The following is a 115343-nucleotide window of genomic DNA, read 5'->3' on the forward strand; positions in this document are numbered from 1 at the left end:
ACCAACTTCATAATGAAATTGCACCTCTTGGTCTCCAAGCTCTAGCATATCACCAAGAACAACAATTTTTTTAGAAAATCCGTCTAAACCATTCATTAAATGAAAGGCAGCTTCCATAGCTGTTGGACTTGCATTATATGCGTCATTAATAATTGTTAACCCATTTTCTGTTTTCACAATTTCCATTCGCATACCTGTCATTTGAAGTGTTACTAAACCTTGCTTCATTTCTTCCCACGTTACACCGAAGTATTTCGCAATCGCCATTGATGCAAGTGTATTATACACATTATGTTTCCCAAGAACTGGAAGATAGAACACGACATTCTCATCCTGATTCATCTTAAAGTACGTTCCTGTCGCCTGCAACGTTACAGATGTTGGATAATAATTATTCGCCCTTGCATCACCAAATGTAATTGTCTCCGCAGCTAGGTTCATGCTCGGAACACGATTTGTTAAAAGCGGTTCATCACCATTGTATACAAATACTCCACCATCCTGTAATCCTGTAACAATTTCAAGTTTCGCCTCAGCAATCGCATCGCGAGATCCTAAATCCATCAAATGTGCTTCCCCAATATTTGTAATGATTGCAGCGTTCGGGCGAGCTAACTTAGATAAAAATTCAATTTCACCTCGACTCGACATTCCCATCTCCAATACAGCCATTTCTGTATTTTCTTCTAGGCTTAAAATAGTAAGCGGCAAACCGATATGGTTATTAAAGTTCCCCTCTGTTTTTTGAACCTTAAATTTGGTTGCAAGGAGGCTTGTCACAATATCTTTCGTAGACGTTTTACCGTTACTTCCTGTTACACCTATAACTTTTACATCTAACTGATCACGATAGCTTTTTGCTAATGTTTGCAGCGCTTCTAATGTATCTTCTACAAAAATCACTGGTATATTCACAGGAGGATTTTGCACATTTTTTTTCCAAAGCGTAGCTACAGCGCCATTTTCAATTGCTTTTTCTACAAAAGAATGACCATCAAAGCGATCACCCTGAATCGGAATGTATAAGTTTCCTGTTGTAATTTTTCTTGTATCAATAGATACACCTTGTACAGTTTCATTAACGTATTTTTCCGCTAAGCCTGCACCCATTACCATTTGCTCTACTTGTTTTAACGTTCGTTTCATCATACATACCACTCCTTACATAGAAGAAACACTATTCTCTTGAATAGTGCTTCCCCCTTTTTTGTTAGATTGTATATTTAATTTTTTGCTTTTCTTCGTGACGCTCAATTGCCAAACGAATCAATTCTTCAATTAACTTCGGATATGGCAAATCCGTGTGTTGCCATAGCAGCGGGAACATACTAAATGGCGTAAATCCTGGCATTGTATTTACTTCATTAATATATACTTCCCCATCTTTCGTTAAGAAGAAATCCGCTCTTGTTAATCCAGCACCATCTAAAGATTGGAATGCACGAATTGCATCTCTTTGAATCGCCTTTGACTCTTCTTCTGTAACTTCAGCTGGAATAATTAATGCCGTATCGCCATCAATGTATTTTGATTTATAATCATAAAACTCTTTCTTCGGTACAATCTCACCGATAACAGAACATTTTGGCTCATCATTACCTAAAACGCCAACTTCCACTTCACGACCTACAATATTTTCTTCTACGATAATTTTGCGGTCAAATTGGAACGCTTCTTCAAATGCTTTTTCTAATTCTTCACGATCTTTACATTTATTGATACCAACACTTGATCCAAGGTTCGCTGGTTTGACAAAGCATGGGTAGCCTAATACTTCTTCTACCTTTTCATAAGCTGCTTGGCAATTTTTCTCCCATACACTGCGAATGAAAGATGCATACTTCGCTTGTTTCAATCCAGCTTCAGCAAAGATATTTTTCATAACAACTTTATCCATACCAGCAGCTGATGCTAATACACCGTTACCAACGTATGGAATATTCATTAACTCTAATAATCCTTGTACTGTTCCATCTTCACCATTCGGTCCATGTAACAGCGGGAAAATAACATCAATTGCCTCTTCTTGCTTAGAAGAAGAAGGTATAATTTCTGTACTTAATGATACTGGAGAAATTGCATTTTCCTCTCCATTCATTTGCAATGCTTGCACGCTCGTTACTTCACCTTCAATGCGTTCACCACGCATCCATTGGCCTTGCTCTGTAATATAAATTGGATGAATCTCGAATTTTTCTTGATTTAATGCTTTAATAGCAGCAAGAGCTGTTTGTAATGAAACTTGATGCTCTGCTGATTTCCCACCATATAATAAACCTAATTTAATTTTCGTCAATGAAATCACCCTAACCAATTGTTTTCATTTTTCTATTTTAGCACTTTTTATAAAAATAGGCAGTTCCTATTTGAAATAAAGTAAAACTTTTCTCAATAGGAGTCTTACCGCCTTCGAATAGCGCGATAAAATGAAACTTCCATAAAGTGAAACTTTAATCAGTGGGGATTTTCTTCATCCCTCACTGATTATTAGTTGAACGAATCCGGCTTTTACGGGCAATTCCCCCCACCTAACTTCTTTACTTTTGCTGAATTTTGAGGCGGGGGTCTTACTGCCCGCAAATAGCGGGATAAATGGCAGAATGGTTTCACCAATTGCATTTTTACGAACAGCTATTGTAAATTCATATCCTTTTCTTGCACCAAATCTGTGTCATCCCTTGATCTAGTTATGTATCTAATATATATGAAGAAATGCTGTTTTTTGTGTATGTCACCTATTGATTAAGAAGATTGTTTCGCCACATTTCCCTTTTGTCTTTGTTCTACAAGGTGATCTAAAGAAATATATACAAGACCGGCTATTACACACCCCACTCCTAAAATCGTAAACAATACATGCCCAAGCGATCGATCAAGTAGTAGTCCGCCAAGAAGCGGGCCGAACGCATTCCCTGTAATCCACTGCAAACTTGCCGCCCCCATATATGTTCCACGTAAATGCTCTGGTGCCAAATTTGCAACAAATGTCATTTGTACAGGAGACATAATCATTTCACCTAGCGTATATACCGCATAGACAACAAGTAATGTTATTAAAATAACCGTACCCTCTGTTCCAAATTCACCAAACCACCTTGGAAGCCAACCGATGAATAACAGCCCGATTCCAAATAACCATGCCCCATATAACATTGTCTTTCCAACTGGTTTATCTGTTGCCCATTTTGAAATTTGGAATTGGAATAAGACAACTAACAAGCCGTTTAAAGCCATTAAATATGGATATGGGTTATTTTTCCCAAAGATTTCTTTCATTTCATTATCAAAATGAAGGGGGAGCATGCCTTCTGTTTGCGAGAAACCCATGGAAATAATAATACCAGCCAATAAATAAATCATAAGTACCTTATCTCTCAAAACAACTTTCCAAACAGATTCTGCTTCCTTTTTCGTATTCCCGTCCTCTTTCAATGCAGTTTTCGGCATCGTTTCTTGAATAAGCATTAACACAAGAAGTGCATAAAGCAGCATTGTAGAGGAAGCAATAATAAATACAAGGTTTTTCGAAAGTACAACTACAGAAGCACCCATAATCGGTCCGATTGCCGCGCCAATATTATGCCCCATTCGCAATAAACCGTATGCCTCCGTCCTCTTTTCAGGCGCTGTGACATCCGCTACCATCGCCGATGCTGCTGGATGAAATAATGAATTACTTAACCCTAAAAAAATAGACAAAATAGCATAAGGAATAAATCCTTCTATAAATAAAAAACCGAGCATCAACAATGCATTACTTGCCATCGAAAATATCATAATAGGTTTTCTACCATATATATCAGCAATTCGGCCACCTATAAGCGAACCAAAGCTTGCCGCAATAGGAGAAAGCGCCATAATAATCCCTACTTGTAATAAAGAATCTACTTTATCTTTTAAATACAATGCAAAAAATGGCATTAACATCATCATTGCAATTCCATTCAGTGTTTCTCCTATAAAACGAATCCACACATTACGGTCCATTGCTTGTAATTCACGCCATGTCTTTTTCATTTACAACACCCCTTTAATCAACCACTCCTTATCTTATATTAATTTTAGAAAAATGTAAATTTTCAAAATAAAAGATCCGTTCTATTCTATTTAGAACGGATCTTTTCCCTATAAATTCGCTGCATTCTCCTCATCTTTTTTATTACTTAAAACACTATGCTTTCGACTATATAAGAAGTAAAATGCTACACCAATCACCATCCAAATGCCGAAACTCATCCATGCGGTTCCTGATAATTGAAGCATTAAATATACACAAAAGATAACCGTTAATGCAGGTAAAACTGGTACAAGTGGCACTTTAAAAACACGTGGTAAATCTGGGTGTGTTTTTCTCATTACGATAACCGCAACTGCTACAAGAGCAAATGCCGATAATGTTCCCATATTTACAAGGTGTGCTAATACATTTAAGTCGATAAGCCCCGAAATAAGTGCTGCGATAATTCCTGTCGTCCATGTATTTAAAAACGGTGTTTTAAATTTCGGATGAACTTTCGCAAGACGCTTTGGTAATAACCCATCGCGACTCATTGCATATGAAACACGAACCTGCCCATACATCATAACTAACATTACAGTTGTAATCCCTGTAATTGCTCCTACCGAAATAACACCCGCTAAACCATCTTGTCCAATAAACTGAAGTGCGAAAGCTACAGGATCAGAAATATTCAGCTGACCATAAGGTACAATTCCTGTCAAAATAAGTGAAACAACGATATAAAGAATCGTACAAATAAGTAATGATGCTATAATACCAATTGGTAAATCGCGTTGCGGACGTTTTACCTCCTCCGCTGCCGTTGATACAGCATCAAATCCAATGAATGCAAAGAATACCGTTGCAGCCCCAGCCATTACACCATCAAGACCAAATGGCATGAACGGCGTCCAATTTTCCGGCTTTACATAATTAAAACCAGCAAAGATAAAGAGTAATACAACTGCTAGCTTAATAAAAACCATAATATTGTTTACGCGAGCACTTTCACGTACACCTCTAGATAAAAGGGCAGTCATAATTAAAATGATAATAACAGCTGGTAAATCGATAAGGCCACCCTTTCCTGTTCCAGGAGCAGAAGATAAAATGGTCGGAATATGAATCCCAAAACCTTTTAACAAAGATTGGAAATAAGCAGACCATCCATTGGCTACCGCAGATGTTGCTAATAAATATTCCAACATTAAATCCCATCCAATTAAAAATGCAAATACCTCTCCCATCGTTGCGTACGTATACGTGTAAACACTTCCCGAAACCGGAACAGAAGATGCAAATTCTGCATAACAGAATGCAGCAAAGGCACAAGCTAACGCAGCTATAGCAAATGATAAAATGATAGCTGGTCCAGAATGTTTCGCTGCCACAACACCCGTAAGAACAAAAATACCTGTCCCGACAATAGCCCCAATTCCAAGCATTGTTAAATCCAATGCTCCCAATGTTCTAGCTAATGTTTTCTGTTTACTTTCTTGCATTAGTTTTGCAATCGGCTTTTTTTGAAAAATTTGCTTCATAGCATGCACCTCTAAATTTTAATTTTCTGAAAATTTTAATTATTTCTTATTTTACTCATAACATATTTTTTAGTCAATACTTTTGTCGAAATAAGCAGAAAAACATCTCATCAGCTAGTAGAATAAAATGCAATCAACACACAGTCATTTCCATCATTTGGGTTTTTAACCATATTAAATTCGTAATTCGATATAAAAAGATAAATAATATACAAACAATACATACAACTATATCCCTATATCTTTTTATAATTATTTTTGATATTCTATAAATTGTCGATTCCAACCAAAGAAAGAGGCATAATCATTTTATGAGCATGCCTCTTTCTTTTATCTCGCTATTTACGGGCAGTGAGCCTCCCCTGATGGAAGTTTCACTTTATTTAGTATATGAACCTTCTTCAATCCAGCTATACATATACTTCTCATCTTCCGTTTCATGCGCTTGTTTCACAATACGGAGCGGACGGAACGTATCGATCATAACCGCTAATTCAATTGTTTCTTTTTTCCCTAAGCTTGCTTCTGTTTTCCCGGGATGCGGCCCATGTGGAATACCACTCGGATGGAGTGTAATTGAACCTTCTTCTACACCTTTTCTGCTCATAAAGTTCCCTTCTACATAATAAAGAACTTCATCACTATTTACGTTACTATGATAATACGGTGCTGGAATTGCTTCCGGATGATAATCATATAAACGCGGCACAAAAGAACAAATAACAAAGTTATGACCTTCAAAAGTTTGATGAACTGGCGGTGGCTGATGAATACGGCCTGTAATCGGTTCAAAATCTTCTACATTAAAGACCCAAGGATATAAATATCCATCCCATCCGACAACATCTAAAGGATGATGTCCCATAACATGTTTATGCATATAACCTCTCGACTTTGTCATGACAACAAACTCGCCTTTGTCATCATATGTCTCTAATTTTTCCGGCCCTCGAATGTCTCTTTCACAGAAAGGGCTATGTTCTAATAATTGACCATACTCATTACGATAACGACGCGGTGTTGTAATTTGGCTATTCGCTTCTACAACAAGGAACTTAGACTCTCCTTCATCTGGAATAACTCGGTAAATTGTTCCGATTGGAATCGTTACATAATCACCTTTCCGGTAATGAATCGTTCCAAACATTGTCTCAATTTTCCCAGTTCCATAATGAACGAATAACATTTCATCTCCATCACCATTACGATAAAAATAATCCATTTTTTCTGTCGGATTAACAACACCAATTAATAAATCTTCATTTCCTAATATAAAATTCCTCCCACTTAGCGCATCTCCAGTTTTTCTATTCTCTTTCGTGCGAAAATGACGATGAGCAAGCGCCACATCTTCTTCATACTGTAACTGACAAGAATGCGCTAACGCAGCATGTCCTACTTCAGTTGGCATATAATGATGATACAAAATAGATTGTGTACCAGAGAAACCTTTCGTTCCCATCACCTGTTCACGATAAAGTGATCCATCTTCTTTACGAAATTGTATATGTCGTTTATGAGGAAGCTCCCCCATGTGACGATAATACATGCCCATCACCCGCTTTCGTTTCTTTTTTCACTGTGTTACGCAATGTACCTAGTCCAGTGATCGTAAGTTCTACAACGTCACCATCTTGTAACCACTTTTCTGTACCAAGTTCTAAAATACAACCAGTGCCAACCGTGCCAGAACCAATTACATCTCCTGGATATAACGTAACATCTTGCGAAGCACGTTCTATCATTTCTGCAAACGTATAGTAAATATCTCGGAAATTCCCTTTAGACAAAAGCTCCCCGTTCACATGGGCAGTCATTTCTAAGTTATAACGTTCACCAGTGCGATAAACATCTAACTCCTCTTTTGTAACAAGATAAGCTCCTAATGAAGTAGCAAAGTCCTTTCCTTTTGCCGGACCAAGCCCTACTTTCATTTCCTCAGCTTGCAAATCTCTTGCGCTCCAGTCATTCATAATACAATAACCGAAAATATATTCTTCTGCTTGTTCACGCGAAATATTTCTTCCCTCTTTCCCAATAACACAAGCGATTTCTAACTCATAGTCAAGCTTTTGAGTTTGTTTCGGACAAGAAACTGTAACTTCTGGCCCGATGACAGCACGGTGATTTGTAAAATAAAAAACCGGAATATCATACCACTCTGGAACAACATCTAATCCACGACGTCCACGAGCCGTTTTGACATGTTGCTCAAATGCATAAAAGTCACGAATACTACCTGGGTTTGGGATGGCTGCACAAAGCTGCACATCTTCCAAAGCGTACATGCCACTTGTTGGTTTTCGAATACCATGGGCTATTTCTACATACTCATCTGCTTTCTCTAAAAAAGCAAGCATAGATGAAGGAAGAGTGCCATTACTTGCCATATTCATATCAATTACTTTGTCACCTTCCAGCCAACCAGCTCGCATCTCTCCTGAAGGAAGACGAAATGTAATCAATTTCATCAATTTTCCTCCTCACTATTTATACAAAATGAAACTTTAATCAGTGGGAGACACAGCCCCCACTGATAAGTAAATTTTTATAGATTTCCGCGTCGTTCTTGCTCTCTTTCAATTGATTCGAATAGAGCTTTAAAGTTTCCTTCTCCGAATCCCCGAGAACCTTTACGCTGAATAATTTCGATAAATAATGTTGGGCGATCTACAATTGGCTTTGTGAAAATTTGTAGCAAGTACCCTTCATCATCACGATCCACAAGAATCTTAAGCTCTTTTAGCTTATCAATTTCTTCATCGATTTTCCCAACGCGTGCTGTTAACTCTTCATAATACGTATCTGGTGTATCTAAAAATTCAACTCCGTTTGAACGAAGCGCTTCAACCGTTTTCACAATATCATTTGTCAACAATGCAAGATGCTGTACACCTGCACCGTTATAAAACTCTAAGTACTCTTGAATTTGTGATTTTCGCTTTCCATCTGCCGGTTCATTAATTGGAAACTTAATACGGCTTCCATTTGTCATAACTTTTGACATTAGCGCGGAATACTCCGTGCTAATATCATCATCATCAAAATGAATCATTTGTTTAAAGCCCATAACGTTTTCGTAATAGCTAACCCACTCTTCCATTTTTTCAACGTTACCAACAACATGGTCTACAGCAATTAAACCTGATTCGTCACTCGGAATATCAAAATCAATCTTCTCATAACCAGGCATAAATGTTCCTTTATAATTTTTACGCTCTACTAGCGTATGGATTGTATCGCCATACGTACCGATTACTGCTTTTTTTAATGTTCCTTGTTCATCTGTTAACTCTTCAGGTGGAGCAATCGCAACCGCACCTCGTTTTACAGCCTCTGAGTATGCTTTCTCAACATCATCAACAAGTAAAGCTACGTCTTTCACTCCGTCACCATGGATCTTTACAAATTCTGCAATACGGCTATCACTATTTAAAGTCCCAGACACAACAAAACGCATGTTTTTTTGCACGAGAACATAAGATACTTTTTCACGATTCCCTGTTTCTAATCCCGAATAGGCAACAATTTTAAATCCAAACGCTCTTGCAAGGTAATAACTTGATTGCTTTGCATTTCCTACATAAAATTCTAAATGATCGACATCACGTACCGGAAAGAAATCCTCCATTTGTGCAGCTAACGTATCCATAGATTTTTGTTTCATAAATTCCTCATCCCCCTGTAAATAAATTGAATGTTACATACTTAGAACCATCCGAAAACGCTTCCATCTACCAATAAAAAAATTAGTTAGCAAGCTAACAAATTTCTGACTTTTAAAGTTTTCTATCTTTTCTGTCAAATACCTCTTTTTTTCTCCCATATAAAATTCGACTTTTTTCTATTTAAAACAACATAATCAAAGCTGGTAGTATGTCTCTTTATTACCTCAAAAACAAAAAGACCCTAACATATTAAACATCTATAATACGTTAGGGCCTTTATTTTTTTAGGATAATTGTCTTAATAAGATATAGGTAATTCTGTTTCTCTATATTCATTATACTAATACATTTGTAAGGAATACAATGAGCGCTGTTAATACTGCTGCTCCACTCGCCGATACTAATAAATCCATTTTTGTTACTTGTAATACTTCTTTGTTTTCCATATTCCCCATTCTCCTTTCAGCTTTATTTTGCAATCTTCATTCTGCTCTATTACTTGTACAAAACTTCTATTATACTAATACACTTGAAAGAAATACGATGAATGCTGTTAATGCTGTTGCTGCTCCTGCTGATCCTAATAAGTCCATTTTTGTTAGTTGTAATACTTCTTTGTTTTCCATGCTTCCCATTCTCCCTTCAATTCATAACTTTATTTTTATTTGGTACTGTCCGTTCTACTGCTTGCGCAAAGTTTCTATTATACTAAAACGTTAGAAAGAAGTACGATTAATGCTGTTAGTACCGCTGCTCCACCTGCTGATCCTAAGAAATCCATTTTTGTTACTTGTAATACTTGTTTGTTTTCCATGCTTCCCATTCTCCCTTCAACTTATAACTTTCTTTTTATGTGATACGATCCGTCCTACTGCTTATACAAAATTTCTATTATACTAAAACGTTAGAAAGAAGTACGATCAATGCTGTTAATACTGCTGCTCCACCTGCTGATCCTAAGAAGTCCATTTTTGTTACTTGTAATACTTGTTCGATTTTCATATTTACTCTCTCCTTATTAATAGATATTTATATGTAATTTCCAAGAAATGATTAATTCATAGTTTTTATCTTAACGTTACATTAAATTAACTTGTGTAACGTTTGTAACATTAATGTAACATAAGTTTTTTCATACTGCAATATAAATACATAAAATTTATTACATTTTTTTTACGATATTATTAATAATTTTTTATAAACCCCTTTATACAGCGGTTTCCAACACATACACACTTGTAACATTAATGTAACATTGGGGTTGCAAATCGAAATAAAACGTAGTAGAACGATCACCTTTTCAATTTTGCTCCCTCATCATACTCTTTCGGAATCATTTTAAAGTTTGTCTCATTAACATTTCCATAAAGCCCAAGATAAGTTTATATGTTTCCTCAAGATAACTATGTATAATAAAAAACAAAGAGGTGGTCAGTTTGAAATTAATCGCACTAGATATGGATGGTACACTACTATCATCTAATCTTGAAATCTCCAAGGAAAATTTACAAGCTATTCGTGATGCTAAAGCAGCCGGTCATGTTGTAATGATTTGCTCTGGTCGTGCAAAAGAAGATGCTTTAAAACTATTGGAAGAGTATCAATTATCACTTCCAGTTGGAGCAAGCAATGGGGCAATTGTTTACGTTGATGGAAAAGTAATTAACGCACGTTGTTTACAAAATGCTAAAGTATACAAGCTTGCTAAATTACTAGAATCTGAAGGATTTCCATATAAGTTGTACACAAATAAAGGAGTTTATTCTCCTTATAATTGGAATGAAAAAGTAATGCATGCATTCGAAGAAAATAAGCATGCACTTGATGTCACAATTGAAGAACTGGAACGAATTACAGAGAAGCAAAAAAAAGCGAACTTAATTACTGATTTCCAAAAAATCGAAGATGTCGTAAATAATCCAGAGTTAGAAATCTCGAAATTCTTTATTTTGACGTTTGCCGCAGAGCATCGCTCACAACTACTAAAGTCTTTACAAGAAGATAAAGAAATTATGGTTACAGCATCAGCTCCGACAAATTTAGAAATTATGGACAAGTATGGTCATAAAGGAAATGGATTACAAGAAATGGCGTCTTATTTCAATATTCCAATTCAAGATACGATTGCCATTGGAGACAACTTTAACGATGTACCAATGCTAGAGGTAGCTGGCCTATCTGTTGCTATGGGGAATGCTGAAGAAGATGTAAAGAAATTATGTGATGTTGTTACATTAACAAATGATGAGCATGGTGTTGCTCATGCAATTGAACAGTATGTACTAAAACAACCATCCTCAAGCAAATAAAAAAGGACTCTTTCATATTTGAAAGAGCCCTTTTTCTTTTACACATGATGACAAGCAACGAGATGCCCTTCCCCAACATCACGAAATTCTGGTACAGCTTGCTTACAAATATCCGTTGCAAACGGGCAACGTGTATGAAAGCGGCAGCCTGAAGGTGGATTCGCTGGACTTGGAATATCACCTTGCAAAATAATTCGTTCTCGCTTTACAGTGGGATCAGGAATTGGTACAGCTGATAACAGCGCTTTCGTATATGGATGAAGCGGATTTGCAAACAACCTGTCACGGGGAGCTGTTTCCACAATTGTCCCTAAATACATAATTCCAATTTTTGTACATAAATGTTCGACAACACTTAAATCATGTGAAATAAATAAATAGGATAAACCTTTTTTCTCTTGTAATTCACTGAACAAGTTTATAATTTGTGCTTGAATAGATACATCTAATGCTGCAACAGGTTCATCAGCAACAATAAATTCTGGATTTAATACCATCGCCCTTGCAATAACAATACGCTGGCGTTGTCCTCCCGAAAACTCATGCGGATAACGATCAATATGATATGGTGCTAAACCACATAGTTCTAATACTTCTAACACTTTTTCACGAACATTCTCTTTCGTAGCTAAGCCATGTGCTAGCATTGGTTCACCAAGTGCTTCTCCAATTCTCATCCGTGGATTCAATGAACTAAACGGGTCTTGGAATACAAGTTGCATATTAGGACGATACTTTCGTAATTCCTCTTTCGATAACGTATGAACATCTTGCCCTTTAAATTTCACTTCACCTTCTGTTTTTTGAACGAGACGAAGAATAGTTTTACCAATTGTCGTTTTTCCACTTCCAGATTCACCTACTAGACCAAACACTTCACCTTTATTAATCGTAAAGCTTACTCCGTCTACTGCTTTTACATGCCCAATCGTTCTACCAAATACGCCGCCCTTAATCGGAAAATGCGTTTTTAAATTCTTCACTTCTAATAAAGGTTCACTCATTGCTCTGCACGCTCCTCATATAACCAGCAAGCTACTTTATGATGATCTTCATGCACTCCAAGGCCTGGCGCCTCATTCTTACATATATCCATGCAACGTTCACAGCGACCGCTAAAGTAGCAAAATTCATCTAAACCAACTAAGTTTGGAACTTGCCCCGGAATCGAATAAAGTTTATCTGTTCGTTTCCCCATTACCGGCTTTGATTTTAATAATCCTTTTGTATATGGGTGTTTAGGATTTTGGAATAGCTCCAGTACAGGTGCTTCTTCAATGACTTTGCCACCATACATTACAACAACATAATCTGCCATTTCTGCTACAACACCTAAATCATGTGTAATTAATAAAATAGATGTTTTAAATTCTTCTTTTACCTGTCTTAATAAATCTAGTATTTGTGCCTGAATTGTAACATCTAGTGCTGTTGTGGGCTCATCAGCAATTAGTAATTTAGGGTTACAACTCAGTGCAATCGCAATCATGATCCGTTGCAACATCCCACCGCTTAGCTCATGGGGATACGAATGAACAATTTCATCAGAACGTGCAATACCAACCTTACGAATTAATTCAATAGCTTTTTTATATGCTTCACTTTTACTAAGGAGCTCATGCTCTCTTAACGTCTCAACAATTTGTTCTCCAACAGTAAAAACTGGGTTAAGAGATGTCATTGGTTCTTGAAAAATCATCGCGATATCATTTCCTCTTAAACTTCGGAGTTCTTTCTCTTTCATCCCCAAAAGACTTTGGCCTTCATAAAGAATATCACCACCAACAATGCCGCCAGATTCCGCAATAAGTCCCATAATAGATAAAGCCGTTACACTTTTCCCACAACCTGATTCTCCCACTACACAAACTGTTTCACCTTCTCGTACAGAAAAGCTAACATGATTCACAGCTTTTACTGTACCTTCTTCCGTATGAAAGTGTGTTTGTAAATCTTTTAGTTCTATTACTGCTTTACTCATGATTCCTCACCTACCGCTTCATTTTTGGATCTAATGCATCACGAAGTGCATCACCAAGTAAGTTAATTGATACAACTGTTATAAAAATCGCAAAACCAGGCGGTATCCATAACCATGGACGTTTTTGGAAATCAATTAATGAGTTTGCTGCACTAATCATATTTCCCCATGATGGCGTAGGTGGAACAACCCCAAGACCTAAATAACTTAATGCTGATTCACTTAAAATAGCTCCCGCTACACCTAACGTTGCCACAACAATTAATAAAGGGAATACATTCGGAATTAAATGATGTACAATCTTCCGGTAATCCTTTAATCCTAATACATCAGCAGCTTGCATAAATGATTGTTCTCGAAGTGTTAAAATTTGTCCTCGTACCAGACGTGCAAGTCCCGGCCATCCAATCAAACTTAACATGATCATAACAACATAAAGTCGATATTCAGATGGAAGTTTCCATTCTGATAAGATAGCACCCATAATGATAAGTAATGGTAATCCCGGAATAGACATTAACACGTCTGCAATACGCATAATAATATGATCTACAATACCACGATAAAAACCAGAGATAGCTCCTAATAATGCACCGAGTATGACGGATAGTAGCATCGAAGCTAAACCAATTGTTAATGAAATCCGGCCAGCTTGCATTAATCTCGTTAAAATATCTCTTCCCAATTGATCTGTGCCAAGCCAATGTGAAAAGTTTGGTGGTTTATTAATTTGTGTTACTTGAATTGTTCCAGAAACATATGGTGAAAAAAATGGTCCAATAAAACAAAATACAAACATAAAAATCAAAGTATAAAATCCAAATAGTGCTAATTTATTTTTCTTAATTCTAGTAAATGCTTGTCGCCATGGCGAAGTCAAATTTCCTTTTCTCTTTTCTTTCTTCTTTATCGTTACAATAGTCTCCATCTTTCTCCCTCCTTACTTTAATCGAATACGCGGATCGACAATCACATAAACGATGTCTGCTAAAAAGTTTGCGATAATTGTTAGGCAAGAGAGAAACATTGTAAATGCCATTAATACCGTATAATCCCGAAAACTTAACGCTTCTAATTGAATGGTCCCAATTCCTGGCCAGTTAAAAATTTGTTCAATAATAATTGCACCAGAGAACAATCCCGGCAATTCAAACGCAAGTAATGTGATTGCTGGTAAAATCGCATTTTTTAGTGCATGTTTATAAATAACGGCTTTTTCTTTCAATCCTTTTGCACGTGCAGTACGGATATAATCCTGTCTTACGACCTCAAGCATGCTCGTTCTAAAATAACGAGTCAATGAGCCGACACCAAGGAGTGTTAAAATAAATACCGGTAAAATCATGTGCCTTAGTACTTCCAATATGTACGTAAAACCCGTCGAATTACTTCCTATATCAATCATCCCACCAATCGGTAATAAATGAAGATCAACAGCAAATACTTTAATTAAAAATAGACCGATAAAGAATGATGGGAATGACATCGCTGCAAAAACACCGATTGTTACAAGTGCGTCAAACCATGAATGTTGCTTTGTTGCTGAAATAACACCCACAATAAGTGCAATGATCCAAGTAAAAAATAAAGCTGCAACAGCAACAATAAAGGTATTCCAAATAAATTTATTAAGTAATGATGTAACAGGCTCTTGGTATTGCAGCGAGAAACCAAAATCACCATGTAGCGCATTACCTAGCCAATGAAAGTATCTTTCTATAATAGGTTTATTTAATCCATACAATTCTCTTAATTCCTGTGCACGTTCTGGCGTTAACTTTGGATTCGAATCAACATAATCTCCCGGCAGAAGAGCAAATAAGAAAAAAATAATAATAGATGTACCAAACAAAGTAGGAATCATTTGTAGAAACCTACGAATGAGATATGTTTTCACCTTTTGTCTCCCCAATCATAGTTACTTAAAAATAGAAGAACATTTTTTCAAAACAGCAAGAACTAACAACTGTATGAAAAAACGTCTTCTATTCATTAATTACTTATCTCTATTGTTCAATAGATAAAACAGGTAAGTTTGAACTAATGCTATCGTATTTTTCTGGATTAATTCCTTTTACACGTGCATTGTGTGCTGAAATACTTTTACGGTAATTTAATAAAATGACAGGGGGATCATCGCTTAATTCTTTATATAATTCTTTATAAATAGGTTTTCTTTTTTCAATATCAACTGTTTCAATACCTTTTTTAATTAATTCATCCACTTTTGGGTTACTATAACCCGCTGAATTATCTGGATGCGTAGATTCAAACTCACCTACAGGTTCACTCGGATCAGAAATGATCGATGTTGCAACAGCTGCTAAATCATAATCAAACTTTCCAACTTTCGAAACAAGTGTATTAAAGTCCATGATTTCTGGATTAAATTCCACACCTAACGCCTTATAATTCTCTTTCGCAATTGGTATAAACACCTCTTCTTGCTTTCTTCCACTTGCCGCATAATAACTCAACTTTAATTTCTGCCCGTCTTTTTCACGAATACCATCAGATCCAACTTTCCAACCAGCTTCATCTAACAATTTTTTTGCTTTCTCTACATTGTATTCGTATTGATTTATACCCTTATCATCATATGCCCATGATGTTGGTGAAATCGGTATATTCGCAACAGAAGCATTTCCTTGGAAGTATGTATCTACATATTTTTTACGATCTAATCCGTAAATAAGCGCTTGCCGTACTTTTTTATCTTTTAAGTATGGCTTCTTATTATTAAAGTAAACGAATGAGTATGAGCTCACTGTTTCAATATTGAAATTAGCAAAGCCTAAGCTCTTTAATTGTTCAATATTGTCATTATTCGCAGCAAACCCATCATAGTCCGTTTCTCCTGTTTGGAATAACTGGAAATTCGTGTCAGGTGTTGTAATTTTATAAATAAAGTTTTTAACTTTTGGCTTACCAGCATAATAATGTTCATTTGCTACAAATCTTACTTCTTGACCTGGGACATACTTTTCAAATTTATAAGGCCCTGCTGCCATTGGTTTACCATATAAATCTTTTAAATAGTTTAAGCTAGTATTTTGCTTATAATCTTTTCCATAATAAGCCTTAGATAAGACAGGTCCTCCCAAGTTTACTAACGCTTGTGAGTTTACTTTTTCCGTCGTAATTTCAATTGTTTGCGGATTAACAACTTTAATCCCTTCAATCGATGTAGCTTTTCCTTCTTTATAATCTTTTCCACCTTTAATTGCATATTGTAAAATATCTGTACCACCCTCATAAGCCTTATCATGTAGCAATGTTAATGTAAATGCTACATCATCTGCTGTTAACGGTGAACCATCACTAAATTTTAAATCTTTTCGTAAGTGAAACGTATACTTCAATTGATCAGAAGATACATCCCATTTCTCTGCAAGCTCTGGAACTGGTTTCCCTTGCTTATCTGTTGATACAAGAGACGCAAATATAACTGATGTTACGTTACCGTCCCAACCATTCTCTTGGAAATAAGGTAAGAACACACCACCAGGTTTTGAAATCCCTAAAATAAGTGTATCTTTTCTCTGCTTCGCTTTCTCAGGATTTTTTGATTTATCTGTCGCTGCAACCTTCTCTATTTTTAAATCTTTCACATCCTGCTGTTTCGTCGGCTCTGTCGAAGCCTTATCCTCTTGTCCCCCACAAGCCGATAACACAAGCGAACTACTCAGTAAAACAGAAAACACACCAGCCCATTTTTTTGTCTTTTTCTTCATTGTCCCCACCCTAACTTTTTTTAATAATTACACCTTATGAACTGCTTGCCCTATATATGCCTCCCACAGTAACATTTTATAACACATCGGAAAAGTCGGTTTTAAATGCAAAAAAATAGATGTTTAGAGGAGTGACAATCTTATTCCGACCTTTCCGCTAGACTTTATGGTTATTAGCTTATATTGTTCGTTATATTTTGTCAATTCTTTCTATTTAAACATTTCAAGATTTTTATAAAAGCTATTGCTGGATCTTTAATTTAGGTAGACTTAACAATATTCCATTACAATCATCTTCCTGTAATCCTTGTATTCTCGCATTATGTGCAGACACAACTTTACTATTATTTTTACTATGCAGAAACGATTAAAAAAATAATTCTATTATTCAGTGGACGAGCATAGAATGCTAACAAACTACCAAAAAGGGGGGCGAAAATATGGACAAACTATTCCAATATGTTCTGCACTATGTTGCATTAACACTCATGATCGTCGGGGCATTACTACTATTTCCGTTCTTCCCAAGGTTCGTCCTCTTTTTAGCATTTCTCTTTATGCTCGGAATTGCGATTGCTATTTCTATAGGGGAAGACGATACACAAAAAGAAAGCAGAGTTCAGCGGGCGAAGCTGTAGACTCTGCTTTCTTTTTTCAATCATAACGTATTCTTGTTAAACCGATTATAAAGAATACACCAGCAAATAACATAAGTATACCAATATATCCTGCTATATCTGCCAATGTCCCTCCTCTTGCAATCAATTCGGTAAACCCGCGCATTGCCCAAGTTTGAGGAACAAAGTTCGCTGCGGTTTGCATCCATTCTGGTTCTATTTCAATTGGCCAATACAGCCCACTAATCATGCAAGTTGAAATAACAACGATATTACCTAAAGCTGACTGCTGCTCCGTTGTTTTCACAATACTTGCTAATAATAGTGCTAAACCAATGACCGCTAGCAATAACACTGAGACAAGTATGATTATCCCTAGTAGATTTCCCCACTGTACATCGAACAAAACATTCGTTAATACCATTAAAGTTCCAAATTGAATCCATCCAATTAAAAAGAAGGAAAGTATATATCCCCCAAGTATTTGAGCCTTTGAAACAGGCGTTCCTAATAAACGATACCAAACGCCAAGTTGTCTTGATTTTAAAATTGTTCCTGTCGCACTTAGCATCACAATCATTACAAAAAGAATAGAAAACCCTGCTGCTCGCCCTGTTACGTTATTCAGCTTTTTCTCCCCAGGTACAATGGATTCCTTTTGAAGTGAAACTGGTTCTACCTTTTTTGTATGAATCGTTTCATACATCTTTTCCCAAGACATTCCTCCTTTTTTCTCTGAATCCCTTGCTGCCGCTACTTCTATTTCCATCTTTTTCATTGCACTTTGTAATACTTGTTCTACAGAAGCTCCTCCCGTGAAATCAGCACTTGATTGGAATTTAACCTTCTCTATCTTCCCGTCCGTCATACTCTTTTGAAATTCTTTTGGAATTGTCACAATACCTGAGGACTTCTTATTTTCGATTTTTTGTTTCGCTTCCTCATACGTTACCTTTTCTATAGAAATTAAATCACTTTTCTTTATTTCCTCATAATAGGAGTTGGATAATGTAGATCCATCTTGGTCTACTAAACTAATATTTACTTTCTCGTTTCCACTTCCACCTAAAAGTCCGCCAAAAATGAGTGTGAAAATAATCGGCATTCCGAACATGAGTGTATAGCTTTGTGGCTTAATTAAGATTTGTTTTAACTCTAACCAGCAAAGCTCCCAAACTTTCTTCATGATTTCTCCTCCTATCTCGTACGCAAACGGAAAGTTCCGATGATAACGGAAGCAATACCCGCACTAGATAAACTTAATATAACTGGAAGTAACGCATACCATGATGTACCCGACATAATGTTTAAAAAGCTTGTAAGTGCCCATTTATTCGGAGCGATGTTAGCAATTGTTTGAAGAGTATCCGGAAATGCATAGATTGGTAACATAGATCCGCCTAATATAGCTAACAACTGAATTCCAATGCCACCCATTAAATCCGCTGTTTTTTCTTCACGAATAAATGCTGCGATGAGCATAGATAAGCCAGAAACACAAATTGCATAAGCAATTCCTACTACTACAATTTGTGAAACATCTTCACCCCAATTCACATGAAATGCGTAATAAGTAGCAACTACAAATACTCCAAATTGAATACAAGCAAATAGTAATGTACCTAAAAATTTACCTAATAATATGGCAAAAGAGCTTGTCGGTGTACTTGATAATCTTGCTAATGTTTCAGTTCGTTGCTCTGTTATAATAGATTTTGCTCCTACTGTTATGTTATATAGTAAAAACATCACTAACATTGCTGCAGCATAATATTGCATCGCAGCCACTGTTTTTTTGCCGATTGTTCCTTTTTCAATCCCATCCGTATTCGAAGCCGCCACTGCTTGTAAATTAGCACTTACCTCTTTTGCAACCTGTTCTATATTTCCTGGCTGTGCCTTTGCTAAATCTGTTGCGACAGTCTTAGTAGAAACGGCAACTGTTTGCACACGCTCTGAGAAGGAACGAATAAGCGATTCAGCTATTTTTGCTTGTATATCTTTTGATGGATCAGTAATCAATTTGGGTTCTTTTAATTTTCCATCCTTTATATGTTCACTCCACTCGTTTGGGATAATCATTCCAACATCAATTTTCTGTTTTCTTAGCAGATCCTCCAGCTCTTTTTGTGAAGCTACGACCTCTACCTTCACATCATCCTTAATCTCTTTTGAATGCAATACATCTTTTTGAAATATATTTGCAAACTCATCTGTTCCTTCTTGATAATAACCAATCACCGTTTTAGGTAATCCACCACTATCTAATATGTTACTTAGTGCTGATCCTAAAATAGCCGTTAATAGAAGTGGCATAAGTAACATCATCATAAATCCACGCCGATCTATTAAACGAATTTTTAAATCTTTCCATGCAATAATAAAACTTTTCATGAGTTCCTAACCTCCTTAATCACGAAGTGAACGCCCTGTTAGCTGTAAAAAGAGAGCTTCTAAATTTGGCTCTTGTACTTCAAGCTTTAAAATTTGCACATGATTTTCTACTACGATCGAAACAACCGTACCGACAGCTTCTCCAGTCTTCAGTCCAATATCGAGTGTATTCGTATCCTCATCAATGATAATCCGTTCTACAGTGGGAATTTCTTTTACTTTCTGCAGTAACTCCTGGCTATAACGACTCAGTTGTAACTTCACCATAAAGCCATCAGCAAGACGATTACATAACTCCGTTTTCGTTCCTAGTGCAATTACCTTTCCATGATCAACAATTGCAATTCGTTCACATAAATACTCCACTTCTTCCATGTAATGGCTCGTATAAATGACCGTCATGCCTTTCTCATTTAATCCTTTTACCGTCTCTAAAATATGATTCCGTGATTGTGGATCAATCCCGACTGTCGGCTCATCCATAATTAATAACTCTGGTTCATGCATAAGTGCCGCACCAATGTTAATTCGGCGTTTCATTCCACCTGAAAATGTTTCAATTTTGTCCTTTGCGCGATCCTGTAAACCAACATATGCTAATACCTCATCTGCTCGTTTCTTTGCAATAGCTCCACTTAAACCATACATTTTCCCCCAAAAGATTAAATTTTCTTTCGCAGATAGCGTAGGATATAAAGCAATATCTTGCGGGACAATACCGATCTTCCTTTTCGCATCTAATGGATATTCTTTTACAGATTTCCCCCCAACTTTTATATCACCGCCATCATATGGAATAAGCCCACAAATCATTGATATCGTCGTCGACTTTCCTGCACCGTTTGGACCAAGCAAACCAAATGTTTCTCCTTTCTTAACTTCAAAAGATACATTCTTTACAACTTCCTTCTTTCCAAACGACTTTGTAATATGATCTACGACTAACATGCCGATTCAGCCCCTTTGCATTAATCTACAATTTCATTGTAAAAAAACATCCTCTTTCTTCCATCACCCTTAAGATAGAAATGCAAAATAAAAAAGCAGCATAATTTGCTGCTTTTTTATTTTTCTCTATGCCAAAAGTCATGTGTATGTTGTAATACCGTATCTTACTGCATATATAGCTGCTTGTGTCCGATCCCTCAGCTCCAGCTTACTGATTAAGTTAGAAACATGATTTTTTACGGTTCCCTCTGTAATAAACAATTTCTCAGCAATTTCTTTATTATTTAATCCAAGGCCTATTTCTCTTAATACATCTATTTCACGCTCTGTTAATTGTTCCACTTGCTTTGGCTGATTTTGCCCTGATATTTCCACTACTTTTGTTCTTTTTAGTTCCTTCACAATTTGCGCTGTTATATCTTGTGGCAATACCGCTCCCCCTGCATGGACCGTTAATATTGCCTGAACAATTGCATCTGTCTCCATATCTTTTAATAAGTAACCGCTCGCTCCTTGCTCTAATGCTTCAAAAATGAGTTCACTATCATTAAATGTCGTCAGCATAAGAACCTTCATATCAGGGAACCTTTCCCTTATTAAGCGAGTCCCTTCAACGCCATTTATACGAGGCATTCGAATATCCATCAAAATAATTTCAGGTTGTAATTGTTCTGCTATTCGAACTACTTCATCCCCATCATTTGCTGTTCCCACCACTTCAAGTTCTGAACGTAAATTTAATAGCATTGCTAAACCATCACGAATAAGTGACTGATCATCAACGATCATAATACGAATCATTTCGTTCCTCCTATTACCCACGTCTTTTCCTTAAGTGGAAACTCAATCTGTAATCGAAAACCCTTCTCTTTTTCACTTTCAAATCGAATGATCCCACCATGTTCTTCTACACGTTCTTTCATATTTATTAAACCAAAACCAGGACTCACTTCATTTACGCCAACACCATTATCCGTAATCAATAGCATAACTTTTTCATCTAAACACAATAAGCTAACTTTACATAAACTAGCTTTTCCATGGCGTTGTGCATTTGTTAATGACTCTTGCATAATACGCAACAAAGTAGGTTGTAATGACAATGGGATTATAATTGGATCTCCCTGTAAATGAAAGGTTACTTGTACTTTGGTTACCTTTGAAAATTCATTTAACATTCCTTTCATATTTTCTATTATGTTCCCTAGATCTCTTTCTTCCTTCAACGCACGGACTGAAGCTCTTACCTCTTGAAGGGATTTTCTAGCTAATTCATGGCATGTATGTAAAACTTCTTCTGTAGCATCTGACTTTTGCTTCCATAAAGCCTCTGCAAGCTGCAATTGAACAAGTAAGGCCGTCATATTATGACCAACTGTGTCATGAATTTCTCGGGCAATATCGTTCCTCTCCCGAACTGTAGTTAGTTCTTCTACTTCTTTCGCATAAAGCTGTAATTGTTCATGCGCTTCTTTTAGAGCTATATGTGATAACGTCAATTTTTCATATTGATCGTCGACAGTTTGGCGGGCTACTGTCAGTTTTTTAATTAAGTTCCCGGATAAAGCACTGAAGACAACGAACATAAAATTAATAGCATTACTATCAACTTCTATCTTTCCAGTATATTGATACGTATATAGTAAAATAGCAGACCAACATACAAAGAAAAAACTCACAAAAAAATATACAACTGCTTTTCGCCACGTATGAATAAATACTCCTACCGCATCAATCCCAAATATAATTAAATACAAACATGTCTCGGGAAATAAAAAGCCTAGTAGTGCTGTAACTACTCCATTTGAGAGGAATACATAAAATTCACGCCTTCTCCCTTGATGTGGTTGTATAAGTAAAACATGATTTATAACGTACATTAAACATGCAATACCAACAAATATTTGTAACCCTACTGTTTCACGTGAAACATGATTTATATATACCATGCAAATCATAACAATCGTAATGAGACGTGCATACCTTAACATAAAATTCTCCTCGCGTTTTTGAACTATTGTTTTAAATCATACCAACATGTAAAAAATCGTTTTCACAATATAACATAAAGAAAATTATACCATTTCCATCTCGAGTTAACGGATATTAATAGAAAAACAAGTCACCCCCACATCTCCTAAGAGGATGACTTGTTTTTCTTTCATCTATTCCATCATACTATCTAATCGATTATATAATTCCGCCCGTAATCGTTCTTTTTCTGTTTTTTCTTTATATAACCGTTCTAACTTTTCAACATTGCTTGTTTCTTCCATTGTGCACTCCAGCGCATATATATCTTCTTCTATATACATAAGCTTATCTTCAATTTCTTCTATACCAATAGATTCCTTCTTTTTTACATTCATTACTTTAATTTTTGGAACCTCTTGTTGTTTCACTTCTTCTTTCTCTATTCTCTCTGCCCATTTCTGACGTGCCCATGCATAGTTCCCCGCAAATTCAAACAATGTATGTTCATCGATCCAATATGTTTTTTCAAACAATTTATTTAAAAAGTAACGGTCGTGTGAAACAGCAAGAATGGTTCCATTATATTGTTCGAGAGCTTCTTCCAGCACTTCCCTTGATTCGATATCAAGATGGTTTGTAGGCTCATCTAACACAAGGAAATTTATATCTTGATACATAAGCTGTGCCAAACGTAATCTCATTCGTTCACCACCGCTAAGCTGATTGACCTTTTTAAAAACGGCTGGACCATAAAATAAAAAGCGAGCTAATATATGGCGAGCTTCTCCTTCAGTTACAGCTACATGCTCCCGGAATGCTTCTAATACATCATATTTTACATTCTCATATGCATGCTGCGATAAATAACCGATTTTCACACTACTACCGATTCTGATCTCCCCAGCATCTGGTTTCATTTCTTCTAATAGCAATTTTAATAATGTTGTTTTTCCTGTACCGTTACGTCCAACAATAGCTGCACGCTCTTGAAAACGCACATGTAAATTTGCTCCCTCAAATAAAATACGCTCAGCAAAATTTTTGCCAACTTCCTTCATTACAACAACATCTTTTCCGCTTCTCTCTTGTCCTTCAAACTGAAGCCCCATTTGTTTTCTTTCTAAAATTGGCTTCTTTAATTTTTCCATCCGTTCTAACGCGCGTTCCATATTTCTAGCACGTTTATGCAGTCCTTCATTCGGAGGATTCGCTTGATTCGCCCATTCTCTTAAACGTTTAATTGCTTCCTTCATTTTCTTTATCTTCTTTTGTTGTTCTTGATAAGATTGGAACTCTTGCAGTAACCTTTCTTCCTTTTCTTTCACAAACTGCGAGTAATTCGTATGATAGACATGCAGCTCTCCGTCTTCTAAATCAAAAATCTTCGTAACAACTTCATCCAAAAAATAACGATCATGTGAGATCACAACAACTGTTCCTGTATACTCTTTCAAAAATTGTTCGAGCCATTCTACTGCAAATAAATCTAAATGGTTCGTCGGTTCATCTAACAGCAGTAAATCTGGTTTCTTGAGCAGCATATAAGCAAGACTTACTTTCGTCTGCTCCCCGCCACTCAGTTCAGCAAAAATTCGAGAAAATAGCTCCGTTATTTGTAAACCATTTGCTACTTTCATGATGTTCGCTTCTATTTCATAACCACCTAAAAACGAAAATTGTTCTTGCACTGCGCCATACTTCTCCATTAACCTCTCTAAACTAGTTGGATCGTGTTCCTCCGCCATACTTTTCTCTAAATTTCGCATGTTTCTTTCTAATTCTTTCTCTTTTACAAAGGCAGCGCTTAATACATCATATACATTTGTTTCACCAGCAAACTTCGGAATTTGTGCTACATGACCAACACGTGTCCCTTTTTTCATATGAATTACTCCAGCATCTACATTCTCTATTCCTGTTAATAGCTGAAAAATTGTGGTTTTCCCGCTACCGTTTCTGCCAACTAATCCAATGCGTTCACCATTTTGTATTTCAAGCGATATATTTTCAAATATGATGTTTCCACCAAAAGATTTCGTTACATTGTTTACACTACAAATTGTCATTTTCCGTACTCCTTTCAACGTAAAAAACCATAGGGAAAGAAACTTTCCCCATGGTTTTTGGCATAGAAAAAGGAAGCCAAATAGCTCCCTTTTCACACGTTTTATAAAATGGGTGAAGAGATTTCTATCGTTCAATAACAGCTATGCAATTGCTAAAAAAGGGCATACGTATCCCGTTAGCAATCACATCATGAAAAATCGCACGACAAAAATAGATAAAATCTAAAAATTTTGCGCGTGCAGCTAAAGAACGTTTCATCTCATTCACTCCTTTCGTACGGAATTTAATACTTACTTCTTTATTATACTTCCCCATTTGATGTTTGAATAGTCATTTTTCTGAAAATAATGAATATAGACTAAACATTTCAACAAATTACATCCAATCTTACACAACTGTTATGTTCACGTAATGGAAAGCAATAGTACGAAATCGTGCCTCCTTATACAATAAAGATGTAAGCAAGAGATAAACAAAAGGAGGAAACAGTCCTGATGAAAGAAATCGTAAAAGCAGTCTTCGAGGTGTTAGTAAACGGACAAGCAGTTGTAAAAGAACTAAACCGACTATAAAAGGAGGAATAAAAATGATGAACATGGTAAAAATGATTCTCCACGCTTTAATTGATGCAAAAGCAGTTAGCCAAGAATTAAATGAACAATAAAAAGGGGAAAATGAATATGAAGAAAGCCATCTTTGCAATTGTAGGTACATTCTTTGCCTTACATGCACTGAAAAATAGAAAAAAGAAACAAAATGAAAATACTCTATATTATCCATACACATTATTACAAAAAAAATAAAAGACAAGATACCCAAGTACAAATAGGATATCTTGTCTTTTGTTTTTTTATTAAAAATTGTTATTCTACAATCTTTTTATAATATGTATGATGCTTCATTAATTCATCGTGTATACCAATTCCTGTAATACTGCCATTCTCTATTACAAAAATGGTATCTGCTTGTACTACCGTTGATAAACGATGTGCAATAACAAATGTCGTTCTACTTGGAAATATTTTTTTGGTGGATTAGCAGTCCGCCATATATCCAAAAATGATACACTCTTTTGCTCTTCCATCTTCTATCTCCTTCTTTTACCATTTCCTCCTTTTCCACTATACAGGATTTTCCTTTCCCTTTCACGAATATAGTAGACGGGAATTTCACATATATTTTTAAAGGGGTATATACGAATGGATACACAACAACTTTATTTTTTAAATGACATTGGAAAACAAAAGCCAGAAAGTATTCGCAATAAAAGCACCGCTTGTCCTTTTTGCGATAGAGAAAATCTCACTGATATTTTAGAAACTGAAGACTCCATTATTTGGTTGAAAAATAAATTTCCAACATTAAAAGATACCTTTCAAACTGTTCTAATAGAAACCGGTAATTGTCATGATCATATTGCAACATACACACCTGAACATATGCAAAAGCTACTGCATTTTTCTATAAAGCATTGGTTAGCTTTAGAAAAGAGCAACGAATTTACTTCTGTTATTTTATATAAAAATCACGGTCCATTTTCAGGCGGAAGTTTGCATCATGCACATATGCAAATTATTGGAATGAAATATGTAGACTACCGAGAAAATGTAACACCTGAACACTTTCAAGGCGTAATCGTACAAAAAGATGAGCAAATTGAACTTAATATTTCTACACGTCCAATTATCGGTTTTACTGAATTTAATATTGTCATTGAGGATATAAAATCCATTGATATAATGGCACATTATATTCAACAAACTGTGCGTTACATACTAACGGGCTTTCATAAAGGTTGTAGCAGCTATAATTTATTCTTCTATCACCTTAATGAAAAAATTATTTGTAAAGTTGTTCCTCGTTTTGTTGTTTCACCATTATATGTCGGGTATAAAATCCCTCAAGTTTCTACAAAGTTGGAAGATGTAAAACAGCAGCTGGCAAATTATTTTACAGTTTCATTATGAGAGATGAAACCAAATGAATTATATTGTTAGAAAAGAAGCTTACATTTTAAATATGTATACACTCCCAGAATACCGTGGAAATGGTTTAGCAAAAAAACTACTCGAACACTGCATAGAGGAATGTGAAGAAAACAGCGTAAAACGAATATGGCTTCATTCTTCCAAAGATGGTGAGTTGCTATATAAAAAGATGGGATTTACTTATAAAGAAAATGAAATGGAACTTTTTTTATAAAAAAATAGAGTAGGTGCTTAGCATCTACTCTTTCATTGTTCCTTTATTTCGATAGTACACGTTCTCTAGCCCAACGTTATACTTCATATTTTGATCCGTCCACTCAGGCCCTAAATTACCTGGCCAACCAGATGTATTTGCTATATATTTTAGTAACGCTAAATCTGTTAAACCTTTTTGCACACCTCTTTTATACCCTTTCATTAAATGAGGCATCGCAATCTGGGCATTTGTCCGCGGGTCCTTCAATTGCTCGTCCGTTAAGTGATCAGGAGCAAGTCCCCCACCTCGGTGTAACTGAAACAATCCAAAAGAAGTGCCATTGTCTCCAACACTTCGTGGGTTCAAACGACTTTCATGCTCGGCAATTGTAAGAGGTATCCATTCTGGAAGATTTACTTTCTTTGCTTCTTCAGTAATAATTTGTTTCATCTGTTTTGCTTCCTCTGAGTCAACATAACTTGTTTGATTCGTCAATCTTTCCATTCCTTCAGACTCTCCTTGGAAATACAAATACATTCCAAGAACAACTAAAAATCCTACAAAGAATTTTTTCACTACCTCTACCTCTTTCTCCGCTGAAATTTGTCCCCTTTCAGCCCTTCCTTACAATTACCTGCAATCTATCACCCTGTTACTCTTAAATGATATCAAACGAAGCTCTATCTTAACATCGTGCTTTAGACTGATTTTCTGAAAATCAATAGTAAAATATTATAAAAAATGTAACATCCCTATCCCACTTCTTATGTGTGTAATTTTTACCAATATCCATTTTAAATAGTTTCTACCTTTTTTGTATATAATTGTAAATTGAATTCTACACAAAGAATAGGAGACTACCTACATGAAAAGTCAAAAACTAAAGACATTTCCCCCCATAAAACCGAAACGTATTTTGATATATTTGCTCTGCAACCTTCTCTATAGAAATATTTTTTATCAAGCTAATTTCTTTTAACACACCCTCAATCATACCCGGATGCGTCATAATATTTTCTTGAAATTTCCATGGTCCATCTGTTTCCACCATCATATATTCTAGCGGATAAAACGAAACGATTTTTCTAATTTTCTCCTTCTTCATAACATCTGGCGTAATTGAAATAAAGTAGCCATTTTGAATCATCCGCTCCATCGTTTCTTTACTCCCCTTAAACCAATGAAAATGCGCACGTGATATCTCATACTGTTCCAGTAAATCACATACAATATCAGCGTCTTCATAAACTGCATGTAAAACAATCGGTAAATTGAACCTTTTTGCAAGTATTATAAATCTCTCTAATACTTTTATATAAGGGTCTAATACGATATCTTTCTTTTCTTGCCTTAAATAATAGGGCAGACCGATCTCACCTATGGCAACAAGCCGTCCTACATTTGCCTCAATTAACTTATAAATTTGTTCACATTCTTTTTGGTTAATCGGCTGTTCTGGATGAAAACCAAGTGCCGGATGTACAAATGGATGTTGTCTTGCTAAAGATAATGTTTGTTGACAAGAATGATAGTTCATTGATACCGCAATCAGTCCATCAATCTCAGTACTTCTTTTTACATCATCAATTAGTTTCATTTGCTCTTTATTCTTATATTGGTCCAAATGTATATGACTATCAATCCACTTCATCCTATCACCTCTTACATCTATTTTAATACGCCGCTTCAGATTAAGGGCAATAAAAAACAAGAAGGAATCTTCTTCTTGTTTTTTCATCTATATTATTTAACAATTAAATTTGTAATTATGTCAAAAAGTCCAACACATACGACAGCAACAGTAAAGTAGCTACAGAAATCTTTTATCGGAAACTTAACTACTTCTTTTTTTTGCATCTCATTCTTCTCCCTTCTGATTACCTTCCCTAATTTTTTATCTTTTTTTATTATGCAGAAAATATGACAAATACGCTATCGAATTAACTTACGAAAACCTTACAATATTGTAAGGTTTAAAAAAATAGCCTCATCTCATAAAGAGATAATGGCTATGCAATAGTTGGTTTTAAAACATTCATCACTATTTCAGACAGAAAGTTGTATGTTCAAACTTCCTACTTGTATTGTAATAGAATTCACAAATGGCAACTATCGAATTAACTTACATGTACCTTACAATGTTGTCATAAACAATATTACTTTTAACAATTTAGATGCAATCGGACTTGCTAGCAGTGTGGCTCTTCTTACGGATTTCATTTCTGCTGCTACAGTTATCCTAGTATAAACTTATGTCCGCTTTCTTGTTATACAGTTAAAATCCCCTAAATTCCATACTCTCTGTCTTGTTAAAACCTATTTTATATAGTAAACGTATATTTAAATACTAACACCGAAAAATTTCTTCTTTAAATGATTTATATGTAATAAAAAACACTGTAACATACTCAGTATGTTACAGTGTTTTATCTTGTCGCCAATAGCTTACTTCTCGCCTGCACAGGAATATTTTGGACCTCAATCTCTACCAACGATTCACCGTAACGTCCTTTTGCGGTAATTTTCAATGACTCACTTCGTTTTAACATGTGCTTCACTGTTTTCTTTATCGTCTGTGCCCTACCTTTTTCATCATATGCAGCAAACTCATATTCATACCATTCATCACCAATATGTTGACCGACATCATTCACAATCGTGTAATATTCTTTTGTTTTACAAAATGGATTATATTTATCAATTACTGGTCCCAGTTTTGTTGGTAGTAGTAAGATAATAACAGCTGCCAGCGCAATTCCAGTAATAATTACTCGCTTTTTCACTCTTCCCCACTCCAAGGTAAATTCCTCCTCCACACAATATGTGTAGTTTTCTATAAACTTATTTTAAAGAGAAGGACTTAATCCCGCCATTGAATCCCATTACATTTCCCTTACATTTTTGTAAGAATTCGAATGAAATTTTATATGATTTTTAACAATTTGTGAATCCTCCAAAACTGTGATAAACATCACACCCTCTACTTTCCAAAGATTCTATAATACGAGTATACAAGTTTGTTAAACATTTCACATTTAAGAGGGGAAATGAATATGAAAAAGCGTTTAGTTATGATCGGGAATGGTATGGCTGGTATACGCTGCATTGAAGAAATTTTAAAACTAGATTCAGGACTTTATGATATTACTATTTTTGGTGATGAACCTCATCCAAACTATAACCGCATTATGCTATCTCACGTCTTACAAGGAAAAACAAATATCCAAGATATTATTATGAACGAATACAGTTGGTACGAGGAAAATGATATTACGCTGTATACAAATGAAAAGGTAATAAATATTGATCGGGAAGAACAAGTCATCATTACAGAAAAGAACCGTATTGTCATATATGACAAGCTCATTATCGCAACAGGGTCCAGCGCTTTCATCTTACCTGTTGAAGGCTCACAACTTCCAGGTGTAACAGGCTTTCGTACAATTGAAGATACACAATTTATGCTGGATGCTGCTAAGCGATATAAAAAGGCTGTCGTCATTGGCGGGGGATTACTCGGTTTAGAAGCCGCACGAGGGCTTATTGACTTAGGAATGGATGTTCACGTTGTTCATTTAATGCCTTACTTAATGGAGCAACAACTCGATGCCAAAGCCGCCTCATTACTGCGTGAAGACTTAGAATCACAAGGTATGAAGTTTCTTATGGAAAAGAAAACAGTGAAAATTCTTGGTACTGACCGTGTTGAAGGTATCCAATTTGAAGATGGGGATGTTGTAACATGCGATTTAATTGTAATGGCTGTTGGGATACGTCCAAATACACATTTAGCAAAAGATGCTGGTTTAATTGTAAATCGTGGCATAGTTACAAATGACTATATGCAAACAGATGATGAATCAGTCTATGCAGTTGGTGAATGTGCAGAACATGACGGTATTGCCTATGGTCTTGTTGCCCCATTATATGAACAAGGGACCGCACTGGCAAAGCATATAACGAATTCACAAACAGATGGATATGCAGGTAGCATCGTCGGTACACAACTTAAAGTTGCAGGATGCGATTTATTCTCTGCTGGACAAATTTATGAAGATGACGTAACAAAAGCAATCTCAATCTTTAATGAGTGTACGCGTTCCTATAAAAAAGTATTAATCCGTGACAATAAAGTCGTTGGTGTTGTTTTATATGGAGACACTGCTGAAGGTACACGCCTCTTTAGCATGTTAAAAAAGGAAGAAGATATACAAGAATACACACCCGTCTCCCTTCTTCACAAAGCTGGTGAAGAAAGTGGACTTGACGTTGCCAGTATGAGTGCTAATGACACCGTTTGTGGATGTAACGGCGTGACAAAGGGAACAATCGTTCATGCTATTTTAGAACAAGATTTAACAACTTTTGAAGAAGTAAAAGGATGTACAAAAGCTGCCGGTTCATGTGGTAAATGTCGTCCAGTTGTTGAACAAATTTTATCTCATACTCTCGGGGATAGCTTCGATGCATCTGCACAATCCGTTGGTATATGTGGATGTACAACTTTATCACGTGATGAAGTTGTCACAGCGATTCATGAGAAAGGTTTAAAATCGCCAAAAGAAGTACGAAACGTCCTTGGCTTCGCACATGAAGACGGCTGTTCAAAATGCCGCCCTGCATTAAATTACTATTTACGTATGACACGCCCAGAAGAATATGCAGATGATAAATCATCCCGCTTCGTTAATGAAAGAATGAATGGCAATATTCAGCATGATGGTACATTTTCTGTTATTCCTCGTATGTACGGCGGTGTTACTACGGCAGATGATTTAATGAAAATTGCTGAAGTTGCTAAAAGATATGATGTGCCGCTTGTAAAAATAACAGGTGCAAGTCGAATCGGCTTATATGGTGTTAAGAAAGAAGATTTACCAAAAGTTTGGGCTGACCTCGATATGACTTCTGGTTATGCCTATTCGAAATCCCTTCGCAATGTAAAATCATGCGTCGGCTCTCGCTTCTGCCGCTTTGGTACAAAAGATTCATTAGGGCTTGGTATGTTACTTGAACAATCGTTAGAAATGGTAGATACACCTCACAAAATGAAAATGGGTGTAACTGGTTGTCCACGTAACTGTGCAGAAGCATTAACAAAAGACTTTGGTGTCGTTTGTGTTGAAAATGGCTTCCAACTTTATATTGGTGGCAACGGTGGTACAGAAGTGCGTGAAGCTGATTTTGTAATGATTGTCCCTACAGAAGAAGATGTACTTCGCATTGCCACAGCTTATGTACAACATTACCGTGAAACTGGTATTTACGGCGAACGAACAGCCCCTTGGGTAGAACGAATGGGATTAGCTCATATAAAAGAAGTGCTGCAAGATGAAAGCATGGTTACTATGCTAAATGAACGTTTCCAAAAAGCGCGTAACACATATGAAGAAGCTTGGGGACAAGCACTGGAAACTAGGTCATTAAAAGCCATGTATGAAGTAGAAACTGTAAAGTAAGGAGCGATCTACATGTTGCAAACTAAAGAAAAAATAAAAATAATGCATGCAGAAGACCTTCCTGTGCAAATCGGTAAGGAAGTGCGCATTAAGGATATATCCATCGCCTTATTTCGCCTTTCAAATGGTGATATTCGCGCTGTAGAAAATCGATGCTCTCATAAAAACGGACCTTTAGCCGAAGGAATTGTTTCTGGAGAATTCGTCTTCTGTCCATTGCATGACTGGAAAATTTCATTAATAACAGGTGAAGTTCAAAAGCCTGATGATGGTTGTATCCAAACATATGAAGTAGAAGTTATTGATGGTGATATTTATATATATATGTAACTTGTACAGGGAAGCCCTTTTTGGCTTCCTTTCAAGTGAAAATAGATGAGGTGTAGAGATGAACGGATACGTATATTTAGTTGGTGCAGGACCTGGTGATGAAGGACTTATTACTAAAAAAGCAATAGATTGCCTAAAACAAGCAGATGTTGTTTTATATGACCGCTTATTAAATCAAACTTTACTTCGCTATACAAAGCCAACATGCGAACTCGTCTATTGCGGAAAAATGCCAACAAATCATATTATGCGACAAGAAATGATTAACGCTCATTTAATTCAGTCTGCAAAAGAAGGTAAAACGGTCGTCCGCTTAAAAGGCGGAGATCCATCTATTTTTGGTCGCGTTGGTGAAGAAGCAGCCGCTTTAGCAGCAGAAAACATTTTATACGAGATTGTTCCAGGGATTACATCTAGTATTGCCGCTAGTGCATATGCCGGCATCCCTCTTACCCATCGTAATTACAGTAATAGTGTAACTTTGTTAACCGGTCATACAAAAGGCGCAATTAGCGACCAAGTAAATTACAGCTCCCTCTTAAACAGCGATACAATTGCTTTTTACATGGGCGTTAAAAACTTGCCGGTAATTTGCGAGAATTTATTACAAACAGGAAGAAAAAAAGATACACCAGTAGCAGTTATTGAATGGGGTACAACTGGAAAACAACGAGTTGTTACAGGTACACTCTCCACAATCGTGGATGATGTGAAAAAAGAACAGATTTCAAATCCATCGATGACAATTGTTGGTGAAGTGGTGTCCTTACGAAAACAAATTGCCTGGAAAGAACACAAGCCACTACATGGAAAAAAAGTTTTATTTGCCTCTGCAACAAACAAAACAAGTATACTAGCGCAAAAGTTACAAGCAGCGGGCGCAGAAATATATCAAATACCAACTTTCAAAAAACAAAAATATGTATTAACACCTGAGCAGATTAGTGAAATTTTTAATGCTGAACGCCTTGTTTTCTGCTCAGCTGAAAGTGTAGCAATCTTATTCCAATCATGTGCGCAGCATCAAAAAGATATTCGCTCCTTAAAAGCAACATTGCAGTATATGAATGCCACTACACAGAAGGCACTTATGCAGTATGGGCTTTTAAGCTTACCTGCAACACTTTCCAACGAAACAACTGTTTATTTAGGTCGAAACATTAATCGAATTGCCGCCATTCAGGAAAAAATAGGTGCTGGCTCTTATATCATGACACACGAATATACAATTGATCATCGTTTTGATGAAGTTCATTCACGCACACTGACTGAATTCACATGGGATAGCATTGTATTTGAAGGACGTGCTGCAATCGATACGTTTATCACAGAAGTAAACCGCCTTGGCTTCACAGATATTCTGAATTTACCATTCTCCTATATCGATGAACCAACTTTACAATATGCCAATAAAGCTGGACTTCATCACATTGATTATCAATTACAAGCTATCATCAATGAGAAAGAGGTGCTTACACAATGAAAGGCATCGTTTATATTGGACACGGTAGCAGATTACAAGAAGGCAATAAACAGTTCATTCACTTTGTTCAGTCTGTTATAAACGAGCGAAGTGAAAATATCCAAAAAATTGGATTTCTCGAACTAACAACACCGACTGTTCAAGATGCGATTGTAGAAGCAATCACTGAAGGTGCAACTGAGATTTTAATTGTCCCTGTTTTATTATTTGCAGCGGCCCATTATAAACGTGATGTTCCTTTTGAAATTGAGAAAATAAAAAAGCACTATCCACACATTACATTTTCAGTTATACCACCTTTTAGTACACATCCGCTTATGATCGAACTTGTCATAAAACGAATACGTGAAGCTATGCCAATGCCAAATAGTGAAATCTTACTTGTTGGCCGTGGTAGCAGTGATTCTCAGCCTATACATGAATTAAGACAAATTGGTGCAGCTGCCCAGCAAAGACTCTGCTTGCCGGTTTCCTGCTCCTTTTTAACAAAAGGAACACCTTCTTTTACTGATGAACTCAATGAAAAGTCATCGCACGCAAGGCATGTATATGTCATGCCTTATCTTCTCTTCACTGGGTTATTACTTCAGAAAATAAATCGGCATGCAAAAAAATATGCTAACGTTACAACTTGTAATTGTCTTCAATTTGATTCCTACATGAAATCTGCTTTATTAGAGCGAATGGAGGAATATGTACATGTATAACATTTATCCAATTATGTGTAATCTCCAAGGCAAAACGGTTGTGATCATCGGTGGTGGAAAAATTGCATATCGAAAGGCAGCTGGTTTAAAGAATACAGGAGCTCGTGTCACGATTGTGAGCCCGTATATTTGTGAAGAAATGGAGAATCTCACCTATATTACATGGAAGGAAAAAATGTTTACAGAAGAAGATATTAAAGATGCTCATCTCATCTATGCTGCAACAAATCATCATGATGTAAATATGATGGTCAAACAAGCTGCACATGATTTTCAATGGGTTAATATCGTAAGTGATGGCACAGAGTCATCCTTTCATACACCTGCAATCATTCGAAATGACGAATATGTTATAAGCATATCAACTTCTGGTAAAAATCCATCCTTTGCAAAACGAATAAAAGAAAAACTAATGAAGATCCTTCCCCAAATTATAAAATAAAAAAAGATGAACGAATCCCCTCGTTCATCTTTTTAGCTTGCTTTAAAACCACCGCCAAGTACATCTCGTACATCGTGAATAACAACAAATGCATCTTCATCTACATTACTGATTACTTGTTTTAATTTTACAAGCTCTTGCTTATTAATTACGACATATAGTACTTCTTTATTTTTTCCAGTATAACCACCGCGACCTTCTAAAACAGTAACACCCCGTGTCATATGTTTCGTAATCGTTTCACGAATTAAATCTGGTTGACTAGATATAATCGTAACTGCTGTTTTCGTATTAATTCCTTCTACAATAAAGTCGATTACTTTTGCTCCGATAAATACTGCAACGAGCGTATACATTGCTTTTTCTTGCCCAATAATGAATACCGATCCTACAATTACAACAATATCAATAAAAGACAAGATTTGTTCATCAGGCTCTACATACTTTCTCACATTCAATAATAGTTCATCCATCAATACTCCTCCAAATTCTATTCACTGTCGTAACACTTGAAAAGAATCCCTGGATTACTACATAACCGGTATAATTCAGTTATAAAGTATGAAACGCGTTTCCAGTCAAAAAAAATTCTCAAAAAAATCCGCTATGTAATGGCACATAACGGACACACCTGCTAGCTTTGCGATATCTCTAATATTTGTCATGTGCTCACCTCTTTCTTTAACGTACGAATTTCATAATCCCTTGTCAAATATTTATATCCTTACATAGATGTTCAGTTTCCTTACAAAAGTGTAATCCTCCTGTAAGCTAATTCGATAGTGACTTCCCTCTATATTTCGTACAATTAGGTCAGAAAGTAACAACAACCATTCGAAAAGGAGCGAATACGCATGATGAACAAAATAAAAATAAATAAACTCGTAAATACAATGAGTATGGTGTTATCCGCTCTTGTCGATGCAAAATCAGTTGCTCATTCATTAAATAAGTAAGGAGAGAGTATGATGAACAATATTACTTTTAACAAATTAGATTTTATCGGATTAGCTAGCGGCTCAGCTCTTCTTACAGCTTTCATTTATGCTGCTACGCTTCTATAATTTTTTGTCCCCTTTCCCCTTTATATAGATAGTAATAGAAAAGACGACCGTCTATGCCCGGTCGTCTTTTCCTATTTTTTATTTTGTTGTAATGTCTCTGTTAATTCTTCAAACATTGTATTTAATTGATCCGTCATCATTTTCATAGCCGTTTTTCGATCCACTGTCTCTCCCGCTTCAACTTGAATCGGATTACCAAAAATTAATTGTGCTCTTTTCCCCTTAATTAATTCTTTTACACTTGATGGCCCAACATAAGCTGCTGGTACTAAAGGAACATTAGAACGCATTGCAATCGTAACAGCTCCTGCTTTTAAAGAAACATCCTCTGTCGATCTCGTTCCACTTGGAAAAATCCCTACTACTTTCCCATCTTTTAATAAACGGGATGGAATTTTCAATGTACTTGGCCCTGGATTTGCGCGATCTACCGGAAAAGCATTTACATTCTTAAAGAACCAATTTGTAAATTTACTTTCAAACAGTTCCTTTTTGGCCATATAATGAATTTCCGTTGGGTACATCCCAGCTGCCAGCATTAAAACATCCATAAAACTCGTATGCGTACAAGCAATAACATACGGCCCACCTTCAGGTAATTTTTCTTTTCCTTGAACCTCCACTTTTCCAAGCGTTTTAAATATATATTTCAACAAAAATGTAATTAGCTTATACATTCGTTTCGTTCCTTTCTCAATATCCAAAGTTTAATTATATCCTTACAACAATTATAACACTAAGTTTTAGTAGTTGGTAATAAAATTAAGTGACAATTTTCAAAAATTAATTCTTACAAAGGTGTAATCTTGCTGTAAGCTAATTCGATAGTTACTCCTGGTCGTATTTCATATAATTAAGACAGAAACAAGGGCAACAACAATTCGGAAAGGAGCGGATACGCATGATGAACAAAATGAAAACAAATAGATTTGTAAATACAATGAGTATGGTGTTATCCGCTCTTGTCGATGCAAAAGCGGTTGCTACTACATTAAACAAATAAGGAGAGATAACTATGAACAACATTACTTTTAACAAATTAGACTTTATCGGACTTGCAAGCGGCGCAGCTCTTCTTACAGCATTTATTTACGCACTTGCTCAAGGTCTTGTCCTATAAACTTGTTTCCCCTAACCCCTTTATATAGAGAAAAAGCTCCTCGTCCATAGACAAGCAGCTTTTTCAATTTGTTTCATATATAATTTGACCTGTTTTACTTATATCGTACCCACCAATTGCTCGTAGTTCATTTTGAAATTCTGTCGATTGCAGTATTTCTTTTACTGCTTCAATAAGTTGTTCATTTTCTTTATTTTTTAAGATTACTAAGTCATATTGTTCTTCCATAAGTGGAATAAAATCTACATTCACAATTTGTGCTACCTTTTCTGTTCCTATGCCGACATCAGCTTTCCTATTAGCAATTTGAGAGGCAACACCAAGATGATTAGACTCTTCCCAATTATATCCTCGAATATTTGCTTTATCTACATTTTGAATTCTCACCTGTTCATCTACTAGTACACGAATTCCCGATCCTTTTTCACGATTCACAAATTGAATCGATGAACGACTCAAGTCAGCCCACTTTTGTATTCCTTTTGGATTTCCTTCTTGGACATAAAACCCAACATTTCTCGCTAATAAGTTCATCACAATACATGGCTGTCCAACTAAAATTCGTTTTACATATGGGATGTTATATTCTCCTGTATCTCCATCGAACAAATGTAAACTAACGATACTTCCTTCTCCTTGAGACATTTTAATTAAACTCATTAAACTCCCCTGATAAGCCCGGAGCATACTAGAGCCTGTTAAAAATCTTTCAAGATGTTTCGCTAGCATATCTAATGTTAACTCTTGTCCACTAATTACACAGGAAGATTCTCTATTCTTCTCCTTTAGTTTCATAGAAGCAGTTTGTACTTTCCCTGTTTTCATTTGCTTAATATATTGTTCTAAGTCCACTGCATCGATGCGCATTTGTCTACCAACTCTGTAGGAAGGTAGTTCACCCTTTTTAATTAAATCATACACTGTTAACTTTGAGACTTTTAATCGATTTGCTACTTCTTCCGTTGTGTAGGAATGATGATCCATAGACGATTCCTCACTTTCTCTTTTCATTGTAACAAAGAAAGAAAATTTCTCCTATTTTTTCAAAAAGTGATTTATTTCACATTATATTTAATTATATCTATTTATAATTAAATATAATTAGTTATAATTAATATGGTGAAAAGAAAGGGGATTATATTTATGAACAGATTTACATTACGGTACATTGGGGTATTCATGCTTTCTTTCCTTCTTATATTTAGCTCGGCTTGCACAAGTGGAGAAAAAAAAGAAAAAACGACTGCTAAAGAAGAAAAGACAGTTGAACTTACGATATCTGCAGCTGCAAGTTTACAGGATGCTTTCAAAGAAATTGAAAAACAATATAAACAGAAAGAACCAAACATAAAGCTTTCCTTTAACTTTGGTGGTTCTGGTGCACTTCAGCAGCAAATTGAACAAGGGGCTCCTGCTGATATCTTCTTCTCTGCAGCAGAAGATAAATTTCAAACGCTTGTAAAAAAAGGATTTATTAATGAAAAAGAGGGGAAAAATCTTCTTGGAAATGAACTTGTTTTAGTCGTTCCAAAGGAAAGTTCCATTAAAACATTTCAAGAGTTAAAAGAAGAAAAAGTGAAGAAACTAGCAATTGGTACACCTGAATCTGTACCAGCCGGAAAATATGCAAAAGCTTCACTTACGCATGAAAATCTATGGAATGACCTCCAAAACAAAATTGTATTTACAAAAGACGTCCGCCAAGTGTTAACATATGTAGAAACAGGAAATGTAGATGCTGGAATTGTATACAAAACAGATGCTCTCATTTCAGACAAAGTAAAAATTGCAAATGCAGCACCAACTAATTCTCATGAACCGATCCACTATCCAGCAGGGGTTATAAAAGAATCCAAGCATAAGAAAGAGGCGACTTCATTCTATGAATATTTACAGTCAAAAGAGGCACAATCTATCTTTAAAAAATATGGATTTACAATTCTATCTTAACTACCATGGCATTTGATGCACTTTGGCCGCCTATTTTTCTTTCCTTACGAGTAGCTGCACTCGCCACCATTATTGTTATGATTTTCGGCACAATTATTGGACGAGTATTAGCTCGCTCCTTGTGGCGCTATAAAGTGTTATTAGAAACCATTTTTCTATTACCGATGGTGCTCCCGCCAACTGTTATTGGGTTCTTTCTCATTATTATTTTTGGGAATAACAGCCCAGTTGGTAAGTGGATTGAATCATTATTTCAACACTCTATTATGTTTACATCATGGGCTGCTGTCATCGCTTCAACAGTCGTTTCATTCCCACTTATGTATCAATCGGCCAAGACAGGTTTTTCTATTGCAAACGAGCAAATTGAAGACGGTGCCCGTGATCTTGGGGCCAGTGAACACCAAGTCTTCTTACATGTCACATTGCCGCTTGCATTCCCCGCACTACTTAGTGGAATGATATTAAGCTTTGTACGTGCACTTGGTGAATTTGGAGCAACACTTATGTTTGCTGGTAACATTCCAGGAAAAACACAAACAATTCCTACAGCCATTTATATGGCGATTGACGCAAGTAACATGCAGCTCGCCTGGACGCTTGTTATCATAACAGTCGGTATGTCACTCCTATTCTTATTGTGCATCCAGCTAATTAATAAAAGAATTACTACTTCTTAAAGCGGCTTTCGACAAAAGCTGCTTTTTTATTTCCCGAAAAATAAATTGTTTTGTAGAATGAAACAATTTATCCTGCTGTTCGAGTGCTGTAAAACCCCATTGATTAAAGTTTCACTTTATCCCAACCTTACAAAATTGTAATCCTATTGTAAGCTAATTCGATAGTTACTATTTCCCACATTCCATATAATTAAGTTATAAAGTAAAGCCAATGGGAAGTAGATTGTCCCCCTCTCCCCATTTCTTAAAAAGAGCTAAGTAACTTTATTCCCCCCATCCCCATTTAAAAAAGACCTCAATTTGAGGTCTTTTTTTATTTTGATAAAATAAAACTTTGATTAGCTTTTGCTGACTTTTGAGATAAGGTCTTACTAAGCTTAAAAAATGAGATTAAATAACAGAATTTTATTTTTTGTAGAAATATACATTCTATTTGAATTTACTTTCTAAAATAGGTACTTTCCTGTTATTATATTTAGGTATTTGAAAAAATGAAGAAATGAAACCGCATTTATATCGTAAATTCTTCATCCTGTTTTAACAATCGGTAATCTTCCACTTTCTAAGTGGGAAATTACCAATCGTTAAAACGAAATTAAATTAAATTATATTATATTGATATAGAAAAGTGAAGGGAGTCTTGTAATGGACATTTTATTAGCGCTTCTTCCTGCAATTGCATGGGGAAACGTCTTATTAGTAAGCGTAAAAATGGGCGGCGGTGCATATAGCCAAACATTAGGTATGACAATTGGTGCCTTATTCTTTGCAACAATTATGTATATATTTACTCAACCGGCTTTAACTATGACAATCTTAATCGTCGGTTTTATTTCAGGTCTATTCTGGGCTTTAGGACAAGCAAACCAATTAAAAACTGTTGAAAAGCTAGGTGTTTCAACAACTGTAACCATTTCAACTGGGATGCAACTTGTTGCGACTTCTATCTTTGGCGTTATCGCTTTCCATGAGTGGACTACTACTACTACGATTATTATGGGAACGATTGCAATCCTTTTAATTGTAATTGGTGTTGTCTTTACTTCACTAGATGATAAAGAAAATGCACAGCCACCGGGACAACTGAAAAAAGGGCTTTTAACTTTAATTGTTTCTACTTTTGGTTACCTTGTATATGTAATTATCATTCGTTGGTACAATATCGATGGTTGGTCTGCTATTTTACCGCAAGCAGTCGGTATGTTTGTTGGTGCAGTGGTACTGACATCTAAATATAAACCGTTTAACAAATATGCAGTTCGTAACATATTATCTGGTTTACTATGGGGAACAGGAAACTTATTCTTACTTCTTTCCTTACCACGAGTTGGAGTAGCAACAAGCTTCCCATTATCTCAAACTGGCATCGTTATCTCTACATTCGGTGCGATTGTCTTCTTAGGAGAAAAGAAAACGAAACGCCAAATGGGATTTATTGCACTAGGTAGTGTCCTAATTATCGGCGGTGCTGTTTTACTTGGTATGACAAAAGCATAATTACACAATCTATTACTAAACCCTCTGAAGCATACATGCTTCAGAGGGTTTTCTATTCCTTAATCACTTTTCTTTCCAATCTATCTGTGTAATTTGATCTTTAGACATTTAAATTACCGCTATGACAAACAAAAGGGGACTTTCACTCGTTTTCTCTCTGCTTTAGCTTGGCAATCTATCCGCTTTTAAACATGACCAGATGCTCTCTTACCAACCTATCAATAGCTAAATTACTATAAAAGTTAATATGGCATATACTAATCCTTATAGCAAATTCATATAAGTCTTTTCTTTTTACAAAGATCTCTCAAAGATGTTATCGTTTTTTATACCCTATTCTAATCAGGAAGGAATAAAAGATATGCTAAAGAAACATAGAATTTTATTTATTGGTGCTGGCCGTATGGCAGAAGCAATCTTTGCTGGACTTCTCAAAACAAGTAACGAACACATTGAAAAAATTATCGTATCCAATCGGAGTAACATAGAAAAGCTTAAACAATTAGAGAAAAAATATAATACCTCCATTACGAGTGATTGGACTCAACATATCAAAACTGTTGATACCATTGTTTTGGCGATGCCACCAGCTGCACATGAACAATTATTAGCAGCGTTATCTCCTCTTCTAACCAATCAATTTGTTGTAACGGTTGCTGCCGGGATTGGTCCATCTTACTTAGAAGAAAAACTTCCTCAAGGTACACCTGTTGCCTGGATTATGCCAAATACAGCTGCGACAATTGGAAAGTCTATTTCTCTATATACAATGGGACAGTTCGTAAATGCTGAACATCAAGAAACTTTACAACTACTCTTAAAGGGGATTGGTACAGCACAGCTATGCACGGAAGAAGAAGTTCATCAGCTGACCGCTGTTACTGGAAGTGCACCTGCCTTCCTTTACCATTTTGCTGAAGGTTTAATTGAAACAACAAAAAGCTATGGAATCGATGAAGCAACAGCAAAACATCTTGTTATCCAAATGATTGCTGGTTCTGCTGCTATGCTTGAGCAAGAACAAGATCCAGCTATGCTTCGTGAACAAGTGACAACACCAGGTGGTTCAACTGCAGAAGGTTTAAAAGTTCTATATGAAAATAATTTTTCGAAGATTATTTATCAAGCAATTGAAGCAACCAATAAAAAAGCTAGAGGGAATTAATATGAAATTCACAAGCTTACACAACATTACATAACGGTGTAAACGCCTTGGTTTGGCTTAGGTGTTTTTTAAAGTTGAAGATGGCACAGAAGTAATTGATTCTGTAAAAGCAGCTATTAAAAATGGATACCGCAGCATCGATACAGCGGCAATATACAAAAATGAAGATGGCGTTGGTCCAGACCCTGATAATTTTGATTTTTAAAAACGAGAGTCACTGTGCAATTGCACAGTGCTCTTTCTTTTTATATCCCTATTTAATAGACTGAAAATTTAAACCATATTCCATTTCATTGACAGTTCATTTATCCGGGTGTAAGATTTTGAATAATCAAAGAAACAAAAAAATTAATACAAATTACTATGTTTACTCATTGTATCAAGAGAGGTGGAGGGACTGGCCCTTTGAAACCTCGGCAACAGGTTCACTTTGAATACTGTGCCACTTCCTGCAAGCATTATGCTTGAAAGATAGAATGAGGGACTTCGTTTATATACAGGCACATGCCTTGTAAACAAAAATCCCTCTTTCTCGATAAGAAAAGAGGGATTTTTTCTTTCCCTCAAAGTTGTTCATTAACTATTTTTTTAATACCCAAACAATTTAGGGAGGAATTTTACATGAAAAAGAAATTTGTACCTGCTGTCGCATCTGTTTTAGGAGCAAGTATTTTATTAACAGGATGCGGTAACTATAAAGACGATGCAAGCGGAGCAAAAGCAAAAGATAAAGCACCTGATAAACAAGTATTGAACTTAGCTGCTGGTACAGAAATCCGCACAATGGATACTGCACGCGCTACAGATACTGACTCTGGTCAAGTAATGAGAAACGTATTTGAAGGTCTATATAACCTTGGTGAAGGAAACAAACCTGTGCCTGGTGTTGCAAAGTCTCATGAAGTGAGTCCGGATAAAACAAAATATACATTCCATTTACGAGATTCCAAATGGTCAAATGGTACACCCGTAACAGCGAAGGACTTCGTCTTTGCTTGGCAACGTGCAGTTGATTCAGCAACAGCTTCTGAATATGCCTTTTTATTCTTTGATATAAAAAATGCAAAAAAGATTAATAGTAAAGAGCTTTCGGCTGATCAACTTGGTGTAAAAGCAATCGACGACCACACTTTTGAAGTTGAATTAGAGCGTCCAGTTCCATACTTCATTAGCTTAACGGCATTCCCAACATTTTTACCGATTAATGAAGAATTCTTTAAATCACAAGGTGATAAATATGCATTAGAAGATAATAAGCTTATCTATAATGGAGCCTTTACATTAAGTGATTGGAAACATGAACAAAGCTTTAAGTTTAAGAAAAATACCAACTATTGGGATAAGGATAATGTGAAACTTGAAGAAATTAATTTTAATATCGTCAAAGATCATTCAACAGCCGTTAATTTATATGAATCAAAACAAATCGATCGACTTACTTTAACATCTGATCTTGTTGATAAATATCGCAAAGATAGTAACTTTAAAGAACGACCAGATGTTGGTGTACAATTCGTACGAATGAATCAAAAAAATAAAACGTTACAAAATGTAAATATCCGCCAAGCTATCGATAAATCGATAGATAAAAAGGCATTTGTAAATGTTCTCTTAAATGATGGCTCTCTTCCTTCTTATTCTCTAGTTCCAAAAAACTTTGCAAAGGGACCAACTGGAAAAGATTTCCGTGAGGAGAATGGCAATTTAACGAAAGAAAATACAAAAGATGCTCAAAAATTCTGGAAGCAAGCAAAACAAGAATTAGGTTCTGATAAAATTTCAATTGAATTATTAACAAGCGATAATGACCTTTCGAAAAAAACTGGTGAATATTTAAAAGAACAACTAGAGAAAAATCTAGAAGGCTTAACAATTAACTTGAAGCCTCAACCACGTAAACAACAAGTCACATTATTGCTACAAGGAAATTATGATATTGCTGTTGATGGCTGGAGCCCTGATTTTGCTGACCCGATTACATTCTTAGAATTATTTACAACTGATAACTCATACAACTTAGATCACTATTCTAATAAAGAATTTGATGATTTAATCCAAAAAGCAAAAACTGATTTTGCTGGTGATGAAAAAGCACGTTGGGAAGCTTTAAAACAGGCAGAAAAAATCTTATTTAAAGATGCTGTTATCTCTCCTCTCTATCAAAATGGAACAACATACTTAGAACGTTCTTATGTAAAAGGAATAGTTGAAGTTGATTTTGCAGGACCACTTAACTTCAAATGGGCAAAGGTTGAGAATTAATCTCGCCTTATAGAAGTTAATTTTAACGAAAGCTTCGATTACAAGAGAAAAAGGGTATCCTCCAAAAGGATGCCCTTTTTCTTTATGCTTCTTTTACTAAATGCCTCTTTCCCTTTAATACAGATAATAGTCCTACAGCGATGAAAGCTAAAATTTGTGTAATAACAATTATAAATAATAGAGAGATAATATTTTCCTTTAAATTTCCACCACCAAATATTATTGTATAATAACCATTTGCAGCGTACGTTTCGGGAAATAATTTATTTCGAGCACATACATAATTACATGAAATTGGGAAAAACTTGTATGGAAGGAACGATACACTAAGGAGGAATATATTATGAGAATTTTACTTTCAGTTTTATTAGCACTTATGCTAGTACCTGCGCTAACAGGTTGTACTGCACCAAAAAAGGAAACTCCAACTTCTGATAAGAAAACAACGGACGAAGCTAAAAATGAAGCACCTCAAGATTTAAAACTTAACTTTAACGAATTTCACTTAAATGCAGACTACCAAGATACGAAGAAAGATTATGAAGCGGAGTACAAAAGTAAAGGTGCAGACAAAAAGATGGAAGGAAAGATTGAGGATCACAAGACAGATGTAAAGCTAACGAGTGACAAAGCTATTGCCAAACTAAGTCCACTTCTACAAAAGTTAACATTTGATAAAAATACACCTGATCAAGAAGTAATTGATCAAGTGGTAGACGTATTCCAACTTGATAAAGACTACCAAAAATTCGACTTAGAAGTTGTGTTCTCAGATGGAACGAAGAAAGAGTATAAGAAGGAAGTAAAATAAAGAAGTAGGCAAATGCCTACTTCTTTATTTTTTGCTTACTTTTTCGCATGTCGTAAGCTTGGCTCAGAACTAATCATATACTCTAAACCAGATACGGATAATTTTTGCAAATAAGAATCTGTCGGGAACATAATCGGAATTAAAGGATATTCTGTAAACATAATATCTTCTTCTTTCATACCTTCTTCTAACAACGCTTTTGCAGCAGTTGGATTATATTTAAAGGAATTCTCTTTTTTATTTTATACTAAGGCAAAGGACAAATAGAATGCTCTCTATGTAGAAAGGAGAGCTACGATGGATCCATTACTTATGGCAGTTATAGGATTACCATTAACAATCGTAATATTAGTTATCATAGGCTTCTATAAATTATTTATAAAAAAGAAAAATATAACTTCCTTTTATACTCCATTCGATAACATTACTGGGCAAACAATTTCAGAATTTCATGAAGAGCAAAAAGTCTTAGTAGCTGAAGATGAAGATGAAGACGGGGACGGGGACGGGAAAAAGAAAAAATAACCTTGCGCATTGCAAGGTTATTTTTGTGCTTCTTTTTGAAAGCGTTTATAGTACGTTGAAGCTGTTGAAAAATGAACTTCTATATCACGAATTAACGCCGAATCTTCATCTTTCGCTAATTTCTCTAACTTTTTCATTGCTTGTTCTGTCTCATTTAAGAAGCCAACATATAGCTCATGTTCTTGTTCTTTTGACTTCGGTACACGAATTTCTTTGCGTATATGATCGATATCCGTTAACATACTCGTGGTTACTTTCTGTACATCTTCTTTAAACTTAGGATATACTAGTGCCTTGCCCCCTTTTTCCTTCGCTTCTTCCCATAATTTTACCGCTTCATTTAACTCTTTGTTCATTTTCTCATCATACTTATTATGCAGATCACGATATACTCTCATATCTTCTTTCTGCTCTGCCGATTGTTCTACTTTTTCTTTCGGTTCTTTTGTATCCTTATTTCCATTACACCCTGCTAAAAGAAGCATTCCTCCAAGCAAGACAATACTCCACACTTTCTTCATCTCTTACTCTCCTTTTGTCTACATCTACTACTTATCTCCACTTGCTATTATAACGAGAACCATTCAAACTTTACACTTATGACCGTACTTTTATACACATATCACCATTTTTGTCACAGTATCGTCACTTTATACGCCCAGAATCTTCACAGCTCTTCTTCTGCACCTTACAAAACTGTAAGCACACATCTGGAACATAGCATGCTAGACTTACATATGAATGAAGCATCCCTACCTAAGGTTGCATTATCCATTTATTTAGAAAAAAGGAGACTAATAATATATATGTACAACAAAATGATGTTTATGGAAGAAGAACTTTCCGTTCTTATTCGTAAAAGATCACTCCATATCAAAAATACAGAAAGTCTTCGCCGCGTATTAAAGAAGAGAACCGCTCCACTTAGACTTGCCCGTTACTTAAAACAAGTGCATATAGACAAATACAACACCGCCCTAAACATATCTGATGAATCACTAACAATTGAAATCATCGGGCATGTCTATATCGGAAATTTTGCAGATATTTTAAAAGCTATTCCTCGTATACCAAAAATTGCTCCGATAATTGTAGAAAGAGCTTATAGAATTACGGACCATACAGATATTATTGACTGCGGTGAAAAAGAGGTTGATTCAAATCGATGGGTTTGGGATAAATTAGCTATTTTATACGATGCAATCATGAATAATATGTATGAGCTGCTCCAAGAAAATAACAAAAAGAGCTAATTCAAAATATACTTTGAATTAGCTCTTTTTTAGTATTCTTATGCCTCTATATCCTGCTTTTCCCGAAGTACAAACTGTCTTTCACTGCGCTTTGCCATAAAGATATAACATAAAACCGCTCCCACTTCACATAGGGCAATCACAATTCCCATAGGAAGTGCTGTGTTACTACCTCCAATCCCAACTAAAGGCGCAACAAGCGCTCCAGAAATGAACTGTAGTAGACCAAGTAAAGCTGATGCTGTTCCTGCAGCTTGTTTTTGATTTCTCATTGCTAGTGAAAAACCTGTTGCCGATACAACCCCAACACTTGATACAACAAGAAATAACGAACATAAAACACCAATCAACCCTGCTCCTAGTACAATCATAAGAAGTAAAGAAAGACCACCAACAGCTGCAATTCCGACGCCCATTACAAATAATGTTGTCTCATTTACTTTCCCCGCTAAACGTCCAGTAATTTGGCTAGCAATAATAATCCCAATACCATTAATCGCAAAGAATAAACTAAATGCTTGCGGTGATGCCCCGTATATATTTTGCAACACAAATGGAGAGCCCGAAATATAAGCAAACATTGCTGCTGACACTAAGCCTTGCGACAAAGCATACCCCATAAATAAGCGATCTTTCAGCAAATTCCCATATATCGCTAATGTTCCTGCTAAACCACCTGTTTCTCTCTCCTCAAGAGGCAATGTCTCACGCAATACAAAAATAGCGGATACTAACATAAATACACTTATCACTCCAAGAACGATAAAGACCCCGCGCCATGATGTAAACTGTAACAATTGTCCTCCAATAATCGGAGCCAAAATAGGCGCTGCTCCGTTTACTAACATAAGCAGTGAGAAAAACTTTGTCATCTCCGAACCTGCGTACATATCACGTACCATAGCACGTGATATAACAATACCTGCTGAGCCTGAAGCTCCTTGTAAGAAACGTAAAAGAACTAAACTCCAAATAGATGGTGCAACGGCACACAATAAAGAAGATGTAACATAGATAATAAGAGCAATAATAAGCGGTTTGCGCCGTCCATAAATATCACTAATTGAACCAACAAATAATTGTCCAACCGAAAGCCCTAGTAAGCAAGCTGTTAAAGTAAGCTGAGCAAGAGAAGCATTCGTTTGTAAATCATCCGTTAATTTTGGTAACGAGGGCAAGTACATATCAATGGACAATGGCCCAATTGCTGTGAGTGTCCCTAATACAAGAATCATCCATAACCTGTTTACTCTTACAGGTTTATATACATCATGATTACTTTCATTCACTTACATCATTCACCCTTTCCATTATAAAATCCGAATCGTAACAATTATAGTTACATCTCTAAAGATACGTCAAGTACATCGTACTTTCCTTTATAACGAAATGAAAAATCCTTAACTGAATACCCACATTCGACGGAGACGGATCTTCTCTATCTATGATATGTAACTTCATTCAGATTCCTAATACTAGATTTAGAAGCCCTTCATCATATTATAGTATCTCAGATAAACTCCACCTCAATATTTTTAATACATGATTTAATAACCCTGCTCCAAAGGCTAATGATTTCAATACTTCGATTTCTTCCACTAGGACAGTAATAAGTACATAACAGTTACTTTCAATATCAAAATTGGTTATTATACTAGCAAATTCGTCCTTTCTTCGGATAGTTTGATGGTATCATTTTTCCAAGAAAACGAATTTTTTTATGCATCTATTTTTGAATATGTATGAATTTTACAACACCCTCAAAATAAAAAATTGACTGTATAAGTCAACTTTTTCTAGTTTTATGCTCGTCTCTCAATCACTGTTCCTTTTCACTTCTATTTACATTCCACTTTACTAACAATTATATGAAACTACTCATATAAAGTTATTTTAACAGTAATTTATTAGACTTTTATGATATTTGTTTGTTTTTTCCTCCTCCCTTGTTACAATAGTACTTTGGTTAATATGAAACTAACAAACTACTAAAAGGAGTATTATTAAGAAATGTTAAAAAAAGCTGCATCAATTATCTTAGCATCAAGCATACTTTTTATTCCTATAAAAGGGATGGCTGAAACTGTATCAACTTACAATACAGCAATTAAAACAAATGAAACTGTAAAAAAAGGATGGTTACAAAACAATAATAATTGGTATTTCTTAAATTCAAGCGGAGTCATGCAAACAGGATGGCTTTTTGATAGCGGGGCTTGGTATTACCTAAACTCTAATGGCGCTATGAAAACAGGGTGGCTTTTCGATAAAGGAGCTTGGTATTACCTAAACTCTAATGGCGCTATGAAAACAGGGTGGCTTTTTGATAACGGAGCTTGGTATTACCTAAACTCTAATGGCGCTATGAAAACAGGGTGGCTTTTTGATAACGGAGTTTGGTATTACCTAAACTCTAATGGCGCTATGAAAACAGGGTGGCTTTTTGATAACGGAGTTTGGTATTACTTAAACTCTAATGGCACCATGAAAACAGGATGGCTTCTCGACGGTAACCAGTGGTACTACCTAAATTCAAATGGGACGATGAAAACGGGTTGGCTACAAGAAGGGAGTACATGGTACTATTTACAGCTAAATGGTGTTATGCAAACTGGATTCGCTTCTATTGACGGAACAACGTATTATTTCAATAACAGCGGTACTTGGATTCCTGAAAATAATATTACTGCTACGTCATATATAAACCTTGATTTAACATATGCTTCAAATGTTACTGGTAAAGAAATTGATGCTGACATTAAAAAGTACCAACCAGATAGCCCATTAATTGGACATGGAAACGACTTTGTTGCAGCTCAAGCTCAGTATGGTGTTAACGCACTTTATTTAGCGGCACATGCTATTTTAGAATCCGGATATGGTAAATCTGAAATCGCATATCGCAAACATAATCTATTTGGTTTGCGCGCTTATGATCAGGATCCGTTTAAATATGCAAAATATTTACCAACCTTCGGTGATAGCATTGCCTATAATGCCAATTATGTAAGAGATAAATATTTAGAGAAAAATGGATCATATTACTATGGTCCAACATTGCAAGGTATGAATGTTATGTATTCAACAGATCAAGAATGGTCTACCAAAATCGCAAAAATTATGGAGCGTATTAAACCCTTCCAAAAGCAAGATTATTTATATGCAAAAAAATTACCTAAAAACCCAAATACCTTAAATGTTGACGCACTCTCAAATAATATCCCATATAAAACATATCCACAGGGAACGAAAGCAACTGCTAAACTAGCTGCCTTCTATTACGTTGTACCCTATTCATTTGATGGAGTAATTAAAAGTCAGTCTGTTACAGAAAACAACCAAGGTACATTAGCATTAGGAACATCAGTATTCGTTCATCGCGAAGATCCCAATGGATGGGTCGAATTCTCATTTACAATAAACGGAAATAAATATTGGATATTGAAAACTAAATTAAACATGTAAACAGCACAGCCCTTTTAGACGAAAACTAAAAGGGCTGTATTTATAAAAGCTAAGAGTACATTTAAAGAGGCCAGATTTTCGATATAGTACCTGCAATAGATATATTTCCTAGTACGAAAATTATTGGTTGTTATGCTCTCCCTGAGATATTCCTTTTGGCCAGTGAAGTGGAAAATGTATTTTTTAAGAACCAAAAAGAGGAAATATAAGGTGCTCGTTTTAATCCCTTTCAAGCGTGTTGATCGACCTAACGAGGAAACATCTTGAATCTTCAACCAAGGCTGATAATCACCCTAATTCCTGACCCGCGACCTTGCATAATCCATTTTTCAATTTCAGATGTTCTTTTTCTTTTGGACATAAAAACCCCCCTTTAGATAATCGTATCTAAAGGGGTAAAGCTTCGCATCTTTTTTAAAAACGTCGCGACTTTATTTCAAACCAACAATAAATGTAGCTTTAGAATAAAGATTGATCAAATTAATACTAATAGCCTTGATAAACAAGCAAAAAGAAAGAGCGTGTTTTGAAAAAAGATTAATCAAAACACGCTCTTAATATATTTTATTGAATCATTCTTTTATAAAAAAGTTTGATCATTTCTATGATATTTCCTCCATTAAAGCGCCCTTTAATGGAGGAACATGCCAGAGGGTGTCAAACAAAGAACTAAGGCTTTGGTCAACCTTTTATAAAGCAGTCACAGTAGTAATTTTGTGACTGCCATTTTTAACTAAACGAAAATTGAAACACACTCTAATCCTTTAACTGATAGAAAACCTGTTCAATTTTGCCTCAGTACCAAGCATGACAGTGTTAAGCTCATCCCCTCGGATATCTTGTCCCCTTCTGAAATAGAGACTGCGTAAAAAATTCTTGCTGTTCACGCGAGCAATCACCTGACTCCGACTTCTCGGCAAATTGCAGCATTGCGCTAAGCCGCTAATCCAATCAGCGATTTCTTGATGTGGAAGTAACTCTTTGTCAATCATCGTATCCACGATGTTGACCAACCGCTCATCATCCTCATCGCTAAAAATGTGTCTACCATTATGAAGCATGCCAGAAATAGCGACAAGAACCTCACGCAGCAGTGCGACGCTACTCTCCTCGCACTGCACCAGCTCGACAAAAATATCCGCACCGTGAGAAGCGCTGTGAGCCCAGCCTCCTACTGAAAGGTAACCTCGCAGATCCTTCTCCTCTTTATAATAACGGAGCATTGCATGCATTAATTGCTCAATTTCCGCTTGATTGAAAAATGGATTCTGTCTGTGGCGTTGCACAATCAAAGCGATAGGCAAGGCAGAAAACGTCCTTGTAAAAACTGACTGATCATCCTCGCTGCCAATATTATAGAACAAATGGTTCTCATCAGTCAGAACAGTTAAGAGGCTACGCAACTCCTCTCCACTGAACCTATTCTCTTCCTTAATCCACATATAAAACATCGGATAAATCAGGTTATCCCGTAATTCTGGCTGAGGATCGCCAATATATTGAAGTAACAAAGGTAAGAAATCTTGATGCTGCTCACCTTCGCGTAACTGATACTTATCCTTCTCAATTCTTTGCAAATCCAGCATCAATTTGGTCCTTGTATCGCTCATTTTCCCATCCCTCTCATCATTCGTTCTATTCGGTCGATTGTTTTTTCAAATACTTTTAAACCTACGTTGTTATATTTAAAAATTTTTTGCAATCTTATTTTTACTCCCGATTCATGAGCTGTAATTAACCTTTGACTCTGCTTTAAGTCATCAATAAGAATTATTTCCGATAATATCCAAAGTGAAATCATATAAATTATCATAGTGTAATAGCTCAATTGCTTTATCTCTTTTCATTTCAAGCCTTACTGCATATGTAGTTTCTCTATTTTTTCGAAATCTGTTCTGCGGCCAGCAACAATATAATTCGAATACTCAGTTAAATAAAAGTAATTTCGTTCCAAGTCCGACAGAAATTCATGCTTTCTGTTTGTTTTTATTCCTTTTAAACGAGTTGAACGACCCTTTGAAGATACATCTTGAATCTTTAACCAAGGTTTATAATCTACTCCAATACCGACCCCTCGACCTTGTTTAACCCACTGTTCAATCTCGGATGTTCTTTTTCTTTTCGACATAAAAACACCCCTTTAGATAATCATATCTAAAGGGGTAAAACGGTGCAACTTTATTTCAAATCTACAATAAAATGTAGGATTAAAATAAAGTTTGATCAAAAGAAGGCTACAAATACTGATTTTATAATAGAAGAAACCCATCTATTTTGAAAAAAGATTAATCAAAATAGGTGGGTTTAATTTTTTAAATATTAGAGTTTTTATAAAAAAGATTGATCATTTTATAAGCTTTTAAACCAATCTTCTCCTTTAGTGTATCTTTGATGGTCGATTAAATGTACATGTAAATGTTGTGTTGAATCAATTCTTAATTTATTTTTATACATTCTTTGAAGAGAAGATTGATTCACCTTTTCAGTAGAATAATGAAAAATATGAACGTCCTTATTTTCTTCTTCAATTAAACTTCTAAACATCCCATTTATATGGCCATCATCTCCATTAAAACCATATCCAATAATAGCAATAGAATCACATTCTTTAAATTTCTCATACAGTTCAACATACCTTTGCGACATGGTAATAGATGTAAGGGGTTTAACTCCACTCTGAGTAAAAATAAACGGAACAACTATTTGCTCTGTAGGATTCACTTCACTTAAATCACTGATTATACGATTTTTATAAGGGTCATAATAATCTCGCACACCACCATTTAGATGATATATACTCACACCTTTGATATCATTCTTCTCAAAAATATCAATTATAAAGTTATTATAGTTTGTAGTCCCAACTGCATGTAGGTCAAAATCGTTTTGCATAGTAATTAAATCATGATAAAATCCTGGACCATTTTCAATTTTAGTTTCATCTATCTTTGTTTGATCCTTGATATACCGCTGAACAGTATATAAAAATACAGCAATTTTGGTGAACTTTGCCCATTGGGATTTTGGATTATATAAATATCTAAAATGACTGTCTATTAATGATTGATAGTCCAATGTTTGACAATAAATTTGTTCTAATATTGTCTTTCCTAATTCAATAAATATTTTATTGATATCCGTATTTTCATCCACTTGTTCTCTTGTTTGCTCAATTACAATTTCCATTCCAACTTGTCCGACACTAGAGTAGTTTATATTAAAAATCCCACTAATATCGTCAAATATATTTACTGTAGTGGGCGCTTTCTCAAACAATTCATCGTTCAATTGAGATACAAGGTTTTGCCCTAAAGCTCCTAAAAGCAACTCTAAAAAAGCTGTAATAATTCTTTTCAAATCATTATTAGGTTGCAATTCCAATAATTTTAAAAATGCAGAGAAATATTCCGAATCAAACAAAGAAACTTGATCAGCTAACTTTTTATTCAAAGCAATTTCTTGAGAATATAATTTATCACCGATTTCAATTTTAATTTCTTTGGAAAATATTTCACGTATAGTATCTTCATCAATATCCCAATTATTTAAAATTCCAGCAATGTTAGAATCAAAGTTTTCAAGATACTTTAGTGTACTTTGTCTACGATGCTCTAAACTTGAAGAAATGATTTCTTCAAAATTCCCTTTACCGAATACATTAATTCTTTTTGATTGGAAGTTTTCAGGCAATCATTGAGTAGCAATTTGAGACTGCAAATCAATATTAGCTAGTTGTTCTCTAAAGGCTTCTCGATCTTCTTCTTTCGAGCCTTTAAATATATCTAATGCAAATCTTCCGCCCGAAGGTAAACCATATCCTAATTCGGCACCAGCTCCAAAAAAGAAGCCTAATTTTTTCTTTTGTTCCATCCTCCTACCCCTTTGCTAAAAATTTAAATAAACATCTGTTGCATGAAGCCTTTTTTTTGTTTTTGAAGTAATTCTAGCTTTTGTTGCTGAAGTTGAATTCTTTTATCTAATACATTGAATAATTCTCCAATTTTTTGTTGTTCACTATAAATCGGAATATATATTTTTTGACTATATAATGTACCCCATTCAATATTTTTTCTACATACACTTGCACCTTCTGTAGTAGCTTTTTCAAAAAATTGCTTAGTTGAATCTTTTTTTATCCATGCATGCATAAAAGCGGCATCAACATTAACTAAACTATATACTTTATAAGCAGGTGAAATAATACCATGTTCAAATCTTTGATTTATATTACAATTTCCCAAATGTAAATTTTGAGCCGAAAGAATCATATCGTTTTTTCTAATTTTCAAATAGCCAATATTACTTGCGCCTCTAAAGTGACTGAATAATTCTGAATTTAAATACATTCCATCTATAGCACTTGATAGTAGGGTATCCTCATTCTCAATTTTAGTTTTTTCTCGTCGTTCAGTTATAATTTCTCCAAATTCCCTTTGTTCCCAATCGTCAGTGAAACCGGCAAACCGTACTTGCGGTTGTTTCTCACCCGCTTTTGGAAACATCTTTTGAAGAAACCCTTTTTTCTGTTCTTGCAGCAAATCAATTTTTTGTTGTTGGAGTTGGATTTTTTTATTGAACAAATCCATAAATTTAGAAATCTTTTTTTGTTCATTTATACTCGGTATTTTTATTTCTACGGAGCTTAAAATGCTTTGGCTGACATTAAATCTAGTGCTCCCTCCAGATTTCGAACCAATTTGATGTCTAATAAGTGGGGTTTCTAAATTTAACTTTAAAAAATAAGGCTCATACTCTGCAATTTTTTTACCTCGGATTACAAACCCGCCAAATAGACAATACTCTTTTTCATCTAAATAAACTGAGCATTTCCCTACATCTTCACGAGTTTCTGAACTTCTTAAAAATAAGATGTCTCCGTACTCTACTTTGTTATTATTTTCAGTTTTAGCATCAACTTCTACGCTTCCTTTAATATTCTCATAAACAATATGTTCATTATTAAGAATATCTAGAACGTTAATAAACTTACGACCTTTTCCATAACTATTTTTATCAGCATTAATACCATTATTAAATTCCAGCAATTCATCTAACTTAATACTTGACCATTTATCGTTAAAATTAGGGAATCGTAATTTGGGTACATTCACACCCTACACCCCCAATTCTTTGAAGTATGCAGCTAGTTCTTCATCCACTTTGGCAATTTCTTCATCGATCGCTTGCAGCTGTTTTGCGACTTCTGCTAAATCAACAGGTTCTTCTTCTTCGAACGTATCGACATAACGAGGGATGTTTAAGTTATAATCATTTTCTCTGATTTTATCTAATGTTGCTGCGTAAGCGTATTTATCAATTGTTTCGCGACTTAAATAAGTATCCACGATTTTTTCAACTTGATCGTCTGATAAATGGTTTTGGTTTTTACCTTTTTCAAACTCATTTGAAGCATCAATAAAGATCACGTTGTCATCGTGTTTACGACATTTCTTGAATACTAAAATACATGTTGGAATAGATGTACCGAAGAAAATGTTCCCTGGTAAACCGATTACCGCATCTAAATAGTTTTTCTCTTCGATTAAATATTTACGAATGACACCTTCTGCAGCACCACGGAATAGTACGCCATGTGGTAATACGACTGCGAATGTGCCATTATCATCTAAATGATGAATAAAGTGTTGGACGAATGCGAAGTCCGCTTTTGATTTGGGTGCTAGTTTTGCATAATTGCTGAAACGTTCATCATCTTGGAACTTGTCATCAGCACTCCATTTTGCGCTGTAAGGTGGATTGGCAACGATCGCTTCAAAGCGTTTATCTAGGTGCTGTGGTTCTTCTAACGTATCGGCATTTTTAATATCGAAACGTTGATATGGAATATCATGTAGTAACATATTCATACGTGCTAAGTTGTACGTTGTTGATACTTTTTCTTGACCGTAATAGTTATAAACTTTCGCTTCTTTACCTACACGTAATAGTAAGGAACCAGAACCACATGTACCATCATAAACATCTTTGATTTCTGTTTTACCAGCTGTCACGATTTTCGCTAAGATGCGTGATACTTGTTGTGGGGTATAGAACTCCCCAGCTTTTTTACCAGCGTTTGCGGCGAATTGTGAAATCATATATTCGTAAGCATCACCTAACACATCGATTTCAACATCATCTTGTAAGAATGGGATGTCTGCAATATTCACAAGTACTTTCGCAATCAGTTCAGAACGAGCTTTTACAGTACGTCCTAATTTTGATGAGTTTAAATCCATATCATCAAATAAGTTTTCGAAGTCTTCTTGGCTATCTGCACCCATTGTTGAAGATTCAATGAACTTGACACCATTTTGAAGCATTTCAATATCGAAGTTACCATTAGCCCCTAATTCGATTTCTTTTACGAATGTAGAGAATAAATATTGAGGTGTAATGACATACCCTAATTCATTTATTAAATACTCTTGTAAATCTTCACGATATTCGTCATTTTCCCAAGCTTCTACAAAGCTCAATTCATCTTCTGCAAGTAATGAATTCGCGCGTGATTCTACTTTTTCTGATAAGTAACGGTAGAAAATCAATCCTAAAATATAATCTTTAAACTCATACGCGTCCATTTGGCCACGTAAGTCATTCGCCATTGCCCATAGCTTCTTATGTAATTCAGCTTGTTGCTGGCGTTGTTTTTCACTTGTTGTCATTTTAATGACCTCCTAATTGATCGATAATCTCCACCATTTGATGGTGAAGGAGTAATTGTTCTAATCTATCTTTCTCTTTTAAAAGTGCTGTCTTTCTCTTTTTTAATTGTGCGATCTTCCCTATTACTGTTTGCTTTTCAACATTTGGGAGAACAAGCTCAATTTCTTTTACATTCGATAACTTCAGTGAAGAAATGATACTTCCTTCTGTAAATAATGCAATTTGTTTCTGAATGGAAGGATGCTCATTAAATAGCCACTCCATAAAATGAACATCTACTTTTTCAAAAAAGCTTATTTTCATAAAGTTATTCGTCAGTAATAGACCCTCAAATTGTGGAGGAAACCAAACAACCTTTTGTGTTAATGTATGCAACACAAGGCTTTCAGTATCTGTTAATACTTCTTGTTTAATCTTCTCTTTATTCACATAAATCGATCGATCTTTTTCTTGAGAAATTCGGTAATCGATTCCGAGCAAATGATTAAATTCTTTTAATGTTACCAACTGCATCTGGACACTATCTTCACTCAGATTCGATGTTTCAACTCGATTTGTGAAGACGCCTTGTGTAACATCTGCGCATTCTCTTAACTTCATTGTATGACCTCCTCTCTAAATATTATATTAAATGATATTTTAAATAATATCAAGTTGAAACGCGATTTATTTTTGATATTTTTTAAAATAACGTGAAAAAAGAGAGGTTTCCCTCTCTTTTTCCTATGCTCCATATTTTGCTACTTGCTCATGAATAAAGCTTTTAATCGCTTTAATTGCCTTGTTTTTCTTTAAAAATGACCCTGATAAACGGTCCATAATGGTACTATCTTCAATGATATTGGCATATTCATAGGTTGCCACTTGTTCTTTTAAAACAGATTGCTCTAATCCTACTTCACTTGCAAAAGTATTCATTTCTTCTTCTTGTACTTCTTCTTCATACTTTGAATATTCATCAAGAATCGATACATTTGTACCGAGCTGTGGCACAATTTTATCTAAGAAATTATGAATTAGTTCAACTTTTAAACGTAATTTTTCATCAGACGCATGATCTAATTCTTGCTTGATTAATTTAATTTCTTGATCACGTGTTTTTTCGTCATCCATTGTTAAATTCGCAATCAAATTCATAATATAGCTGACATTAATACGATCTGTATGCATTAGCTCTAACTCAAAATCAATGTCTTGTAAAATAGATTCCTTACGTGGATCTTCTTTTTTCAAGCGATCATGGATTTTGAAGTATTTACTTTTATAGTCCTCGTAAGATTGCTCAGTGATTTGCAGTTCATCTTCATCAAATTCAAAGTCAGAAAATGATTGCAAGCGTTGAAGCATTTTTGTGACATTTTTGAAGGCCACAATAAATTCACGTTGATCTTCTTCTGTTTGAAGTGCATCGACTTGTTCAGGCGATGCTGCAACTTTTTTGAGTCCTTCTAATGCTTCTTTAAATTTCGCCAGATAAGCATCGTAATTTTGCATTAAGACATCATCAACCGAATTGGTTTTAGAGAATAAGCGAATTGTATCATCGGTTTGCTCTTTCAAATTGCGGTAACAAACGACGTTTCCATAAGGTTTTGTCGCCTTTTCTACACGGTTTGTACGACTATAAGCTTGCAATAGATTGTGATACTGCAAGTTTTTATCAACATATAATGTATTGAGTGGTTTACTATCAAATCCCGTTAAGAACATATTTACGACTAATAAAATATCGATTTGTGCTTGCTTCATTTTCTTTGATACATCTGAGAAATAGCGGTCCCATGCATCAGTTGAATAATCTGTTCCAAACATTTGATTATAATCCACAATCATACGATCCAATGCTTCACGTGAATGTTCTTCTGTACCATCACTTTCTTCGTTCGCACCAAACGAATAAATCCCTGCAATTTTCAAGTTATGATTTTTCGCTTTAAATAAATCATAGTACTTAATTAACGTTTGAATCGAATCAACCGCAAAGATACCGCAATATCCTTTACTTTTCGCACGGCGATTATGATTGTCGATAATATGGTCTGCAATCATATTTAAACGTGTAGGATGGCGCAGCACCTCATCTGTATCAATACCTTCTACTTTCGTATCATCGAATTCATCTGCTTTCGATTGGAACGTGCTAATGTATTCAACTGAGAAGCCTAATACATTGCCATCACGAATCGCATCTTTAATTAAATAGTGATGTAAACATTTTTCAAATAAATCTGCTGTTGTACGACCATCCTGGCTTTTGTTTTCTTCAAAACGTGGTGTACCCGTAAATCCGAAGTATTGTGCATTTTGGAAGTGGTGATCAATATCTTTGCGCATATCACCAAACTGGCTACGATGACATTCATCAATAATAAAGACAACATGTTCTTGTTTATATGGCTCCATGATTTTTTCATAACGTGGATTTTTCACCGCATTACTCATTTTTTGAATCGTTGTGACGATGAAGCGCTTCATTGGATTTTTAATTTGTTTAATTAATTCATCTGTTTTATCTGTGCGGTCTACAGAGCCTTTTTCGAACTTGTTAAACTCTGCAGTAGTTTGACTGTCCAAATCTTGGCGATCGACAAGGAAAAATACTTTCTTAATACTTTCTTCATTTGCTAAAATTTGCCCTGCTTTGAAAGAAGTTAATGTCTTCCCTGAACCTGTAGTATGCCAAATGAAACCATTGTTATTCGTTTCATTTGCTCGTTTTACTAAGGCTTCCACTGCATATACTTGATACGGACGCATAACCATTAGAGCCTTATCAGTATCGTTAATAATCATATAACGGCTAACCATTTTCGCTAGATGGCAAGGTTGCAGAAAAGTTTTCGTAAAGTCTTGTAGATTCGTAATAATATTATTTTCTTCATCTGACCAGAAGAAAGTAAAGCCAAATTGAATATCATAATCAGAATTGGAGAAGTACTTCGTATCAACACCATTACTTACAACAAAGATTTGCAGGAAGTGATATAACCCTTGGAATGAATGGCGACGATAGCGCTGGATTTGATTAAATGCTTCTTTAAAATCTAGACCTCGACGTTTCAACTCAATTTGAACAATAGGTAACCCATTAATGAAAATCGTGACATCATAACGATTTTCATATTTACCGAACATGGTCGTCTGTGTTGTTACTTGAAATAAGTTTTTACACCATTGTTTTGTATTCATTAATTCTAAATAAAGTTCTGTTCCATCTTCACGCTCGATTAATAACTTGTCACGTAAGATTTTCGCAGATTCATAAATACTTTTATCTTCTGTTGCAACAAGCACACGCTTAAATTCTTTATCTGTTAACGGTTGCCCATTTAATTTCTTCTCATTGAACTTATTTAATTGCGCACGAAAATTGGCTAATACAGCTGCATAATCCGATAATTGAACAGCTTCATAACCTTGTTTTTGCAATTGCTCGACTAAATGATTTTCTAGTTTTGCTTCTGACTGATAACCCAATTCCACATCCCCCACATATCCACTTTTATATATTCAAAATATCTTTACCTATCAATAATCATACCATCGAAAAGAATTTCTGTATTAATATTCCATAAAGTATATTAATAAATTTGTTCTATGAGAAATTATACGATTTGTCAAACTAGCTTTTCAAATAACAATTTAGCTTTATGTATAACGCTTTTCTTACTGTGTTTAGCTTTTTTTACAACAATACCTTCTCTTTCTATCCCCATAATCAATTCCTTGGCCCAAACACCATTTTTATCCACTAAGCCCGACAACATGTCTTGAATAATCGAAGACCATTCCACACTGATAGTTGCGGACAATATCAACATAGATAAGGAACGACTTTCTCGTTCTATTTCCAAAACTTTGTACCGTCTCCCATTAAATAATTCTATACTAGCTACTATGTACTTACGATTTGTAATTCCGTCATCTAAGTAACTAAATTTTCGCTTTTCACTCCCTGTTGGTAATATACCTGTAGCTACATTAATTGCTTTAACTTCGGGATAACCTTCTAAAATTTTAAGTACGTTAATAAAATCTGATAATTCGCCTTGTGCCTGTATCTCATATAAAGATTTATTTTCTATTCCTCTTGCAAGCTGATTACCGCCAACATCAGCGGTAGATCTTCGTGCATTATCCTCAATGAAATAACGTTTTGTATTTTCATCTTCTTGTGTTCGTTGTTTATTAGAATTTCTACGAATTTTTGTTACCTTCGGAAGCTTTTCGTATTCATGAATTTGATTATCCATTTCTATTATATCAAAATCATCAGTTGTTCCCTCAGCTTCTTCATCTAATTTCATTTCAGATTCACCTATACCATCATTCTGCTTTGAATGAAATGCATATTTTTTAGCTTCGCTTGTCCTTTCATTTTGAATTATCTCTGGATGAGTAAATGAAATCTCTTTATAAGGAATCTTTTTGTTTTTAACACGCTTTATTCGAAGGATAGTTCCTCCCGCTACACTTGATTTCACAACAGCAGTAACGGTAATAGGTTGCTTGAATAACCAATCAAACTGTAGGACTCCTGTATTAATAAAGGTATAAGCGGTATTTTCGAACACTTGTCTTAGATCTGAATTTGTTAAAAGCCATACTAGCTGGAATAAGTAGGAGTCTTTCGTATACTTACGATGATATTGTGATGAAAAATCTAGATGTAGCTTATTGGGCTCGTATTGCTCAATAAAATATTGCGGAAAAGAATTCGTTTCAAATAAACGATATAATAAGAATCGATTTGGTGCTAAAATACTACGCACAACTTCAATAAGGGGCAAGATATATTTTTTATTTTGGTATGAAACAGTGAAACTACGCGAAACATCTTTATCATTTGTACCAAATATGCTCCAATCCCTTTCTGAATAGGTCACAGTGTTTGGATAAATTTTAATTTCAACTTCTTCTATACCTGACGGAGGAATACTTTGACTAATATTGCCGTTCATGTAGTAATGCTGAATAGCTAAAGCTGGCAAAGTTCCCCAATCAACTAATAATTTTTCAGTCCTATCATTTGCTCTAAAATACGCATAAATCATCGTTTTTTTATCTTGCAAAAAAGGAGAGCTAATCCAAGTTAATTGTGCTTGCTCTCCTTCATCAAATGGCCAATTATTCAGTTTAATCTGTTGTTTGCTCATCATTACTCACATCCTGTTTCTTTTTCAAATATTCTTCTAGCTTTGGTTTTATTTCATGAAAATGATGCGTTTTTACTGCTGCTATACGCTGTACTTTCCATAGTATAACTGGCTCATCCATCGTTATCATTTGGTCAATCACTTTACAACAACGACGAATTTGAAATTGCTCGACTGACTCAATTATTCCTTTTAATAATTCCTTTGTTTGCGATAGTTTATCTAAATGATGCTCCAAGTTCGCTAATATTCCTAATCGTTTGCCTATCGCTGAAACTGTTATTCGAATAGGCCTTTCTTTTGCTAATAAATCTTTATAGAGCGTTTTTATTTTTACCACATATTCTCTATCTCGTTTATCCCAGTCTATCGTTTTAGTTGGCTCTAGCTTCTTTTGATTTATAGGCAAATTCTTCATCAACCATTCTTGATCATACCGATATAAGAACATATATTGCTTTTTAAAACGGTCTCTCAAAGCTTTACGAGATAAATCAGGAAATTTTCGTATCCCTTCTATCATTTCATTTTTATATTGTTCAAGTAACGCTTTATTCTCTGTTTTTACTTGATTACTTACCAACTCATGTTCCCCTAAATACCTTTTAACTGTCTTTGAATCGACTCCTAATTCTCTCGCAATTACTCTTGTACTAAGATTGGCCTTAGACAATTGTTTAAGCTTTGACTTCCACACTTCACCAAATACTTTCACCCTTCCTATACGAAATCGATCTTCTAAAGACAGATCAGGCCCTTTTCTTGCGTAGACAAATCCACATGAACAGGTAAATGTACCAATTGGAGCTGTTGATTTAAAATCTCTTGTAACCTCAACACTAGGAATAACCAAATCTCTATAGTGTGTTGCCGCTTTATTCAAACAAGGCCAAGGCCCCGTACCAAATGGACCTCCATTAACCTTTTGATTCACAAATTCATCTACATCCTGCTCTAAAAAATATAGCATTAACAAATGCCTAAAAGGATGTACATGACGCTTTGTATTACGAGTAATCACCTTTAACCAGTTATACTCATCAGCTATATTTAGGGTACTCTCATACTTTTCTAAAAAGCCTTTAGGGAACTTACTTTTAAATGCTTGATACAATTCTTTTTGACGTACTCGATTTGAAACTGTAATTAGATTTAATTCACACAATAACGCACTGTATTTCAACTTAATATCTTCTCGTGAAAATTTATGTAACGGCAATTGCAATAATTTATATGCTTGTTTTGATAAGTAAATTGACATTTTTGCCAAAGGATCATCTTTGTAAATAGAAGATAGATCCATATTCTTTAACTCAAAACGAATGTATTCAATACGGCTAGTTGTATCTACTGGATATTTTCTCAATTGCACCTCATGGTGGGGACAGTAATCAATGCCTTGTAGCTGATGCTCTCGATGTATATATGGCTCTCCAAATTGCTCTACATCACTTTTCGTACATTCGGCACAATAATAGAGGCCAGCTTTTCTACAAATACTTCCTGCAATCATACCAAGTCTTGTATAAAGTGCTTGTCCATTACTAGAAACGTCTTGTAGAATTTCTTGCTGACGCTGCTTTGTTAAAAATATTACATAATAAGAATAAATTGTATGATTAGCTAATATAGTCTCAACAGAATAGTTAGAGCCTATATTAGCTAATATAGCAAAATGGCTACCAATCTCCACACTCGGAATCACAGAACGACTTTGAAACACTTCTTCTAACGTGTCTTTACAATCAATATTGCCACTATAAAAGTGATAACGTGCAATCGCTGAATATATTAATTCATCTGGATATGGATTAGTGAAAAATGGTAGCATTTATATGACCTCCTAAACTCCAATATTTTATTCCGCTTTTTCTATTATTGAGTTACTCCAGTATCTCAATGCAGTCATCAATACTAAACATATTAAGGTTGCTATAAATTTACCCCAAAAAGTATTCCATCCACTAACAGAATAAAATAATGTCGCAAAAGCTAATAAAGTGGAGGAATCTGTATACATTGCTACTAAAATATTATTTTTCAAAACTACTTTAGCCGCGCTTTTTATAATACTTCCTTCTAAACCAAACCATACTATTGAAAATACCGCATATAAAAATCCAACTTCTTTAATTTGTGTTATAAGAAATGTAACACCTGTGATTACAATTAAAGCTAAAAAAGCTAAAGTAACTTTAAAGTTTTTAATATCTGTTTCTTCATCTACTTTAATTGTCTTTTCCTTCATCATTACCACCTCCAAGTAAAAGTTTAAAAAAATTCTTGTAATACTTGTTTTATAAATCCTTTTGATTTCAAGAAATTATAAGGGTGTTCATTACTCTGAATTGCTTTCCCCCTTAATTCTAATAACGGTAATAATTCTATTTTATTTACATTTTTCAGGCCTTTGGCTAATTTCTTTTGCCTATCCATTGCTTCCTGAACAGCTTCAAATTTTAAAATGTTGTATTCTACATCAATAGGGCTATTTTCAATAATCTTAGTAACCAACTTCTTAATATCAGTAGCATTCAAAGCATCAAAAATTCCTAGCGAAGCAACTTCAATACTTAAACTTTCAATCGTATCTTGTCTCTTATATTGCAACGTATTTTGACGTTCTTTCATCGCCTCTTTGATTTTCCCCTCGTACTCGGTGTTTTGCTTATGATTAACCATTAACTCGTCAAGATTAATCATAATATCCTCATACTTATACATTGCTTTCAAATCATTTTTACGAATAGCATTAAGCATCGGTTGAATAATTTCCATATCCTCTTTAGCTGTTTTCTTTAGCACGCGAGAAGTAATTATTTCTTTTTCATTTGATTCATCAAACAGCGCTCGCTCCTGTGCTAGAATAAACAAATTTACAGCTACCGAAGTAATTCCTTGGCATTCTTCATAAAACGTCTTTTTAATTTCTTCAGTAAGCTCTGAACGAGTTTTTAAACATTGTAATTCCCATAACGTTTCTAAAAAGAACTCCCATTCCTCACTGTCCTCAGCCATAAGATCCCAAATAATTGCACCATCACTTGCTGCACGACGAGCTTGACGGAAGTTTCCTTTAAATAATTGTTGGGCTTTCGAGGTACCAATTAACACTGTAGGGATGCCGACTGTATTTGATAATGTAACAAAAAAGTTCAACATCTCTTCTTGATCATTTTTTGAATGTAGTAAATGCTGAATTTCATCAATAACTAACACTCCGATACCGTACATGCTTGCTAAAGAAGTCATGTGTAAAAGCATCGTTGACGTAACACGATTTAAATAACCATACTTCTCTAAATAACGAGTACCGAGTAGATCATCAATCGCCTTGAAGAATCCTTTACACATTGTAGATAAGCTACCATCATATGGACAATCGATTTTAAGCCAAACAATTTGTGTACGATTAAATGGTTGTCCTTTGTAAATTTCATGTTTAATAACTTGCGGATACATAAGTAGTAAACGCTCAATTGCTGTTGTTTTTCCAATACCTGAAATACCAATAATCGATAAACTATCTGCCGTGGAACGTATATAGTTTAATCGCTCATCAATATACTTATGTGCTTCTTCTTCATCTTCTCTTAGCTGATGTAAAACTCGAATGCGCTCTAGAAATGTTTTATCTAATGGATTACGTGCTAAATAGCCTCGGCGAATTAAAGTAGATAGGCGACGCTCTACTTCAAAATGAATCGGCAAAGGTTGAATGAAGTTCTTTACACGCTTCAACACATGATAGCGAATATTCGTTTCACTTTGTTTATCTTGCTCTGTAATACGTGGTGTTACCATAAACCGTTCTAACACATCATCTTCATCAAAGATTGGTGGGAGCACTTCGATAAAAGGATTATTGTCATACTCCAATAAAGCCTGCCCCTTGTAATTGGCTTCCTCAAAATCACCTTTAAGGACAAGATTATTCGTCTTTTCCAAACTTCTCATCTCGCTTTTTCTTTAATTTTTCCATTAGGCGAGAGCTAGACTTTTTAGATAGCTCGCTTTGTACCTTTTCTTTTGTAGAAAAATCAATTACTTCTGCTTTTTCACTAACAGCTGCTGGTGACAAATCGAACTTTTCTTGTTGTCTATTTAACTGCTTTTCTATACTTTTATTTTCTCTAATAGATGCAATCTTTTCTCTTTTGCTAGTAGATTTATTTAAAGATTGTTGTTGCTTTTTCTTTGCTTTTTTAATAATTTCATCCATCTTTGCATCTGTATTAATCGTCAGCTGTATTTGATTAGAACGTTCGATTTCTTCCAATTCACTTCGTAATTGTTGTTGGAAAATAATTTCTTCTAAGAAGTCATTGCGATATTGTTGACTTGGCTCAAGTAAAATACAAGACTCGAAGTCCACCCCATTATCATGCGGAATATAAATTTTCTCTATGTTACGTGGATCATAAACTATCTCGATACTTCTATTCTTAAGTTTTAAATACCATTGTTCTTCAATTGCTTGCTTTGAACTATATAATAGGTTCTTAAATTTAATACCAGCTCTAGAAATAGTAGCGTTTCCTCGTGGTAAAACATTTAACCTTAGAATATTTCTATCAACAGTTCTTAATCTGCCCTTACGGCTTTGAATTCCCCAGTTCCATAAATTGATTGGAGTTGGTACTAAGCCATCTGTAATCATTTCTTTTTCCATTGGATATTTATCAACGATTTTATGGTTGTGATGAAGCACCAGCGTAATAATTATTGCTGTAAATTCTTTAAGATTTAAGGTCGCATCCAAACGATAATCTCTGTCTCCACGTTCACGATATTCTTTTTGAATAGCACCTGGTGCCTTTTGTTTTACCTTTCCATTCAATGTACGGAATTTACGTTCTACAATTCCTTTTAAATCCCCTCGATAAGCAGTTGTATTTTCAATTTTGATATTTAAATTATTAATTAGATTTTCAACAGAGTAACCTTCAAACTCACCTCGATCAGCAATAATGATTTCGGGTAAATGATATGTAGGCCATTGCTCCTCAAATATTTCAATCCCATATTGTTTACAAAATTCCACTTTATCAGTGACCATATTATCTAAAGCCATCATCGCTCCGATCCATGATGGACCTTCTAAACCCACATATAATCCTGTAACGATACGAGAATACACATCGATTACGGCGTAAATAACTGGTCTACCAATGGCTTTATTTACATCCAAGGAGCTAGCTAAATAAATATCTGCGATTGTTGCATCAATTTGAAAACGCGTTCCTGGACCGTTTGTTTCAGATTTCGAATCACTTAAAATTGGTCTATGTTTAGACTCAAATTCCTTTGCGCTCTTACGGAATTGAATATCTTTTTTTGGATCCTCTAATTTCTTAAACCAATAGTAAAACTGATTATATGAAGGTATTCGACTACCATTCCAAACTTGGTATTTCACTTCGCCATTCTCTTTATAGCGATCTGAGTAGAAATCACGCAGAATAAAATGGTATACGTCTGTTAATGAATAGTTATTTGTTTTGCGATAATACTTTTTAATAGCATGTTCAAACTGCAACTTCACTTCATCAGTAATATTAATACCCGTTTGATAATCTCCACTAATATTTACTCTTCGAGGGCGTCCTGTTTTAGCATTTGTTAAAGATTTGATTTTCCCCTTACCCCCAGAATTTGCGTAGTCCGGTAACATTGCATTTTTGTTCATACCACGCTGCCAATAACGACTGAGAAGCTTTTTTACCTTCGTTTTCCCAAGTTCACTTTCCTTAACAATCTCCTGAATCTTATTTTCACGACCTTGTTTATTAAGTAATTCGCTCATATTATGAAGAATATATTTTTCAACTGTATACCAATCTTCTTCACGTTTTCGTATTTGCACTTCTGTTAATTCGTTATCTGGAATAGCTTTTGCATAAGGATCACTAATCACTAGAAGTTCACCTTGTTTAATATCTGTCTGTAAGCTACCATATAATTCTTTTTGAGGCATAGCACTTGTCGTATCAACATTAACGGTATACACGTATGATTCTTCAATATCTATTACACGTATTCTCCTAGAATCTTTTACATACTGAAGCACTTGATTAATATAGATCATCCATACTTCACCTTCTTCAACTTACTTTCATCAATTGACTTAATATCAATTGGTTCCTCTAAATTTAGTGGTTTAAGCATATCTATCACAATAATTTTCTGAGCAAGCAAATGATAAAAAAGGGTCACACCACTCCCAAAAGGCAAATGTGTATCTGTATCAAATTCACTTGTAATAATACGAATACTACATGAATCGTTTAGTAATCTTTGCATCAACGATAAAGATAAATCCTCGATGAGCTGTGAACTCATTTCTTGAAATGCATCGTAATCTCGAATATCGTAATAGTCATGAATGTAGCTAATATTCCGTGCCATTATTTTATGAATCTCTTCCTCTGTAACAATGCCCCAATCAATGTCTCGCCGCTGCCAATACTCTCGCTCGATCTCAAACTTTTCAAGTACACGTTCCTTCAGTAATTCATCCTTCATTTTGACTGTACGAGCCACTTCAAACACACCTTGTCCTTTATCTACAGTTAATAAAAAATCCGTTGTCATCACAATTGGTTCACCAGTTTTAGGATTAGTAGGATGCTTAATACCTAATTCATCTGCAATGACAATTGTTTCTTCCAACGGTAGTAAAGGAAATTGCTCACGAATATCAGCAACAAAATCCGAATGTTCAGTTAAGTAAAAGTAGTTTCGTTCTAAATCCGATAAAAATTCATGTTGCCTACTCGTTTTTATTCCTTTTAAACGAGTTGAACGACCTAGAGAGGATACATCTTGAATTTTCAGCCACGGTTTATAATTTGTACCGATACCTGAACCGCGACCTTCTTTTATCCACTTTTCAATTTCAGATGTTCTTTTTCTTTTAGACATAAAAACACCCCTTTAGATAATCATATCTAAAGGGGTAAAGCATCGCAACTTTTTTTAAAACGTCGCGACTTTATTCAAAACATCGCATCTTTTTTATAAACATCGCGACTTTATTTCAAATCCACATAAAATTATGAACCTCCCAATCTCCTACTCAACAGTAACAGATTTAGCTAAGTTACGTGGCTTATCAACATCACACTCGCGGTGAAGCGCTGCGTAGTATGAAATCAGTTGTAATGGAATAACCGCTACAAGCGGTGCTAACGCTTCATGTACAGCTGGTAATACGAAGCTGTCACCTTCCATTTCTAAGCCTTTCATTGCGATGATACACGGGTTTGCTCCGCGTGCTACTACTTCTTTTACATTGCCGCGAATTCCAAGGTTTACGTGCTCTTGTGTAGCAAGCGCGATAACTGGTGTACCTTTTTCGATTAACGCGATTGTACCGTGTTTTAATTCTCCACCAGCAAATCCTTCTGCTTGGATGTAAGAGATTTCTTTTAGCTTTAACGCACCTTCTAAACCAACATAGAAGTCTACGCTACGTCCGATGAAGAAACAGTTGCGAGTTGTCGCCAAAAATTGCTTTGCAAGTGCATCCATTTCTTCTTTTTGATTACAAAGTACTTCCATTGCATTGGCTACAAGACCTAATTCGTGTGTTAAGTCAAAATCAAGAACTTCACCTTTTGCTTTCGCAATGTCAGCTGCTAAGATTGAAAGCACTGCAAGTTGTGCTGTGTAAGCTTTCGTAGAAGCGACTGCAATTTCTGGTCCTGCATATAAAGGTAGTGTATAGTCCGCCTCACGAGAAAGCGTAGAACCTGGTACGTTTGTGATTGTCAATGCTTTATGACCCATTTCATTTGTTTGCACAAGTACTGCACGGCTATCTGCTGTTTCACCACTTTGTGAAATGTAAATGAAGAATGGTCTTTCTGTTAATAGTGGCATATTGTAAGAGAATTCACTTGCTACGTGTACTTCTACAGGTACTTTCGCAAATTTTTCGATGAATTGCTTTCCAACAAGACCAGCATGGTAACTTGTTCCACATGCAATAATATAAATACGATCGCTATCTAAAATTGCATTACGAATATCTTCATCTAATTCAATTTCGCCATCTTCATTTTGATACTTTTGAATGATATTACGGATTACAAGTGGTTGCTCATCAATTTCTTTTAACATGAAATGAGGATATGTTCCTTTTTCAATATCACTTGCATCTAATTCCGCTGTAAACGGTGCACGCTCAATCGTTTCACCTTGTAAGTTTTTAATTGTAATGCTTTCTTGTGTTACGATCACCATTTCTTTATCCATTAACTCGATAAATTGATCTGTAACTTGTAACATTGCCATTGCATCGCTTGCAACAACATTAAAGTTGTCACCAACACCTACTAATAGCGGGCTTTTGTTTTTAGCAACATAAATCATGTTTGGGTTTTCAGCATCAAGTAAGCCAATTGCATAAGAACCATGTAAAATGGATAACGTTTGACGGAATGCGTCTTCTACACTTAATCCTGTGTTGACTTGCTGTTCCATAAGCTGAACGATAATTTCTGTATCTGTTTCACTTACAAACGTCACATCTTGAAGATATTCTTTTTTCACTAATTCATAGTTTTCAATTACACCATTATGAACTAGTGTAAAGCGTTTTGACGTACTTTGATGCGGATGTGCATTGACTTTACTTGGAACACCATGTGTTGCCCAGCGTGTATGACCGATTCCCACGCTTGCAGCTACATTTTCATCCACGATTTCACGAAGTTTTGCAATACGGCCTTTTTCTTTGAATACAACAACACCGTTCTCTGCCTGTACTGCAATACCCGCTGAATCATATCCACGGTACTCTAGCTTCTCTAAGCCTTTTAATAAAATTTCTTTTGCATCTTGATCACCAATAAATCCTACGATTCCACACATGTTTAGTCGCCGTTACAAATGCTTACATTGCTTTGCGAACATGTAACGACATAGTCCGATCCCATTATTTACATATAAAAAACGGATTACATATTGCTAGCCCTGTAAGTCTGTAACGGCTTTCACCTTCCTCTCGATTGGGTTTCAGTCCGTATATACTTATACAGCCAGTATTCATCCGTTCTTTTTCCCTCATCACACTTTTATCTTTGTCCATTGAGTCACCTCAACGCTTTAAATAAAAGCTTTCGGTTGTGATGAACAACCGGGAGTCATCCGCCGAAATCTCGATAAAACTCCTCCTCGTCAACTACATAACTTGTAGCTCTGGCGCTTTCATAATTCATATATTAATTTTGAGAAAAAGAACAAGACCATCTTATAACAAACAGCATAAACCGTCAATGAAAAATTTTCATTGTCTATAAAACATATGAAAAAAGAGCACAAAACGTGCTCCTTTTTCATATGAAATTGGCGAATTATTCAGCGCCAACTTCAGCTTTCACAACTTCTACAATACGATGTACATATCCATCACAAAGTTCTTGTGTTGGTGCTTCTGCCATAACTCGAATAAGTGGCTCTGTTCCAGAAGGACGAACAAGGATACGTCCTTCTCCGTTCATTTCTTCTTCTACCACACGGATGATTTCTTTAATTTTCTCATTTTCTAATGCCAGTTTCTTATCTGTTACACGAACGTTCACCAATAATTGTGGGAACTTTGTCATTTCACCTGCAAGCTCAGACAATGGTTTCTTCGTCATTTTCATGATGTTTACAAGCTGAAGTGCACTTAACATTCCATCTCCAGTTGTAATGTAATCAAGCAAGATAATATGACCAGATTGTTCACCACCAAGGTTATAACCGCCGCGTTTCATTTCTTCCATTACATAGCGATCACCAACTGCTGTTTTATCACTTGTAATACCGTTTGCTTCAAGTGCTTTGTAGAAACCTAAGTTACTCATAACTGTTGAAACAACTGTGTTATGTTTTAATTGACCAGTTTCTTTCATGTACTTCGCACAGATGTACATAATTTGATCCCCATCAACAACGTTTCCTTTTTCATCTACTGCAATTAAACGGTCTCCATCACCATCAAAGGCAAGTCCAATATCTGCACCTTTTTCTTTTACTAATTCTGCTAAACCTTCTGGATGTGTAGAACCAACACCGTCATTAATATTCATGCCGTTTGGTGAAGTACCCATTGTAGAGATATCAGCTTCTAAATCTGCAAATAAATATGGTGCTAAAGAAGATGTTGCACCATGTGCACAATCTAAAGCAATATGTAAACCTGAGAAATCTTCTTCTACAGTTTGTTTAATGTATTGTAAGTATTTTTGTCCACCTTCGAAGTAGTCATTCACTTGTCCAAGCTCTGTTCCTGCCGGACGTGGTAATTCATCTACTTCTTTATCTAATAAAGCCTCAATCTCAGCTTCTTGCTCATCAGTTAGTTTAAACCCATCTGAACCGAAGAATTTAATTCCATTATCTTGTACTGGGTTATGAGATGCTGAAATCATAACACCTGCTTGTGCATCTAATGCTTTTGTTAAGTAAGCAACCCCAGGAGTTGAAATAACGCCAAGGCGCATAACTTCTGCTCCAGTTGATAATAATCCTGCTACTAACGCACCTTCTAGCATATGACCAGATACTCGTGTGTCACGACCAATAATCACTTTTGGACGATCTGTATCTTTTGTTAATACATACCCTCCAAAACGACCAATTTTAAACGCTAATTCAGGTGTTAATTCCTTATTCGCGACACCGCGCACACCATCTGTACCAAAATATTTACCCATTGCTATTCGCTCCTTTATTTTGCTCTTTTTGTTTTTCTGCTTCATTCTCTTTTTCAGATTCTTTGTTCTGTTCTTCTTTTGGTTTTTCTGTTGGTTTTTCTGTTGGTTTTTCTGTTGGTTTTTCTGTTTCATTCTCTTTATCTTTTTGTGAATCTGGTTGCTCCGGCTTACCTTGTACTTCTTGATCTGGTTTTTCTTTCTTTACAAGGGTTACCTTTACAGTTTTTTGTTTTGCTTCTATTGAAACATTACTAGGACCGCTAACCTGAATTGGAATATCATGCGTCCCAGAAGATATGTTTTGTAGATTAATTGATGCTGTTATTTGCGCCGCTGTTATTTTATCTACTATACTTGCTTCTCCTGAAATATCAACGCTTATCTTTCCACTTTGTGGAGAAAGTAGTTGTAAAGTGAATTCATCTGACAATCCATTTTTTTGTATAGAAATGCCATCTATTGTCTTATGCTTTACAGTTTTTTGTTTTTGCACTTCGACAGAAACCTTCACTTGACTGGGGCTTACATTGGTTACACCTTTCGGTAATAAAACAGAGGCATCGAATGTTGTAGATTCCGTAATTTTACTAAGATCTACTTCGACGCCCTCCAAGGACTTTATATTATCCAAAACATCTTTTGGGCCTGATATTGTCACTTCATTTGGTTCGATACCGATGTTTGTAACCGCTAACCCCTCTGGTAGACTTCCTCTTTTCACATAAGTTAGTGGCACAGTTTTTTCAATATTATTTGTCGCAGTTGGATTTGAAACTGGGATTGTAACATTTACTTTAGACGGTGTTGTTTGTAAGTCTAATTTCCGGCCTTCTTCATCATACAGTACAATTTCGGCTGTCTTTGTTACTGTTTTTGTTATCCCCTTCAAATCAACATACGCCCTGACAAGCGCAACTTTTGCTAGTTCCTCTTCTGTACCCATAACTTCAACAGTTCCTGGTTTGATAGTCGGTTTTTCAACCATACTTCCTTGCATTTGACTCTCATTTGAGTACTTTACTTCCACAGGAAATGACTTTTTTGCTTTCTTTTGAATCGTAACTTTAACTTTCGCCGGTTGAACTGTTGCTTTTAAATTGTTTTCCATCCCGGTATACTTTAAAGGCACATCGTATGTTCCTGTAGAATACCCACGTAAATCTAAAGATACTCCAAACTCACGTTGCGACCTTGCTGCAGTAATTACATTTTTTGGCCCTTCCAATTTTATTTTTATATACTTTGGAACACCACTTACAATATATTTATCTTCATCATAATTTACTGCTACTACAACGTTAGATACTGTCTCCGTTACATCACCTGTTGGAAAAAGTGATGCACTCGTATTCCCTGTCGTGTTTTTATCTGACAAATTCGTCGACATGTAAAGCATTAACGCCAATAGTAATGAAATTCCTTTTAAAAACCAGTGGTTCTCCATTAGCTTATCCATGACGCTTTCTCCTCCAATTCCAATTCCATAAAGATGAAGAAGTTGTCTTCACATTTCCACTAAACTCTGCTAAAAGCATCTCTTTTAACTGTTCGACTTTTAAGTCACGATGCAATTCTCCATTTTTAGTTAAAGAGATTTGGCCTGTTTCTTCTGATACAACCACTGTAATGCTATCAGTTACTTCACTAACTCCCATCGCAGCCCGGTGACGCGTTCCTAATTCTTTTGATATGAACGGGCTTTCCGATAATGGCAAATAACAAGCTGCTGCTTTAATCGTATTTCCTTGCATAATCACTGCTCCATCATGAAGCGGTGTATTAGGGATAAAGATATTAATAAGTAGTTCTGATGACACATTCGCATTTAAAGGAATCCCGGTTTCTACATAATCTCCCATTCCAGTTTCTCTAGATAATGTAATAAGCGCACCTATGCGTCGTTTCCCCATATATTCAGTTGCCTTTGCCACAGCATTCGCAACGATTTCATGCTCTTCTTCTTCCTGACCAATTCCACGGGAGAACAAACTTCCTCTTCCTAATTGTTCAAGCGCTCGTCTAAGCTCTGGTTGGAAAATAATAATTATTGCTAAAAATCCCCATGTTAAAGCTTGGTCCGTGAGCCACTGCAATGTATGCAACTCAAATAAATAACTTAATATACGAACGATAATAATAACTGTAATCCCTTTCAAAAGTTGAACAGCTTTTGTTCCTCGGATTACAAGAATTAGCTTATATATAACAAACCACACAACGGCGATATCTAATATCGTACTGAGATATTTCAAAAGGTTCATATCTCCAAAAGGCATGCTAACCCTTCCTCCTACTTATGAGCAATTTTATCCATATACTGAAATATTATTATTTTGCTCTATCTGTATGTATTTACAACAACTAGTTAATTATACCATACATGAAAGAAACGACAATTACAACGACACCCCCTTGGTGAAAATTGGTAAGATGTCGAACTTTTCTTGTAAAGCGGTATAATATAACTCATTATTATACTCTTTTTTTAAAATAAAAAAAGCAGCATTTCAGCTGCTTTTCTTACATTTATTTTAGTTTTTCACCGAATAAAGAACCCATTAAAGCTACCGCTGTTGTTGCCGTTCTATTTTTCTCATCTAAAATCGGATTTACTTCAACAAACTCAGCAGATGTAATGATATCAGCCTCCGATAACATTTCCATCGCTAAATGACTTTCACGATATGATAATCCACCAGTTACAGGTGTTCCAACTCCTGGTGCATCATGTGGATCAAGTCCATCTAAATCTAATGATAAATGAACACCATCTGTATGAGATAAATATGCAATCGTTTCTTCCATAACGGCAGTCATTCCCATACGATCAATTTCATGCATTGTAAACACTTTAATTCCTTCATTACGAATGAATTCTTTTTCACCTTCATCTAACGCGCGCGCACCGATAATAACAACGTTTTCCTTTTTAACCTTTGGATACGCTTCATATAAATTAACGAGTGAAGGATGTCCATAACCTAAACTTGCTGCAAGTGACATACCATGAATGTTTCCAGATGGTGATGTCTCTTCCGTATTTAAATCCCCATGTGCATCGTACCAAATAATACCTAAATTTTTATAGTTCTTTGCCACCCCTGCAAGTGTCCCGATAGCAATACTATGGTCACCACCTAATACAAGTGGAAAACGACCTTTTTCTATAATATGATCAACCTTACTTGCTAATTCATCACAAACATGTGCAACTTGTGTAAGGTTTCTTAATTTTGTATTTTCATCTATTTCCTGTTCTCTTTCAATACATAGGTCTCCGATATCTTCTACGTCATACCCAATATTTTGAATTCGTTCAATTACTCCTGCATAACGAATTGCACTTGGTCCCATATCAACCCCACGACGCATTTGCCCTAAGTCCATTGGAACTCCAACGATTGAAATTTCTTTCTTCATAGATAGTCTCCCCCTTTTATGCCTTCACTAAATATTTTAAATCTTTTCTATAGTCTGACTCAACTCGACATTTTTTTGTATGTATATGCACCTTATTCACCCATATCTACGTAGAAACCAATATCCTAAAGCTATTTTATGTATAAAACGAAACGCCTCCCAGGAAACCTCATTACACATGTATTCATAAATAATTGAAAGTAAAAAAACGCCTCCTATATTAGAGACGTCTTTCTGATGCTATTTTCCATACAGATGCGATATTTCGTGCGGACATTTCAATATTTTCCTTTGCTGTTATATATGCTTCCTCTAATGTCATTGGACTTGATGTGGCAGCAAACACAGCATCTATTCCTTCTTTATAAACTGAAATGTGATTAGGGAGCACGGAACCCCCAATAGCTATAACGGGTATATGAAGTTTCTTTGCCCGTCTAGCAATTCCAACTGGAGCTTTTCCATAAGCTGTTTGTACATCTATCCTTCCTTCACCTGTAAGAACTAGATCCGCTTCTTTTATATGTTCATCAAAATTTGTATAATCTAATACAATTTCAATTCCTTTTCTTAATTCCCCTTGTAGTACAGCAGCAACAGCAGCGCCTAATCCCCCCGCAGCTCCTGCACCTGCAATCTCTTCCACATCAATATGTAAATATTTTTTTAATACATGGGCATAACGCTTTAAGTTATCATCTAACTGTGCAATCATTTCTGCACTTGCTCCCTTTTGTTTTGCAAATACAAAAGATGCTCCTTTTTGTCCTGTCAAAGGATTATCTACATCACACGCCGCTTCTAGTTTTACATGTGCTAAACGAGAATCCAACTTCAATAAATCTAAAGAATCAATAGAATGTAAATTTCCACCGACAGGTTCTATTACTCGTCCATCTTTCTCTAAAAATTTTACACCTAAGGCAGAGAGCATTCCGGCACCCCCATCGTTCGTAGCACTTCCGCCAAGACCTAAAATGATGTGCTGTACGCCTTTATCCAGTGCATCTAATATAAGCTCTCCCGTTCCTTTTGTTGTTGTAATAAGAGGATTTCGCTTTTTAACTGAAACATGCTGTAATCCTGATGCTGCTGCCATTTCAATAAACGCTGTTCTTTTGTCTTGAGAAATGCCGTAAAATGCTTCTACACGCTCACCAAGTGGACCTGTTACATGAAGTGGAATAATCTTTCCCCCTGTAGCATCAACAAGGGACTGGACTGTACCTTCTCCTCCATCTCCAATCGGGACTTTTACATACTCAGCTTCAGGAAAAATTTTAGTAAATCCTTTTTCAATAGCCTTACATACCTCTATCGCTCGTAAGCTTTCTTTATATGAATCAGATGCAATAACAATTTTCAACACCGATCCCTCCATTCCCCTTATTCCAACACACTTCAATTCAAATGGTATATTTCACTCTATCTTTCTATTGTAAACGAAATGAATGGAAACTCATCCTTATTAAGCAAGATAGACAAAAAACCTTACATCAAAAGATGTAAGGTTTTTTCTAATTTATAATGGAGCCTAGCGGGATCGAACCGCTGACCTCCTGCGTGCAAGGCAGGCGCTCTCCCAGCTGAGCTAAGGCCCCGAAGTAAAAAAGCGGAAGACGGGATTCGAACCCGCGACCCCAACCTTGGCAAGGTTGTATTCTACCACTGAACTACTTCCGCGAAAATGGTGAGCCATGAAGGACTCGAACCTTCGACCCTCTGATTAAAAGTCAGATGCTCTACCAACTGAGCTAATGGCTCGTAAATGGCTGGGCTAGCTGGATTCGAACCAGCGCATGACGGAGTCAAAGTCCGTTGCCTTACCGCTTGGCTATAGCCCATTAATATTTACTAGTATGGTTGTCTTTTCAAAAAAATAAACCTTTTCAGGTTGTTTTTTTGAAAATGGTGGAGGGGGGCAGATTCGAACTGCCGAACCCGAAGGAGCGGATTTACAGTCCGCCGCGTTTAGCCACTTCGCTACCCCTCCGACATTATAAAATATATGGTGGAGGATGACGGGATCGAACCGCCGACCCCCTGCTTGTAAGGCAGGTGCTCTCCCAGCTGAGCTAATCCTCCAAAAGTGGTGACCCGTACGGGATTCGAACCCGTGTTACCGCCGTGAAAGGGCGGTGTCTTAACCACTTGACCAACGGGCCAAAAAAAATTAAAACTGTTCCCAAGCTTCCAACCGGGCTTGAACCGGTGACCTCTTCCTTACCATGGAAGTGCTCTACCAGCTGAGCTATGGAAGCATAATGGCTCCGCAGGTAGGACTCGAACCTACGACCGATCGGTTAACAGCCGATAGCTCTACCACTGAGCTACTGCGGAATAATATTGCCTGGCAACGTCCTACTCTCACAGGGACAAGGTCCCAACTACCATCGGCGCTAGAGAGCTTAACTTCCGTGTTCGGTATGGGAACGGGTGTGACCTCTCTGCCATCATTACCAGACTTATTTCATTTGAGACAATCATTATTATACTTGATTCATTTAAAATGTCAACAAGTTTTTTTATGTTCTCTCAAAACTAGATAACATTTGCTTCATATTATATGGTTAAGTCCTCGATCTATTAGTATTCGTCAGCTCCACATGTCACCATGCTTCCACCTCGAACCTATCAACCTGATCATCTTTCAGGGATCTTACTAGCTTACGCTATGGGAAATCTCATCTTGAGGGGGGCTTCATGCTTAGATGCTTTCAGCACTTATCCCTTCCGCACATAGCTACCCAGCTATGCCCTTGGCAGAACAACTGGTACACCAGCGGTGCGTCCATCCCGGTCCTCTCGTACTAAGGACAGCTCCTCTCAAATTTCCTACGCCCACGACGGATAGGGACCGAACTGTCTCACGACGTTCTGAACCCAGCTCGCGTACCGCTTTAATGGGCGAACAGCCCAACCCTTGGGACCGACTACAGCCCCAGGATGCGATGAGCCGACATCGAGGTGCCAAACCTCCCCGTCGATGTGGACTCTTGGGGGAGATAAGCCTGTTATCCCCGGGGTAGCTTTTATCCGTTGAGCGATGGCCCTTCCATGCGGAACCACCGGATCACTAAGCCCGACTTTCGTCCCTGCTCGACTTGTAGGTCTCGCAGTCAAGCTCCCTTATGCCTTTGCACTCTACGAATGATTTCCAACCATTCTGAGGGAACCTTTGGGCGCCTCCGTTACACTTTAGGAGGCGACCGCCCCAGTCAAACTGCCCACCTGACACTGTCTCCCGGGTCGATAAGACCCGTAGGTTAGAATTTCAATACAGTCAGGGCGGTATCCCACCAGCGCCTCCACCGAAGCTAGCGCTCCGGCTTCAAAGGCTCCCGCCTATCCTGTACAAACTGTACCAAAATTCAATATCAGGCTACAGTAAAGCTCCACGGGGTCTTTCCGTCCTGTCGCGGGTAACCTGCATCTTCACAGGTACTATAATTTCACCGAGTCTCTGGTTGAGACAGTGCCCAAATCGTTACACCTTTCGTGCGGGTCGGAACTTACCCGACAAGGAATTTCGCTACCTTAGGACCGTTATAGTTACGGCCGCCGTTTACTGGGGCTTCAGTTCAGAGCTTCGCTTACGCTAACCCCTCTCCTTAACCTTCCAGCACCGGGCAGGTGTCAGCCCCTATACTTCGCCTTACGGCTTCGCAGAGACCTGTGTTTTTGCTAAACAGTCGCTTGGGCCTATTCACTGCGGCTTTCCGTTAAGAAAGCACCCCTTCTCCCGAAGTTACGGGGTCATTTTGCCGAGTTCCTTAACCAGAGTTCTCTCGCACACCTTAGGATTCTCTCCTCGCCTACCTGTGTCGGTTTGCGGTACAGGCACCTTTTATCTCGCTAGAAGCTTTTCTTGGCAGCGGGGAATCAAAGACTTCGCTCCATAAGGAGCTTCCCCATCACAGCTCAGCCTTCACGATAAGCGGATTTGCCTACTTATCAGCCTAACTGCTTGGACGTGCACAACCAATCGCACGCTTCTTCTATCCTTCTGCGTCCCTCCATTGCTCAAACGATAAAGAGGTGGTACAGGAATATCAACCTGTTGTCCATCGCCTACGCCTGTCGGCCTCGGCTTAGGTCCTGACTAACCCTGAGCGGACGAGCCTTCCTCAGGAAACCTTAGGCATTCGGTGGACGGGATTCTCACCCGTCTTTCGCTACTCATACCGGCATTCTCACTTCTAAGCGCTCCACCAGTCCTTACGGTCTGACTTCACTGCCCTTAGAACGCTCCCCTACCACTGATACCATAGGTATCAATTCGCAGCTTCGGTGGTGTATTTAGCCCCGGTACATTTTCGGCGCAGAGTCACTCGACTAGTGAGCTATTACGCACTCTTTAAATGGTGGCTGCTTCTAAGCCAACATCCTAGTTGTCTAAGCAACTCCACATCCTTTTCCACTTAATACACACTTTGGGACCTTAGCTGGCGATCTGGGCTGTTTCCCTCTTGACTACGGATCTTATCACTCGCAGTCTGACTCCTAAGGATAAGTCATTGGCATTCGGAGTTTGACTGAATTCGGTAATCCGATGAGGACCCCTAGTTCAATCAGTGCTCTACCTCCAAGACTCTTACACTTAAGGCTAGCCCTAAAGCTATTTCGGGGAGAACCAGCTATCTCCAGGTTCGATTGGAATTTCTCCGCTACCCACACCTCATCCCCGCACTTTTCAACGTGCGTGGGTTCGGGCCTCCATTCAGTGTTACCTGAACTTCACCCTGGACATGGGTAGATCACCTGGTTTCGGGTCTACGACCACGTACTAAACGCCCTATTCAGACTCGCTTTCGCTACGGCTCCGCCTCTTCAGCTTAACCTCGCACGGGATCGTAACTCGCCGGTTCATTCTACAAAAGGCACGCCATCACCCATTAACGGGCTCTGACTATTTGTAGGCACACGGTTTCAGGATCTCTTTCACTCCCCTTCCGGGGTGCTTTTCACCTTTCCCTCACGGTACTGGTTCACTATCGATCACTAGGTAGTATTTAGCCTTGGGAGATGGTCCTCCCAGATTCCGACGGAATTTCACGTGTTCCGCCGTACTCAGGATACATTCAAGAGAGAACGAAGTTTCGACTACGGGGTTGTTACCCTCTATGACGAGCCTTTCCAGGCTGCTTCGTCTACCTCGTTCCTTTGTAACTCCGTATAGAATGTCCTACAACCCCAAGAGGCAAGCCTCTTGGTTTGGGCTAGATTCCGTTTCGCTCGCCGCTACTCAGGAAATCGCATTTGCTTTCTCTTCCTCCAGGTACTTAGATGTTTCAGTTCCCTGGGTCTGTCTTCCTTACCCTATGTATTCAGGTAAGGATACCATACCATTACGTATGGTGGGTTTCCCCATTCGGAAATCTTCGGATCAAAGCTTACTTACAGCTCCCCGAAGCATATCGGCGTTAGTCCCGTCCTTCATCGACTCCTAGTGTCAAGGCATCCACCGTGCGCCCTTTCTAACTTAACCAAACTAAAATTAAAAAATATGAGCTACACTGTTATCTAGTTTTCAAAGAACATACATTTATTTCTGAGAGATAGTTCTCTCAAAACTGAACAAAACGAAACACGGAAACTTATATTGATGAACAGCGTTCATCAATTCTCCATAGAAAGGAGGTGATCCAGCCGCACCTTCCGATACGGCTACCTTGTTACGACTTCACCCCAATCATCTGTCCCACCTTAGGCGGCTGGCTCCAAAAAGGTTACCCCACCGACTTCGGGTGTTACAAACTCTCGTGGTGTGACGGGCGGTGTGTACAAGGCCCGGGAACGTATTCACCGCGGCATGCTGATCCGCGATTACTAGCGATTCCAGCTTCATGTAGGCGAGTTGCAGCCTACAATCCGAACTGAGAACGGTTTTATGAGATTAGCTCCACCTCGCGGTCTTGCAGCTCTTTGTACCGTCCATTGTAGCACGTGTGTAGCCCAGGTCATAAGGGGCATGATGATTTGACGTCATCCCCACCTTCCTCCGGTTTGTCACCGGCAGTCACCTTAGAGTGCCCAACTTAATGATGGCAACTAAGATCAAGGGTTGCGCTCGTTGCGGGACTTAACCCAACATCTCACGACACGAGCTGACGACAACCATGCACCACCTGTCACTCTGCCCCCGAAGGGGAAGCCCTATCTCTAGGGTTGTCAGAGGATGTCAAGACCTGGTAAGGTTCTTCGCGTTGCTTCGAATTAAACCACATGCTCCACCGCTTGTGCGGGCCCCCGTCAATTCCTTTGAGTTTCAGCCTTGCGGCCGTACTCCCCAGGCGGAGTGCTTAATGCGTTAACTTCAGCACTAAAGGGCGGAAACCCTCTAACACTTAGCACTCATCGTTTACGGCGTGGACTACCAGGGTATCTAATCCTGTTTGCTCCCCACGCTTTCGCGCCTCAGTGTCAGTTACAGACCAGAAAGTCGCCTTCGCCACTGGTGTTCCTCCATATCTCTACGCATTTCACCGCTACACATGGAATTCCACTTTCCTCTTCTGCACTCAAGTCTCCCAGTTTCCAATGACCCTCCACGGTTGAGCCGTGGGCTTTCACATCAGACTTAAGAAACCACCTGCGCGCGCTTTACGCCCAATAATTCCGGATAACGCTTGCCACCTACGTATTACCGCGGCTGCTGGCACGTAGTTAGCCGTGGCTTTCTGGTTAGGTACCGTCAAGGTGCCAGCTTATTCAACTAGCACTTGTTCTTCCCTAACAACAGAGTTTTACGACCCGAAAGCCTTCATCACTCACGCGGCGTTGCTCCGTCAGACTTTCGTCCATTGCGGAAGATTCCCTACTGCTGCCTCCCGTAGGAGTCTGGGCCGTGTCTCAGTCCCAGTGTGGCCGATCACCCTCTCAGGTCGGCTACGCATCGTTGCCTTGGTGAGCCGTTACCTCACCAACTAGCTAATGCGACGCGGGTCCATCCATAAGTGACAGCCGAAGCCGCCTTTGAATTTCGCACCATGCGGTGCAAAATGTTATCCGGTATTAGCCCCGGTTTCCCGGAGTTATCCCAGTCTTATGGGCAGGTTACCCACGTGTTACTCACCCGTCCGCCGCTAACTTCATAAGAGCAAGCTCTTAATCCATTCGCTCGACTTGCATGTATTAGGCACGCCGCCAGCGTTCATCCTGAGCCAGGATCAAACTCTCCAATAAAGTTAGTTTGTCTAGCATCTAAAATAAAAATTGACGTTTCACGTTGTTTGTTTCGTTCAGTTTTCAAAGAACTTGTTTGCCGCTCATTTGCGACTTCCTTATGTTAACATCTTCGTTTTTCGATGTCAACTAAGTTTTTTAATTTCTTTTTTCGCTTTCTGCTGTTCTGCATCAGCGACGGTTATTAATTTATCATATATTAACTACTTGAGTCAACACTTTTTAATAAAAAATTCTTTTTCTTACATAACGGATGCATTCTTCTGCATTTGCTACTCTTCTAAATAAACAAAAGAGAATTTTATATCGTTCTTCCATTGTCTTTTTTACGACATCATGTATTCGCTCGTCTGCAAAATCAAATAAAAGCTCATCCAGCTCTCTCTTCAATACATATTCTATTTCTTTCTGTTCTTCTTTTGTAATCATAATCCCAAGCAAACTATCACCTCAACAATTACTCATATGCCTATATAAATACAAATTAAAAAACCCACATAAACTCTAATCTTTAGGGTGGGAGAGAACATCCGGTCATGCATAGGAGCGATCAGACCCTCTTTCCGCGCCCTATGCCAAATTAAAACAAAGAGAGAAACGAGTGCAAATCACCCTTTGTTCTTCCTAGCAGCGACTTATATGTTAGAAAATCAAAACATATATATAAAATAACGTAATATATTCATCAACTCTAATGACGAATGCATCACCACCAAAATTACAATTCATACTATATTGTCCATTATATCCATTTCCTACGATATTAATCGTTCAGTTCTCTTTTCAACTTTTTGAGCATATAAGTAACTGAAAAGGATTGGACAAAGGGGCGGAGTATTATGTTTTTCTTTTTTATAACAAGTAAACGTAAATTTAAGCACATTAGTTTAATTATTATACTGTCCTTGTTTACAGCATGGCTTCTTTTTTTTAAGACATATTCTCATCAATCGGCTTTTTCAACTGCAACTGGTCCAAAAGTCATTTACAAAGGCGATACCGCAAAAAAACAAGTTGCGTTAACATTCGATATTAGCTGGGGAGATAAAAAAGCAGTTCCTATTCTTGATACTTTAAAAGAAAGAGAAATTAAAAATGCGACTTTCTTCCTTTCTGCAGCATGGGCAGAAAGACACCCCGATATTGTCGAACGGATTATACAGGATGGTCACGAAATTGGCAGTATGGGATATAACTATACATCTTATACTTCTTTGGAGGCGAACGAAATGCGAAGAGACCTTTTACGTTCGCAAGATGTGTTTACAAAGCTTGGCATAAAACAAGTCAAGCTCTTGCGGCCTCCTAGTGGGGAATTTAATAAAACAGTTCTCAAAGTAGCAGAGTCTCTTGGATATACTGTTGTACACTGGAGTAATAATTCAAACGACTGGAAAAACCCTGGTGTAAATAAAATTGTATCAACAGTTGCTAACAATCTACGAGGTGGAGACATCGTTTTATTACACGCTTCCGATTCGGCACTTCAAACAAATAAATCTCTACCGCTGCTCCTGCAGAAATTAAAAAGCGATGGCTATGAGCAAGTATCTGTATCACAGCTTATTTCTAACACAAGCGCAAGAAGTAATGACATAAAGTGAAAATTTAATCAGTGGGAATTCTCCCCGCTGATTATTAGCCCTCACCAATCGGGCTTTTATGGACCGTTCATCTTGCACCTAACCTCTTTAATTCCGCTGAATTTTGAGGTGGAAGTGTTACTGTCCGCAAATAGCAGGATAAAAATCCCCCATACTAAAAAGGATACAGCACCCCATACGAAAGGTGCTGTATCCTTTTTCACTCGTATATTGTTAACTAACTGACTTACTTCTTTGTCCTATTAAACGATGTAATATGAGTAACTGATATGCATTACACAATAAAAGTGGTATAACCATCAAATATAACCAATCAGTATCATTAATCCGAAGCGCCGGTACCCATTCAAGGATTGTTACGACGACCATAAAGAATAAAGCCGGTATAAACGCTTTTTTATTCGTCTCTTTACTCTTTATATAGGCTACAAGTGCTCCAAATAAAAACAACATTCCTGCTACAAGAATATTATTCCCAAACGAAACATCTCCATTTGCAACGAGTACCGATCTTAAATAAACAAAATCAAAAAGTACAAATGCAATGAAAAAGAGCTGAACTGCGTTCCAAAGAGCAGACGATCGGAACATTCCTAGTCCAAAACGATGAACTGTTAAATACGCAAAAAAGCCCATTTGACTAATTACGCTAAAAATAAAACCAACGCCAAGTAACCAAAAAGAAATCATTAGAATCTCTTTACCGTCGAAATTTTGAAAAAATTTAGCGTACTTGTCCCATCCTAAAATAAAACCAATAAGGATTGTACTAATCCCCCCAAGTAGCAACGTCGTTAAAAATAGTCGTACCCATTTTCGGCTATTCACAACACATCCCCCATTATTGATATATTTCTACTTAAATTGTATCAATGACAATTTCAAAAAGCTAGCCATGAACATGTATAAATTCCTCTAAGATATTTATATTAAAAAAGAGAACTGTGTTGAAAGGAGCTCCAGCTAATGAAACGGATGCTGCTCGTTTTAGTTTCTTCACTTCTTTTTACTGTACTTGTCGCATGTGCACAAGGAAAAGAAGCGAAATCTGAATTAGATTACGATCAAACAAAAAAAATGATTGTCGATATTTTAAAAACCGATCAAGGAAAAAAAGCAATTCAAGATGTATTAACAGATGAGAAAATGAAACAAGCACTTATATTGGATGAAACTGTGGTCAAAAAAACGATTGAAGATGCGATGGTATCCGAAAAAGGGCAGCAGCTTTGGGAAAAACTATTTAAAGACCCAGAGTTTTCAGCGAAATTCGCAAAAAGTATCAGTAAAGAACAAACAGCCTTAATGAAAACTCTATTAAAAGACCCTGAATATCAAGCAGGCGTTATAGAAATCATGAAAAATCCCGAAGTAGAGAAGATGATGCTACAAACAATGAAAAGCAAAGAGTATCGTCAATATTTACAACAAGTATTAACAGAGTCCGCTGAAAGTCCACTCTTCCAAACTAAGATAATTGATATCATTAGCAAAGGTATTGAAAAAGCCGAAAAGAGCGGCGGCTCTGAAAAAAAAGAATCTGGCGGAGAAGGCGGTTCAAAAGGCGGAAGCAAAGAACAAAAATAAAACAACTCCTTGCACATAAGAAATTCCCCATCACCACATACAGGATGGGGAATTTTTCTACTTGCATAAATTTATTTTTGTTTAACTGATGTTCTATCAATAACTTGCTCCGCTATCGTCCGATAGATGACACCCGTTTTATGTGTATCCTCGTATACCGATGGCGCAAAATCTTCTTTATTCCAATCTGGTTGCTGAAGTGGGATTCGTCCTAATACATCTGTTTGTAATTCTGCGGCTAACTTATCTCCTCCGCCTTTTCCAAACACATACTCTTTCTCACCGGTTACTTTACTCTCGAAGTAAGCCATATTTTCAACAACCCCAAGAATACTATGTTCAGTACGAAGTGCCATAGCACCTGCACGAGCTGCAACAAATGCCGCTGTTGGATGAGGCGTTGTTACAATAATTTCTTTACAAGATGGTAGCATTGAGTGAACATCTAAAGCCACATCCCCTGTACCTGGCGGCAAGTCTAATACTAAATAGTCTAAATCGCCCCATTCCACCTCTGTAAAAAAGTGATTTAACATTTTACCAAGCATTGGCCCTCTCCAAATAACAGGAGCATTGTCTTCTACAAAGAAGCCCATTGAAATTACTTTTACCCCTAAGCGCTCCACTGGAATAATTTTATCGCCTCTTACGATTGGACGTTTTTCGATTCCCATCATATCAGGTACACTAAAGCCATATATATCAGCGTCAATAATACCAACTTTCTTTCCTAAACGAGCTAATGAAATCGCAAGGTTTACAGAAACAGTTGATTTACCAACTCCGCCTTTTCCACTTGCAACTGCTAAAAATGTTGTTTTAGAATGCTCTGATAATAAAGATTGACTTTCTTTCTCTTCTTGCGGTGGCGCAAACTGCGCTAGCTCTTCCTCTGTAAATTCAGCGAAACGCAAACCAACCGTTGCTGCTCCAAGTTCTTTCACAAGCTTCACAATAGTAGCCTGCAATTGCATTTGTTCAGCAGTCCCTGTTTTTACAATTGCAATTTTAACACTGACATGCTCTTTCTCAGGCTTTATATTTACCTCTTTAATTGCATTTGTTTCTTTTAATGTTTTATGTAGAAATGGATCATTAATCCCTTCAAGCGCCTCCACTACTTGCTCTTTCGTTACCATAATCAGCCCAGCCCCCTGTATGAAAAATAAAGTCATGTTAAATAAATTGGGTTTATTTATTTTCATTTCCAAAATAAATGCGTTTACATTTCCAGTATAACATATTTTCCGAAAACTTCGTTAACGAGAGGAACTCAAAAAACCCTCCTTACTCAGGAGGATTTCCTTTTTCCGTAAAATAACGTAGTATTCCCCGGTATATCGCAGCTGCAACCTTTTGCTGATACTTCTCTGAATTTAACATATATCGTTCATTTACATTCGATAAAAAACCAGCCTCAACTAAAGCACCTGGTGTTTTTGCATACTTAAGTAAATAAACACGGGAGATTGTTTTAGCTGAGCGGTTCGTATTTTCTAGGCTAGTTCGCAATTCAGCCTGTATAAACTTTGCTGCACGCTCATTTTCAATTAAAGACCGATAATAAAACGTTTGTGCTCCCTTCGAACTACTGCTAGGCAAAGCATTTAAGTGAACACTCACAAAAAAGTCTACATCCGGCTTATTAATAATCTCTACACGTTTTTTGAGATCTTCTGCTTTGCGCCTACTATATGACTTTGTGTCTTTATCAGCTAGATCATAATCTCCCTCTCGCGTTAAAATAACTAAAGCACCTTGTTCTTGCAAATAGTCTTGTACCATTTTTGTAATTTCAAGCGTAATGTCTTTTTCTACAATATCCTTACCACCAACCGCCCCTCCATCTGGTCCACCATGTCCGGCATCTAGTACAATTACTTTTCCAGATAAGGGTAAATTCCAAGCTCTCCACGATTTTGCAATTTGAAATTCTTGTTTTACCAAGAAAAACAGTACAACCGCAGCAAGCATAAAAGAGATAATTCGAATTCTCTTCATACCTTTCCTCCTCCAGCTAGTCCCTCTAATTACTTATATGGGACAAGAGGAAAGTTTATGCTTCTCTTAATGCAGCTTTAAACGATATCTTCTTTCACCCTTTTCATATCCTTCGCGCCACCATGAACTAATAAACTGTTCACAGGACTCATACAGCAACTCCTTATCGTTTGATTCTATCTCCCGCATGGTCATGCTTGTTAAAAATTGAAACAACATTTCTGTTAATTGCTGCTCCTCTTCTAAAGCTCTATATTTCACATCAAAAAAAGATTCACCATAATAGCCAAATTTGCTATATCTTGCTCCTAATAAGTACGATTCAATTCCAAGTTCAATACAATAATCCTCGTACTGTCTGTGCAGCTCTTTCATATCGAAGGCATCACGAATATTAGATCTTAATGTTTTTAATGATAGTTCGCGAAGCATCTTCCGTTCATATTTCAACTGCTTTTCTTTTTGTTTTTCTTGTAAGCTAACAATGACATTCATAGCACTTATAAACCTCCCTAATACGTATTAGTCTAAACTTCTAAAGATGAAGCATACGTAAGAAGGCAGCACTAAAATATTCCAAGCAATAATAAGGGGACTAAAAATAATTGAGGATAATTATATAAATAAAAAACAATATAAAATCTTTCTCTGCCCCCTGCCAACCAAGTTTAAACAAAAAGAACATACGAGTGCAGGTTACCTTTTGTTCTTCATAGCAGTGATTTATATTGTGAAAAATTAAAATAAATTTATCCCGTAAGCTCACGATGGGTGGAAGTTTCACTTTATATAGTTCCATTAGGCATATTGAACTCCCCCCACCTTCACTTCGTTTAGAGGAGCGGGTCTTACTGGTTGAAATAATAAAAAACCCCAGCCAATAGACTGGGGTTTGAAGTTCGCAAAAATTAACGTTTTGAGAACTGAGGTGCACGACGTGCGCCTTTAAGACCGTATTTTTTACGCTCTTTCATACGTGCGTCACGAGTTAATAGACCTGCACGTTTTAATGTTAGACGGTATTCTGGGTCAGCTTTTAATAAAGCGCGAGAGATACCGTGACGAATAGCACCAGCTTGACCAGTGTATCCACCACCATTTACGTTTACAAGTACATCGTAGTTACCTAAAGTTTCTGTTGCAACTAGAGGTTGTTTCACTACTTCACGTAATGCAGCAAATGGGATATAGTTTTCAAAATCACGACCGTTAATGATAACGCGTCCTTCGCCTGGAACTAGGCGTACGCGTGCTACTGAACTCTTACGACGTCCAGTACCATAGTATTGTACCTGTGCCAATGTAAGCCCTCCTTTAATTAATTATCCGCGAAGTTCGTAAACTTCTGGTTTTTGTGCTTGGTGTGGATGCTCAGCTCCAGCATACACATTTAATTTTTTAGACACTTGACGTCCTAAACGTCCTTTTGGAAGCATGCCTTTAATTGCAAGCTCTAACATTTGTACAGGATAGTTTGTACGCATTTCTAGAGCTGTTCTTTGTTTAAGTCCACCTGGGTGGTTAGTGTGACGGTAGTAAATTTTATCGTTTAATTTATTACCTGTTAAATGAATTTTCTCAGCGTTAATAATAATTACATGATCACCCGTGTCAACGTGTGGTGTAAATGTTGGTTTGTTTTTACCACGTAAAATGGATGCTACTTCACTAGCAAGGCGACCTAAAGTTTGACCTTCAGCGTCAACCACATACCATTTACGCTCAACTTCGTTAGCTTTTGCCATAAAAGTCGTACGCATGTGTTTCCCTCCTCGTTATCTTTTCCATAGAAAAAATCTATTGTTTATCTTAAACACGATTTCCTTCCGGGGCTAATCGTGGTTTTAGAAACAATACCATATGTTATGATATCCTTTTGAGTTTCTAATGTCAAGCAAATGTTACACCAGGATTAGTTGTTATAGTTTACCTGCCATAAATAAAGCCCATGCCCTGGCACCATCTTCCCTGCAAAACGACGATCTTGTTTTTTTAAAATCTCTGGAATGCTGTCAGGAACCATCTTTCCTTGTCCTATGCTAAGTAGTGTACCAACAATAATTCGAACCATATTATATAAAAATCCATTACCTACAAAACGAAAAATTAACTCATCATCTTGTTCCATTAAATCTATTTCATAAATTGTTCGCACTTTATCCTTTTTGTCAGTTTTTGTCGAACAAAACGAAGTGAAATCATGTGTTCCAATAAAATAAGGAATTGCTTTTCTTATAGATTCTATCTCAAGTGGATATGGATACTGGTATACGTAATTTCTACGGAATACATCAGCATTTTTAGATAATAATACACGGTAGCGATATTCTTTTCTCTCAACACCATAGCGTGCATGAAAATCTTCTGTTTTTTTCTCTACTTGCCTGACAACTATATCGTCTGGCAGCATCGTATTTAAGGCATTCATCCATTGCCATTCTTCAAGAGACAACGGTGTGTCAAAATGAATAACCTGTCCTCTTGCATGAACAGTAGAATCTGTTCGTCCTGATGCCTGAACACGAACAAGCTCTCCTTTATGCAACTTTTGCAGAGCTTTCTCTATTTCTTGTTGAACAGTACGATGCTGCGGTTGAATTTGATAACCGCAAAAATTGATGCCATCATATGCAACTGTACATTTTATTCTTTCCATTTCTCTATTCTCCATTACGATCGCACCCATGCTAGAATACATGCTAAACAAAGTAAACTTACTATCGTTAACGTATCGCTTGTTTTCCAGCGTAGCTGCCTAAATTTAGAACGTCCTTCACCACTTTGATACCCACGCGCTTCCATTGCAATCGCTAAGTCCTCAGCACGCTTAAAAGCACTAATAAAAAGCGGTACAAGCAAAGAAATAACCGCCTTTAATCGATCCTTTATCGGCCCACCAGAAAAATCAATACCACGGGATGCTTGTGCTTTCATAATTTTACTCGTCTCATCCATTAATGTTGGAATAAAACGAAGAGAAATAGACATCATCAATGCAATTTCATGAACAGGAACCTTTATACGCTTTAATGGCTTTAACAATGTTTCCATACCATCAGTAATTTCAATTGGTGTTGTTGTTAACGTTAATAATGTCGTCATTAAAATAATGACAAAGAAGCGTATAGAAATATATATCCCTTGCTCTAATCCCTTTTCATGTATCGAAAACCAACCAAGCTCAAGCAGTACATCCCCTTCTTTATTTGTAAAAATATGCAGAAAAAAGGTAAACAGAAAAATCCATAAGATTGGTTTTAAGCCCGAAAGTACATAACGAATCGGCACTTTTGCAAAAAATAAAGCAATGAGTGCATATAAAAATAAAAGTCCATATGAAATCGCATTATTTGCTAAAAAGACAACAAATACATATAAAAAGACAATCAACAGCTTCGCACGTGGATCAAGTTGATGAATGAGTGACCTACCTGGAATATATCTCCCAATAATCAACTGCTGCATGATTCATGACCACCTTTTCGTAACACCTGTACAACTTCATGAGTAAGATCCTCTAAAGATAAGGTAGCCTTCGGAATCGAAATACCAAACTTCTCTTCAATTGCACGTTTATACTTTAAAGACATTGGAAGATCCACGCCGATTTGTTCTAACTCATCTGCATGTAAAAATACTTCCTCTGCTGTTCCTTGCAAAAAGACCGTTCCTTTATGCATAACCACAATTTGATCCGCATATTTAGCAGCATCCTCCATGTTATGGGTAACAAGGATTACTGTAAGCCCCTGTTCCTTATGAAGCTTATAAAACATCTCCATAAGCTCATGCTGTCCTTTAGGATCAAGCCCTGCTGTGGGTTCATCTAATACAAGCACTTCCGGTTCCATCGCAAGTACGCCTGCTATTGCAACACGTCTCATTTGTCCACCACTTAACTCAAACGGCGAACGCGCTAATAGCTCTGGATCCAATCCTACAATCTCAATTGCATCCCTCGCCTTTTGTCTTGCCTCTTCTTCCGATACTCCGAAATTTGAGGGTCCAAAACAAATATCTTTCTCAACTGTTTCTTCAAATAACTGATGCTCTGGAAATTGAAAGACAACCCCTACTTTTTTTCGTAGCGGCTTTAATTTCTTTTCTTTCTTTTGTGAGGAAATCAAATGCTCCCCAATTTGGACCGTGCCATTTGTCGGCTGCAATAAACCATTTAAATGTTGAATCATCGTCGATTTGCCGGAACCAGTATGACCGATAATGGCATAATACCCCCCACTTGGAAACGACACGTTTACATCATAAAGCGCGCGTCTTTCAAATGGAGTTTTATATTGATAACGATGCTCTACTGTTTGGAATGTAATCTCCAAAGTTCGTTCACCAAGCTTTCCATTGTAAGATGCGTATTTTGCAGTGGAATTTCATTTCTTTTTAATAATTCTGCTATTTTCACTGAGAATGGTACATCTAATCCGATTTCCCTAAGCATATGAGAGGACTTGAAAATTTGCTCTGGCGTACCTACCTCTAATATTTCTCCCTGATTCAAAATGATAACACGGTCTGACTGTGCAGCTTCTTCCAAATCATGCGTAATCGATAACACGGTAATACCTTTTGTATCCACAAGCTTCCTCACCGTTTCAATTACTTCACGTCGTCCTTGTGGATCTAACATCGATGTTGCTTCATCCAATATTAAAATAGATGGTTGCAATGCTAGCACACCTGCAATTGCAACACGTTGCTTTTGTCCACCAGATAACGAATGAGGCTCTTCATTAAGAAACTCTTCCATTCGGACCATCTGCAGCGCTTGATTCATCCGTTCTACCATCTGTTCCCGAGGCATCCCGATATTTTCAAGACCAAATACAACATCATCCTGCACTGTGGTCCCGACAAATTGATTATCTGGATTTTGAAATACCATACCTATTTGCTTTCGAATATCCCATACCGTTTCTTCAGATAAAGTCATTGTATCATTTACAACAATCGTGCCTGATTCCGGTAAAAATAAACCATTTAATAATTTTGCAAGTGTAGACTTTCCTGAACCATTTTGTCCAATTACAGAAACCCATTCTCCCTCATATAAAGAGAATGATACGTCTTTTAGCGCATAAGAAGTTGCCCCGGGATATTGAAATGATATATTTTGCGTGCGAAGTTTCTCTTTTTTCAATGCAAGGCACCCTCTCTCATTACTTCATCAAGTTAGCCTATTTTCTATATTTAAAAAAAAAGGGCCACGACCAGTTACTTGAAAAGAACTGTCCTGCCCTTTTAATTATCATTATACTAACTCGATAATTACCATTGGTGCTGCGTCTCCGCGACGTGGACCAATTTTTGCAATACGAGTGTATCCGCCTTGACGCTCAGCATAGCGTGGAGCTACATCAGCGAATAATTTTTGAAGTGCATCTTGACCAGTCTCAGCATTAGCAACTTCATTGCGGATGAAAGATGCAGCTTGACGGCGAGCATGAAGATCTCCGCGTTTACCTAAAGTGATCATTTTTTCCACTACAGAACGAAGTTCTTTTGCACGAGTTTCTGTCGTTTGGATGCGCTCGTTGATAATTAAATCTGTAGCTAAGTCACGTAACATAGCTTTACGTTGCGCACTTGTACGGCCTAATTTTCTGTATGCCATTCGTAGTTCCCTCCTTTGTTGATGAGATTAAATCCTCAGTCGTCTTTACGTAAGCCTAAACCTAATTCCTCAAGCTTATGCTTAACTTCTTCTAAGGATTTACGTCCTAAGTTACGAACTTTCATCATATCTTCTTCTGTTTTGTTCGCAAGCTCTTGTACAGTATTAATTCCTGCACGTTTTAAGCAATTATAAGAACGAACAGAAAGATCAAGTTCTTCAATAGTCATTTCTAGAACTTTTTCTTTTTGATCTTCTTCCTTCTCGACCATAATCTCAGCATTTTGTGCTTCATCAGTTAAACCAACGAAGATATTTAAATGCTCAGTTAAGATTTTGGCACCTAAAGAGATAGCTTCTTTTGGCCCGATGCTTCCATCCGTCCATACATCAAGCGTAAGCTTATCATAATTTGCCACTTGTCCGACACGTGTCTTTTCCACTTGGTAAGTCACACGTGATACTGGAGTATAAATAGAATCAATAGGAATAACTCCTATTGGTTGATCTTCGCTTTTATTTGCATCAGCTGGCGTATACCCACGGCCACGCTTTGCAGTTAAACGCACGCGGAAATGCGCATCTTTTGCTAACGTCGCAATGTATAAATCTGGATTTAAGATTTCAACATCACTATCGTGAGTAATATCAGCAGCTGTGACAATACCTTCGCCCTGTACATCGATTTCCAACGTCTTCTCTTCTTCAGAGTAGATTTTAAGAGCTAACTTTTTCAAGTTTAAGATGATCGTCGTAACGTCCTCTACTACGCCCTCAACTGTTGAAAATTCGTGTAATACGCCATCAATTTGGATAGCAGTTACAGCGGCACCAGGGAGTGAGGATAAAAGAATACGACGTAAGGAGTTACCCAAAGTAGTACCATATCCACGCTCAAGCGGTTCAATCACGAATTTACCATATTTAGCATCTTCGTTAAGTTCAACCGTTTCGATTTTCGGTTTTTCAATTTCAATCATTAACTAAACCCTCCTTCAAAACGTCGAAACCTCGGCTAAACAAAGGAAAAAACCTCTGTCTAACCGAAAGTCCCCCTTAGGCAGTTCCCGATTGTGCACAACAAGCGATGTTTCTGTACGAAATTTCTCGATAATGCATCATATCCATTATAGACAAAAGGGAAAATTCTATACAGAAAAATTAAACACGACGACGTTTTGGCGGACGACATCCATTATGAGGAACTGGAGTAACATCTCTGATTGCTGTTACTTCTAGACCTGCAGCTTGAAGAGCACGAATTGCAGCTTCACGACCAGCACCAGGACCTTTTACAGTAACCTCTAAAGTTTTTAAACCATGCTCCATTGCAACTTTAGCAGCAGTTTCAGCAGCCATTTGCGCAGCGAATGGAGTAGATTTACGAGATCCACGGAAACCAAGTGCACCAGCACTAGACCAAGAAAGTGCGTTACCGTGAGTATCTGTAAGTGTTACGATTGTGTTGTTGAAAGTAGAACGAATATGAGCAATACCAGCTTCAATATTCTTTTTCACACGTTTTTTACGAGTGTTTGTTTTACGTGCCATTGTTAGTTCAACCTCCTTTACTTATTATTTCTTTTTATTTGCTACTGTACGACGTGGACCTTTACGCGTACGAGCATTATTTTTAGAATTTTGACCACGAACTGGTAAACCACGACGGTGACGAAGACCACGGTAAGAACCGATCTCCATTAGACGTTTAATGTTAAGAGAAACTTCACGACGAAGGTCTCCCTCAACTTTAACGCGGTCTACGATGTCACGGATACGTCCTAATTCGTCTTCCGTTAAATCACGAACTCGTGTTTCTTCAGAAACACCAGCTTCAGCAAGAATTTTTTCAGCAGTTGTGCGACCAATGCCGAATACGTAAGTTAAAGAAATAACAACGCGCTTGTCACGAGGAATATCTACACCTGCGATACGTGCCATTCCGAATGCACCTCCTTCTGATTAACCTTGTTTTTGTTTATGTTTAGGGTTTTCACAAATAACCATTACTTTTCCACGTCTACGAATAACTTTACATTTTTCGCAGATTGGTTTAACTGACGGTCTTACTTTCATGTCTCGAACCTCCTTAAAGATTACGGAGTGCTATATTATTTAAAACGGTACGTAATACGACCACGATTTAAATCGTACGGAGATAATTCTACCGTAACTTTGTCTCCTGGTAAAATCCGAATGAAGTTCATACGGATTTTACCAGAAACGTGAGCCAATACGACATGCCCATTCTCTAATTCTACTTTGAACATAGCATTTGGCAACGTTTCAAGAACGGTACCTTCGACTTCAATTACATCATCTTTAGCCATTCAATAGTTCTCCCTTCTTCAAATCAGTAACATTTTACACTGCTCTGAAATCCCGGAGAGCCAGCTACTTATAAAGTGGTAAGGATTTCGTATCCTGCTTCTGTAAGAGCAATCGTGTGCTCAAAATGTGCACACCATTTACCATCTACCGTTACCACTGTCCAGTCATCAGATAGTGTTTTTACATATCGTCTTCCTTGGTTCACCATCGGTTCGACACAGATGACCATTCCCGGCTTTAATCTAGGACCTTTATTTGGTGGACCGTAGTGCGGGATCTGAGGGTCCTCATGTAAGTCTTGCCCGATTCCGTGACCAACATACTCCCTAACGATCGAGAATCCATTATCTTCAGCATACGTTTGAACTGCATGTGAAACATTTGATAATCTCACGCCTGGTTTTATTTGTTCTAGACCAAGATACAACGATTTTTCTGTGACATCAAGTAGCTTTTGAACAGATTCAGAAATGTTTCCTACTGGATACGTCCACGCAGAATCTCCATGGTACCCATTGTATTTCGCACCAATATCGATACTGATGATATCACCTTCTTGGAGCTTGCGCTTACCTGGAATCCCATGTACAAGCTCTTCATTTACAGAAGCACAGATGCTTCCCGGAAATCCGTTGTATCCTTTAAAAGATGGCGTAGCACCATATTTTCGAATCGTCTTTTCCGCTATTTGATCGAGCTCTTTCGTTGTAATTCCTGGAGTAATATGCTTTTTCAACTCTTGATGAGTTAAAGCAACGATCTTGCCAGCTTCTCGCATGATTTCTATCTCGCGAGGAGTTTTGCAAATGATCATTACGCTAAGTCTCCAATGAGAACATCAATATCAGCAAATACCTTATTGATATCTTGCTCACCATTAATGCTTTGTAAGTAACCAAGCTCTTCATAGAAATCAAGCAAAGGTTTTGTTTGCTTAATATTTACCTCTAAACGATTCGCTACAGTTTCTTCATTGTCATCAGAGCGTTGATATAATTCGCCACCACATTTATCGCACACGTCAGCTTTTGCTGGCGGATTGAATTCTAAGTGGTAAGTCGCACCGCACTCTTTACAAATACGACGGCCTGTAAGACGTTTTAATAGCAATCCTGAATCCACATTAATGTTTAAAACATAGTCGATTTTTTTGCCAAGATCTTTCATAATCTCTTCAAGTGCAGATGCCTGTGCAACTGTTCGTGGGAAACCATCTAGTAAGAAGCCTTTTACACAGTCTTCTTGACTTAAACGTTCACGAACAATTCCGATTGTAACTTCATCTGGAACAAGCGCACCTTTATCAATAAAGGACTTTGCTTGTAAACCAAGTTCAGTTTCAGCCTTCATAGCTGCACGGAACATATCTCCTGTTGAGATGTGAGGGATGTTATACTTGGCAACAATCTGTTCGGCTTGTGTACCTTTACCAGCACCAGGAAGCCCCATTAAAATTAAGTTCATCCTTGTTCCCCCTCAATACATGAGCATGTAGGGAAGACAATTCTTCCCACTTACTCACTGCTTGATAAACCCTTTGTAATGGCGTTTTACCAGTTGGCTTTCTAGCTGCTTCATTGTTTCTAAAGCAACGCCGACAACGATTAACATACTCGTTCCACCGATCTGTGCAGATGGAGGAAGATTTCCCAATTTCGTAAAGATAACTGGAAGAATTGCAATCGCTGCTAGGAAAATAGATCCTACAAAGGTCAAACGATACAAGATTTTTGTTAGATATTGTTCTGTATTCTTACCCGGACGAATACCTGGAACATATCCACCTTGCTTGTTTAGGTTTTCTGACATTTGCTCTGGATTAACCTGAACAAATGCATAGAAGTATGCGAAGGCTACAATGAGCGCTACATATATTATCATTCCCACTGGGTGGGAATAGTTAAAGTTTGCAATAATCCACTGCGATACGTCATGTTTCGGGAAGAACTGTGCAATAGTTGGAGGTGTAATCAAGAATGAAACAGCAAAAATTACTGGAATAACACCCGCACTATTTACCTTAAGCGGTAAATGTGTGTTTTGTGCTCCAGCATGATTACCATTTCCTCCTGTTACACGCTTCGCATATTGAATTGGGATCTTTCTAACAGCTTGTTGAATGAAAATAACACCAACAACAACTGCTAACACAGCTAGTAAAATCAATACAACTTTAACAATACTCATGAACAATTGATCTCCGGCATTTTGAAACTGTTGTTGATACACTTGAGATATTACACTTGGGATCGCTGCGGCAATACCACCAAAGATCAGGATGGAAATACCATTACCTACACCTTTAGCTGTAATCTGTTCACCTAACCACATTAAAAATGCAGTACCAGCAGTCAGTACCGTAGCAATGTATAAATAAGTGCTCCAACCTGGATTCAAAATTAACTGTCCACCTACCATACCGTTAAAACCGATTGACATACCAAACCCCTGAATAAACGCAAGAACAATTGTAAAATAACGCGTGAATTGCGTTAGTTTACGACGGCCCATTTCGCCTTGCTTCGACCATTCCGAAAATTTAGGAACAACATCCATCTGCAATAATTGCACGATGATGGATGCTGTAATATACGGCATGATTCCCATCGCAAAGATGGAGAAGTTTTTCAACGCGCCACCGCCAAATGTATTTAGGATGCCTAAAGCATTTAACTGATCTTGTGCTTTCAGTACGTCTCCATTTGTAAATGGCACTGGGATAAACGTGCCAATCCTGAATACGATTAGCATCGCTAAAGTGAATAATATTTTACGTCTTATCTCAGCAACGCGCATAAAGTTGGAGATTGTACGAAACATTAGATCACCTCAACTGATCCACCAGCTGCTTCAATTGCTTCTTTAGCACTTGAAGAGAACTTGTGCGCTTTAACAGTTAATTTTTTCTCTACAGCTCCGCTTGCAAGAACTTTAACACCGTCGTTTAATTTGCTGATAACGCCAGTTTCCAGCAATAATTCAGGTGTTACTTCTGTACCATCTTCAAAACGATTTAACGTTGCTAAGTTTACGATAGTAAACTCTTTACGGTTAATGTTTGTGAAGCCGCGTTTTGGTAAACGACGGAATAATGGAGTTTGACCACCTTCGAAGCCAAGACGAACACCGCCACCAGAACGTGCGTTTTGTCCTTTATGACCTTTACCAGCAGTTTTACCGTTACCAGAACCGATACCACGACCGACACGGTTACGTACTTTACGAGAACCTTCTGCAGGTTTTAATTCATGAAGTTTCATTCCCAGGCACCTCCTTATATTAATGAGTTATCCTTAAGCTTCTTTTACAGTTACAAGGTGAGAAACTTTGTTGATCATACCAAGAATAGCAGGAGTTTCTTCCTTAACTACAGTTGAATTCAACTTTTTAAGACCTAAAGCTTCTACCGTCGCACGTTGATCTTGTGGACGACCAATTACACTACGAGTGAGGGTAATTTCTAACTTTTTCGCCATTTGTTTTCCCTCCTTCTTAACCTAGTAGCTCTTCTACAGATTTACCGCGTAATTTTGCAACATCTTCAGCGCGCTTAAGCTCGCTTAATCCGTTCACAGTAGCGCGAATCATGTTAATTGGTGTGTTAGAACCAAGAGATTTCGAAAGAATATCTTGTACACCAGCTAATTCAAGTACCGCACGAACTGGTCCACCAGCAATAACTCCAGTACCTTCAGCAGCAGGTTTTAAGAATACTTCACCAGCTCCAAAATGACCGTTGATTGTGTGTGGAATTGTTGTACCAACTAATGGTACTGTGATTAAGTTTTTCTTAGCGTCTTCGATAGCTTTGCGAATTGCGTCTGGTACCTCTTGTGCTTTACCCGTACCGAATCCAACATGACCGTTTTTATCGCCAACTACAACTAGTGCAGCAAAGCGGAAACGACGACCACCCTTAACAACTTTCGCAACACGATTTATCGTAACTACACGTTCTTCAAGTTCTAATTTACTTGGGTCAATGCGATGCATCAATTTTCCCTCCTTTGACCATTAAAATTGTAATCCAGCCTCACGAGCAGCTTCAGCTAGAGCTTTAACACGGCCATGGTATAAGTAACCACCGCGATCAAATACTACTTCTTTAACGCCTTTCTCTACAGCACGCTTAGCAACTGATTCTCCAACTTTCGTAGCAGCTTCAATATTGCTAGTACCGTTAAGAGCAAGGTCTTTATCAAGAGTAGATGCACTTACTAATGTTACACCATTTACATCATCAATAACTTGAGCGTAAATATGTTGGTTAGAACGGAACACATTTAAACGTGGACGTTCTGCAGTACCAGTAAGTTTTGCACGTACACGTGCATGTCTTTTCTTACGAGTCGCATTTTTATCAGCTTTAGTGATCATTCTTGTCACTCCTTTCTCTCACCTAACGGGTTTACTTAGCAGTTTTACCTTCTTTACGACGAACAACTTCGCCTTCGTAACGAATACCTTTGCCTTTATATGGCTCTGGAGCACGTACAGCACGGATGTTAGCAGCAAATTCGCCAACACGTTGCTTGTCGATACCTTTAATTACGATTTTAGTTGGTGCAGGTACTTCAACTTCAAGTCCTGCTTCCGGAGTCATTTCTACTGGATGAGAATAACCTACGCTTAATACAAGTTTATCACCTTGTTTTTGAGCACGGTAACCAACACCGACTAATTCAAGTCCGCGTGCGAAACCTGTAGTTACACCTTCAACCATGTTTCCGATTAAAGCACGAGTTGTACCGTGTAATGCACGGTGTTCCTTCTGTTCAGATGGACGCTCAACTGTTAGTGTATTTTCTTCAATTTTGATAGACATATCAGCATTGAAAGTACGAGTTAATTCACCTTTAGGGCCTTTTACTGTTACAGTATTGTCTTCTGCAACTGTGATAGTAACACCTGCAGGGATTTCAAGAATCTTTTTACCAATACGAGACATGTGGTCACACCTCCGTTCGTTTTAAATATATATTACCAAACGTATGCTACTACTTCTCCACCAGTTTGTAATTGACGAGCATCTTTGTCTGTCATTACTCCCTTAGATGTAGAAACAAGAGCGATACCTAATCCGTTAAGTACACGTGGTACTTCGTCAGCTTTAGCGTAAACGCGTAAGCCAGGTTTACTGATACGTTTTAATCCAGTGATTACACGTTCATTGTTTGCACCATATTTCAGGAAAATACGAAGGATACCTTGTTTGTTATCCTCGATGTATTCTACATCACGAATGAAACCTTCACGTTTTAAAAGTTCAGCGATCTCTTTTTTGATTTTAGAAGCAGGAACCTCTAATTTCTCATGACGTACCATGTTCGCATTACGGATGCGAGTAAGCATGTCTGCAATTGGATCTGTCATCACCATGTGTTTTACCTCCTTCCCATTTGTGGGTTTTACCAACTAGCTTTTTTAACACCAGGAATTTGACCTTTATATGCAAGTTCACGGAAACAAATACGGCAAAGTTTAAATTTGCGGTATACAGAATGCGGACGACCGCAGCGTTCGCAACGTGTATACTCTTGTACTTTAAACTTAGGAGTACGCTTTTGTTTCGCGATCATAGATTTTTTAGCCACGTTTTCGCCTCCTCTACTTAGCGTTGGCTTCCATTATTTTTGGAATGGCATACCGAATTGTGTTAAAAGTTCACGAGCTTCTTCATCAGTTTTCGCTGTAGTAACGATTACGATGTCCATACCGCGGACTTTACTTACTTTATCATAATCAATCTCAGGGAAAATTAGTTGCTCTTTAACACCTAATGTGTAGTTACCACGACCGTCGAATGATTTCTTAGAAACACCACGGAAATCACGCACACGTGGTAAAGAAACTGATACTAATTTGTCGAAGAACTCATACATTTGCTCACCGCGTAAAGTTACTTTTGCACCGATTGGCATACCTTCACGAAGACGGAAACCAGCGATTGATTTTTTAGCGCGAGTTACAACAGGTTTTTGACCTGCGATATGCGTTAATTCTTCTACTGCATTGTCTAAAGCTTTTGAGTTAGATACCGCGTCACCAACACCAGTGTTGATTACGATCTTTTCGATTTTCGGTACTTCCATCACAGATTTATAGTTAAACTTGCTCACTAGAGCAGGAGTAATTTCCTTTTGGAACTTCTCTTTAAGGCGATTCAATGAAGTGACCTCCTTTCTTAAGAAAATTATTTATCTAATAATTCACCAGATTTTTTTGCAATACGAACTTTTTTACCATCTTCTACTTTGAAGCCTACACGAGTAGGTTCGCCTGTTTTCGGATCTAATACCATAACATTAGAAACGTGAATAGGTGCTTCTTTCGTAATAATTCCACCTTGTGGATTTAATTGAGATGGCTTAGAGTGTTTCTTAACGATGTTAACACCCTCAACGATAACACGGTTTTGCTTTGGGAAAGCCACAAGGATAACACCTTGTTTTCCTTTGTCTTTACCAGTGATTACCTGTACTTTATCACCTTTTTTTACATGCATCTTAATTCTGCACCTCCTTAGCAAGGCAATACCTTAAATTATAGAACTTCTGGAGCTAAAGAAACGATCTTCATGAAGTTGCTATCACGTAATTCACGAGCTACTGGTCCAAAGATACGAGTACCACGTGGGCTCTTATCGTCTTTAATGATAACCGCTGCGTTTTCATCAAATTTAATATAAGAACCGTCCGGACGACGAGCTCCGCTCTTCGTACGTACCACTACTGCCTTAACAACGTCACCTTTTTTAACAACGCCACCTGGTGTTGCTTGTTTTACCGTAGCAACGATAATATCACCAATGTTAGCATATTTACGACCAGAGCCGCCTAATACCTTAATTGTTAAAAGTTCACGTGCACCAGAATTGTCAGCAACTTTCAAACGAGATTCTTGTTGGATCATGTTATGAAACCTCCCTTCGGACTAAAAATTCCGATTCGTCTATTTAGATAATAACCGCTTCTTCAACGATTTCAACTAAACGGAAACGCTTAGTAGCAGAAAGCGGGCGAGTTTCCATGATTTTTACGATATCGCCAATTTTTGCTTGGTTTTGCTCATCATGGGCTTTGTACTTTTTAGAATACTTAACACGTTTTCCGTACAAGGAATGAGTTTTGTAAGTTTCAACTAAAACTGTAATCGTTTTGTCCATTTTGTCAGACACTACACGACCAGTATAAACTTTGCGTTGGTTACGTTCGCTCACTATGCAAACCTCCCCTCAATTTATCGATTAATTCCGATCTCTCTTTCACGAACTACAGTTTTCATACGAGCGATCGCTTTACGCACTTCACGGATGCGAGTTGGATTCTCTAATTGTCCTGTAGCAAGTTGGAAGCGAAGATTAAACAACTCTTCCTTTAAAGCTTTAACTTTTGTTTCGATTTCGGCAGTGGTTAATTCACGAATATCATTAGTTTTCATTAGATTCACCACCATTTTCTTCACGTTTTACGAATTTACATTTCACTGGTAATTTGTGAGCTGCAAGACGTAATGCTTCGCGTGCTACCTCTTCAGATACACCCGCGATTTCGAACATAATTTTCCCAGGTTTTACTACTGCTACCCAGCCTTCTGGTGCCCCTTTACCGGAACCCATACGTACTTCTAGAGGTTTTGCAGTGTAAGGCTTAGAAGGGAAAATTTTAATCCATACTTTACCGCCACGTTTCATGTAACGAGTCATTGCACGACGAGCAGCTTCGATTTGACGGTTTGTAATCCATGAAGCAGCTTGTGCTTGTAAACCGAATTCACCGAAAGCAATTTCAGCTCCACCTTTTGCACGACCACGCATTTTACCACGATGCTCTCTACGATATTTTACGCGTTTAGGCATTAACATATTATTTTCCTCCTTCCTCAGAAGCTTTCTTTTTTGTAGGAAGGACTTCTCCACGGTAGATCCATACTTTTACGCCTAATTTACCGTATGTTGTATCAGCTTCAACTGCTGCATAGTCAATATCAGCGCGAAGTGTATGAAGTGGAACAGTTCCTTCACTGTAAGATTCTGCACGAGCGATATCAGCTCCGCCAAGACGACCAGAAACCTGTGTTTTAATACCTTTAGCTCCTGCACGCATAGCACGTTGAATTACTTGCTTCTGTGCACGACGGAAAGATACACGGTTTTCTAATTGACGAGCGATGTTTTCGCCTACTAATTTAGCGTTAAGATCAGCTCTCTTAACTTCTAAGATGTTGATGTGTACACGCTTGCCTGTTAATTGGTTAAGAGCTTTACGAAGTGCTTCAACTTCTGTACCACCTTTACCAATTACCATACCAGGTTTTGCAGTGTGAATTGTAACATTTACACGATTTGCTGCACGTTCGATCTCTACTTTAGCAACAGCAGAATCTTTTAAGCGTACAGTAATGTACTCACGGATTTTGATGTCTTCATGTAATAATGTAGCGTAATCTTTTTCAGCGAACCAACGAGATTCCCAGTCACGGATAACACCGACACGAAGACCAATTGGATTAACCTTCTGACCCATCGATTATCCCTCCTTCTTTTCTGATACCACAACTGTAATGTGGCTTGTGCGTTTGTTAATTTGGCTTGCACGACCCATTGCACGTGGACGGAAACGTTTCAACGTTGGACCTTCGTCAACGAAAACTGTTTCAACAACTAGGTTGTTAATGTCCATTTCGTAATTGTGCTCTGCATTTGCGATTGCAGATTTTAAAACTTTCTCTACAACTGGAGAAGCAGTTTTTGGTGTGTGGTTAAGGATAGCAATCGCTTCACCCACTTGCTTACCTCGGATTAAGTCTACAACTAAACGAACTTTACGAGGAGCAATACGAACTGTTCTCGCTACTGCTTTAGCTTGCATTGAAGTGCCTCCTCTCATTATCTTCTAGTTTTCTTATCGTCAGCAAGGTGACCTTTGTACGTACGAGTTGGTGCGAATTCACCTAACTTATGGCCAACCATATCCTCAGTGATGTACACAGGTACGTGTTTACGACCATCATATACAGCAATTGTATGACCGATGAACTGAGGGAAGATTGTTGAACGGCGAGACCAAGTTTTAACAACTTGTTTTTGCTCAGATGCAACTAATTTTTCCATTTTGCTCATTAAGTGATCATCGACAAATGGTCCTTTTTTTAAGCTACGAGCCATTGTGGTGCCTCCCTTCGTGATTGGCGTACGGTTCTAGAAATGAACCGTACTACAATCCCATTATTTTTTACGACGACGAACGATAAATTTATCAGACGCTTTATTTTTCTTACGAGTCTTGAATCCAAGAGTTGGTTTACCCCATGGAGACATTGGAGACTTACGTCCGATTGGAGAGCGTCCTTCACCACCACCGTGTGGGTGATCAACTGGGTTCATTACAGAACCACGAACTGTTGGGCGCTTACCTAACCAGCGAGAGCGACCCGCTTTACCGATTTTGATAAGTTCATGTTGTTCGTTACCTACTTGACCAACTGTAGCGCGGCAAGCAGATAATACTAAACGCACTTCACCAGAAGTTAAGCGTACAAGTACGTATTTTCCTTCTTTACCAAGTACTTGAGCAGATGTACCAGCAGAACGAACTAATTGTCCGCCACGACCAGGCTTAAGCTCGATGTTATGAACAACAGTACCTACTGGAATGTTGATTAATGGTAATGCGTTACCGATTTTAATGTCAGCTTCAGCGCCAGACATAACTTCCATACCTACTTCTAAGTTTTTAGGAGCAAGGATGTAACGTTTTTCACCGTCAACGTAGTTAATTAATGCGATATTCGCAGAGCGGTTTGGATCGTATTCGATCGTAGCAACGCGTCCTGGAATTCCATCTTTGTTACGTTTAAAGTCGATGATACGGTATTGACGCTTATGTCCGCCACCTTGGTGACGTACAGTAATTTTACCTTGGTTATTACGACCAGCCTTTTTGCTTAAAGGCGCAAGTAAAGACTTTTCCGGTCTGTCAGTCGTAATTTCAGCGAAATCATTCGTAGTCATGTTACGACGACCATTAGTAGTTGGATTATACTTTTTAATTGCCATCTCAATTTCCCTCCTTCTTTAGTAAGAATTAAACACCTTGGAAGATTTCGATTTCTTTGCTGTCAGCAGTTAGCTTAACGATTGCTTTACGACGACGGTTAGTAAAACCAGCGTGACGACCAACGCGTTTTGCTTTCGGCTTGTAGTTCATGATGTTTACTTTCTCTACATTAACACCAAAGATCGCTTCTACAGCGTCTTTAACTTCTGTTTTATTAGATTTAACGTCCACATCGAACGTGTATTTTTTTTCAGCCATCATTTCCATAGAACGTTCAGTGATAACTGGGCGCTTAATGATATCACGAGGATCTCTCATTATGCAAGCACCTCCTCTACTTTTTCCACTGCCGCTTTTGTCATGATTAGCTTATCATGATGAAGCACGTCTAAAACGTTTACGCCATCAGCAGTGATTACTGTTACTCCAGGGATATTGCGAGCAGATAACTCTACAGCTTCGTTTGCATCAGCAGTTACGATAAGAGCTTTCTTCTCTACAGTTAATCCTTTAAGTACTGCTACCATGTCTTTTGTTTTCGGTGCATTTAACACTAGGTCTTCAAGAACTACAATGTTGTTCTCAACTACTTTAGTAGCTAATGCAGATTTAATAGCTAAGCGACGAACTTTCTTAGGAAGTTTGTAAGCATAGCTTCTTGGTGTAGGTCCGAATACCGTACCACCACCACGCCATTGAGGAGAGCGGATAGAACCTTGACGAGCACGTCCAGTTCCTTTTTGACGCCATGGTTTACGACCACCACCGCGCACTTCAGAGCGAGTTTTTACTTTGTGTGTACCTTGACGTAAAGATGCACGTTGCATCATTACAGCTTCGAAAAGTACAGCTTCATTTGGTTCGATACCGAAAATAGCTTCAGCTAATTCGATTTCACCAACCTGTGAACCAGTTTGGTTATATACAGTAACTTTTGGCATTGGAATTCCTCCTTCCTATTGTGAATTATTTACTAACCTTCACAGCGCCTTGAACAACTACAAGAGATTTCTTAGCACCTGGAACGTTACCTTTTACTAGTAATAAGTTGCGCTCAGCGTCAACTTGAACGATTTCTAAGTTTTGGATTGTAACTTGGTCTCCACCCATACGTCCAGCAAGTTTTTTACCTTTGAATACACGGTTCGGAGCAACTGGGCCCATTGAACCAGGACGACGGTGATAGCGAGAACCATGAGACATAGGTCCGCGAGATTGTCCGTGGCGTTTAATAACACCTTGGAAACCTTTACCTTTAGAAATTCCTGTTACGTCAACGATTTCACCTGCAGTGAAAACTTCAACTTTTACCTCTTGACCAACCTCTAATCCGTCCACGTCTGCATCGCGGATTTCGCGAATGAAGCGCTTAGGAGTAGTAGATGCTTTAGCAGTGTGGCCTTGTTCAGGTTTGTTAGTTAACTTTTCACGTTTATCGTCAAATCCTAACTGAATTGCATTATAGCCGTCAGTTTCTGTTGTTTTCTTTTGAAGAACAACGTTTGGAGTCGCAGCGATTACTGTTACTGGGATTAACTCACCGTTTTCAGCAAATACTTGAGTCATACCGATCTTTCTTCCTAAGATTCCTTTGGTCATGAGTTACACCTCCTACATTTTTAAGTTATATAAATTATAGTTTGATTTCGATATCTACACCAGATGGTAAATCTAAACGCATTAATGAATCTACTGTTTGCGGAGTAGGACTCACGATGTCGATTAGACGTTTGTGCGTGCGCATTTCGAATTGCTCACGAGAATCTTTGTACTTATGAACAGCACGAAGAATTGTGTAAACAGTTTTTTCAGTTGGTAATGGGATCGGACCAGAAACTGTTGCCCCAGAACGCTTAGCTGTTTCTACAATTTTCTCAGCTGACTGATCAAGAATACGGTGATCGTAAGCTTTTAAACGGATACGAATTTTTTCTTTTGCCATTATTTTCCCTCCTTCGTTCGCCTATTTCTAAAATAGACCTTCTCCATGGAAATTTCCCCACACCATGCCATGGCAAAGCGGCCGGGTGTGTCAGCAACCTTCCACTTCATCGCAGTCAAAGACCAACATTGTCTATTATACAATGTTATTCGTCTAGATGCAAGCATCTTTTTGTTTGCATCTACTTTTCTCTACTTTTGCTATTATACATGGCACTTTAAAGAATTTCAAGTTTTCATCTACTCTCATTTAACTTGCAATTTTTGGTCGTTACTTTCGTTTTATATACTATAGAAGAAACTCATTCAAAAATAGAAAATGCACCTCTTTCTTCTATATAAACAAGCAATAAAAAAACTCAAGGGATTCTCCCTTGAGTTTTTAATAATCTATTTAAAGATTATTCAGCAACGATTGTAGCAACTACACCGTAACCTACTGTACGTCCACCTTCACGAATAGAGAATTTAGTTCCCTCTTCGATTGCGATTGGAGCGATAAGTTCGATAGTCATTTCGATGTTGTCACCAGGCATTACCATTTCAGTACCTTCTGGTAATTGGATGATACCAGTTACGTCAGTTGTACGGAAATAGAATTGCGGACGGTAGTTAGCGAAGAATGGAGTGTGACGTCCACCTTCTTCTTTAGATAATACGAAAACTTCAGCTTTGAATTTAGCATGAGCTTTTACAGAACCGCTTTTAGCAAGAACTTGTCCACGTTGGATGTCTTCACGAGCAACCCCACGAAGTAGAGCACCAATGTTGTCTCCAGCTTGAGCTTGGTCAAGAAGTTTACGGAACATTTCTACACCAGTTACAGTTGTAGAAGCGTTCTCTTCAGCAAGACCGATGATTTCTACTACGTCACCAACTTTAACTACTCCACGCTCTACACGTCCAGTTGCAACTGTACCACGACCTGTGATAGAGAATACATCCTCGATAGGCATTAAGAATGGTTTGTCAGTTTCACGTTCTGGAGTTGGGATGTAAGCATCAACTTCAGCCATTAATTCGATGATTTTTTCTTCCCACTCAGCTTCTCCTTGAAGAGCTTTAAGAGCAGAACCTTTAACTACAGGAATATCGTCGCCTGGGAATCCGTATTCAGATAATAGGTCGCGAACTTCCATTTCTACTAATTCTAATAATTCTTCGTCGTCTACCATGTCGCATTTGTTTAAGAATACAACGATGTAAGGAACACCTACTTGACGAGAAAGAAGGATGTGCTCACGTGTTTGAGGCATTGGGCCATCAGCAGCAGATACTACTAAGATACCGCCGTCCATTTGAGCAGCACCAGTGATCATGTTTTTAACATAGTCAGCGTGACCTGGGCAGTCAACGTGTGCATAGTGACGAGTTTCAGTTTCGTACTCAACGTGTGCAGTTGAGATTGTGATACCGCGCTCTCTTTCTTCTGGAGCAGCATCGATTTGGTCGTATCCGCGTGCTTCAGCACCACCAGCTTTTGCAAGAACTGTAGTGATCGCAGCAGTTAATGTAGTTTTACCATGGTCAACGTGGCCGATTGTACCGATGTTAACATGGGGTTTAGAACGTTCGAATTTAGCTTTAGCCATTCTAAATTCCTCCTTAGTTTATATAGGTTATTTTATATTTAGACTAGAAAGTGAAACTTAAGTCCCACTTTCTAAGCTTACATAAGTAGTTATACTTGAACAATCGATAAAAATCAATTATTCACCTTTATTTTTTTTGATAATTTCTTCTGAAACAGACTTCGGTACTTCTTCATAATGATCAAATGTCATTGAGAATGTTCCGCGTCCTTGCGTGTTAGAACGTAATGACGTTGCATAACCGAACATTTCAGAAAGTGGAACCATAGCGCGAACAACTTGTGCGTTACCGCGAGCTTCCATACCTTCTACACGTCCACGACGAGATGTTACGTCACCCATAATGTCACCCATGTACTCTTCAGGAATTACAACTTCAACTTTCATCATTGGCTCAAGAATTACTGGGCTACATTTAGAAACCGCAGCTTTAAGCGCCATAGATGCAGCGATTTTGAACGCCATCTCAGAGGAGTCAACATCATGGTAAGATCCATCAACTAATGCAGCTTTAATGTCAACTAGTGGATAACCAGCTAGTACACCATTTTTAAGTGCATCTTCAAGACCTGCTCCAACAGCTGGGATGTATTCACGTGGAACTACACCACCGACGATCTTGTTTTGGAATTCGAATCCTTTACCTTCTTCATTAGGTTCAAACTCAATCCAAACGTGACCGAATTGTCCACGACCACCAGATTGACGAGCGAACTTACCTTCAACTTTCGCAGCAGCACGGAAAGTCTCACGGTATGCTACCTGAGGAGCACCAACGTTTGCTTCCACTTTGAATTCACGACGCATACGGTCAACGATGATATCAAGGTGAAGTTCACCCATACCAGCGATGATTGTTTGGCCAGTTTCTTGGTCAGTGTGAGCACGGAATGTTGGATCTTCTTCAGAAAGCTTAGATAATGCTGTACCCATTTTATCTTGGTCAGCTTTAGATTTTGGTTCGATAGCTACAGAGATAACTGGCTCTGGGAATTCCATAGACTCAAGGATAACAAGGCTCTTCTCGTCACAAAGAGTATCACCAGTAGTAGTATCTTTTAAACCAACAGCAGCAGCGATATCACCAGCGTAAACTGTTGAAATCTCTTCACGGCTGTTAGCGTGCATTTGTAGGATACGTCCTACACGCTCACGCTTACCTTTAGTTGAGTTTTTCACGTATGATCCAGAGTTTAACACACCAGAATATACACGGAAGAACGTTAATTTACCAACATAAGGGTCAGTCATGATTTTGAATGCTAGAGCTGCGAATGGCTCTTCATCGCTAGACTTACGTTCTACAGCTTCATCTGTATCCGGAAGAGTACCTTTAATAGCAGGTACATCTAATGGAGATGGTAAGTAGTCAATAACTGCGTCTAACAGAATCTGAACACCTTTATTTTTGAATGCAGAACCACAGATTACTGGGAAGAATTCAACAGAAGTTGTAGCCTTACGGATACCAGCTTTAAGCTCTTCTACAGTAATTTCTTCACCTTCTAGGTACTTCATCATCATTTCTTCATCAAGCTCAGCTACCGCTTCAATAAGTTTTCCACGGTATTCTTCAGCTAGTTCTTTGTGCTCTTCAGGAATTTCAACACGCTCGATGTCTGTTCCTAAATCGTTACCGTACATGTAAGCACACTCTTCAACAAGGTCAATGATACCATTGAACTCGTCCTCAGCACCGATTGGTAACTGAATTGGATGTGCGTTTGCTTGTAAACGATCGTGGATTGTTCCTACAGAGTATAAGAAATCTGCACCGATCTTATCCATTTTGTTAACGAATACGATACGAGGTACGCCGTAAGTAGTAGCCTGACGCCAAACAGTTTCTGTTTGTGGTTCTACACCAGATTGTGCATCAAGTACTGCTACCGCACCATCAAGTACGCGTAAAGAACGTTCTACTTCTACTGTGAAGTCTACGTGTCCTGGAGTGTCAATGATATTTACACGGTGACCTTTCCATTGAGCTGTAGTTGCAGCAGAAGTAATTGTGATACCACGCTCTTGCTCTTGCTCCATCCAGTCCATCTGAGATGCACCTTCATGAGTTTCACCGATTTTATGAATACGTCCTGTGTAATACAGAATACGCTCAGTTGCTGTTGTTTTACCAGCATCGATGTGAGCCATGATACCAATATTACGAGTGTTTTCTAAAGAGAACTCTCTTGTCATTTGGTGTCTTGCTCCTTCCATATATGGATTGGATTATTTTATTTTAAGTAGCAAAAAAGCCACTTTATATTGTTACATATGCCAGTGTCCAGTACCCTCATTATGTAAAACGAGCGCCCAACGAAAGGGAGAGGCATTCTCCCTCTCCACACTTCCATAAGCGACAAATAAAGCGGTTTATGCATACATTTATTTTACGTTGAATCCTACCAACGGTAATGAGCAAATGCTTTGTTAGCTTCTGCCATTTTATGAGTGTCTTCACGTTTCTTAACAGATGCACCAGCGTTGTTAGCTGCATCTAAGATTTCGTAAGCTAGACGCTCTTCCATAGTTTTTTCACCACGAAGACGAGCATAGTTTACTAACCAGCGAAGACCTAAAGTTGTACGGCGTTCTGGACGAACCTCAACTGGAACTTGGTAGTTAGCACCACCAACACGACGAGCGCGTACTTCAAGAACAGGCATGATGTTCTTAAGAGCTTGCTCGAATACTTCCATAGGCTCTTTACCAGCACGTTCACGAACGATATCGAACGCGTTATAAAGAATTGTTTGAGATTTACCTTTTTTACCGTCAACCATCATTTTGTTGATTAGGCGTGTTACAAGTTTAGAATTGTACATTGGATCTGGTAACACGTCACGTTTCGCAACAGGTCCTTTACGAGGCATATTGAGTTCCTCCTTTCATTTTAAGTTTATTATTTTTTAGCAGGTTTTGGTCGCTTAGTACCATATTTAGAACGTCCTTGCATACGTTTGTCAACACCAGCTGTATCAAGCGCACCACGAACGATGTGGTAACGTACCCCTGGTAAATCCTTTACACGACCACCGCGAATTAATACTACGCTATGCTCTTGTAGGTTATGACCGATACCTGGGATGTAAGCTGTAACCTCGATACCATTTGTTAAACGTACACGAGCGTATTTACGTAACGCTGAGTTCGGTTTCTTTGGAGTCATTGTACCAACACGAGTACACACACCACGTTTTTGAGGTGCAGAGATATCAGTTGATTTTTTCTTTAAAGAGTTGAAACCTTTGTTTAACGCAGGTGATTTAGATTTCCATACTTTATCAGTACGACCATTTCTCACTAATTGGTTAATAGTAGGCATTTGATTTATCCTCCCTTCGCATGTTTGTATGACCACATATCCAGGTGGTTCATTATTAGTTGAAAACAAAGTTTTTGCAAGGAAGAGCAAATGCTCTCTCCTCACAAAAACAGTTTTAACTTATTATTCCTATTGCTGAAGCTCCCACTTGAATCCCCGAAACTTTTCCAAGTTTACGAATTGATTCAACTTTGGTTATGGGTACGTTATATTGCAATGCAGTACGAGTAATAACATGGGTTAACCGCATGTCAGCATCTTCTGCAATGACAACTTCTTTAACTGTACCATTTTTGATTGCTTCCAATGTTCGTTTATGACCAACGACTACATTTTCAGCAGTTGACACTTTTTGATAAGACATATACATATCCTCCAAAGCATCGTTCAGGAGCAACCTTGCTTATAGTAACATTTTGACTCATATAATGTCAACTAGGATTATCTGTTTTTATACAAAATTTACGACGGAAAATTTTACTGTTCCACATAAACTTCATCGTTTTCTACAT

122 protein-coding genes, 9 tRNA genes, 3 rRNA genes, 6 pseudogenes and 1 riboswitch (2 of these 141 cut by a window edge) are annotated in these 115343 nt (G+C 37.3%); of the genes and pseudogenes, 25 read left to right on the forward strand and 115 right to left on the reverse strand.

The annotated features are described in order from the left end of the window. From MHH71_RS14685 to MHH71_RS14735, 11 genes are all read right to left on the reverse strand, one after another. On the reverse strand, window positions 1–1149 hold the 5' portion of the coding sequence (locus MHH71_RS14685) for a UDP-N-acetylmuramoyl-tripeptide--D-alanyl-D-alanine ligase (protein ID WP_006093155.1). Its footprint begins 228 nt before the window's first position; the window shows 1149 of its 1377 coding nt (coding positions 1–1149); it begins with the start codon at window positions 1147–1149; its stop codon lies off the left edge, out of view. A gap of 61 nt (window positions 1150–1210) precedes the next feature. After that, window positions 1211–2296 (reverse strand): D-alanine--D-alanine ligase, encoded by a 1086-nt coding sequence (locus MHH71_RS14690; RefSeq protein ID WP_018767130.1) that lies wholly within the window; start codon window positions 2294–2296, stop codon window positions 1211–1213. Window positions 2297–2742: 446 nt separating this feature from the next. After that, a complete protein-coding gene (locus MHH71_RS14695) occupies window positions 2743–4017 on the reverse strand; it encodes an MDR family MFS transporter (RefSeq protein WP_006093154.1) in 1275 nt (424 codons plus the stop codon). Window positions 4018–4125: 108 nt separating this feature from the next. Next, window positions 4126–5541, reverse strand: a complete 1416-nt coding sequence (locus MHH71_RS14700; RefSeq protein WP_018767131.1) for an amino acid permease — start codon at window positions 5539–5541, stop codon at window positions 4126–4128. Window positions 5542–5920: 379 nt separating this feature from the next. Continuing rightward, complete coding sequence (locus MHH71_RS14705) at window positions 5921–7090, reverse strand: homogentisate 1,2-dioxygenase (protein WP_033798562.1); 1170 nt, start codon at window positions 7088–7090, stop codon at window positions 5921–5923. Further along, window positions 7056–8012 carry a fumarylacetoacetate hydrolase family protein gene (locus tag MHH71_RS14710; RefSeq protein WP_006093151.1) on the reverse strand — a complete coding sequence of 319 codons (957 nt, stop codon included), beginning with the start codon at window positions 8010–8012 and terminating at the stop codon, window positions 7056–7058. Before MHH71_RS14710 ends, MHH71_RS14705 begins: the two co-directional genes overlap by 35 nt. Before the next feature lie 77 nt (window positions 8013–8089). Beyond that, window positions 8090–9208 (reverse strand): 4-hydroxyphenylpyruvate dioxygenase, encoded by a 1119-nt coding sequence (gene hppD / locus MHH71_RS14715; RefSeq protein WP_003205593.1) that lies wholly within the window; start codon window positions 9206–9208, stop codon window positions 8090–8092. Window positions 9209–9544: 336 nt separating this feature from the next. Then, complete coding sequence (locus tag MHH71_RS14720; RefSeq protein WP_016117023.1) at window positions 9545–9655, reverse strand: DUF3948 family protein; 111 nt, start codon at window positions 9653–9655, stop codon at window positions 9545–9547. Window positions 9656–9724: 69 nt separating this feature from the next. Beyond that, a complete protein-coding gene (locus MHH71_RS14725) occupies window positions 9725–9835 on the reverse strand; it encodes a DUF3948 family protein (RefSeq protein ID WP_033797748.1) in 111 nt (36 codons plus the stop codon). A 77-nt stretch (window positions 9836–9912) separates the two neighbouring features. Continuing rightward, window positions 9913–10023, reverse strand: coding sequence for a DUF3948 family protein (locus tag MHH71_RS14730; RefSeq protein ID WP_018782014.1), 111 nt, complete (start codon window positions 10021–10023; stop codon window positions 9913–9915). 77 nt (window positions 10024–10100) lie between these two features. After that, window positions 10101–10211 carry a DUF3948 family protein gene (locus MHH71_RS14735; RefSeq protein WP_018782013.1) on the reverse strand — a complete coding sequence of 37 codons (111 nt, stop codon included), beginning with the start codon at window positions 10209–10211 and terminating at the stop codon, window positions 10101–10103. A gap of 434 nt (window positions 10212–10645) precedes the next feature. Between MHH71_RS14735 and MHH71_RS14740 the strand changes: the two genes are divergently transcribed. Then, window positions 10646–11518, forward strand: a complete 873-nt coding sequence (locus tag MHH71_RS14740) for a Cof-type HAD-IIB family hydrolase (RefSeq protein WP_033798561.1) — start codon at window positions 10646–10648, stop codon at window positions 11516–11518. Between the two features lie 38 nt (window positions 11519–11556). Here the strand turns inward: MHH71_RS14740 and MHH71_RS14745 are convergent, their stop codons facing one another. The 6 genes and pseudogenes from MHH71_RS14745 to MHH71_RS14770 all read right to left on the reverse strand — a co-directional run. Beyond that, window positions 11557–12522, reverse strand: a complete 966-nt coding sequence (locus tag MHH71_RS14745; protein ID WP_033798560.1) for an ABC transporter ATP-binding protein — start codon at window positions 12520–12522, stop codon at window positions 11557–11559. Further along, complete coding sequence (locus tag MHH71_RS14750; RefSeq protein ID WP_006093147.1) at window positions 12519–13499, reverse strand: ABC transporter ATP-binding protein; 981 nt, start codon at window positions 13497–13499, stop codon at window positions 12519–12521. The genes MHH71_RS14745 and MHH71_RS14750 overlap by 4 nt, the downstream gene beginning before the upstream one ends. 10 nt (window positions 13500–13509) lie before the next feature. After that, complete coding sequence (opp4C, locus tag MHH71_RS14755; RefSeq protein ID WP_006093146.1) at window positions 13510–14427, reverse strand: oligopeptide ABC transporter permease; 918 nt, start codon at window positions 14425–14427, stop codon at window positions 13510–13512. A gap of 12 nt (window positions 14428–14439) precedes the next feature. After that, complete coding sequence (locus MHH71_RS14760) at window positions 14440–15396, reverse strand: ABC transporter permease (protein WP_033798559.1); 957 nt, start codon at window positions 15394–15396, stop codon at window positions 14440–14442. A gap of 109 nt (window positions 15397–15505) precedes the next feature. Continuing rightward, window positions 15506–17233, reverse strand: coding sequence for an ABC transporter substrate-binding protein (locus MHH71_RS14765; protein ID WP_033798558.1), 1728 nt, complete (start codon window positions 17231–17233; stop codon window positions 15506–15508). Between the two features lie 241 nt (window positions 17234–17474). Then, window positions 17475–17582, reverse strand: a pseudogene (locus MHH71_RS14770) (oligopeptide-binding protein oppA); the annotation flags it as partial. A 91-nt stretch (window positions 17583–17673) separates the two neighbouring features. On the opposite strand from MHH71_RS14770, the gene MHH71_RS14775 reads away from it, so the two are divergent. Next, window positions 17674–17871 (forward strand): hypothetical protein, encoded by a 198-nt coding sequence (locus tag MHH71_RS14775; protein ID WP_018767142.1) that lies wholly within the window; start codon window positions 17674–17676, stop codon window positions 17869–17871. A gap of 16 nt (window positions 17872–17887) precedes the next feature. Here MHH71_RS14775 and MHH71_RS14780 read toward each other — a convergent pair whose 3' ends face one another. From MHH71_RS14780 to MHH71_RS14810, 7 genes are all read right to left on the reverse strand, one after another. Next, a complete protein-coding gene (locus MHH71_RS14780; protein ID WP_006093143.1) occupies window positions 17888–19036 on the reverse strand; it encodes an ABC transporter permease in 1149 nt (382 codons plus the stop codon). A gap of 11 nt (window positions 19037–19047) precedes the next feature. After that, window positions 19048–20244, reverse strand: coding sequence for an ABC transporter permease (locus MHH71_RS14785; RefSeq protein ID WP_006093142.1), 1197 nt, complete (start codon window positions 20242–20244; stop codon window positions 19048–19050). Window positions 20245–20259: 15 nt separating this feature from the next. Continuing rightward, complete coding sequence (locus tag MHH71_RS14790; protein ID WP_006093141.1) at window positions 20260–21192, reverse strand: ABC transporter ATP-binding protein; 933 nt, start codon at window positions 21190–21192, stop codon at window positions 20260–20262. A gap of 138 nt (window positions 21193–21330) precedes the next feature. Then, the gene (locus tag MHH71_RS14795; protein WP_033798557.1) at window positions 21331–21993 is read right to left on the reverse strand and encodes a response regulator; all 663 of its coding nucleotides are present in this window, start codon (window positions 21991–21993) and stop codon (window positions 21331–21333) included. Beyond that, the gene (locus MHH71_RS14800; RefSeq protein ID WP_006093139.1) at window positions 21990–23183 is read right to left on the reverse strand and encodes a sensor histidine kinase; all 1194 of its coding nucleotides are present in this window, start codon (window positions 23181–23183) and stop codon (window positions 21990–21992) included. Before MHH71_RS14800 ends, MHH71_RS14795 begins: the two co-directional genes overlap by 4 nt. Before the next feature lie 174 nt (window positions 23184–23357). Next, the gene (gene abc-f, locus MHH71_RS14805; protein WP_006093138.1) at window positions 23358–25232 is read right to left on the reverse strand and encodes a ribosomal protection-like ABC-F family protein; all 1875 of its coding nucleotides are present in this window, start codon (window positions 25230–25232) and stop codon (window positions 23358–23360) included. A 124-nt stretch (window positions 25233–25356) separates the two neighbouring features. Beyond that, on the reverse strand, window positions 25357–25491 hold the full coding sequence (locus MHH71_RS14810; RefSeq protein ID WP_018767146.1) for an RAxF-45 family protein: 135 nt from the start codon (window positions 25489–25491) through the stop codon (window positions 25357–25359). Window positions 25492–25907: 416 nt separating this feature from the next. On the opposite strand from MHH71_RS14810, the gene MHH71_RS14815 reads away from it, so the two are divergent. From MHH71_RS14815 to MHH71_RS14825, 3 genes are all read left to right on the forward strand, one after another. Next, a complete protein-coding gene (locus MHH71_RS14815; protein WP_026008686.1) occupies window positions 25908–26036 on the forward strand; it encodes a hypothetical protein in 129 nt (42 codons plus the stop codon). Between the two features lie 396 nt (window positions 26037–26432). Continuing rightward, the gene (locus MHH71_RS14820) at window positions 26433–27200 is read left to right on the forward strand and encodes a DUF4931 domain-containing protein (RefSeq protein ID WP_006093135.1); all 768 of its coding nucleotides are present in this window, start codon (window positions 26433–26435) and stop codon (window positions 27198–27200) included. A gap of 13 nt (window positions 27201–27213) precedes the next feature. After that, complete coding sequence (locus tag MHH71_RS14825) at window positions 27214–27435, forward strand: GNAT family N-acetyltransferase (protein WP_006093134.1); 222 nt, start codon at window positions 27214–27216, stop codon at window positions 27433–27435. 24 nt (window positions 27436–27459) lie between these two features. On the opposite strand, the gene MHH71_RS14830 is transcribed toward MHH71_RS14825, so the two are convergent. Further along, window positions 27460–27993, reverse strand: coding sequence for a transglycosylase SLT domain-containing protein (locus MHH71_RS14830; RefSeq protein ID WP_006093133.1), 534 nt, complete (start codon window positions 27991–27993; stop codon window positions 27460–27462). Between the two features lie 304 nt (window positions 27994–28297). Beyond that, window positions 28298–29068, reverse strand: a complete 771-nt coding sequence (locus MHH71_RS14835; protein WP_018782001.1) for a TatD family hydrolase — start codon at window positions 29066–29068, stop codon at window positions 28298–28300. Between the two features lie 411 nt (window positions 29069–29479). On the opposite strand from MHH71_RS14835, the gene MHH71_RS14840 reads away from it, so the two are divergent. Continuing rightward, window positions 29480–29665 (forward strand): hypothetical protein, encoded by a 186-nt coding sequence (locus MHH71_RS14840; protein WP_006093131.1) that lies wholly within the window; start codon window positions 29480–29482, stop codon window positions 29663–29665. A 178-nt stretch (window positions 29666–29843) separates the two neighbouring features. Here the strand turns inward: MHH71_RS14840 and MHH71_RS14845 are convergent, their stop codons facing one another. Beyond that, window positions 29844–30200, reverse strand: coding sequence for a YxeA family protein (locus MHH71_RS14845; RefSeq protein WP_139358586.1), 357 nt, complete (start codon window positions 30198–30200; stop codon window positions 29844–29846). 270 nt (window positions 30201–30470) lie between these two features. On the opposite strand from MHH71_RS14845, the gene nirB reads away from it, so the two are divergent. The 5 genes from nirB to MHH71_RS14870 are packed head-to-tail and all read left to right on the forward strand — an operon-like array spanning window position 30471 to window position 35838. Then, window positions 30471–32876, forward strand: a complete 2406-nt coding sequence (gene nirB, locus MHH71_RS14850) for a nitrite reductase large subunit NirB (protein ID WP_018781999.1) — start codon at window positions 30471–30473, stop codon at window positions 32874–32876. A 12-nt stretch (window positions 32877–32888) separates the two neighbouring features. After that, the gene (gene nirD / locus MHH71_RS14855) at window positions 32889–33206 is read left to right on the forward strand and encodes a nitrite reductase small subunit NirD (protein WP_003194479.1); all 318 of its coding nucleotides are present in this window, start codon (window positions 32889–32891) and stop codon (window positions 33204–33206) included. Window positions 33207–33264: 58 nt separating this feature from the next. Beyond that, a complete protein-coding gene (locus MHH71_RS14860) occupies window positions 33265–34689 on the forward strand; it encodes a uroporphyrin-III C-methyltransferase (protein WP_006093128.1) in 1425 nt (474 codons plus the stop codon). Continuing rightward, on the forward strand, window positions 34686–35396 hold the full coding sequence (locus tag MHH71_RS14865; protein ID WP_018781996.1) for a sirohydrochlorin chelatase: 711 nt from the start codon (window positions 34686–34688) through the stop codon (window positions 35394–35396). The genes MHH71_RS14860 and MHH71_RS14865 overlap by 4 nt, the downstream gene beginning before the upstream one ends. Next, on the forward strand, window positions 35389–35838 hold the full coding sequence (locus MHH71_RS14870; protein ID WP_018781995.1) for a precorrin-2 dehydrogenase: 450 nt from the start codon (window positions 35389–35391) through the stop codon (window positions 35836–35838). The genes MHH71_RS14865 and MHH71_RS14870 overlap by 8 nt, the downstream gene beginning before the upstream one ends. 32 nt (window positions 35839–35870) lie before the next feature. Here the strand turns inward: MHH71_RS14870 and MHH71_RS14875 are convergent, their stop codons facing one another. Further along, complete coding sequence (locus MHH71_RS14875) at window positions 35871–36311, reverse strand: YitT family protein (RefSeq protein WP_006093125.1); 441 nt, start codon at window positions 36309–36311, stop codon at window positions 35871–35873. A gap of 495 nt (window positions 36312–36806) precedes the next feature. Between MHH71_RS14875 and MHH71_RS14880 the strand changes: the two genes are divergently transcribed. Beyond that, window positions 36807–36902, forward strand: coding sequence for a DUF3948 family protein (locus tag MHH71_RS14880; RefSeq protein ID WP_018767156.1), 96 nt, complete (start codon window positions 36807–36809; stop codon window positions 36900–36902). Window positions 36903–36973: 71 nt separating this feature from the next. Here the strand turns inward: MHH71_RS14880 and MHH71_RS14885 are convergent, their stop codons facing one another. Continuing rightward, window positions 36974–37579, reverse strand: a complete 606-nt coding sequence (locus MHH71_RS14885; RefSeq protein WP_026008688.1) for a lysophospholipid acyltransferase family protein — start codon at window positions 37577–37579, stop codon at window positions 36974–36976. A 338-nt stretch (window positions 37580–37917) separates the two neighbouring features. On the opposite strand from MHH71_RS14885, the gene MHH71_RS14890 reads away from it, so the two are divergent. Then, window positions 37918–38022, forward strand: a complete 105-nt coding sequence (locus MHH71_RS14890; protein WP_016116987.1) for a DUF3948 family protein — start codon at window positions 37918–37920, stop codon at window positions 38020–38022. A 63-nt stretch (window positions 38023–38085) separates the two neighbouring features. On the opposite strand, the gene MHH71_RS14895 is transcribed toward MHH71_RS14890, so the two are convergent. Beyond that, window positions 38086–39033, reverse strand: coding sequence for a substrate-binding domain-containing protein (locus MHH71_RS14895; protein WP_003194491.1), 948 nt, complete (start codon window positions 39031–39033; stop codon window positions 38086–38088). Window positions 39034–39165: 132 nt separating this feature from the next. Between MHH71_RS14895 and modA the strand changes: the two genes are divergently transcribed. The 7 genes and pseudogenes from modA (at window position 39166) to MHH71_RS14930 (ending at window position 46387) form a co-directional block, all read left to right on the forward strand. Further along, a complete protein-coding gene (modA, locus tag MHH71_RS14900; protein ID WP_018767158.1) occupies window positions 39166–39972 on the forward strand; it encodes a molybdate ABC transporter substrate-binding protein in 807 nt (268 codons plus the stop codon). A 5-nt stretch (window positions 39973–39977) separates the two neighbouring features. Beyond that, window positions 39978–40652 (forward strand): molybdate ABC transporter permease subunit, encoded by a 675-nt coding sequence (modB, locus tag MHH71_RS14905; RefSeq protein WP_006093124.1) that lies wholly within the window; start codon window positions 39978–39980, stop codon window positions 40650–40652. 645 nt (window positions 40653–41297) lie between these two features. Further along, complete coding sequence (locus MHH71_RS14910) at window positions 41298–42149, forward strand: GRP family sugar transporter (protein ID WP_003194497.1); 852 nt, start codon at window positions 41298–41300, stop codon at window positions 42147–42149. Window positions 42150–42510: 361 nt separating this feature from the next. Continuing rightward, on the forward strand, window positions 42511–43314 hold the full coding sequence (gene proC / locus MHH71_RS14915; RefSeq protein WP_033798555.1) for a pyrroline-5-carboxylate reductase: 804 nt from the start codon (window positions 42511–42513) through the stop codon (window positions 43312–43314). A gap of 26 nt (window positions 43315–43340) precedes the next feature. Beyond that, window positions 43341–43492, forward strand: a pseudogene (locus tag MHH71_RS14920) (aldo/keto reductase); the annotation flags it as partial. A 195-nt stretch (window positions 43493–43687) separates the two neighbouring features. After that, window positions 43688–43792, forward strand: a riboswitch (SAM riboswitch). A gap of 143 nt (window positions 43793–43935) precedes the next feature. Beyond that, entirely contained in the window at window positions 43936–45576 is a 1641-nt protein-coding gene (locus MHH71_RS14925; protein WP_006093121.1) for a peptide ABC transporter substrate-binding protein, read from the forward strand. 343 nt (window positions 45577–45919) lie between these two features. Then, the gene (locus MHH71_RS14930) at window positions 45920–46387 is read left to right on the forward strand and encodes a YusW family protein (RefSeq protein WP_003194504.1); all 468 of its coding nucleotides are present in this window, start codon (window positions 45920–45922) and stop codon (window positions 46385–46387) included. Window positions 46388–46422: 35 nt separating this feature from the next. Here the strand turns inward: MHH71_RS14930 and MHH71_RS14935 are convergent. Further along, a pseudogene (locus tag MHH71_RS14935) lies at window positions 46423–46563 on the reverse strand (peptide-binding protein); the annotation flags it as partial. A gap of 121 nt (window positions 46564–46684) precedes the next feature. On the opposite strand from MHH71_RS14935, the gene MHH71_RS14940 reads away from it, so the two are divergent. Then, window positions 46685–46912: a DUF3951 domain-containing protein gene (locus tag MHH71_RS14940; protein ID WP_006093119.1), complete on the forward strand. Its 228-nt coding sequence runs from the start codon at window positions 46685–46687 to the stop codon at window positions 46910–46912. Between the two features lie 17 nt (window positions 46913–46929). On the opposite strand, the gene MHH71_RS14945 is transcribed toward MHH71_RS14940, so the two are convergent. Next, window positions 46930–47433 (reverse strand): hypothetical protein, encoded by a 504-nt coding sequence (locus tag MHH71_RS14945; protein WP_006093118.1) that lies wholly within the window; start codon window positions 47431–47433, stop codon window positions 46930–46932. A 285-nt stretch (window positions 47434–47718) separates the two neighbouring features. Here MHH71_RS14945 and MHH71_RS14950 point away from each other — a divergent pair, with 285 nt between their 5' ends. After that, entirely contained in the window at window positions 47719–48165 is a 447-nt protein-coding gene (locus MHH71_RS14950; protein ID WP_033798554.1) for a hypothetical protein, read from the forward strand. 38 nt (window positions 48166–48203) lie between these two features. Here the strand turns inward: MHH71_RS14950 and MHH71_RS14955 are convergent, their stop codons facing one another. Continuing rightward, complete coding sequence (locus MHH71_RS14955) at window positions 48204–49400, reverse strand: multidrug effflux MFS transporter (protein WP_240516923.1); 1197 nt, start codon at window positions 49398–49400, stop codon at window positions 48204–48206. Window positions 49401–50175: 775 nt separating this feature from the next. Between MHH71_RS14955 and MHH71_RS14960 the strand changes: the two genes are divergently transcribed. Then, window positions 50176–51630, forward strand: a complete 1455-nt coding sequence (locus tag MHH71_RS14960) for a glucosaminidase domain-containing protein (RefSeq protein WP_327843403.1) — start codon at window positions 50176–50178, stop codon at window positions 51628–51630. Window positions 51631–51838: 208 nt separating this feature from the next. Here the strand turns inward: MHH71_RS14960 and MHH71_RS14965 are convergent. From MHH71_RS14965 to MHH71_RS15140, 36 genes and pseudogenes are all read right to left on the reverse strand, one after another. After that, a pseudogene (locus MHH71_RS14965) lies at window positions 51839–51991 on the reverse strand (heteromeric transposase endonuclease subunit TnsA); the annotation flags it as partial. A gap of 403 nt (window positions 51992–52394) precedes the next feature. Beyond that, a complete protein-coding gene (locus MHH71_RS14970) occupies window positions 52395–53240 on the reverse strand; it encodes a DUF2785 domain-containing protein (protein WP_033799402.1) in 846 nt (281 codons plus the stop codon). Continuing rightward, the gene (locus MHH71_RS14975) at window positions 53237–53458 is read right to left on the reverse strand and encodes a hypothetical protein (protein ID WP_244268560.1); all 222 of its coding nucleotides are present in this window, start codon (window positions 53456–53458) and stop codon (window positions 53237–53239) included. Before MHH71_RS14975 ends, MHH71_RS14970 begins: the two co-directional genes overlap by 4 nt. Window positions 53459–53536: 78 nt before the next feature. Further along, a pseudogene (locus MHH71_RS14980) lies at window positions 53537–53758 on the reverse strand (transposase); the annotation flags it as partial. 221 nt (window positions 53759–53979) lie between these two features. Then, window positions 53980–55320: a hypothetical protein gene (locus MHH71_RS14985; RefSeq protein ID WP_006097133.1), complete on the reverse strand. Its 1341-nt coding sequence runs from the start codon at window positions 55318–55320 to the stop codon at window positions 53980–53982. Beyond that, a complete protein-coding gene (locus tag MHH71_RS14990) occupies window positions 55321–55500 on the reverse strand; it encodes a hypothetical protein (protein WP_006097134.1) in 180 nt (59 codons plus the stop codon). A 23-nt stretch (window positions 55501–55523) separates the two neighbouring features. After that, entirely contained in the window at window positions 55524–56741 is a 1218-nt protein-coding gene (locus MHH71_RS14995) for a restriction endonuclease subunit S (RefSeq protein ID WP_006097135.1), read from the reverse strand. Between the two features lie 3 nt (window positions 56742–56744). After that, window positions 56745–58298 carry a type I restriction-modification system subunit M gene (locus MHH71_RS15000; protein ID WP_006097137.1) on the reverse strand — a complete coding sequence of 518 codons (1554 nt, stop codon included), beginning with the start codon at window positions 58296–58298 and terminating at the stop codon, window positions 56745–56747. Between the two features lies 1 nt (window position 58299). Beyond that, window positions 58300–58899 (reverse strand): restriction endonuclease subunit S, encoded by a 600-nt coding sequence (locus MHH71_RS15005; protein WP_033799403.1) that lies wholly within the window; start codon window positions 58897–58899, stop codon window positions 58300–58302. A 123-nt stretch (window positions 58900–59022) separates the two neighbouring features. Further along, complete coding sequence (locus MHH71_RS15010) at window positions 59023–61776, reverse strand: type I restriction endonuclease subunit R (RefSeq protein WP_033799404.1); 2754 nt, start codon at window positions 61774–61776, stop codon at window positions 59023–59025. 140 nt (window positions 61777–61916) lie between these two features. Then, the gene (locus MHH71_RS15015; RefSeq protein WP_327806407.1) at window positions 61917–63458 is read right to left on the reverse strand and encodes a Tn7-like element transposition protein TnsE; all 1542 of its coding nucleotides are present in this window, start codon (window positions 63456–63458) and stop codon (window positions 61917–61919) included. After that, complete coding sequence (locus MHH71_RS15020) at window positions 63436–65286, reverse strand: TnsD family Tn7-like transposition protein (RefSeq protein WP_006097143.1); 1851 nt, start codon at window positions 65284–65286, stop codon at window positions 63436–63438. The genes MHH71_RS15015 and MHH71_RS15020 overlap by 23 nt, the downstream gene beginning before the upstream one ends. A gap of 27 nt (window positions 65287–65313) precedes the next feature. Then, window positions 65314–65703 (reverse strand): hypothetical protein, encoded by a 390-nt coding sequence (locus MHH71_RS15025; protein WP_139358585.1) that lies wholly within the window; start codon window positions 65701–65703, stop codon window positions 65314–65316. Window positions 65704–65726: 23 nt separating this feature from the next. Then, a complete protein-coding gene (locus MHH71_RS15030) occupies window positions 65727–67412 on the reverse strand; it encodes an ATP-binding protein (protein ID WP_033799405.1) in 1686 nt (561 codons plus the stop codon). Then, window positions 67387–69543 (reverse strand): Mu transposase C-terminal domain-containing protein, encoded by a 2157-nt coding sequence (locus tag MHH71_RS15035; RefSeq protein WP_033799406.1) that lies wholly within the window; start codon window positions 69541–69543, stop codon window positions 67387–67389. Before MHH71_RS15035 ends, MHH71_RS15030 begins: the two co-directional genes overlap by 26 nt. Then, window positions 69540–70379 carry a heteromeric transposase endonuclease subunit TnsA gene (locus MHH71_RS15040; RefSeq protein WP_006097147.1) on the reverse strand — a complete coding sequence of 280 codons (840 nt, stop codon included), beginning with the start codon at window positions 70377–70379 and terminating at the stop codon, window positions 69540–69542. The genes MHH71_RS15035 and MHH71_RS15040 overlap by 4 nt, the downstream gene beginning before the upstream one ends. A 150-nt stretch (window positions 70380–70529) precedes the next feature. Further along, complete coding sequence (glmS, locus tag MHH71_RS15045; protein ID WP_006097148.1) at window positions 70530–72332, reverse strand: glutamine--fructose-6-phosphate transaminase (isomerizing); 1803 nt, start codon at window positions 72330–72332, stop codon at window positions 70530–70532. 12 nt (window positions 72333–72344) lie between these two features. Then, window positions 72345–72528 (reverse strand): annotated as a pseudogene (locus MHH71_RS15050) (hypothetical protein). A gap of 286 nt (window positions 72529–72814) precedes the next feature. Then, entirely contained in the window at window positions 72815–74161 is a 1347-nt protein-coding gene (glmM, locus tag MHH71_RS15055; RefSeq protein ID WP_018767176.1) for a phosphoglucosamine mutase, read from the reverse strand. Beyond that, on the reverse strand, window positions 74154–75617 hold the full coding sequence (locus tag MHH71_RS15060) for a CdaR family protein (protein ID WP_018767177.1): 1464 nt from the start codon (window positions 75615–75617) through the stop codon (window positions 74154–74156). The genes glmM and MHH71_RS15060 overlap by 8 nt, the downstream gene beginning before the upstream one ends. Then, the gene (gene cdaA / locus MHH71_RS15065) at window positions 75610–76437 is read right to left on the reverse strand and encodes a diadenylate cyclase CdaA (RefSeq protein ID WP_003204777.1); all 828 of its coding nucleotides are present in this window, start codon (window positions 76435–76437) and stop codon (window positions 75610–75612) included. The genes MHH71_RS15060 and cdaA overlap by 8 nt, the downstream gene beginning before the upstream one ends. Before the next feature lie 250 nt (window positions 76438–76687). Continuing rightward, window positions 76688–77581 (reverse strand): arginase, encoded by an 894-nt coding sequence (gene rocF, locus MHH71_RS15070; RefSeq protein WP_006097149.1) that lies wholly within the window; start codon window positions 77579–77581, stop codon window positions 76688–76690. A gap of 220 nt (window positions 77582–77801) precedes the next feature. Next, entirely contained in the window at window positions 77802–78947 is a 1146-nt protein-coding gene (locus MHH71_RS15075; RefSeq protein WP_018781984.1) for a glycerate kinase, read from the reverse strand. Window positions 78948–79109: 162 nt separating this feature from the next. Next, window positions 79110–79182: transfer RNA gene (locus MHH71_RS15080), tRNA-Ala, on the reverse strand. A gap of 10 nt (window positions 79183–79192) precedes the next feature. Next, window positions 79193–79264 (reverse strand) — tRNA-Gly (locus MHH71_RS15085). 5 nt (window positions 79265–79269) lie between these two features. After that, window positions 79270–79345: transfer RNA gene (locus MHH71_RS15090), tRNA-Lys, on the reverse strand. Between the two features lie 5 nt (window positions 79346–79350). Beyond that, window positions 79351–79425: transfer RNA gene (locus MHH71_RS15095), tRNA-Gln, on the reverse strand. 65 nt (window positions 79426–79490) lie between these two features. Further along, window positions 79491–79574: transfer RNA gene (locus MHH71_RS15100), tRNA-Tyr, on the reverse strand. A 16-nt stretch (window positions 79575–79590) separates the two neighbouring features. Continuing rightward, window positions 79591–79666 (reverse strand) — tRNA-Val (locus MHH71_RS15105). A gap of 5 nt (window positions 79667–79671) precedes the next feature. Next, window positions 79672–79746: transfer RNA gene (locus MHH71_RS15110), tRNA-Glu, on the reverse strand. A gap of 23 nt (window positions 79747–79769) precedes the next feature. Continuing rightward, window positions 79770–79842: transfer RNA gene (locus tag MHH71_RS15115), tRNA-Thr, on the reverse strand. 4 nt (window positions 79843–79846) lie between these two features. Further along, window positions 79847–79921: transfer RNA gene (locus tag MHH71_RS15120), tRNA-Asn, on the reverse strand. Between the two features lie 8 nt (window positions 79922–79929). Next, window positions 79930–80045, reverse strand: a 5S ribosomal RNA gene (gene rrf / locus MHH71_RS15125). Between the two features lie 102 nt (window positions 80046–80147). Then, window positions 80148–83069, reverse strand: a 23S ribosomal RNA gene (locus MHH71_RS15130). A 145-nt stretch (window positions 83070–83214) separates the two neighbouring features. Beyond that, window positions 83215–84766, reverse strand: a 16S ribosomal RNA gene (locus MHH71_RS15135). The 16S, 23S and 5S rRNA genes sit together here with 9 tRNA genes alongside, the layout of an rRNA operon. A gap of 222 nt (window positions 84767–84988) precedes the next feature. After that, window positions 84989–85207, reverse strand: coding sequence for a hypothetical protein (locus MHH71_RS15140; protein ID WP_006093093.1), 219 nt, complete (start codon window positions 85205–85207; stop codon window positions 84989–84991). A 398-nt stretch (window positions 85208–85605) separates the two neighbouring features. On the opposite strand from MHH71_RS15140, the gene pdaB reads away from it, so the two are divergent. After that, window positions 85606–86370 carry a polysaccharide deacetylase family sporulation protein PdaB gene (gene pdaB, locus MHH71_RS15145; protein ID WP_006093094.1) on the forward strand — a complete coding sequence of 255 codons (765 nt, stop codon included), beginning with the start codon at window positions 85606–85608 and terminating at the stop codon, window positions 86368–86370. Between the two features lie 213 nt (window positions 86371–86583). Here the strand turns inward: pdaB and MHH71_RS15150 are convergent, their stop codons facing one another. Beyond that, a complete protein-coding gene (locus MHH71_RS15150; RefSeq protein ID WP_006093095.1) occupies window positions 86584–87198 on the reverse strand; it encodes a KinB-signaling pathway activation protein in 615 nt (204 codons plus the stop codon). 138 nt (window positions 87199–87336) lie between these two features. Between MHH71_RS15150 and gerD the strand changes: the two genes are divergently transcribed. Further along, entirely contained in the window at window positions 87337–87957 is a 621-nt protein-coding gene (gene gerD / locus MHH71_RS15155) for a spore germination lipoprotein GerD (RefSeq protein WP_003205520.1), read from the forward strand. 71 nt (window positions 87958–88028) lie between these two features. Here gerD and MHH71_RS15160 read toward each other — a convergent pair whose 3' ends face one another. The 45 genes from MHH71_RS15160 to rpoC all read right to left on the reverse strand — a co-directional run. Continuing rightward, on the reverse strand, window positions 88029–89096 hold the full coding sequence (locus tag MHH71_RS15160; RefSeq protein WP_018783612.1) for an Mrp/NBP35 family ATP-binding protein: 1068 nt from the start codon (window positions 89094–89096) through the stop codon (window positions 88029–88031). 148 nt (window positions 89097–89244) lie between these two features. After that, window positions 89245–89958, reverse strand: coding sequence for an N-acetylmuramoyl-L-alanine amidase CwlD (gene cwlD, locus MHH71_RS15165; protein WP_018783613.1), 714 nt, complete (start codon window positions 89956–89958; stop codon window positions 89245–89247). Between the two features lie 66 nt (window positions 89959–90024). Then, on the reverse strand, window positions 90025–90453 hold the full coding sequence (locus MHH71_RS15170) for a DUF2521 family protein (protein ID WP_003194397.1): 429 nt from the start codon (window positions 90451–90453) through the stop codon (window positions 90025–90027). 413 nt (window positions 90454–90866) lie between these two features. Further along, window positions 90867–91259 carry a 30S ribosomal protein S9 gene (gene rpsI, locus MHH71_RS15175; protein WP_000079986.1) on the reverse strand — a complete coding sequence of 131 codons (393 nt, stop codon included), beginning with the start codon at window positions 91257–91259 and terminating at the stop codon, window positions 90867–90869. 21 nt (window positions 91260–91280) lie between these two features. Continuing rightward, the gene (gene rplM, locus MHH71_RS15180) at window positions 91281–91718 is read right to left on the reverse strand and encodes a 50S ribosomal protein L13 (RefSeq protein WP_001260793.1); all 438 of its coding nucleotides are present in this window, start codon (window positions 91716–91718) and stop codon (window positions 91281–91283) included. 152 nt (window positions 91719–91870) lie between these two features. Beyond that, on the reverse strand, window positions 91871–92614 hold the full coding sequence (gene truA, locus MHH71_RS15185) for a tRNA pseudouridine(38-40) synthase TruA (protein WP_033796960.1): 744 nt from the start codon (window positions 92612–92614) through the stop codon (window positions 91871–91873). Between the two features lie 14 nt (window positions 92615–92628). Beyond that, entirely contained in the window at window positions 92629–93423 is a 795-nt protein-coding gene (locus MHH71_RS15190) for an energy-coupling factor transporter transmembrane component T family protein (RefSeq protein ID WP_018783616.1), read from the reverse strand. Next, window positions 93411–94292 carry an energy-coupling factor ABC transporter ATP-binding protein gene (locus MHH71_RS15195; protein ID WP_018767976.1) on the reverse strand — a complete coding sequence of 294 codons (882 nt, stop codon included), beginning with the start codon at window positions 94290–94292 and terminating at the stop codon, window positions 93411–93413. Before MHH71_RS15195 ends, MHH71_RS15190 begins: the two co-directional genes overlap by 13 nt. After that, window positions 94268–95110, reverse strand: a complete 843-nt coding sequence (locus MHH71_RS15200) for an energy-coupling factor ABC transporter ATP-binding protein (RefSeq protein ID WP_003194387.1) — start codon at window positions 95108–95110, stop codon at window positions 94268–94270. Before MHH71_RS15200 ends, MHH71_RS15195 begins: the two co-directional genes overlap by 25 nt. A gap of 111 nt (window positions 95111–95221) precedes the next feature. Further along, window positions 95222–95584 carry a 50S ribosomal protein L17 gene (gene rplQ / locus MHH71_RS15205; RefSeq protein WP_000331491.1) on the reverse strand — a complete coding sequence of 121 codons (363 nt, stop codon included), beginning with the start codon at window positions 95582–95584 and terminating at the stop codon, window positions 95222–95224. Between the two features lie 35 nt (window positions 95585–95619). Further along, a complete protein-coding gene (locus tag MHH71_RS15210) occupies window positions 95620–96564 on the reverse strand; it encodes a DNA-directed RNA polymerase subunit alpha (protein WP_000569645.1) in 945 nt (314 codons plus the stop codon). 181 nt (window positions 96565–96745) lie between these two features. Then, window positions 96746–97135, reverse strand: coding sequence for a 30S ribosomal protein S11 (gene rpsK, locus MHH71_RS15215; protein ID WP_003194384.1), 390 nt, complete (start codon window positions 97133–97135; stop codon window positions 96746–96748). A gap of 24 nt (window positions 97136–97159) precedes the next feature. Beyond that, window positions 97160–97525, reverse strand: a complete 366-nt coding sequence (gene rpsM, locus MHH71_RS15220) for a 30S ribosomal protein S13 (RefSeq protein WP_003194382.1) — start codon at window positions 97523–97525, stop codon at window positions 97160–97162. Between the two features lie 21 nt (window positions 97526–97546). Next, on the reverse strand, window positions 97547–97660 hold the full coding sequence (rpmJ, locus tag MHH71_RS15225; protein WP_000868344.1) for a 50S ribosomal protein L36: 114 nt from the start codon (window positions 97658–97660) through the stop codon (window positions 97547–97549). Between the two features lie 35 nt (window positions 97661–97695). After that, entirely contained in the window at window positions 97696–97914 is a 219-nt protein-coding gene (gene infA / locus MHH71_RS15230) for a translation initiation factor IF-1 (protein WP_001029884.1), read from the reverse strand. A gap of 68 nt (window positions 97915–97982) precedes the next feature. Next, window positions 97983–98729 (reverse strand): type I methionyl aminopeptidase, encoded by a 747-nt coding sequence (gene map / locus MHH71_RS15235; protein ID WP_018767342.1) that lies wholly within the window; start codon window positions 98727–98729, stop codon window positions 97983–97985. Next, on the reverse strand, window positions 98729–99379 hold the full coding sequence (locus tag MHH71_RS15240) for an adenylate kinase (RefSeq protein WP_003194378.1): 651 nt from the start codon (window positions 99377–99379) through the stop codon (window positions 98729–98731). Before MHH71_RS15240 ends, map begins: the two co-directional genes overlap by 1 nt. A 54-nt stretch (window positions 99380–99433) precedes the next feature. Beyond that, window positions 99434–100735, reverse strand: a complete 1302-nt coding sequence (gene secY / locus MHH71_RS15245) for a preprotein translocase subunit SecY (RefSeq protein WP_018767343.1) — start codon at window positions 100733–100735, stop codon at window positions 99434–99436. After that, window positions 100735–101175, reverse strand: a complete 441-nt coding sequence (gene rplO, locus MHH71_RS15250) for a 50S ribosomal protein L15 (protein WP_006093108.1) — start codon at window positions 101173–101175, stop codon at window positions 100735–100737. Before rplO ends, secY begins: the two co-directional genes overlap by 1 nt. A gap of 33 nt (window positions 101176–101208) precedes the next feature. Continuing rightward, window positions 101209–101391, reverse strand: a complete 183-nt coding sequence (gene rpmD / locus MHH71_RS15255) for a 50S ribosomal protein L30 (RefSeq protein ID WP_001085234.1) — start codon at window positions 101389–101391, stop codon at window positions 101209–101211. A 16-nt stretch (window positions 101392–101407) separates the two neighbouring features. After that, a complete protein-coding gene (gene rpsE, locus MHH71_RS15260; RefSeq protein WP_003194373.1) occupies window positions 101408–101908 on the reverse strand; it encodes a 30S ribosomal protein S5 in 501 nt (166 codons plus the stop codon). Between the two features lie 21 nt (window positions 101909–101929). After that, on the reverse strand, window positions 101930–102292 hold the full coding sequence (gene rplR / locus MHH71_RS15265; protein ID WP_000628816.1) for a 50S ribosomal protein L18: 363 nt from the start codon (window positions 102290–102292) through the stop codon (window positions 101930–101932). A 31-nt stretch (window positions 102293–102323) separates the two neighbouring features. Next, window positions 102324–102863, reverse strand: coding sequence for a 50S ribosomal protein L6 (gene rplF / locus MHH71_RS15270; RefSeq protein WP_003194369.1), 540 nt, complete (start codon window positions 102861–102863; stop codon window positions 102324–102326). A gap of 32 nt (window positions 102864–102895) precedes the next feature. Next, entirely contained in the window at window positions 102896–103294 is a 399-nt protein-coding gene (rpsH, locus tag MHH71_RS15275; RefSeq protein WP_000245511.1) for a 30S ribosomal protein S8, read from the reverse strand. A gap of 29 nt (window positions 103295–103323) precedes the next feature. Further along, the gene (rpsN, locus tag MHH71_RS15280; protein WP_001085700.1) at window positions 103324–103509 is read right to left on the reverse strand and encodes a 30S ribosomal protein S14; all 186 of its coding nucleotides are present in this window, start codon (window positions 103507–103509) and stop codon (window positions 103324–103326) included. A gap of 33 nt (window positions 103510–103542) precedes the next feature. Beyond that, the gene (gene rplE / locus MHH71_RS15285; protein WP_018767345.1) at window positions 103543–104082 is read right to left on the reverse strand and encodes a 50S ribosomal protein L5; all 540 of its coding nucleotides are present in this window, start codon (window positions 104080–104082) and stop codon (window positions 103543–103545) included. 26 nt (window positions 104083–104108) lie between these two features. Next, the gene (gene rplX, locus MHH71_RS15290; protein WP_000558201.1) at window positions 104109–104420 is read right to left on the reverse strand and encodes a 50S ribosomal protein L24; all 312 of its coding nucleotides are present in this window, start codon (window positions 104418–104420) and stop codon (window positions 104109–104111) included. A 38-nt stretch (window positions 104421–104458) separates the two neighbouring features. Then, entirely contained in the window at window positions 104459–104827 is a 369-nt protein-coding gene (rplN, locus tag MHH71_RS15295) for a 50S ribosomal protein L14 (protein WP_000615912.1), read from the reverse strand. A gap of 43 nt (window positions 104828–104870) precedes the next feature. Beyond that, window positions 104871–105134: a 30S ribosomal protein S17 gene (gene rpsQ / locus MHH71_RS15300; RefSeq protein ID WP_016116954.1), complete on the reverse strand. Its 264-nt coding sequence runs from the start codon at window positions 105132–105134 to the stop codon at window positions 104871–104873. A 20-nt stretch (window positions 105135–105154) separates the two neighbouring features. Then, window positions 105155–105355 carry a 50S ribosomal protein L29 gene (gene rpmC / locus MHH71_RS15305; protein ID WP_000855718.1) on the reverse strand — a complete coding sequence of 67 codons (201 nt, stop codon included), beginning with the start codon at window positions 105353–105355 and terminating at the stop codon, window positions 105155–105157. Further along, complete coding sequence (rplP, locus tag MHH71_RS15310; protein WP_016116953.1) at window positions 105345–105779, reverse strand: 50S ribosomal protein L16; 435 nt, start codon at window positions 105777–105779, stop codon at window positions 105345–105347. The genes rpmC and rplP overlap by 11 nt, the downstream gene beginning before the upstream one ends. Window position 105780: 1 nt before the next feature. After that, window positions 105781–106440 carry a 30S ribosomal protein S3 gene (rpsC, locus tag MHH71_RS15315; RefSeq protein ID WP_000529958.1) on the reverse strand — a complete coding sequence of 220 codons (660 nt, stop codon included), beginning with the start codon at window positions 106438–106440 and terminating at the stop codon, window positions 105781–105783. 3 nt (window positions 106441–106443) lie between these two features. Then, on the reverse strand, window positions 106444–106785 hold the full coding sequence (gene rplV, locus MHH71_RS15320) for a 50S ribosomal protein L22 (RefSeq protein ID WP_003194358.1): 342 nt from the start codon (window positions 106783–106785) through the stop codon (window positions 106444–106446). Window positions 106786–106802: 17 nt separating this feature from the next. Beyond that, window positions 106803–107081, reverse strand: a complete 279-nt coding sequence (gene rpsS, locus MHH71_RS15325) for a 30S ribosomal protein S19 (protein ID WP_000124454.1) — start codon at window positions 107079–107081, stop codon at window positions 106803–106805. Between the two features lie 60 nt (window positions 107082–107141). Continuing rightward, complete coding sequence (gene rplB, locus MHH71_RS15330; RefSeq protein ID WP_006093109.1) at window positions 107142–107972, reverse strand: 50S ribosomal protein L2; 831 nt, start codon at window positions 107970–107972, stop codon at window positions 107142–107144. A gap of 28 nt (window positions 107973–108000) precedes the next feature. Beyond that, window positions 108001–108291 carry a 50S ribosomal protein L23 gene (gene rplW / locus MHH71_RS15335; RefSeq protein ID WP_006093110.1) on the reverse strand — a complete coding sequence of 97 codons (291 nt, stop codon included), beginning with the start codon at window positions 108289–108291 and terminating at the stop codon, window positions 108001–108003. Further along, a complete protein-coding gene (rplD, locus tag MHH71_RS15340; RefSeq protein WP_003194351.1) occupies window positions 108291–108914 on the reverse strand; it encodes a 50S ribosomal protein L4 in 624 nt (207 codons plus the stop codon). The genes rplW and rplD overlap by 1 nt, the downstream gene beginning before the upstream one ends. A gap of 25 nt (window positions 108915–108939) precedes the next feature. Then, window positions 108940–109572: a 50S ribosomal protein L3 gene (rplC, locus tag MHH71_RS15345; protein ID WP_003194350.1), complete on the reverse strand. Its 633-nt coding sequence runs from the start codon at window positions 109570–109572 to the stop codon at window positions 108940–108942. A gap of 34 nt (window positions 109573–109606) precedes the next feature. After that, a complete protein-coding gene (gene rpsJ, locus MHH71_RS15350) occupies window positions 109607–109915 on the reverse strand; it encodes a 30S ribosomal protein S10 (RefSeq protein WP_001040596.1) in 309 nt (102 codons plus the stop codon). Between the two features lie 400 nt (window positions 109916–110315). Beyond that, entirely contained in the window at window positions 110316–111506 is a 1191-nt protein-coding gene (gene tuf / locus MHH71_RS15355) for an elongation factor Tu (protein WP_003205504.1), read from the reverse strand. A 117-nt stretch (window positions 111507–111623) separates the two neighbouring features. Next, window positions 111624–113702: an elongation factor G gene (gene fusA / locus MHH71_RS15360; protein ID WP_018767347.1), complete on the reverse strand. Its 2079-nt coding sequence runs from the start codon at window positions 113700–113702 to the stop codon at window positions 111624–111626. Between the two features lie 206 nt (window positions 113703–113908). Next, entirely contained in the window at window positions 113909–114379 is a 471-nt protein-coding gene (gene rpsG / locus MHH71_RS15365; protein WP_003194344.1) for a 30S ribosomal protein S7, read from the reverse strand. 29 nt (window positions 114380–114408) lie between these two features. Next, a complete protein-coding gene (gene rpsL, locus MHH71_RS15370) occupies window positions 114409–114831 on the reverse strand; it encodes a 30S ribosomal protein S12 (RefSeq protein ID WP_001142341.1) in 423 nt (140 codons plus the stop codon). Between the two features lie 115 nt (window positions 114832–114946). Beyond that, the gene (locus MHH71_RS15375; protein WP_016116949.1) at window positions 114947–115195 is read right to left on the reverse strand and encodes a 50S ribosomal protein L7ae-like protein; all 249 of its coding nucleotides are present in this window, start codon (window positions 115193–115195) and stop codon (window positions 114947–114949) included. Between the two features lie 113 nt (window positions 115196–115308). Then, window positions 115309–115343: the 3' end of a DNA-directed RNA polymerase subunit beta' gene (gene rpoC, locus MHH71_RS15380; RefSeq protein WP_003194339.1), read on the reverse strand. The gene runs 3577 nt beyond the window's last position; the window shows 35 of its 3612 coding nt (coding positions 3578–3612); its start codon lies beyond the right edge, outside the window — the gene reads right to left on this strand; it ends in the stop codon at window positions 115309–115311.

This window comes from Bacillus sp. FSL H8-0534 (genome assembly GCF_038005885.1).
In the GTDB taxonomy this organism is placed as follows: Bacteria; Bacillota; Bacilli; order Bacillales; family Bacillaceae_G; genus Bacillus_A; species Bacillus_A pseudomycoides.

Bases quoted from the DNA above. Each gene is read 5' to 3' on its own strand.
- MHH71_RS15160 (WP_018783612.1), bottom strand. From the start codon at position 89,096: ATGGTAACGAAAGAGCAAGTAGTGGAGGCGCTTGAAGGGATTAATGAT.
- MHH71_RS14765 (WP_033798558.1), bottom strand. From the start codon at position 17,233: ATGAAGAAAAAGACAAAAAAATGGGCTGGTGTGTTTTCTGTTTTACTG.
- truA (WP_033796960.1), bottom strand. From the start codon at position 92,614: ATGGAAAGAATAAAATGTACAGTTGCATATGATGGCATCAATTTTTGC.
- abc-f (WP_006093138.1), bottom strand. From the start codon at position 25,232: ATGACAATTTGTAGTGTAAACAATGTAACGAAATCTTTTGGTGGAAAC.
- MHH71_RS14710 (WP_006093151.1), bottom strand. From the start codon at position 8,012: ATGAAATTGATTACATTTCGTCTTCCTTCAGGAGAGATGCGAGCTGGT.
- MHH71_RS15040 (WP_006097147.1), bottom strand. From the start codon at position 70,379: ATGTCTAAAAGAAAAAGAACATCTGAAATTGAAAAGTGGATAAAAGAA.
- secY (WP_018767343.1), bottom strand. From the start codon at position 100,735: ATGTTTCGTACAATCTCCAACTTTATGCGCGTTGCTGAGATAAGACGT.
- MHH71_RS14745 (WP_033798560.1), bottom strand. From the start codon at position 12,522: ATGAGTGAACCTTTATTAGAAGTGAAGAATTTAAAAACGCATTTTCCG.
- glmM (WP_018767176.1), bottom strand. From the start codon at position 74,161: ATGGGTAAATATTTTGGTACAGATGGTGTGCGCGGTGTCGCGAATAAG.
- MHH71_RS14945 (WP_006093118.1), bottom strand. From the start codon at position 47,433: ATGAAGAAAGTGTGGAGTATTGTCTTGCTTGGAGGAATGCTTCTTTTA.
- MHH71_RS14970 (WP_033799402.1), bottom strand. From the start codon at position 53,240: ATGAGCGATACAAGGACCAAATTGATGCTGGATTTGCAAAGAATTGAG.
- MHH71_RS15020 (WP_006097143.1), bottom strand. From the start codon at position 65,286: ATGCTACCATTTTTCACTAATCCATATCCAGATGAATTAATATATTCA.
- MHH71_RS14785 (WP_006093142.1), bottom strand. From the start codon at position 20,244: ATGAAAAGTTTTATTATTGCATGGAAAGATTTAAAAATTCGTTTAATA.
- fusA (WP_018767347.1), bottom strand. From the start codon at position 113,702: ATGACAAGAGAGTTCTCTTTAGAAAACACTCGTAATATTGGTATCATG.
- rplW (WP_006093110.1), bottom strand. From the start codon at position 108,291: ATGAGAGATCCTCGTGATATCATTAAGCGCCCAGTTATCACTGAACGT.
- MHH71_RS15190 (WP_018783616.1), bottom strand. From the start codon at position 93,423: ATGCAGCAGTTGATTATTGGGAGATATATTCCAGGTAGGTCACTCATT.
- MHH71_RS14930 (WP_003194504.1), top strand. From the start codon at position 45,920: ATGAGAATTTTACTTTCAGTTTTATTAGCACTTATGCTAGTACCTGCG.
- rpsJ (WP_001040596.1), bottom strand. From the start codon at position 109,915: ATGGCAAAAGAAAAAATTCGTATCCGTTTAAAAGCTTACGATCACCGT.
- modB (WP_006093124.1), top strand. From the start codon at position 39,978: ATGGCATTTGATGCACTTTGGCCGCCTATTTTTCTTTCCTTACGAGTA.
- MHH71_RS14990 (WP_006097134.1), bottom strand. From the start codon at position 55,500: ATGGAACAAAAGAAAAAATTAGGCTTCTTTTTTGGAGCTGGTGCCGAA.
- gerD (WP_003205520.1), top strand. From the start codon at position 87,337: ATGAAACGGATGCTGCTCGTTTTAGTTTCTTCACTTCTTTTTACTGTA.
- map (WP_018767342.1), bottom strand. From the start codon at position 98,729: ATGATCATTTGCAAAACTCCTCGCGAGATAGAAATCATGCGAGAAGCT.
- MHH71_RS14775 (WP_018767142.1), top strand. From the start codon at position 17,674: ATGGACAAACTATTCCAATATGTTCTGCACTATGTTGCATTAACACTC.
- MHH71_RS14865 (WP_018781996.1), top strand. From the start codon at position 34,686: ATGAAAGGCATCGTTTATATTGGACACGGTAGCAGATTACAAGAAGGC.
- MHH71_RS14870 (WP_018781995.1), top strand. From the start codon at position 35,389: ATGTATAACATTTATCCAATTATGTGTAATCTCCAAGGCAAAACGGTT.
- MHH71_RS14820 (WP_006093135.1), top strand. From the start codon at position 26,433: ATGGATACACAACAACTTTATTTTTTAAATGACATTGGAAAACAAAAG.
- rocF (WP_006097149.1), bottom strand. From the start codon at position 77,581: ATGAAGAAAGAAATTTCAATCGTTGGAGTTCCAATGGACTTAGGGCAA.
- rplF (WP_003194369.1), bottom strand. From the start codon at position 102,863: ATGTCTCGTATTGGTAAAAAGATTCTTGAAATCCCTGCAGGTGTTACT.
- glmS (WP_006097148.1), bottom strand. From the start codon at position 72,332: ATGTGTGGAATCGTAGGATTTATTGGTGATCAAGATGCAAAAGAAATT.
- MHH71_RS14810 (WP_018767146.1), bottom strand. From the start codon at position 25,491: ATGAAACGTTCTTTAGCTGCACGCGCAAAATTTTTAGATTTTATCTAT.
- MHH71_RS14815 (WP_026008686.1), top strand. From the start codon at position 25,908: ATGAATATGAAGAAAGCCATCTTTGCAATTGTAGGTACATTCTTTGCC.
- MHH71_RS15025 (WP_139358585.1), bottom strand. From the start codon at position 65,703: ATGAAGGAAAAGACAATTAAAGTAGATGAAGAAACAGATATTAAAAAC.
- MHH71_RS15210 (WP_000569645.1), bottom strand. From the start codon at position 96,564: ATGATTGAAATTGAAAAACCGAAAATCGAAACGGTTGAACTTAACGAA.
- nirB (WP_018781999.1), top strand. From the start codon at position 30,471: ATGAAAAAGCGTTTAGTTATGATCGGGAATGGTATGGCTGGTATACGC.
- nirD (WP_003194479.1), top strand. From the start codon at position 32,889: ATGTTGCAAACTAAAGAAAAAATAAAAATAATGCATGCAGAAGACCTT.
- MHH71_RS14925 (WP_006093121.1), top strand. From the start codon at position 43,936: ATGAAAAAGAAATTTGTACCTGCTGTCGCATCTGTTTTAGGAGCAAGT.
- MHH71_RS14750 (WP_006093147.1), bottom strand. From the start codon at position 13,499: ATGAGTAAAGCAGTAATAGAACTAAAAGATTTACAAACACACTTTCAT.
- MHH71_RS15035 (WP_033799406.1), bottom strand. From the start codon at position 69,543: ATGATCTATATTAATCAAGTGCTTCAGTATGTAAAAGATTCTAGGAGA.
- rplR (WP_000628816.1), bottom strand. From the start codon at position 102,292: ATGATCACTAAAGCTGATAAAAATGCGACTCGTAAGAAAAGACATGCA.
- rplM (WP_001260793.1), bottom strand. From the start codon at position 91,718: ATGCGTACGACTTTTATGGCAAAAGCTAACGAAGTTGAGCGTAAATGG.
- rplN (WP_000615912.1), bottom strand. From the start codon at position 104,827: ATGATCCAACAAGAATCTCGTTTGAAAGTTGCTGACAATTCTGGTGCA.
- MHH71_RS14705 (WP_033798562.1), bottom strand. From the start codon at position 7,090: ATGTATTATCGTCACATGGGGGAGCTTCCTCATAAACGACATATACAA.
- MHH71_RS14790 (WP_006093141.1), bottom strand. From the start codon at position 21,192: ATGTTAGTCGTAGATCATATTACAAAGTCGTTTGGAAAGAAGGAAGTT.
- rpmD (WP_001085234.1), bottom strand. From the start codon at position 101,391: ATGGCGAAAAAGTTAGAAATTACCCTCACTCGTAGTGTAATTGGTCGT.
- MHH71_RS15170 (WP_003194397.1), bottom strand. From the start codon at position 90,453: ATGAATGTCATTGTTAGCTTACAAGAAAAACAAAAAGAAAAGCAGTTG.
- MHH71_RS14800 (WP_006093139.1), bottom strand. From the start codon at position 23,183: ATGTTAAGGTATGCACGTCTCATTACGATTGTTATGATTTGCATGGTA.
- MHH71_RS15060 (WP_018767177.1), bottom strand. From the start codon at position 75,617: ATGGATAAGCTAATGGAGAACCACTGGTTTTTAAAAGGAATTTCATTA.
- rpsG (WP_003194344.1), bottom strand. From the start codon at position 114,379: ATGCCTCGTAAAGGACCTGTTGCGAAACGTGACGTGTTACCAGATCCA.
- infA (WP_001029884.1), bottom strand. From the start codon at position 97,914: ATGGCTAAAGATGATGTAATTGAAGTCGAAGGTACCGTTCTTGAAACG.
- MHH71_RS14700 (WP_018767131.1), bottom strand. From the start codon at position 5,541: ATGAAGCAAATTTTTCAAAAAAAGCCGATTGCAAAACTAATGCAAGAA.
- MHH71_RS14695 (WP_006093154.1), bottom strand. From the start codon at position 4,017: ATGAAAAAGACATGGCGTGAATTACAAGCAATGGACCGTAATGTGTGG.
- MHH71_RS14890 (WP_016116987.1), top strand. From the start codon at position 37,918: ATGAACAACATTACTTTTAACAAATTAGACTTTATCGGACTTGCAAGC.
- modA (WP_018767158.1), top strand. From the start codon at position 39,166: ATGAACAGATTTACATTACGGTACATTGGGGTATTCATGCTTTCTTTC.
- MHH71_RS15015 (WP_327806407.1), bottom strand. From the start codon at position 63,458: ATGATGAGCAAACAACAGATTAAACTGAATAATTGGCCATTTGATGAA.
- cdaA (WP_003204777.1), bottom strand. From the start codon at position 76,437: ATGCCTTTTGGAGATATGAACCTTTTGAAATATCTCAGTACGATATTA.
- MHH71_RS14720 (WP_016117023.1), bottom strand. From the start codon at position 9,655: ATGGAAAACAAAGAAGTATTACAAGTAACAAAAATGGATTTATTAGTA.
- rpsS (WP_000124454.1), bottom strand. From the start codon at position 107,081: ATGGCTCGTAGCTTAAAAAAAGGACCATTTGTCGATGATCACTTAATG.
- MHH71_RS14840 (WP_006093131.1), top strand. From the start codon at position 29,480: ATGTTCAAACTTCCTACTTGTATTGTAATAGAATTCACAAATGGCAAC.
- rplB (WP_006093109.1), bottom strand. From the start codon at position 107,972: ATGGCAATTAAAAAGTATAATCCAACTACTAATGGTCGTCGTAACATG.
- MHH71_RS14835 (WP_018782001.1), bottom strand. From the start codon at position 29,068: ATGAAGTGGATTGATAGTCATATACATTTGGACCAATATAAGAATAAA.
- opp4C (WP_006093146.1), bottom strand. From the start codon at position 14,427: ATGGAGACTATTGTAACGATAAAGAAGAAAGAAAAGAGAAAAGGAAAT.
- MHH71_RS14725 (WP_033797748.1), bottom strand. From the start codon at position 9,835: ATGGAAAACAAAGAAGTATTACAACTAACAAAAATGGACTTATTAGGA.
- MHH71_RS15375 (WP_016116949.1), bottom strand. From the start codon at position 115,195: ATGTCTTATCAAAAAGTGTCAACTGCTGAAAATGTAGTCGTTGGTCAT.
- rpsH (WP_000245511.1), bottom strand. From the start codon at position 103,294: ATGGTGATGACAGATCCAATTGCAGACATGCTTACTCGCATCCGTAAT.
- cwlD (WP_018783613.1), bottom strand. From the start codon at position 89,958: ATGAAGAGAATTCGAATTATCTCTTTTATGCTTGCTGCGGTTGTACTG.
- MHH71_RS14955 (WP_240516923.1), bottom strand. From the start codon at position 49,400: ATGATTCTTGTATTAGGGACACTCACAGCAATTGGGCCATTGTCCATT.
- hppD (WP_003205593.1), bottom strand. From the start codon at position 9,208: ATGAAACAAAAATCTATGGATACGTTAGCTGCACAAATGGAGGATTTC.
- proC (WP_033798555.1), top strand. From the start codon at position 42,511: ATGCTAAAGAAACATAGAATTTTATTTATTGGTGCTGGCCGTATGGCA.
- rpsC (WP_000529958.1), bottom strand. From the start codon at position 106,440: ATGGGTCAGAAGGTTAATCCAATTGGTCTTCGTGTCGGTGTTATCCGT.
- MHH71_RS15030 (WP_033799405.1), bottom strand. From the start codon at position 67,412: ATGAGAAGTTTGGAAAAGACGAATAATCTTGTCCTTAAAGGTGATTTT.
- rpsL (WP_001142341.1), bottom strand. From the start codon at position 114,831: ATGCCTACTATTAACCAATTAGTGAGAAATGGTCGTACTGATAAAGTA.
- rpmC (WP_000855718.1), bottom strand. From the start codon at position 105,355: ATGAAAACTAATGATATTCGTGAATTAACCACTGCCGAAATCGAAACA.
- MHH71_RS14735 (WP_018782013.1), bottom strand. From the start codon at position 10,211: ATGAAAATCGAACAAGTATTACAAGTAACAAAAATGGACTTCTTAGGA.
- MHH71_RS14910 (WP_003194497.1), top strand. From the start codon at position 41,298: ATGGACATTTTATTAGCGCTTCTTCCTGCAATTGCATGGGGAAACGTC.
- MHH71_RS14960 (WP_327843403.1), top strand. From the start codon at position 50,176: ATGTTAAAAAAAGCTGCATCAATTATCTTAGCATCAAGCATACTTTTT.
- rplO (WP_006093108.1), bottom strand. From the start codon at position 101,175: ATGAAACTTCATGAATTAAAACCTGCAGAAGGTTCTCGTAAAGTACGT.
- rplP (WP_016116953.1), bottom strand. From the start codon at position 105,779: ATGTTAATGCCTAAACGCGTAAAATATCGTAGAGAGCATCGTGGTAAA.
- rplC (WP_003194350.1), bottom strand. From the start codon at position 109,572: ATGACCAAAGGAATCTTAGGAAGAAAGATCGGTATGACTCAAGTATTT.
- MHH71_RS14860 (WP_006093128.1), top strand. From the start codon at position 33,265: ATGAACGGATACGTATATTTAGTTGGTGCAGGACCTGGTGATGAAGGA.
- MHH71_RS14880 (WP_018767156.1), top strand. From the start codon at position 36,807: ATGAACAATATTACTTTTAACAAATTAGATTTTATCGGATTAGCTAGC.
- rplD (WP_003194351.1), bottom strand. From the start codon at position 108,914: ATGCCAAAAGTTACTGTATATAACCAAACTGGTTCACAGGTTGGTGAA.
- MHH71_RS14950 (WP_033798554.1), top strand. From the start codon at position 47,719: ATGTACAACAAAATGATGTTTATGGAAGAAGAACTTTCCGTTCTTATT.
- rplQ (WP_000331491.1), bottom strand. From the start codon at position 95,584: ATGGCATACAGAAAATTAGGCCGTACAAGTGCGCAACGTAAAGCTATG.
- pdaB (WP_006093094.1), top strand. From the start codon at position 85,606: ATGTTTTTCTTTTTTATAACAAGTAAACGTAAATTTAAGCACATTAGT.
- MHH71_RS14780 (WP_006093143.1), bottom strand. From the start codon at position 19,036: ATGAAGAAAGTTTGGGAGCTTTGCTGGTTAGAGTTAAAACAAATCTTA.
- MHH71_RS14885 (WP_026008688.1), bottom strand. From the start codon at position 37,579: ATGTATAAGCTAATTACATTTTTGTTGAAATATATATTTAAAACGCTT.
- MHH71_RS15000 (WP_006097137.1), bottom strand. From the start codon at position 58,298: ATGACAACAAGTGAAAAACAACGCCAGCAACAAGCTGAATTACATAAG.
- rpsM (WP_003194382.1), bottom strand. From the start codon at position 97,525: ATGGCACGTATCGCAGGTGTAGATATTCCTCGTGACAAGCGCGTTGTT.
- MHH71_RS14730 (WP_018782014.1), bottom strand. From the start codon at position 10,023: ATGGAAAACAAACAAGTATTACAAGTAACAAAAATGGATTTCTTAGGA.
- MHH71_RS15240 (WP_003194378.1), bottom strand. From the start codon at position 99,379: ATGAACTTAATTTTAATGGGGCTTCCTGGTGCTGGTAAAGGTACACAA.
- rplV (WP_003194358.1), bottom strand. From the start codon at position 106,785: ATGCAAGCTAAAGCAGTAGCGAGAACAGTTCGTATTGCTCCTCGTAAA.
- rpsE (WP_003194373.1), bottom strand. From the start codon at position 101,908: ATGCATCGCATTGACCCAAGTAAATTAGAACTTGAAGAACGTGTAGTT.
- rpsK (WP_003194384.1), bottom strand. From the start codon at position 97,135: ATGGCACGTAAAACAAACACTCGTAAAAAACGTGTGAAAAAGAATATT.
- MHH71_RS14825 (WP_006093134.1), top strand. From the start codon at position 27,214: ATGAATTATATTGTTAGAAAAGAAGCTTACATTTTAAATATGTATACA.
- MHH71_RS15005 (WP_033799403.1), bottom strand. From the start codon at position 58,899: ATGAAGTTAAGAGAATGCGCAGATGTTACACAAGGCGTCTTCACAAAT.
- rpmJ (WP_000868344.1), bottom strand. From the start codon at position 97,660: ATGAAAGTAAGACCGTCAGTTAAACCAATCTGCGAAAAATGTAAAGTT.
- rplX (WP_000558201.1), bottom strand. From the start codon at position 104,420: ATGCATGTAAAAAAAGGTGATAAAGTACAGGTAATCACTGGTAAAGAC.
- MHH71_RS14940 (WP_006093119.1), top strand. From the start codon at position 46,685: ATGGATCCATTACTTATGGCAGTTATAGGATTACCATTAACAATCGTA.
- MHH71_RS14795 (WP_033798557.1), bottom strand. From the start codon at position 21,993: ATGATTCGTATTATGATCGTTGATGATCAGTCACTTATTCGTGATGGT.
- tuf (WP_003205504.1), bottom strand. From the start codon at position 111,506: ATGGCTAAAGCTAAATTCGAACGTTCTAAACCCCATGTTAACATCGGT.
- MHH71_RS14875 (WP_006093125.1), bottom strand. From the start codon at position 36,311: ATGGATGAACTATTATTGAATGTGAGAAAGTATGTAGAGCCTGATGAA.
- MHH71_RS14895 (WP_003194491.1), bottom strand. From the start codon at position 39,033: ATGAAAAGAGAAAGTGAGGAATCGTCTATGGATCATCATTCCTACACA.